This window comes from Dyella sp. SYSU CM1112 (genome assembly GCF_058216415.1).
The window spans coordinates 1-110,301 of the sequence record NZ_JBZEGI010000016.1; the positions used below are offsets into that span (position 1 = coordinate 1).

Below are 110,301 nucleotides of genomic sequence, written 5' to 3' on the forward strand. Positions count from 1 at the left end.
GCCCGGCAGAAGATCGTCCAGACTCAACGCAAACAATGCGCTCTGACCGCGACCTTCGCCGGTGATATGGCCCATAAATAAAATGCCCTCGGGGTCTGCCAGGGCATTCTTGCTTGCGACCGCTTCAGCGTCTATGTGTCAGATGAGTTTTGACACAGCCTGTAAGCACGGCTTCTTTTGGCATGACGCGCAGGCAGAGTGACCAGCCTCCGCCTGCCACTTTACGCGTAACTGACGCCGGTAATTTCGTAACGCCTCACACCATTGGGTGCCCTGAACTCGAAACTGTCACCCGCGCTTTTACCAATCAGCGCACGCGCGATAGGTGACGACACTGCAATCAGAGCCTGCTTGATGTCCGCCTCGAGATCGCCAACGATCTGATACGTCACCGACTCTCCGCTGTCTTCGTCTTCCAGTTCCACTGTGGCACCGAACACGATCTTGGTACCTTGGTTAAGACGCGAAACGTCGATCACCTCAGCGGTGGAAAGCGCTGCTTCAAGCTCGTTGATACGCCCCTCGATAAAGCTCTGCTGCTCGCGTGCGGCATGGTACTCGGCGTTTTCCTTCAGATCGCCATGCGCTCGCGCTTCCGCAATCGCGGCGATAATCCTGGGGCGCTCGACCGATTTCAGACGCTCCAGCTCAGCACGCAGACGTTCCGAACCGACCTTGGTAATAGGGGCGCGACTCATGCGTTCAACTCCTTATGCAATTCCTGCAGGCTATGCACCTCGCCGCTGTCATGGAAATCCAGCGAATGGACCAGCGCGCGCGCGCCTGCAACCGTAGTGGAATACGTGACGCGATGCTGCAAAGCCTCGCGCCTGATCGAAAACGAATCTGCGATCGCTTGCTTGCCTTCAGTCGTATTGACGATATAGACGATCTCACCATTCTTGATCAGATCGACGATATGCGGACGGCCTTCCAGCACCTTGTTGATGCGTTCGCACTGCACCCCATGCGCAGTGAGATAGCTTGCCGTACCCGATGTAGCCACCAGCGTGAAGCCGCGTGACGCGATGTCCACGGCAACTGGCAGCAGGCGATCCTTGTCCGCATCGCGCACGGACACGAACACCTTGCCCTGGGGCGGCGTCTTGATGCCCGCCGCATCGTGGCCACGTGCAAACGCTGCGCCAAAACTGCGACCCACACCCATCACCTCGCCGGTGGAGCGCATTTCCGGGCCAAGGATCGGGTCGACGTTCTGAAACTTCAGGAACGGGAAGATCGCTTCCTTCACCGAGTAATAGCCTGGAATCACCTCGCGCGTGGTGCCCTGCTCTGCCAGCGTACGACCCGCCATGCAGCGCGCGGCGATCTTTGCCAGCGGCACGCCAATGGCCTTGGACACGAATGGCACCGTGCGTGAAGCGCGTGGGTTTACTTCGAGGATGAACACTGTCTCGCCCTGGATCGCGAACTGCGTGTTCATCAGGCCGATGACTTTGAGTTCCTTCGCCATCAAGCTCACCTGACGGCGCAGTTCGTTCTGGATCGACGGCGACAACGAATACGGCGGGAGCGAGCAGGACGAATCGCCCGAATGCACACCCGCCTCTTCGATGTGTTCCATGATGCCGCCGACCAGTACATTGCCGTCACGGTCCGCAATGACGTCCACATCAACTTCCACCGCATGGTCGAGGAAGCGATCAAGCAGTACCGGAGAATCGTTCGAAACCTGCACGGCTTCGCGGATATAGCGCGACAAATCCGCATCGTCGTAGACCACTTCCATCGCGCGTCCGCCAAGCACATAACTCGGGCGCACTACCAGCGGGTAGCCGATCTCGCGCGCAAGAGCCAATGCTTCGTCGGCATTGCGTGCGGTACGGTTCGGCGGCTGGACCAGACCCAGCTTGACGATCATCTGCTGGAAACGCTCACGGTCTTCGGCCAGATCGATGGAATCCGGCGAGGTGCCGATGATCGGCGCGCCCGCAGCTTCCAACGCACGCGCGAGCTTGAGCGGCGTCTGACCGCCGTACTGCACGATCACGCCCTTGGGCTTTTCGAGGTCGACGATTTCCAGCACGTCTTCCAAGGTCAACGGCTCGAAATACAGGCGGTCGGAGGTGTCATAGTCCGTCGACACGGTTTCCGGGTTGCAGTTGACCATGATGGTCTCGTACCCATCCTCGCGCAGTGCCAAGGCGGCATGCACACAGCAATAGTCGAACTCGATGCCCTGACCGATGCGATTCGGACCACCGCCCAGCACCATGATCTTGTCGCGTTGGGTGGGGTTGGCTTCGCACTCTTCCTCATACGTCGAGTACATATAGGCCGTGGTCGTCGCAAACTCCGCCGCACAGGAGTCCACGCGCTTGTATACCGGACGTATCCCCAGCGTGCGCCGCAAATGGCGGATGGCCGCTTCATCGGTGTTCGTGAGTTCAGCCAGGCGCGCATCAGAAAAACCAAGCCGCTTGAGTTCGCGCATGCGTGGCGCATCCAGCGCAGTAAGGCCCTGCTCCTGCACAGCCTTTTCCATGACCACAATATCTTCGAACGCAGCGAGGAACCACGGATCGACCCGGCTCAGATCATGCACTTCTTCCAGTGACAGTCCGGCGCGGAATGCATCAGCCAAGTGGAACACGCGGTCGGGGCGCGGTTCACGTAGCTCGCGCTTGAGCGTGGCCAAGCCGTCTTCATTGGCGATATCCAGGCCAGTAGGGTTCAGTCCCGTCTTGCCAATTTCCAGGCCGCGCAGCGCTTTCTGCAGCGATTCGTGGAACGTCCGGCCAATCGCCATCACCTCGCCGACCGACTTCATCTGCGTCGTAAGGCGCGCATCGGCCTGCGGGAACTTCTCAAACGCGAATCGCGGGATCTTGGTGACAACGTAATCAATCGCTGGCTCGAACGACGCCGGCGTAAGGCCACCGGTGATGTCGTTTTTCAATTCGTCCAGCGTGTAGCCGACCGCCAGTTTTGCCGCGATCTTGGCGATCGGGAAACCCGTGGCCTTCGATGCCAGGGCTGATGAACGCGACACGCGCGGATTCATCTCGATCACAACCACACGGCCGGTCTCGGCATTCACGCCGAACTGCACATTGGAGCCGCCGGTATCCACGCCGATCTTTCGCAGCACCGCAATGGAGGCATCGCGCAAGCGCTGATATTCCTTATCCGTAAGCGTCTGCGCTGGAGCCACCGTGATCGAATCGCCCGTGTGCACACCCATCGGATCGAGATTCTCGATGGAGCAAACAATGATGCAGTTGTCCGCTTTGTCGCGGACCACTTCCATCTCGAATTCCTTCCAGCCGAGCACGGATTCCTCGACCAGCACTTCGTGCACGGGTGAAAGCTCCAGTCCGCGCTTGACGATTTCCTCGAATTCCTCGCGGTTATAGGCGATACCGCCACCCGAACCGCCAAGCGTAAAACTAGGCCGGATGATGGTCGGATAGCCGACGCTCACCTGAATCTCTACAGCCTGTTCAAAGCTCCTGGCAACGGCGGCACGCGGACAGTCAAGGCCGATCTCCGACATCGCTACGCGGAACAACTCGCGATCTTCTGCCATGCGGATTGCTTCGCGCGATGCACCGATCAATGCCACACCGTATTTTTCGAGTACGCCATGATCGGCAAGATCCAGCGCGCAATTGAGCCCGGTCTGGCCACCCATCGTCGGCAATACCGCATCCGGGCGCTCCTTGGCGATGATGCGCTCCACCGTCTGCCAGTTGATCGGCTCGATGTAGACGGCATCCGCCATCTCCGGATCCGTCATGATCGTGGCCGGATTGGAGTTCACCAGGATGACGCGGTAGCCCTCTTCCTTGAGTGCCTTGCACGCCTGCGCACCGGAGTAGTCGAACTCGCACGCTTGACCGATGACGATTGGACCGGCACCGATGATAAGGATGCTCTTGATATCAGTACGCTTGGGCATCTCAGCGAGCCTCCTGCATCAGTTTGGCAAAACGATCGAACAGATAACCGATGTCATGAGGACCCGGACTGGCTTCAGGGTGCCCCTGGAAGCAGAAAGCAGGCCGATCAGTGAGCGTGAACCCCTGTAAGGATCCGTCGAACAACGACGTGTGCGTTACCCGTACATGAGGCGGCAAGGTCGATGCATCTACGGCGAACCCGTGGTTCTGCGAGGTGATCAACACACGGCCATCGTCATGATCCTTGACCGGATGATTCGCACCGTGGTGGCCAAACTTCATCTTCAAGGTCTTGGCGCCCAGCGCCGCCCCCATGATCTGATGCCCCAGGCAAATGCCGAACAACGGAATCTTCGCGTCCAGGAAACGGCGCGTTGCCGCAATGGCGTAATCGCAGGCCGCAGGATCACCAGGGCCATTTGAAAGGAAGACTCCGTCCGGCTTCATCGCCAGGACTTCCTCTGCCGGTGTCTGCGCAGGCACCACCGTGATCTCGCAGCCGCGTTCGGCCAGCAGACGAAGAATGTTGCGTTTCACGCCGAAATCGTAGGCCACGACGTTGAAGCGCTTGTCGGTTTCATGGAAAACGGTGCGATCGAGATCGTAGATGCCCTCGTTCCAATTGTAGGGCTTGTTGACACTGACCACCTTGGCCAAGTCCATGCCATTCAAGCCGGGGAAAGCGCGTGCCGTGGCAAGCGCAGCATCGACGTCAATCGATTCCCCCGCCACGATGCAGCCATTCTGGGCACCTTTGTCGCGAAGGATACGCGTGAGCCGACGCGTATCGATACCCGCAATCGCCACGATGCCGTGCCGCTTGAGGTAGTCGGGGAGCGTCTCGCTGCTACGCCAGTTGCTGGCTCGTCGCGGCACATCGCGTACGATCAATCCGGCCGTGTGCACCGCAGTGGATTCGGCATCCTGCTCGTTACAGCCGGTATTGCCAATATGAGGATAGGTCAGCGTGACGATCTGCCGGGCATAGGAGGGATCGGTAAGGATCTCCTGGTAGCCCGTCATCGCTGTATTGAAAACTACTTCGCCGACTGTTTCGCCAGTCGTGCCTACGGAGTGGCCGTAAAACACGCTGCCGTCTTCGAGGGCAAGCAGAGCGGGATGAGGCATGGAAGGGCCGCCTTTTAGGTACAGCAAGGTCCGCAAGCCGCGTGAAGCAGGCTTGTGGACCTTGGGTCAAAGAAAGTCTTGGGCGGGTTGAAATGATAGGCGTCGAGCGACTTTATGTCCACCAGCGCGACGATGGCGAAACCGGTCACTTCACGGCACATACACATACAGCTCGCGCTAGACTGACAGCCACTTACACAGGGAAGCTGCCGAATTTCATGAATGCCATCGTCCTGCTGGATCCAACCCGGCTTGATCGTCCGGATACGGAAGTACGAGAACACCCCTTTCCATTCATGATTGCTCATGGCCAATTGCCGGACGAAGCGCGCAGTGAGCTGGACCAGGATTTCCCCAAGTACGCCAGCGCCGGCTTCTTTCCTTACGACCCGGTGGACTGCGGCCCCTCCGTCAACGCACTGGTCGCGCAAATGACCACGCCGGCGTTTGCCAGTGCCGTGGGGCGTCACCTCGGCATCGAAAACCTAGGAAAGTATCCAACACTTGTGACGCTATGCCGCGCCTTGAACAAACGCCATGGCACCATCCACACCGATAGCCGGTCCAAGGTCGCCACCGCCTTGCTTTACCTGAACCCGCAGTGGCCCGACACCAGCGACGGCTGCCTGCGCTTTCTCAACCGCATTGACGACATCGATGATCTGGCCGCGCCAGAACTGAAGCCACTCTATGGCGAATTTGCCGTCTTCAAGCGCTGCGAAAATTCCTTCCACGGGCACTTGCCCTATGAAGGCGAACGTCGTGTCATCCAAGTGGCATGGTTGACTAGCGAGGAAGAAAAACTGCGTAAAACAAAACGCGGCAAATTCTCGCGCGCTTTCAAAAAATTGTTCGGCGCACTGGACCGCAAGCTAGGCGCCGGGCGCGATCGCAGCGCCGCACATAGGAACTAAGCCATCTGCAAAGCGGGATGTCATGCGAATTTGCACGCCATAAGCATCGCAAACACGATATAGAGCAAACCTACCGGCACCAGCTTGCGTCCGTCTACACGACCACGGCGGAACAACTGCCACAGATAAACAATCGCAATAATCGTCACGATACCCGCGGCGATCAGCGGTAGGTCGAAAATCCAGGGCGTCGTAAATAAAGCGAGCGCACTGGGAATCGTGGCCTGGATCATCATCGCCCCGGAAATGTTGGCCAAGGCGAGCCGCTCTTTGCCCTGTCGCACCCAAATCAACGCATTCATCGTCTCCGGCAATTCAGTAGCCACTGGGCTAAGCACAAGCGCAACCACATGAGGTGGCAAGTGCATCGCTATCCCGATGGCTTCAATCTGTGACACAAATACCTGTGAGGCTGCAGCAATCACTAGCAACGCAAGCCCGGTCTGCAAAATCACGGCCAGCATGGAAGGTGTCTGCGCACGCGGTTGGCATTTCAGCGGCTCGAGTTCTTCGTGATCCGCAACGTCATCTGGCTCTTTCAACTCGCGCCAAACGTACAAGCCATAAGCGGCCAAAAACGCCAGGCCAAGCCATGGCTTCAGGGCAAAGGCGATGAGGCCGAGGCTGCACTTCACGACAAAGATCGAAAGAAACCACCACTGATCTCGCGCGAGTCGTGCTTCGCGCACCTGAACGTGCATATCAGTACGGCGCAAGCGATGGCGATTACCCCATAACGCCAGCCCCACCACTGCATAAGCGACCGTGGCCAGCACCAGCGGCCCCCCAAGCGCCGCGCCTACACCGATATCGCGCACGGCAGCTGTACGCCCCATGACAACGGCAACAAAAGTGACTGCGCTTTCCGGCAATGCCGTACCGAACGCCGCCAATACCGTCCCCGTCGCGGTTGCGCCGAAGTTGAGCTTCTGACCAAGCCACTCGATGCCGTTGACGAAGTACTCACACGCCACGTAGATCGCCGCGGCGGAAAGCAGGAACAGCAGAGCGGTAAGGAGCATGGACGATTCCGGGGCCGGGCGAGCGAAAACCGATGGCACACGTATGCAGCCCGCCCGGCCTGGGTGAGCCACATCTCGTGGCCAAAGGTCTCGCCGGACCATCGCAACCGATGCAGCTGCGATAACCATCCGCGCCATGAAGCAAAGCTTCAAGTGTGTTGACGCGGATTCCTCGGCACATGCACGCCTGACGGCTATGCTTGGCGAGGATGGCTACTCCCCAATGACAACGCCGCGCATGCTACAGGCTTCCACGCATGCGAACAACGACCGTGGCGCAACAGGCGCCTGCATCACCACTACCCCAAGGCATGGCTGCGATCGACCAGCAGATCGTCGATGCTGTAGCTGCCGGCTTCGCGCCCAGCCAACCATGCAGCGGCTTCGAGCGCGCCACGCGCGAAGATAGAGCGGTCCGTCGCGCGGTGCGCCAGCTCGACGCGTTCGCCATGACCGAACAGGAAAGCCGTATGCTCACCCACGACATCGCCGCCGCGCACAACGGCAAAACCAATACTGCCGGGCCGCCGCGCACCTGGCCGCCCCTCACGCGCGTATATCGCGTCTTTCGCCAAGGTCGTGCCACGCGCTTTTGCCGCGGCGTGTCCAAGTGCGAGCGCTGTGCCCGAAGGGGCATCTTCTTTGCGCTGGTGATGCACTTCGACAATTTCCAGATCCCAGTCGGGCAACGCCGCGCTAGCCTCACGCAGCAGCCGTGTCAGCACGGCAACGCCAAGACTGAAATTGGCGGCGTGCAGAATAGGGATACGCTTGCTGGCTTCATCGAGCTTTGCTTCCAACGCAGCATCGATACCTGTGGTTCCGGTGACCAGAGCGACATCATGCGCCACGCAATAAGCAAGGGCGGAGGCCAGTCCATCCGGGCCACTGAAATCGACAACGGCATCCACTGCGGCATCGCCCCATTTGGCGGAGTAACGCAGTGAGTTCGCTGGCCCGCTAAATACCGCCATGTCAACGTGTACCGATCCAGCAGAAACCAAAGCCTGGACGAGTTCGAATCGCTGGTCTTCGTGTACCAGCGCGAGCAGTGCTCGCCCCATACGACCGGACGCACCATGGATGGCAAGACGAATAGGTAAGGCCACGCGACTATCCTCGATTTCTGGTTCGTTTCGCTTGATCGAAATGCAGATTCAGGATGTCACTCGCGACCAGAACTGCCTGACGCCATCCACCCATGTCTTCGCGCGCGGTGTATGCCGGTCGTCCTCTTCGAACGTCGCTTCCAATTTTTCCATCAACTCGCGCTGCTCACGCGTCAGACGTACCGGCGTCTCCACCACGACCCGACAGATCAAGTCACCCGTGCGCCCGCCACGCACCGACTTGACGCCGCGCCCGCGCAACGTGAACTGCTGTCCCGTCTGCGTTTCCGGTGGGATGGTGATGGATACTTCACCATCCAATGTCGGTACTTCGAGCTCGGCGCCAAGCGCTGCCTGCGAAATACGGATCGGCACTTCGCAGTACAGATGATTGCCATCGCGCTGGAAAATGGCGTGTTCGCGCACGCGCACTTCCACATAAAGATCGCCCGCTTCGGTGCCGGCTGGCCCTGCCTCGCCCTGCCCCGCCAAGCGAATACGATCGCCGTTGTCGACACCGGCAGGAATGCGTACCGATAAAGTGCGGGTTTCTTCGAGACGCCCCTCGCCATGGCACTCCTTGCAAGGCTTTTCGACCATGCGACCACTGCCGCCACAATGCGGACAGGTCTGCTGAATCGAGAAGATGCCATTCTGCATGCGCACCCGGCCATGACCGTGACAGGTTCGGCACTGCACCGTCTTGCCGTCTTCCGAGCCACTGCCATTGCAATGATGGCAATTGACCTGGGTCGGAACATCGAATTTCTTTTCGATCCCGAACACAGCCTCTTCGAGATCCAGTTCCATGATGTAGCGCAGATCCGCGCCCCGGCGCGAACGTGCGCGCCCGCCACCAAAGATATCGCCGAAAATATCCCCGAAAATATCGCCCATGTCGCCGAAGCCTGCTCCGCCTCGGCCACCGCCCATACCCCCTTCGAAAGCGGCATGGCCATATTGATCGTACATCGAGCGCTTCTGTGGATCAGACAGAACGTCGTAGGCCTCCTTGGCCTCTTTGAACTTCTCCTGGGCATGCGGATCATCCGGACAACGATCCGGATGGTATTTCATCGCCAGTCGACGAAAAGATTTTTTCAGGTCCGCTTCGCTGACCGAACGTTCGACACCCAGGATTTCGTAATAATCACGCTTGCTCATTGCTTGATCCGCGATTCGATGCGCCGATCGGGAATGAACCAGATCGCAGCCACCGTGGCATAAAGTAAACACGACACCCACGGCGCCACGAACGCCAGCAGGATGCCACTCAAGTAAATGGCGACGGCGAGCTTACCTTTCCAGTCACCGCCTACTGCCTGGGCCAACAGAGAAGATTTGCCGCCGTTGGCCTGGATCAGGGTGTACTGCAACGGCATCCAGGCCATGGCGCACATCAGCAGCACGAAACCATAGACTGCCACGGGAAGCCGGGCAAAGTGGTTCTCGCCCATCCATCCGGTGGTAACCGGCATTAGCGACAGCCAGAACAGCAGATGCAGATTGGCCCAGAGCACACTGCCGCTGACCTTTTCGGAAGCATGCAGGAAATGGTGGTGGTTGTTCCAGTAAATGCCGACATAGATGAAGCTAAGCACATAGCTCAGAAACACCGGCCACTGATCTCGCAATACATCCCAGCCATCGCCATGCGGCACCTTCAGTTCCAGCACCATGATGGTAATGATGATGGCAAGCACGCCATCACTGAAGGCTTCTAGCCGCCCCTTGTCCATCGTTCCCCTCCAACGGCAACGAGCGCCCCTCAGGGCGCTCGTTGTTCAACTCCCGCATGATCAGGACGACTTGCCGTCATTCTTCACTTCGGTGAACTCGGCATCGACCACGTCGTCCGGCTGCGCGGAACCGCCCGGGCCGGGGCCATGCTGCTGTGCTCCTGCATCCGCTTGACCACCCTGCGCCGCGGCATACAACGACTGAGCCACTTGTTCCAGCTTCTGGATTTTGGACTCGATCGCTGCCTTGTCATCACCATCCTTGACCTTTTCCAGATCGGACAGCGCGCCCTCGATTGCACTCAGCTGATCGCCCGGCACCTTGCCGCCATGCTCCTTGAGCGCACTGCGCGTGGCATGCACCAACTGATCGGCCTTGTTGCGCGTACCCACCAGCTCGTGGAACTTCTTGTCCTCTTCCTTGTTCGCTTCTGCGTCCGCGACCATGCGCTGGATTTCTTCATCCGACAGACCGGAGCCGGCCTTGATCTCAATGCGCTGCTCCTTGCCGGTTTTCTTGTCCTTCGCCGACACATGCAGGATGCCGTTGGCGTCGATGTCGAACGTCACCTCGACCTGCGGCATGCCGCGCGGAGCGGGCTCGATACCCGCAAGGTCGAACTTACCCAGCGACTTGTTCGCGCTGGCGCGCTCACGCTCACCTTGCAATACATGCACCGTCACAGCGGTCTGATTGTCTTCGGCCGTGGAGAACACTTGCGAGGCTTTCGTTGGCACCGTGGTGTTCTTCTCGATCAGCTTGGTCATCACGCCGCCCATCGTTTCGATACCCAGCGACAGCGGGGTCACATCGAGCAGCAGCACGTCCTTGACCGAACCACCCAGCACGCCACCCTGGATGGCCGCGCCGACAGCAACCGCTTCGTCGGGGTTGACGTCCTTGCGCGGCTCCTTGCCGAAGAAATCCTTCACCGACTCCTGCACCTTCGGCATACGCGTCTGGCCACCGACCAGAATCACTTCATTGACGTCGGAAACGCGCAGGCCCGCATCGTTCAGCGCCGTACGGCACGGTTCGATAGTGCGACGAATCAAATCTTCCACCAGGGCTTCGAGCTTGGCGCGCGTCACCTTGATGTTCAGGTGCTTCGGTCCGGAGGCGTCGGCCGTGACGTACGGCAGGTTCACTTCCGTCTGATGCGAGGACGACAGTTCGATCTTGGCACGCTCGGCCGCATCCTTCAGTCGCTGCAAAGCCAACGGATCCTTGCTCAGGTCAATGCCCTGGTCCTTCTTGAACTCTTCGATCAGATAATCGATGACGCGCTTGTCGAAGTCCTCACCACCCAGGAAGGTATCGCCGTTGGTGGCCAGCACTTCGAACTGCTTTTCGCCATCGACTTCGGCGATTTCGATGATCGACACGTCGAACGTGCCACCGCCGAGGTCGTACACCGCGATCTTGCGATCGCCGCCTTTCTTATCCAGACCATAAGCCAACGCAGCCGCGGTCGGCTCGTTGATGATGCGCTTGACGTCCAGACCCGCAATGCGGCCGGCGTCCTTGGTTGCCTGGCGCTGGCTATCGTTGAAGTAAGCCGGCACGGTGATCACTGCTTCGGTTACCGGCTCGCCAAGGTAATCCTCGGCCGTCTTCTTCATCTTCATCAGCACTTTCGCAGAGATCTCCTGCGGTGCCATCTTCTTGCCATCGGACGTCTGCACCCACGCGTCGCCGTTATCGTGCGCAACGATGCCGTACGGCACGATGTGAAGGTCTTTCTGCACTTCAGCGTCTGTGAACTTGCGACCGATCAGGCGCTTCACCGCGTAGAAAGTGTTCTTTGGATTGGTCACGCCCTGACGCTTAGCGGGGGCGCCGACCAATACCTCGCCATCCTTGGTGAACGCAACGATCGATGGCGTCGTACGATCGCCCTCCGCGTTTTCGATCACTTTGGTGGTACTGCCATCCATGATGGCCACACACGAGTTGGTCGTGCCCAGGTCGATGCCAATGATCTTGCCCATGTTCAATGCTCCGGAATCTCGCATGCGGCCCCTCGGCCGCGAATGCTTGTCAGATGGGGTTCTGGCGAAAGTGGTTCAATACCAGCTATACCCCGCAGTACTGAAATTGCAGGTACCGTTCAGTCGTCCTTGGCCACGGCCACCAGTGCCGGGCGCAGCAATCGATCGTTCAATACATAGCCTTTTTGCAGCACCGTCACCACGGTGCCAGGCGCCTTGCCGGGCGCATCGACCATGCTCACCGCATGATGTCGCTCCGGGTCGAGCGGTTGATCGATCGGATCCACCTGAACCAACCCGTTGTTGCCTGCGATACGCAGCAATTCTTTAAGCGTGAGGTTGAGGCCTTCACGCATCGCGGCGATCTCTCCGCCCTCGATCGCCAAGCCGCGCTCCAGGCTATCGTAGACAGGCAGCAAGTCATTGAGCAGCTTTTCGTTGGCAAAACGACGCGCCTGTTCCAGGTCGCGATGCAAGCGCCGACGCTGATTTTCCAGCTCGGCCTTTTCACGCAGTACTACTTCGCGAAGCTCGTTATTGGCCGCTTCCAGCTCGGCCACCTTGGCCTTGAGTGCCTCAAGCTCGTCGCTCTGCGGATTAGGCGCGCCCGTCACAGGCGTTTCGTTCGGCGATGGCGAATCGCTGTTATGCATGCATGGCTCCAAACATCATCTGGGCCGGCATTGCTGCCGACCAATCGAAAAATTTGCGGGTAAACCCGCCTCCCGCAGCGGTTATAAGGCCGTAGCGGCGCGATTCAAGGCTTCGCTCAGCAATCCTGCCGTGGCCTGCACCACGGGAATCACGCGCTCGTACGCCATCCGGGTGGGGCCGATGACACCCACCGCCCCCAACAAACGTCCCTGCGCCCCATAACTGGCTGTGACCACGCTACAACCGTCCAGCGCAGCAAAACCCGATTCTTCACCGATAAACAAGCGCACACCCGGAGCTTTGGCACAAGTCTCCATCAGCTGAAGCAGCTCATTCTTCTTCTGGAACGCCTCGAACAGATCGCGCAGCCGATCCAGATCAGCCAGTTCCGAGTACGCCATCAAATTGGTCTGGCCGCTTACCAATACATCTTCGTCCTGGGGTGCAAACGACGCTGCCGCCAACTCGACCGCCCTGGAGAGCAAATGATGTAGCTCGCTGCTGGCCTCACGCAATTCACGCAGCAAGTGCGCGCGTATATCGTCAACGCGCAAACCCACGAAATGCTCGTTGATGTAATTGGCCGCCTGCTCCAGCTCCTTTCCGTCCAACGACTTGGCAAGCTGGATCACGCGGTTCTGCACCTGATTGTCGGAAAACACCAGGATCACCAGTACGCGCGCGTCTGGCAAAGCTACAAAATCAATGTGGCGCAGGGGAAAATCGGTTTGGCGCGGCACCGTTACCACCCCCGCGAAATGCGTCATCGCAGACAGCAGCACCGAGGCATTGCCCACCAGATCGCGTACCGTCGTCGGTCCTGGGGGCAGTTCGCGCTGCAGACGTACCATCTCGTCGCGCGGCAGCGGTTGCAGTTCAATCAGGCTGTCCACGAACAATCGCAGGCCGCGCGGAGTCGGGATGCGCCCCGCCGACGTATGCGGCGAAGCAATCAGCCCGGCCTCCTCCAGGTCAGCCATGACGTTACGGATCGTCGCCGGGCTCACATCAAGGCCGGACGAACGCGATAACGTGCGTGACCCGACAGGCTCTCCATCGGTCAGATAATGCGCGATCAGCGTCCTCAGCAGCCGCCGTGCGCGTATATCGAGTTCATGACCGTGGTGGGAAGACATTCGCTGTGGCAATCCATGAGACGGCTAAGAAATAAGGTTTGCCGAGAAAGAATGCAAGAAAGGGGCCGGACAAGGGGGAGCCGGGCACCGGCAGCCCAAGCACTGGTCCCCTCTGCCCTCCTTCTCATCGGCCAGTCCGCCTCACGATTTAGCTTGAACGCTCCGCCCCGCCCCATCACCCGTCATCTTGCTACTCACCGTCCGTTCCTCACCTTACAATTCCACGAACCACTGCCGCCCTGCGCCATGCTCACCTCCCTTTACGTCCGCCATCTCGCCGTCGTCGAAGAAGCCGACATTACTTTCGGCCCAGGCTTGACCGTCGTCAGCGGAGAGACCGGCGCAGGCAAGTCCTTGCTGGTCGACGCCTTGATGTTGCTTGCAGGTGCGCGCGCTGACAGCGGCATCGTCCGTGCAGGTAGCGATCGCGCGGAACTGGTCGCCGAATTCGATCTTGCGGATCTTCCCGAAGCGAAGGCGTGGCTCAAGCACGAAGAATTGGACGAAGACAGCGCCTGCCAGCTTCGCCGCGTCATCCGTGCCGAGGGCAGTTCACGCGCCTGGATCAATGGGCGCCCGGCCACCATTGGCCAGATGGGCGAACTTGCCACGCTGCTGGTGGAAATCCACGGACAGCATGAGCACCAGGCCCTGCTTGAGCGCGCACATCAATTGAACCTGCTCGACGCCTATGCCGACAACGACGTACGCGTCAAACAGATCCGCGATCTTGCCCTGCAATGGCGCGAACTCGGTGCGCGCATTCGCCAGCTCAGCGGTGGCGAAGACCGCGAGCAGCGGCTCGAACTCTTGCGGCACGAACTCTCCGAATTGGAAAAATGGGCGCTGCCTCCCGCTGAACTGGCTGAACTGGAAAACAGCCATCGTCGCCTAGCCAATGCCAGCAAACTGACGGAAGGCATCACCGGCGTCGTGGAACTGCTCGATGGCGACAGCGAATTCGCGTTGCGCAGTTCACTCGGACGTGCCCACGCCGAACTAAGCAGGCTATCCGCATTGGATGATCGCCTCGCCCCTCTGCTTGAGCTGCTCGACAACGCCCAGATCCAGCTTCACGAAGCGGTGGACGGTATGGGTCGCTATGCGCAGGACGTCGATCTTGATCCGGAACGTTTTGCCGAAGTCGATATGCACCTGACTCGGCTGCACGAACTTTCCCGCAAGCATCGTTTACCGGCGGCCGAGCTTGACGACAAACGCGCCGCGCTGCAAACCGAACTGACCGACCTGGAAAACGCCGGCGACATACTGGAGCGACTTGCAACGCAACGCGATCAGTTGCGCCACGAATACGACAAAGCCGCCGAAGCCTTGAGCAAGGCGCGCCAGACCGCCGCCAGGCGACTTGGCAAGGAAGTCAGCGCATTGATGGGCGATCTCGGCATGGCCGGTGGGGTGCTGCAAGTAACCCTGGAACCCACCGAGCACAGCGACCCTGATCCACAAGGCTGCGAACGCTGCGAACTCTTGGTCAGCGCCAACCCTGGCCAACCACCTCGCCCTTTGCGCAAAGTGGCATCGGGCGGCGAATTGGCCCGCATCAGCCTGGCAATCGAAGTCGCCACCTTGGGTAAAGACACCATCGGCAGCATGGTTTTCGACGAAGTCGATACCGGTATCGGTGGTGCCGTCGCCGAAGTAGTCGGCCAAAAATTGCGCGCGCTCGGCACGCGTTGCCAGGTGTTATGCGTCACCCATCTTCCGCAAGTGGCGGCGCAAGGTCACGCCCATTTGCGCGTAAGCAAGCACGCTTCCGGCGGTTCGACCCATACACGCATTGAAGTGCTGAACACCGAAGGCCGCCGCGACGAACTGGCCCGGATGCTGGGCGGCGTGGAAATCACGCGAGAAACGCGCGCTCACGCAAAGAAGATGCTCGAACGGGCGCAAACAGCTTGACTGCTGGCGAGCTCACAAACAGTCAGCGCCTCTCATCACGGAGCTAATCCACAGAGCGCCGTCACACCCGCGAAAGCGGGGTATTCATCTTCGCTTTTGCGCTACACCACACCCTGGATGCTCGCTTTCGCAAGCACGACTGCCACGCAGAAAGGCGCTTAACCCCTTGCCTCACCTGGGGCCTGTTTACACTACTGGCGTAGCACGCGTTGCCGTTGCGTAGCCGTCAGGTGGTAGAGCGTGGCGCAGGCTTGGCTGGCTACCAGGTCAAGCCGCGCTGCCGCATGGCGGCTACGCAACAGCAACCCAAAGGGCTGGGTCTGTTTGCTCGCCATACCGCGCCATCGCTCAGTTGTGGACCAACGTACACGCCTCGCGCTTCCTTGGTCTGGCGAGCAAACAACTCCCAGCGCGAGCCACGCCAGTAGTGTCAACAGGCCCTAAGCAAGCCAGCACAGCTCAAGAGCGGATCGGCAACAGCCCGCGCTCGCTGGCGATGCGATAAAGATCCAATTCTGATCCTGCCCCCAATTTGCCCATCAGGCTGGCGCGGTGGATGTAAACCGTCTTCTGCCCAATGCCCAACTCGGCAGCCACCTGCTTCGGTGCCCGCCCGGCCGCCAGCAGCAAGAACACTTCATGTTCACGCGCAGTAAGGCGATCAATCGGATCCAAGGTATCGTTTGGCCGTTCTGCACGCCGCTGCCGCAAATCCGAACTCAAGAACTGCTCACCACGCATCACTGCACGCAGGCCAGCTATCAACTCTTCCGGCGCGGCGCCCTTCGTCACGTACCCGCTCGCACCACGCCGCAATGCTTCCGATACATAGGGCTCGCCATCGTGCATGCTCAGCACCACGATACGCGTGCCAGTGGCGACGCTGCGCAAGTGCTCAATCAAGGGCAAACCGCTGCCATCCGGCAGTGACAGATCCAGCGCCACCAAATCGGGGCGCCGTTGACTGATCGCCTCCACCGCATCGTCGGCGCTACGACACTCGGCCACCACCTCAAGATCAGGCTCCATCTCGATCAGCCGCTTGAACCCCTCACGGACAATGGCGTGGTCGTCTACCAGAACGATACTGTGCATGCCGTCACTCTATCAGGGGCGAGGGAACATAAGGGAGCAGCGACTTTCTGTCCTGCCCATCCCACTTAACTAAAGAGAGTGCCGCCCAAAAGTCATCCCGACGCGCAGTGCGTGCTTACCCCCACATCCCGCGCTGGGCAACCTCAAGCCATCAATGTTGCTGCTCTCAGTAGGACCCCTTCCGTCCCATCATCGCCCCCAAATGAAGAGAACACGGGCTTGCAAGCATCACGAATTGCCCACCGCTCGCTAACATCCACGCATGCGACTGAAATCTTCCCTGCTCAACTCCGCCCCGCTTGCCGCCCTCGGCTACGGCCTGCTCTGGGTGCTGTTGTGGCCCACCGCCCAGCCCGATTGGACCTTGCAATTTGGCCTGCGTTTCGGCGTGCTGTTGCTCGCTCCGTTGAGCTATTGGGGCTGGCTCATTGGTGCCGAACTGATCGCCGCCGGGCTGATCGACTACCTGCACGGCTATAGCTTGGGTTGGCATGTCTTTGTCTACGGCGACCTGCCCCAGCCGCTGATCGTCGCCTTATGTCTGGGCATGCTGCGCCGAGCCCATCTGCGACCCAGCTTGCGCGATCCGGAAGAAGTATCCCGATTACTGCTTTCCGCAGGTTTCACCGCCGCTGCCGCCACCGCTACCGATGCTGTGATGCTGGCGCTGATATACGCGCTACCGCCGTCCGGTCTGCTGCAGGCCCTGGGCAACGAATTGCTCGGCAACTACGTCGGTCTGTTGCTGTTGGTACCGCCACTGATCATGCTGTGGCGTGCGCGCCCTTCGAAACAGGAGATGTCCGAGCTACTGATGGACGGCCTGTTAGTGATGCTCCCCGCCCTGGTGATTCTGCTGATTCTGACCGAACAGGCCGCACCACAACGGGAGTTTGCCCGTGTGCTTTCGCTGGCTCCGGTGTTGTTCTTCGCTTTTCGCCATGGCTGGCGTGGCGCCAGCCTTTCCATGCTGGTATCCAGCCTCGGCATCACGCTAGTGGACCAGGTCTTTATTCATGTGACACCCACCGCGTCGTCGCACATGTTCCTTGCCGTAGCCGGAACGGGCGCGCTGATGCTTGGCTCCGCCACCGACGCCCTTCGCCGCAGCAGCGCACGCATGGCGGAACAGAATGTCTACCTCGCCGCCGTCAATCGCCGCCTGGATCACCTCGCTCGCCAGCTGCGTGACGCGGCGCGCGGCAACATGCAAGCGGAGGAAAACCAGCGCCGACATATGGCGGCCGAACTGCATGACGAACTGGGCCAGAACCTCACCGCCATCCAAACACACGTCAAGCTGGCGCAAAACCGCCTGCAGCAAGCCGGCCTGGAAGACATCGGTACCTCGATCAACATCATCCTTGGCCATATGCGTCGTGCACTGCATCGCGTACTGGATGACCTTCGTCCTGCGGTGCTAGACGAATTCGGCCTGATGCGCGCCTTGGACGAAGGACCCATCCGCGATCTGCTCGCCACCGCCGGCATGACTTACTCCACCGAATTGCACGGCGATCCCCGGCTCATCGAAGAAGACATCCGCACCGCCATCTACCGCCTGGCACAGGAGAGCGCTACCAATGCGGTAAAACACGCCCAGGCAACCGAATTCCGCCTGCGTCTGCGCATCGGCGAGCGTGCCGGCGTAGCCCTGACTTTATTGGATATCCGCGATAACGGCATCGGCCTTCCCCACCGCATACCGCATGGCGGTAGAGGTCTTCAAGGCATGCGGGACCGTGTCACCTCGCTGGGCGGACTGTTCCGTCTACGCCCCGATCGACAGGGCGTCCATCTGCGTATATTGCTGCGCAGCAGCATATCTCGGCGTGAAACTAGTGACTTGTGACACTGTAACTAGGAAATTTTCCAATACCGACTTCGTAAAGGCTTCGTTACGATCGTCCCATCGATGTGGGGGAGCCGCCGTCGCAAGACGGTGAGCACGAGCCAGCCGTGGGGACGGCGGGCTCGAAGAATGGCAGGGAGCCATTCCGCCGGAGTCTGGACAAATGCGCGTATCTCGAGCAACTCGAATACAAAGCAGGTCAAGAGACAACGGATAAGCCGCAGGGTAGACAGGAGTCTTCCCGCGGCTTTTTTTCTGCCCGCAATACTTGCTGCCTTCTAGCGAATCCCTTCGCCTTCGCCCCTGGGAACGACGGACAGCGATCGCCATAGTTGTAGTTGCTCCCGGGCCACTCCGGATAAATCGCCGTCGCGCCAGCGAAAGCCATGGTGCAGACCTCGCTCATGCCCCCGAGCCATTGGCTCCCGGCTTTTGCCAGGACGACAGATCAGGAATAGATCAGCACATCAGAAGATCGACACCTGCATTGCCCGGAGTTCAACCCGCGGAAAAGGGTGCCCGCCTGCCAGACAGCCCCAACGGTGCCCCCTTACTTCTTCTTGATCGGCTTCACGTACAGCACCAGGCTGTGATCCTGGATCTCATAGCCGTGGCGAGCGGCAATCTCGCGCTGCAAGCGCTCGATCTCTTCGCTAACGAACTCGACAACCTTTCCGCTGTCCACATCGATCATGTGATCGTGGTGCTGACCGCGATCCAGTTCGTACACCGCCTGGCCGCCCTCAAAGTTGTGCTTGCTGAGGATCCCGGCGGCTTCGAACTGGGTCAGTACCCGGTACACCGTAGCCAGGCCAATATCTTCCTGATAAGCAAGCAGCTTCTTGTAGACGTCTTCAGCGGTAAGGTGCCGGATGCCGTCTTCCTCGAAGATCTGGAGAATGCGCATCCGGGGGTGCGTGACCTTCAGCCCGGCCTTACGGAGTTCTTGAGTTTCCTGCTCCATCGCAAGCTCCCGGTACACAGTGGGATCAAACCATTAGTGTATCATCCGATACCTTCACGATCCGGACGCAACACGAATGCAAAAGCTGATTCGCACGCTGGGCTTCGCCACGCTGGCACTTTCCCTGGCCGGCTGCCATCTCGTCTATACACCCGACGTGGCCCAGGGCAATCTTTTCGACAAGACCATCGACAAGAACCTTGCCGACCAGCTGAAACCGGGTCTGACCAAGCGCCAAGTGCTCGTGCTGATGGGAACGCCGTCCGTCGCTACTCCCTTCGACCAGAACCGCTGGGATTACGTCTCCACCTACTCGCATCGCGGCGAGAAGATGAAGGTCAACTCCCTCAGCTTGTTCTTCAATAACGACGTGCTGGTTCGCACACAAGGCACCATCTACTTCCAGGATGCGCAGAAGCTCGTCCAGCAGAGCAACAAGTACAAGACCAACTACAACGTCAACGACACCTCCGGCGACAAGAGTTCCGGCGGTAGCGATAGCGGCAGTGACAACGGTGGCGGCGATAGCGGCTCGAACTAATCGACCGCCGGTTTAACCCGCGCGCCGACGGCGCGCATCCTTCGGATCAAGCGTAAGCGGCCGGTAGATTTCCACCCGGTCGCCCTCCTGCAACACCGTTTCCGCTGACACGCGTCGGGCAAAAATACCCAGGCGCGACGGATCGAAAGCCACCTCGGGCATCTCCTGCAGAATGCCCGACTGTTCCACCGCCTGAATCGCCGTACTGCCTGACTCCATCGTCAAACGGCGCAGCACCTGCCGTTCCGGCGTGGCGCAAACCACCTCCACCGTGATGCGATCAGGCATATACCTTATCCGCTTCGCGGCAAAAATCGTCCACCATACGGTTGGCCAACCCCTGAAAACCCAGCTTCAACGCCGTACCGCCCAGGCGGCCGGCATAATCGAAATCCAGCTCCAGCGCCACCTTGCAACCATCCGTGCCCAGCGGAATGAAATTCCAAAGACCCTCCAAGGTGCGCAGCGGACCGCTCACCAGGCTCACTTGCAAACGGTGTGGACGATCAATCGTGTTGCGTGTGGTAAAGCTGTGATGAAACCCGGCAAACTTGAGATCCAGCCGCGCCACCAACATGTTATCCGCACGCTCGATCACCTCAGCGTTGGCACACCAGCCGAAGCGCTTTGGGTATGCTTCAACCTCATTCACCAGGTCGAACATTTGCACTGGCGAATACCTCACCAGAGCACTGCGGCGGATTTCGATCACGGTAGCCTCTTTTACACAAATCCAGGTCGAGCCCGCGTACAGGCGACCTGCATGGGGCAATAAGCCCAAAGTTTAACGGACATGTCAAAAGCGAAGGACAAGGAAAAGAAAAACGCCGGCGGCACCATCGCCCTTAACAAGCGTGCCCGCCACGAATACCACATCGACCAGCGCTACGAAGCAGGCGTTGCCCTGCAAGGCTGGGAGGTAAAAGCCCTGCGCGCCGGCCGCATCAACTTCGGAGACGGCTACGCCGTGGTGCTCAAAGGGGAAATCTACCTCGTTGGCACCTCCATCCCTCCGCTTATCAGTGCCTCTACCCATGTGGTGCCGGTCGACCGCCGCACCCGCAAGCTGCTGTTGCATCGCGAGCAAATCGACCAACTCATCGGTGCCGTGGAACGCAAGGGCTACACCCTCGTGCCCATCGCCATGTACTGGAAAGGCAACAAGGTCAAAGTGGAGATCGGCCTGGCGCGCGGCAAACAAGCCCATGACAAACGCAACACGGAGAAAGAGCGCGACTGGCTGCGTGAAAAACAGCGCACCATGCGTGCTCACAATCGGGCTGCCTAACCCATGCAGTGCGTGATCAAGCGATAAGCGATGCGTAAACCGCACGGCGTCCCGTCCATCCACTCAACCCATCTTGATGGCACCCACGCAACCACCATTTACCGGTCCACCCGCAACAGCTCATGCTAACCGTATATACTTGTAACGCTTTAGCAATCTTTTCCCCGGGGGTGTCATGGCTTCGACGGGGGTAGTGAGATAGCTTGGTGCATGCCGAGGGGGCAGCTTTCCTCGTTAATCCAGCCGCAAACTTATAGTTGCCAACGACGACAACTACGCTCAGGCCCTAGCAGCCTAAGCCCTGAACCCATTTGTGCCTGTGCTCGTGGGTGTAAGGTCATTATCACAGGATCGCCCAAAGCTGCCGCCTGTCGGCCAGGGTTAAATCAAGCAGGCTGGTCCTTCGATGCGCCTCGCACTCTGTGCTGTCGCGGGATGAGATCCAACAGTGAGCTAAGCATGTAGTACCGGGCGTCAAGCGCCTTCGGACGCGGGTTCGACTCCCGCCACCTCCACCATACAATCGGCAAGCTCTTTAATTTTAAAGAGAAAATTTGGTGCCTCGCCTGACCCTTCTGGGTATCACGCGAGGTATCAAATTGCCGAAACCTCTTCTGCTCAACCGACCAAGCGGGCTTTATGTCCGCTTTTTCGTGCCGAGTGATCTACAGGCGCAAGTCGGTTCCCGCTATGTCACAAGAAGCCTGCAAGGGGCTCGGGCCGATGGTGCCCGATTGATGGCATCGGCCTTGGGCTATGCTCTTGGAAACGTGTTTGAACGACTCAGGAGAGAGGACGTGCCAAACGCTAGGGCTTTGGTGGACCAAGCCTTACAGGGTATCCAACGTGGACGTGACTTCACCGTTGAACTCCCCAACGGCACCAAGCTTTTGCCTCAAAGCATTGAGGCCGATCATCGTCAGGCTCAAGACGTCATTTTGGCTCTTGCCAGGGCGGGAGCCCTCTCCCCTCCCCCAACCACCATTTCAGTTCCATCCACTCCGAAAGTCGGGTTGTTGTCGGAGCGCATTGAAAAGTTTTTAGCGCAAATGAAAGTGCAGGAGCGGAGCGAGACCAATCATGTGGATACGGCTTTTTCCTTGAAGGTTTTCCTCGGGTTGGTGGGTGATAAAGATTTGAGCGAAGTCAGTCCTGACGACTTGGACATCTTCATGGATGGCTTGGCGCACTGGCCTGCCAACGCGAGCAAGAAAAAACCGTATAGAGGTCTTTCGCCCAAAGAAGTCTTGAAGAAAGCCAAGCAACGACAAGACAAGGGACTTGCACCACGTACGAAAGAAAAACACCTCGACCGTTTGAGGTTGTTTTTTAACAACTGTGTCGAGCGACGGCTTATCTCCTACAACCCCTGCAAAGGCCTGCGTATCACCAACAAAATGCAGGACGAACAAGAAAGTCGCCTGCCGTTTGACGAACATGATTTGCGAATCATTTTTAGCGCGAAAAATTTTTCCCACGCACACGACAAACCGTCCAAGTATTGGGGGCCAGTACTTGGGCTTTACACGGGCGCGCGAGTCAATGAATTGGGGCAACTTCGGGTTGATGACTTAGAACAGGTCGATGGCGTGTGGGGTATCCACATCCGTCATCAGGTCAAAAACAAAAGCTCGAAGCGTTTCTTGCCGTTGCACCCTGAGCTTTTAAAACTTGGCTTTGTTGAATACGTCAATGAAGTGAAAAGCCATGGTTTCGAGCATGTGTTTCCTGGGTTGCCTTGGGGCGTGCATGGTCCTGGCGATCCCATCGCAGACTGGTTCAATCGGCTTCATCTAAGAAGTGTTTGTAAAATTACAGATGCCACGAAAACCTTCCACAGTTTTCGGCATCTTTTTGCATCCGTAGCGGAACGCTCGGGCCTATCGGATGCCCGAATTGCTCGATTGACAGGTCATAGCGTAGGCACTTCGGTTTTAAGACGTCACTACATCCAACCTTCGACCTTGCAGGAGCGGTCGGAAGACATGGGGAAAATTCGCTTTCCAGAGTTGAACATCCAACGGCCAACCAAGGGATGCTTTGACCACTACTTCATGCGGGTGAAGGCAGTGGATGCAAGGAAAGAGAGAGCCAAGGCCAAAAAAGGGGGCTTGCGTAACTGAAGAACCATGCTACGCGCGTAAACAATGAGAGGCCTAACCCTTTCTGTCCATCCTGGACGGTGCTCTAACCCCTCCAATCTCCACGAAGGACACGCGAAAAAGGCTTGCACAGGGGGCTTGCGTCAATCGAGAGCGGTGTTTGACTTGGTCGACACTCAACTGGAGCAAGGCCCATGAACAAGTCAAACAGGAAAGCAAGCGTCCACAAGAAGTCTCTTCAGAAGCAGAACTATTTTGATATGTCCGTCAACGCTTCACCCGATGGAAGCCTACAGCTTCGCGTAATTTCTCATCCCATAGTCCAAGGGGCGAGTGGTAAAAACTTAATAAAAATCCTTCTAGCCCTACTCCGCTTCCATTGGACCGTCCACGTATGGAACTTTCTTACTGCGAAGATCTAAGCACATGAGCGAGCCGAAGAAGCATCACTTTGTCCCTCAATTCTATCTGAAGAACTTTTCAGAAGACAGAAAAAACATCAACCTTTACAACTTCAAAAGGGACCGCTTCATAGGTGGAGCCCCTATCAGTGGCCAATGCTACCGGCGAAAACTTCATTCATTTCAACCCGGCCTTGAACAACGACTGGGAGAAATGGAGCAGGCAGCATCAGCGGTAATTCGAATCATTTTAGACGCTCATGAAGTGCCGTCCCAAGAGTCCAAGGAATGGATGGATATGCTGACGTTTGTCATCTTTCAAAAGTCGCGCACAGCTCGTTCCATTGATTCGGCCGACATCATGAAAGATTTTTTTATCGACCAAGTTACGGACGGCAAAGAGCCAGAACCTGGAAGTTTCGTTGAAAAAATCGTCGCTGACAAAACAACATCTGCTCAAATCGTTTTTAGCATCATCCCCGAAATAGCTGGGATAGTAACCGACCTCCAGATGCATCTTCTTATCAATGACACGCCAGAAGACTTCTTGGTTGGTGATGACCCAGTGGTCTTACACAATATGTATTGCGAAGGCACTACCCATCGTGGAGTGATTGGATGGGACTGTCGTGGCCTACAGGCTTTCGTCCCCCTATCACCTAAAATACTTCTGATGCTCTATGACCTTGAGACCTACAGGGTGGATGGAGACCGAGGAACAAAACACGTCACTACACTTCAAAATGTACGAGACGTTCGTAGCCTAAATAGCCTGCAAGCACTCAACGCGCAAGAGAACTTGTATTTTTATGGCGCCCCGACTCCTGAGCTGGAAGCCTTCTGCCCTCAGATGCGAGAAAAACGTGTAAAAGGCCGTTCCGCCTTTGTTGTCACAAAGCCAACAAAAGAAGCCAACGGCACAACAAGCCAGCTTCTGCATACTTTTGAACCCTTACTACCGATTCGCCTTGTGCCATCTTTTATCAAAGTTCGTCAATCCGCCAAATCCGTCCCGCTCTATCAGAGAAGCGCGTTGTATAGGCATCGATTGCCGAAGTCGATCCATCCGAACGTTGGGCGCTACACAAGATACGAGGTCGGTGACATACAACGTCGTTAAACTAGAACGACCAAGCTCAGCCCAAGAATCCCGCCAAACGTGTTTCCATGCTCAAAAGACGGCCCATCTATTTCTAAACTATCAGCACCCGCCTACTCATCTTGACGGTATTCCTCATCCACCTCTTGAGCTAACTCAACAAAGTGCTTGTGCTGTTTTTGGATGTAGAAGCAGTAGATCCGTGCATCGCTTTCTAAAAGCCGTCCACCATCCCCAGACAGATACCCACTCAGGACAGATAAAGCATGCTTATATTCGTCCAAGTCAAATTTAGTGTAATCGTTTAATTCATTCCTATCTTCAAGTGCCTTCTCAAACTTTTCATACGTCTCTTGAATGGATTTCAGCATAGACAATCCAAAGCTACGATTCCCGTCAGATGGCGAATGAACACCCTGGAAAACCTTCTCAAAAAGGTAGCCCATGCCTGAATGAAAGATGTCTGAGACAAGATTGTCTCTATGCTTTTCCTTGTGCATTTTATCGGCCTCTCGCAACTTTTCAGCCAAAACCTTATAGCTTTTTTCTATCTCAACGACTTGATCAAGCATGATCGAAGCAAGGTCAACATCTACAAAGGAAACCCTGTCTTCATCAGATGAGCGCATGAGTTCGAAACCCCACTTATGAAGGGTCATTCTTGACACATAATTGTAGTAGATCGACTTCTTCTCATGATTCTTCGTTGGATGTCCAATAGAGGCGTTGCGAATAGCACGAATTTTCAACAAGACGTCACTGGCCTCATATGGAACATCGAGGGCTTGGGAAAGATGTTTCATAGCGTCTTGCTGTATGAACAATGCTTGCAATACGCCATATGTAAATATGTACTTTAGCCCTGTACTTTTCGGATAGTCCGACTCTATGTAATCCACAAAGGAATACAAGGTATCCCCAATTGCATCTAACGAACTACATATCTGATTCCAGTTACTCAAATTCTTAAGCAGATCTTTCTGATACCTATTCGTGCTTATATGGTCACGGACAGACTCCTCAAGCCTCATTATCCGATGAATGATTGAAATAATATTTGAACCATCCTCTTGCTTTCCTTCCATAAGATACCCCTCTCATTCATGAAATTACGAGTCTTACGATTTCGGTTTTCCTGTGACCGCAATTTGCGTCGAACGCATATAGCGTTCAAGTTCGGGGGTGTCGGTTGGGCGTTCGAGCAACAACTTCATATCAAGGATGTCATTCGACGATTGAAAAGGCCCCTTCTAATGAAGCCTTCTTCACCAAGTGCAGGTCGCGCATTTCAATGGTTGCCATAGTGGTCACCTCAGTCAATCAGAGGAAGGCAGGACCATGATAGTCCCGCCTGCCCACGGATGCCTCAATCCTCTCCAATCAGCATGATGGTCCCAACAGGTTCGCCCTGATCCCCGGGGCCAATGACCATGTACAAGTCCACCTTACGCACTTCCACACCCTCCCCTGCCTGTACAATCGTCTCCACCTGAAAATCAATTCGGTCAGGACGTTCCTTCTTTCCAGCCTGCATACGACGTTGATGCGCCCGAGCCTCCCTCATGGCACAAGTCAGAACCATATCTTCTCGAAGGCGAAGGATTTCCCCCAACTTCGGGTCAGGTTCATTCCACGCGATGCATTGCCCATAGGCTCCTGCTGTGATGGCAACGGGGACTTTGAAACCCCAGTTCTTGGAAGATGGCAGTTCAATCAACACCCCATCGCTCAAGGCATCAGCACGGGTATAGCTGAAAATCAGGTCGCTATCGGAAAACAGACGGTCGTTGCTCATGGCCTTCCTCTCTCTCATTTCTGGCCCGTCAGGGCAGTGGGTGGAAACACACTGCCGATGGCAGACACCCTGTCCGGAGTGAGGCGCGGTCAAGGGAGAAAGAGAGGAACTGGCGCGGGATGGAGCGTTAGCGACTGACTCGGGTTCCGAACGACCCTTGACCGGACAAGCCGAACGTGAGGACGGCTCTTATCAAGAAAAAAGCCAGCTCCATGAGCTGGCCTCGATATAAGTTAGAGATTGATGGCTTGCCGTGACCGTAAGTATTTGCTGATATAAAGCCATCATCCACTAATAATAAAATCCTTTATAAATATCAAGTTACATAATAAAAGAATAGCTAGATAAATACTTTTATATATCTCTCTCCCTCATGAAGTTGGGGAGCCGGCTCAAATTAAGAAATTTAGGTATCTAGGCGCATCGAAATATAACCGAAAAATTGTTAATTGGATTACCCAATAGCTTGCTCCTTTCTGTTTTCAAAGTCAATTACCGTACCGTTTGGATCAGATTCATCTTTTTTGGATCGGATAAGCCTTTTCCGCTCTAACAAACCGCATTGCAAAGCCATTTTCAGAGCCACCAACCTTTTTTTGGATCACCATTGATTTATCTTGACTAGATAATTCAATTTAACAGAAAATATGCGACATCTATTAACCACTATCCACTCATTATGCAAACTGTCCATTTAATGACGGAGAGCAATTCGATAAAAATATAGAGGGTCTTATGCATGCCGGTTTCCAATCAGAGGTCAATTCTTCTCAACCAATTGAATTTCATTTCCTTCGTATTACCGCCCATGATTCCACGAACATGGACGCTGTCATTGCCATGATGGAACGCATGGGATGGTTGAAAGCCTATTCGCCCATTCAATTCTCGCCCCCTCCTACCCCTACTCCGCCCCCTGTCAGTCCTGCTCCAGCGTTGGCCCGGACCAAAGCACCTGAGAGTCCTCCACAAGCCCTGGAGGCCATACCTGTCGTTACCCCTCAGGCCGAACAGGCATCCAATACCCCTGCACCCGCCAAGCCTGCTGTGGTTGGAAAATCCAAACTTTTTACCACCTTGGCCAGAAAGCACATCCAGGGTCTACGGAGAAATCCCAAGGTCAAAAAGGGAAGCGCTCGTGACGCATACAACGCATTGGCGTTGTTTCTTCTAGTGATTGGAGACAAGCCCGTTGGTGACATCACTGACAGTGACGTGGAGCATTTTGCTGATATCTTGGCGTGGTGGCCTACTGGAGGCATTAACAAACCTTGCTTTGAAGGGATGACGCCAAGCGAGATAGCCAAGCACGTCAAGGCCAACGAAAGCATCAAGCATTGGGCGCTAAGCACTCAACGCAAGCAAGTTCTCTATGTCAAAGCGTTCTTCCACTACCTTGTCCACGATTGCAAGGAAATCTCGGAAGACCCCACGCGGTACTTGAACATGCATCGGTACGTGGAAGACAAACCCACCCAGAAGAACACGTTTAAAAAGGCCGAAATTCACACCCTTTTTGACCGCGAGCGCATGAGTCAGTTGGACAATCCGCTCCATTATTTTGGACCGCTTTTCGCGTTTTACACAGGCATGCGTTGCAATGAAATTGCTCAGCTCCTGGTGTGCGACATCCAACTGGTGGAGATGCTGGATGAAGACGGAAACCCTCAATCCCTGTACTGCATTGAAGTGACGGACAAGGGCAAAGGACAAAGCGTCAAGAGTGCTTACTCAAGACGATGGTTGCCCCTCCACTCCAAACTCATCGAAGCGGGCGCACTTGAGTATGTCAAAGAGCTTGAAAAACTCGGATGCAAGGAATTGTTTCCAGGCACTTCTTGGGCGGGTACTGGCCCCGGTCACGCACTAAGCAAATGGTTTAATGGCGAATACATGCGCAAAGAGTGTGGCATCAAATTGGAACGCACCACCCTGCATTGTTTTAGACACACCCTAAACACGCTTGCAGACAGAAACCGTGTGCCGGAAGGCGTGATGGTCTCCATCAATGGCCACAGCAGTGGAACCGATGTTCGGCGCAAGCACTATGTCAGCCGTGCCGATGTTTTAGAGTGTCAAAACTACCTTGAAAAACTGCCCTTCCCTGCCTTGGATTTGCCCACGTACAACTTTGAACAATTCAAGGCTTGCGTGACCCGCGCGATAAGCGAAAAAGCATCCATGGAGCGTCGCATTCAAGAGGGGGCTCCCTTACCTCCCAAGCGCGGTCGGAAGGTCAAGGAAAACTGGTTTGATGACCCGAAGTGGGGGACTTCCGAAAACGGGGATGTGATGGATAAAGACATCGATGCGTGACAGGTAAAATGGGGCGACACGACCTAAGATGCGGTTAGTCCAATGGGGACTAAAATGAGTACAGACGCAACTGACCAGACCATCTTCAGCATTGAAGCCAGAGGCAATATTTTATTGCCCATGACGCGCGACCACCTAGGTCTAGATGGTCCTCAAATGAACGCTGAAATATGGCGGTTGTTCACGCTCACCAAGCGAATCCTTGAAAGGAAGGGAATCGATTACACCAAGCTCAAAAGTGGTTTAGTGCCTGCCACTAAAAAATTAGAGGTTGCATTCCTCTTCGACACTCGCCGTATTGAAAGCTTTTCATACGGGCATGAGTGCATGGGTAGTCTCCTTCCTCTTCTCGAGCCCGAGGCAACTCTAAGCGTTTTAGTGGGAGACATGATTGCCAATGACACGCGAACTGCCATCAGAATACTTCGGCATATTTTTGCAGAGTTGATCCCATGCAACGAATTTGACTTTGATGCTCACCCTGGCTTTATTTTCGTCATCTATGTAACCAACATCAGTGAGACGCGCTTGAAAGCAATCCATGATGGATTGACGCCGTACCACCCCTACATAGGCTTCGTTGAAACCACCTATACAACCCCGCTCAAGTACTACTTCTCAACGATTCTTTCCAATTTATTTTTAAAACACAAAAAGACCATCATCGTCGCCCACGAAGGTGACCGACCCAATCGGGAGGACATCAATATAACGCCGTACCTGCTGGAAAAGTTTGGCTACGACGTGCGAAGCCTTCAAGACCCGTTCTTTGGTGTCTTCCTGACATACAAGATAGAAAGACCCGTGATTCCAGACTTTGTGGAAGACACAGAAATAGCTCTCAACGCGTTATCCAACCATGTTCTTCCACTTGAAAGCCTTCGAGTTTGGATGACTGATGAGAAGTACAATTATCTTATTACCAACGGAAAACTTGCCAGGACAAGCTTAGCAAAGCTCGGCAAAGATGGTCTCGAAGAACTGATTAGTTCCAAGATCCAACAGAGTTATATCTACCAACTGAGAGTCCGCCCATCTCATCAAGTTTCTACATTTACCATCATGCTTGAAGGCCACCACGATGGTGGAAAGAAACCCTTCCGAATTGAGGCTTCACTTCACTATTGCCCAGAAGACCAGACCCTTCGGGTCGTGACCATGATGTGACCCATATGAATCTCCGCCTCCTCAATCGGTATGAAGAGATTACGTTTGACGCGCTAAAACGCTCATGCGAATCCAACGGGGCTCATGTGTATCCGAAGGTTCGGGTGGCTGATGTCTTTCCTCTTCAAAACAGTGGCGTCTCGGACGCTCACTTTAATTACGGGCTCCGTTCGCACTTTGACTTCCTGGTGACTGACGGCGATTACCAGCCTCTATTCAGCGTCGAATTCGATGGACCTCTTCACAAGACAAATGAAGTCCAACGGCAACGAGATGCTATGAAGAACGAACTTTGCGACCACTTTGGACATAGCCTGCTTCGTATCAACTCAAAATATCTAACACCAGACTACCGTGGCTTGGACCTATTGACCTATTTCGTTGATGCATGGTTTTGGAACGATGCCTTTTGTCAGGCTCAGCAAGATGGCACCATTCCTTACGATGAACCGTTTGACATGACCTTTATCTATTCAAGTTCACAGCGCAATGAGAGGAAGTGGCCTTATTGGCTTTCATTTGATATCGAATCTGAGCTTGAGAAGCTCCACGAAGCGGGTCGCATTGGACAGCAGGCACCCTCTTCTTATATAGGAAGCGATTCTGAAGGCAATTATCGATGCCTTGCATGGCTTGTGATGGACGAAAGAAGCGTTCTTTCTACGATGACGGGCATGCGCGCACAACGTTTTCCCGCAATTTCCGAGTGTGACCTCGTCGGCATGCTTGCCACGTTTGATTTATACCCAAAAGTGAAACAGGCCGTTGCAGGTCAGAGAGTCAGGCTAACTGATCGAGAGCAGTTCTTTTCCGGAGAACTTCCTGCATTCCAGAAGAGGTTCAAGATGCTCGGAGCAACGAGCTTTGGCGCAACAGTCTAGCATCGCGCTATCCACCATTAGGTAAGGCTGAGGGTTGTGAAAAATGCCCCGCCACCATGACGTCGTTGGTTGATTCCCGCTTCTTGGCATCGTCAACAAATTGCTCGAATGCTTCTACAGATTCAACAACTGCCATCCTCTTCAAGACAAGGTTTTCAAGTCTCATCTTGGCACCATGATCATCCCTGAAAAACGACGGAGTTGCGCGAAGATAGAAGGCCATCACCGAGCCCCCTATACAACAAGAAGTTGCACACACCATATCTCCTTTTGGAACTGGCAACTCTTCTGGCTCCGAAGATAATCGTTTATCCATGCTTTCAATCTCTTTGTTCAAAATCCTGTAGAGAAAATCAATCTCTTCGTCTGCACTGACGATGTCATCGAGCTTGAATTTTGCAGTTGAACGGATGCCACCCTTTGCTTCGATCTTGGATAAGGTCTCAAAAGCATCGAGAAACCCGTCCACCCTCCAAGGGTAGGCATTTTCCTTCAATCCAGACAGGTCGATCTGCAAAGTTTTAGGGAGACCTGCAAGCTTAACTTCCACAGATCCCTTTCTATTTTTGATCATTTTCATGGCGCGCCAATAGCTCAACCATTCCTTTGCCGTGCTTTCTTTGTCCTTAAGGCTGAATTGGAAAGATATTGGTGCATCTCGACCCGAGAGGTCTATGAGAATGCTGAATAGATTGTGCTTGAACCGTATCCTTTTATCTAAATTCCCTGGCGCCTTGAAGGCCTTGCAATCAAAGAGAATGGGGTCTTCTAGATCATCATAAAAGCAGACCATACAGTCATCGATAGGCTTCTTCTTGATGGATACTTTTGCCTGATCTATGAAAGACTTTTGATGCGTGATTCCGAATCGTGTCTCAGAAATTTCAACATCCCTGACCTCCACTTCTTCAGCGAACCCTAGAAACATGTCAAGAAATGCTTGGTGCTTGTCAGCATCAATGCGAAAACTTCCACTAATTGCATTTCCTTCGTAACCGAGCGTTTTTAGCTCCTGGCGTTTTCTTTCTACATACGAGTGGATGTCAGCTCCGATGTGGGCCAACAAGGCTTTTCGAAGTGCCTCACCAGAGCATTCAATTTTCTCGTCATCGGTAAGAACAAAAGATATCTTTTTGTTCTTGAGATCTTTACTCGAAGCGCTCGGACCTTCTTTTCTTAAGCGCTTCAAAATGATGGCAAGTCGTTCACCCGATAGATGGATGAGATAGAACTTAGTAAATTGCAGTTCACCTCCAACCTTGAGTACAGAGATGAATGCGGGGCCGTGCTCCTGCGCAAGCCTCGCCGCCATCTTTAAAGACAGAGAAACAGAAGATGCCGAATCCCAGACAGTCTTCTGCTGGATACGACAAGACATCGGAGACTTGCGATGATCCAAAGATGTACTTCCTGACTCATCAAAATCAAAGTCGATGGTGAAGTCCCATCCTGCGCGATCCCGTGAAGAAGGGTTGCAAGTCAGCCGAGCATCTGCACAAAGCTCTTTGAACCGCTGCTCGCCTTTCTCCCCCAACTCATCTGAGTTTAGTGGCCTCTTCACAACACCTCCTATCCCTGCCAACTAGCCACCTCCCGCATTGCGCTTGGCTTTCTTCTTTTGGGGTGGATTAGAGCGCTCAAATTCTTTAAGTCGAGCCTCCAGCTCTGCCCCGAAGACGCCCAAGTCAGACCCACACCCGGTCAGCCATGTCCGAAGTTGCAGGGTATCCAGCCTCAGGACGCCCCTCTCCACCGCAGACACATACGGCTGAGACAGCCCCACCTTTTGGGCCAGCTTGGCCTGGGTCAGGCCCGCCCCCTGCCTAGTTTCCACCAGCAATTGGAGGAAAACGGGGTATTCCTTGGAATGGATGGTCTTTCCCTTGGGCATGTAGCGCGCTCCAGTAATGAAGCGACGCTAAACAACAAGATGAATTACTCCATCTCGACATACTCCATGTTGTTATATTTTGCCGACCTAACCAAGGAACAGGGCACTTATGAACATGACAGCCACCTATGCAGGGTCCAACCCAGCTAGGGTCACCACCAGCTACTACGAGGTCCAGGAACAGTCAGACGGCCAGCTTCTTTTTCAAACCTACCCAGCCTCACGCCCCGTCTTCACCTTCGACTCGGCCATCATCATTGCGGGCTTTGCAGTTCCCGTTTTGGCGTTGGACTACTTCCTCCTTGGCGCTGGCAACTACACCGTATCCCTGACCACCACACTCATGGCCATTGGGGTGGCCTGGTTGTGCCTCCGTGTTTTGCATCGCGAACGCCGTCACGGTGTTAGGCCGTATCGCTTCTATGTGTCGAACACCACCATCAACATTCCGCCTATCTCCAACAGCAACGACAAGATGACCGCACTTTGGGCGGGAAACATTGATCGTCTTGTCATTCGCCCTACCCTCGACCACACAGAAACGACCACATACAGCTTTGGCCACGTTGGTGCAAAAGGTGCGCAAGCTCGGGACCGCCGAACAGGATGGTTTGCCAACCATTCGTATATTTTAGAAGCGCAAAGTGCTGGGCGTGGATACCTGCTTGCCAACGGTCTTGATGAAACGACCGCACATGGCTTGATGCAGGCCGTCAGCCGAAAGCTTGGCTTCTAATCCACATCAACACAGGGAGCATGTGATGAAGCAATTTCTTTTAAAAGCAGTTCCAGTCTTGTGCATCAGTCTGACACTGACTGCATGCGCCCCCTCTGGACCAAGCAACGAAGATGTCTTGAATGCTTACAAGGATTGGGTCGCCTTCCGTCAGAAGTCTGGAGAAAGCGCGTTACCGCTTACACCTCAAGCCATCGTTGACCATTGCGAAAAAGACGACAATCCCCCGCTCAGCAAAGGTGTCTTCTTTGACTGTTACATCAAACGCGGTGGTGCAAGCGACACCAACGTCAATCCCGTCAAACTCCAACGTGGTCCAGATGGCACATGGAGCATGTGGGATTGAATCCATCCATAGCATGTCAATGAAGTCGCACACCCTCCTTCTTGGGTGACGGGGTTACATCGGAAAAAACTTCATCGTTTCCTACATCCATTGGCTTCTCACCCACAGGCGGGAAAAGAATCGGAAGCTGTTCTTTGATCAAGGCTCTCTCACTCGATGGGAGAGCCTTGATCATTTCTGGAAGCATCGGCGACTTGACTCCGTCCAACTTCACGACAGCGTTTCTGATGGTCGATAGCGTCTCTTGCTGTTTGGCTTTCAACGCACTTGCTTCTCTTTCCAACGCAACCACCTCTGTAGCCTGGGTGGCAATGGTCTTTTTCAACGCCTGAACGTGACCATCGTGAACCTGAACTGCTAACCGAAGTTTTTCATGAGCTTCCATCGGATGGCCACCCATGCTTGCAAACATTTTGATACGCCAACGGTTCTCCTGCTCCCATCGCGTCAGTCTTACTTGTGCAAACTTCCGCCTTTCACGACTTTGGTCAGCTTGATACTGCGCATCGAGCGATGAAGCGCGGTTGGCCTGGATAACTTGTAAAATATCGTCCATCTGTTGTTGCAGTTCGTGATACGTCGCAAACGCTTTGTCTAAGGCTTCAATTAGAACCAATGAACGTTCAAGATCCTCGGCTTCTTCTTTGCTTTGAGGCGTCGGTGCTGAAGCACGAAGGCGATATGCAAGCGAACCCTGACGCTGAACCAGCATTGGGACTGTGGCTTTCGCCTTCTTAGGTTTGAACAACGCAACCGTCTTCTTGTGCAATGCGCTTGGTTTGGCCTGTGTGCCCTTCCCGGCCTCACGGTTCACATCGGATAGGGCTTGGGCATGCTGGGCTTCCAAAGCCCCTATATGGGCCTTCTGGTAAACCTGAGCAACGGCCAAGGCCTCTCTGAGTGAATCCCCCCGATTGGTGTAAATTCCCCTTCGTTCCATCGCACTGGCTGACTGTCCAAGGGTTGGTTGCGGGATGAGGTTCAAACCCAAACGCTTGTAACTTTTGTATTCGAACTTGAGATCTGAACCATTTTTCCTTGAAAAGTCGTTGGCAAGCTCTGACCACTTGCAGTTGAGCATTTCGATGAAGGGTGCGCCCAAGCTCATTTTAGAAAGCACTTCAATCTTGTCGCCAAACCCCGTTCCCGAACTGCCATCCTCCTCCCCACCTTCTACAACATCAATGATGCGACGGGATGGAAAATAAATGTGGGCATGAAAGCCCTGCTTTTCAGTTGGTTTGAGATTGCCAAGCGCATCCCGATCTGCATCACGGTGCAGACCAAGAGAAACAGGTGTGTGGAGTTCGTCTGAGATGAAGCGGGCCATTTCTTCTGCCAGCTCACCCGCCTGATCATCGGTCAGGCCAAAAGGAACGGGGATGCGATAATCGCGAGCGACCTGGGCATCCTTCCGTTTTTCGGATGCTTCGACCCTATTCCAAAGTTGGGCGGGGTCTGAGGCCCAGGCTGGAGCACCAACAGGAGCGACCGTCAACGCCTTGACGATTTCTTCCCCGAGTTCACGTTTTCGATAGTCATGCCAAACCTTCTGTCTTTCATCGTACAGGCGAAGACCCAACCGATAAGCAGCGCCAGCGACGGAGCTATGGCCTTTGGAACGGGTGTGGATTTCGAGATGTGGGCGAGCGTGTAGATGCATAAGCGTCCTCCATGAAGAATTGAAAACAGGTCTTCCCTGACCACTCATGCATAAAAGCAGATTCACTGAATATGTCAAGCATACTTTACATAATAAAGCCAACCTCACATATGGGTTGGCTGGGTGCTCTAAGAGAGGGAACATCTTGGGGGCGGCTTGACTTTACGCGAGGTGTTGGTACAACACATAGACGCGCTCTGCTCTTGATTACTTCATAAATCCTCGTATTACAGATTACGAGAACAAAATAAATAAAGATAAAGTGAGGAAAACATGCAAAATACAGAACGTGAGCCCATACACAAGTCATTCATTTATGACTTCAAGTGGCTTTTACCAACAATGATGTTATTGACTCTTCTTGTGGTTATTGCAGCAGCAATCATTCAAGCCATATGAGTCCGCGCCCGAAAATACATCTTTGCTCACAATGACAAAATAACCAAAACCAAGAACAGTCGCAAATAATAAAAAACCCAAAATGAGCACTTTTGCATCAGCAGTCCCCAACCTACTTGCCCACATTCGTCGAACCTGTGGAACAAGAAACGCTAAAAACCCTCCAAAACAGAAGACAAGAATTATCCAAACAAGAGTAAGATACTTGAAATGTGAGCCAACATATCCAATAAAGCCAGCAAAAAGGCAAGCCAGCCCTATTATATAGACAAGATAGTCGCCGGAATGGCTTTTTGAGCCCCCCGAGGGAGTCGTACTCCCGTCGGCACGAGCATCACCCCTCCCATTGGGAGACTCACCCTGGGTCGAGGCTATGGCGCCATTATTAGCTGCCGGAGCGCCTTCGCGATAAACAATGGTCACACCTACGACGATTGCCGCTAAACATGGGGCCGCAAAGGCCAAGTAATCCAAGCCGGCGTGCCAGTCCTGAGAAAACCCATAAATCGGCCAAGCCGCAAGAAAGAGAAATCCCTCTAGTATGAGAAATAGCCAAATCACCTCCACTGCAATAAGCGAATGGAACTGCTGGCGCACCCACCCCCATACCCCTGGCTTCCTGTACCCCCTACTCTTGAACTCACCAAAAATTAAATATAACGACAAAAGGCATGCCGCACCCCCTACATACTTAATAATGATCTTCGCCAGGGCATAGTCCATAGCACTCTCCTTCCGAACATGGGCGTCGCGCCACTAGCATCCCAGAGTACATTCTTGTAAACAGTTACGCGGCATCCGCAGCTCCGCGAAAAGTCTACATCTGGACTCATTTGTCCACACCAAATTTGTAATTTCCTTTACTTATTTTCTTCTGCGCCTTTCTAAAATGCCTATCCGGTATCGGCGGACTAGCCGAACGCGCATCGTCCATGCGCTCCATCAATACTCTGAATTCTCCCTCAACGTCCTCATCAGACTTACCGTCAACGATAAGGGCGGTCTGTCTAAATCTGTCTTGCAAGACTTTAAAACGATGCGCGCTATCGGCAATAGTTTTTATACTGACATCGAGCTCCAGTGCCTTGAATATCGCAGGAAACAAGCCTGCAACCAACGAACAAATAGCCACCAGCCAAGCATAATCCGTCGATTGAGATAAAATTCTCGCACTTGCAACACCACCAAATATAATCGGCGCGACAATAAAAACCACCCGATAGACTCGCACCTCTTTCATCCATTCATACAGGGCGGTAGACGTATATAGGCAGGACTCCTGCTGCCTTTGGCTTTCTGCAATCACTTCATTCAGCAAAGCGCTCGTCATGGAGACCTCGGTATGTCACTACCAAATATCTTCTGCCACTCATCGCCAGCTTGAATCATATCGTCTGCCTTCTCATAATCGCACGCCTTGCAAGCTCGACCATAGGCGCTTTCTGCCTTTGTTTTCCACGCATCACCAATCGACAACCACTGATAAGTTCCAGGGGTCATGACAATCCCATTGGCATTTTCGACAAGAAATTTGAAGAAGTCCCTGCACATCCAGTCATAGTAGAAGACGCTTCGATCACGATACTCGTACTGGTCGAGAAATTTAATTGACAGGAGCTCAAGATAAAATGATTTCAGCGGCACCGAACAATTGGATTGCCACGTTTTCATCATACGAATAAGCGGACGAACATTACCCGCATTACGCTTATCAGCAGCAGCGATATCATCCACTTCGTGCAGCGGCTTAGCCGTGATATATGACCCACCATTTTTTGTGTCACAGATCCAATAGGCCCTATCATCAACCAATGCAAACGCGGGCACTATCTCCACGCTATAACTCGCAAAACTCGCCAGAACCACGGGACCATCGCCTTTGACATCGCTGCTAGGATAGCTTTTTAGCAGATGACCTTTTACCTCTTGCAGCAATGCCGACTGCTTGTTTCCTGAGTATTTTGAAAACCGTTCGTGAACCGCAGGCGGAAGCAAGAAGTATATATCGACATCTCGGGGTGGCCGAATTGCCGTGTCCTTTGCCCACGACCCGATGTAGAAGAAATTTTCCTGAGAAGATTTTCCGTAGTAGGCGTTATTTAAACAGGAAACAACGCCACCTACTTTGGTTACCCCATCATCAACCTGATTTTGGGTAAGGGTGATATTCCCAAGAAACGCATTGAATCTTTTGGTGAGATAAGCCCACACGCTCAACTCCTTTTAATATGTTGCGCGCGACCCATCATCAGGCTTTCTTTGATTGTGCAAAGACGATCAATTGCCATTGGATCTTTCCCAGACCGGGTGCGTGCTGATGATGGTTTTGCGGGGGAAGCTTGTGCCCCTTTGCGATGCCAATTTCATCACCGCAGGCCGCACACCTGTATATGCCAGCATTTGCTGCGTCAGTACCAGGCTCATGAAGCGAATCGTACGCATTGTGGTCTGATTGCTGGAGAAATTTTGGGAACTTGTACTGAGCCATTTGCAATTCCTTCCTTGATGTCAAACGAACGAGAAATATCAGCAATAACGATAAGGGGCACTAGAACACGGTCTTACGCAAGGCTTCTAGCACACCAATCCAACTTGCTCACCGCATCCAATAGTTCTTTTATCGTGGGAGCCATGCTATACGCAGCATGGTGTTCGTAATCGAGTTCATGCCCAACGTATGCAGCGCGTAGTTCAGAAGCCACACCCAAGGATTGAAGCCCTTGAATGAAAGACCTCCGAACTGCGTACAAACCGAACTTACTGTTCAAACTGCAAAAGTCGACCGCCCCTGATGTTCCCAGCAAGGTGTCGGCTTTCTTGAATTGAAACCCCTATCACGCTCACAGCCCCCTGTATGCGTGCTTGGCCGTTTTCCTGGCCAGTCCTTAGATTGTCACTGCCCGAGTCCCTTCTGAGACCCTCATCACATAGTCAACCATTTTGGAGCGTGAAGGAAATGTGATTTTTAACCATCAACATGAGCAAGGACATGGGGTTATGGTGAGGTCGTAAGGAACATCGAACAAACGCAAGAAAAAGCGACAACTATTTAAACTTATGTGCTCATCTGAGTTCGGTATGACAGGGTGGATGACAGGTGGGTGGCACGACTTGCACCCTGGACCACCACCTTTTGAATGGATGGCCCAGTCCATCAGATAGGCAGAAATGCAACCATCAGATTCGCGTTGGTGAAGCAAAGGTATAGCCTTCCCCGTTGTCCGTGTCGTGAGGAAGTATGGCGATGCATCATGCTGTCATGGTGAATACCATGACAGCACACTCACAACGTGAAGCACTGACTAAACCTCCACCGTCCCATCAGTTGGCGCGTCTTTTTGCTTTGACTCCAAGCGACGATGAACTTCTTGAGCCGTTTGAGCGCGGGACGCACCCAACCACGTGCTGGAAGCATAGGCAATCAAAACCAGCAGAAGCCACCCACTCACTTTCCGCTGTCCACTGACATTTGTTTCAACAAAGGACTCAACACCCCCTGGCGCTTTCCAGCCATCGCAGAGAATTTTGGCGTCTTGGAGTTGAAATTTAGAACCACTGATCTCTTCTGCCGAGAGTGAATTGCACTCACTTTTTGTGAGCGCCTCCGTCTTCCCCTTGAACATCACATGTGCGTTGTCAGCACCCAAGGATAGCCACTGCCCAGAGGCATTCAAACGGATGATTGCTTGAGGGGTAATGAAAACAAAGAACATCATCATGGCCCCCAACAAGAGGACTGTTGAAAGAAGCCTCAGAGAAAACTTGTTGAATCCAAGCACCTTGACGTCACCGTCTTTGATACAGAGCTTTTCCTTGTCGAAATAGTTCTTCGACTTCCGCACCATCCACAAGGGAATCCCAGTATTCTTTGACCACTGAATGTAGCGCTTCATGTCAGCGGTATCATCTGCATCGGTCTGTGTGAAGCGGAAAAACATCAACATTTCTTGTTCGTCGAAAAAGCCTTGAATGTCAGGGTCTTTGGATTTCACTTTCCCGTTGACAAGCTTCCACACCCTGACTTTCAGGACGTAAGAGGATTGAGTTTGGTAAACAATCCAAGCGAGCGTGACAGGGACCAACACAGAGACGGCCAGCGTCATCCATGAGGTCAAGGCCGTGAGCAGTTCATTTCCCATGTATTACCCCTGTACCTGGTTGATGTACCTGCCTTGTAGACGACCTGGATCTCAAAGGTTGAGATTGTTCCCCAGTCCGTGACTTGTCCCCCTGCCCCCCTTGTTGGTCGGCATTGGGTGGCAAGGTGGTTGTGCAACGGCCTGCAAAGCTGTGACTGGTGTTGGACATGGGTTCGATTCCTATCGAGGGAATCGAACTTCTCCAACAACCAATCCTTCTACAGGCATCGAGCAGTTCCCCGATGCCTGCGAAGTTGGATCATCGCGGTTCATCCCAGCACGGAGATGCCTTGCTATGATGAAGCTATCAAGTGAGGTACCAAATTTTTGCCGTCGAATCTATAAGAAATCGAGAAGACTTATAGACTTAAGTGGTCGTTGGAAAAGTGGATTTCGCCATCCCGCCACCTCCACCATACAACTTGGCCTCTTTGATTTTTCAAAGAGAAATTTGACGCCTCAAACGATACCTCGAAGGTATCGTTTGAGGTATCGAAATGCCAAAACTCCTGCTTTTAAAACGACGAAGCGGACTTTATGTCCGCTTTCTCGTTCCTGGGGATTTGCAAGGTCAAATCGGGTCGCGTTTTATTCTCCGAAGCCCGCAAGGGGCACGATCGGACACAGCCAGATTGATAGCTTCAGCCTTGGGCTATGCTCTTGGAAACATGTTTGAACGACTCAGGAGAGAGGACGTGCCAAACGCTAAGGGAATGGCCTACGTGGACGGCAGCACCAGACCGCTCATCTTGCCTCGGCTGAGTGATGAGCGCGATCGAATACGGGGTAGTTAATCCGGCACACTGATCCGCAGCGGGGCGGCGGCTTCGGTCGCGCACATGTCCGAAATAGTAGGAAAAATGTCGCGCCGGCCAACCCTGCATAAACTACATTCGCCTTATGAGACATGCTTCCGTACCCCGGCGTATCGGTTTTCTCCTATTTGATGGCCTCACGGCGCTCGACCTGGTTGGGCCTATGGATGCGTTTGCCGCCGCCAGTGCGGGGACGGGGGCCTATGACCTTGTCACTGTCGGCCTGCGACGCCACGCAATCACTGCCGAATCGGGACTGATCTTTAAGCCTGGTGTCACGCTTTTCGACTGCCCGCGTCTGGATACGCTCATTGTGCCTGGCGGGGCGGGGCTGCGACGGGCCAGCCCTAACGCCATCATCACCGCCTGGATTCAGCAACGAGCGTCAACGACACGTCGGATTGCTTCGGTCTGCACAGGCATCTTTGGTCTCGCGCCGACCGGTCTGCTGGACGGCCGAAACGTCACAACACATTGGCGTTTCGCTAGTGACCTGGCAGATCGCTTCCCTGCACTTCAAGTTACGGCTGACGCGCTCTATATCAAGGATGGATGTTTCTACACCTCGGCCGGAATCACGGCCGGGATCGACCTGAGCCTGGCGTTGATCGAAGAAGATCTGGGTCGATCCGCTGCACTGTGTGTGGCGCGCGAGTTGGTCGTCTACCTGAAGCGTACGGGCGGCCAAAACCAATATTCCGAGCCTCTGCGCAATCAAGTTGCCGCACATGGCCGCATTGGCGAGGTAGCGGCTTTCATTGACGCACACTTGGCTGACGATTTGTCGATCGAGACGCTGGCCGCGTTTGCTCACCTCTCAGTGCGACAGTTCGGGAGGCGCTTCCAGAAGGCCTTTCATACTTCACCGGCGGCCTATGTAAAAGCCGCACGCCTGAACCGGGCACGTGAGATCCTATGCTCAGGTTCCTGTCGCATGTCCCATCTGGCCGCTGCCGTCGGCTTCGCCAGTGACGATGTCTTCCGGAGAGCTTTCGAGCAAAGCTTTGGACTCTCACCCCTTAATTACCGCCAGAGATTCGGAGACAGCGGCTGTGAGCCAACTCCCCCGGCAGTCTACGCGTAGCCGCCCCCACACGCTCAGCAAGTGGCAGTTGAAAATCGCACACCTATTCGCCGTTTCCGGTTGCTTCGCGCTTGGAGCCTGCAGCCCTTCGGGTCAAGAACTGGCCTCACTTGCCAGCCATGGAGTTGTCCAGCAAGACGCACCAATCAAAGCATCATCCACCATCATCATCGAAGCGCCGCGGGAGCGCGTATGGCGCATTTTGGCGAATGTCTCCCGATGGCCTCAATGGCAACCAGACATCTCCAACGTCAGCGGCGCCAGCACACTAAGCACCGGTGCGACATTCACCTGGCAAACAGGTAGAACCACTATTCATTCACGAGTAGCACTCGTCGCACCACCCAAGATAGTTGCGTGGACGGGCAGAGCTGCGACAGCCCGAGCCGTTCACGTTTTTGTGCTGACCGCACTGAGTCCAAATAGGACCAAGGTCGAAAGCTGTGAATCCATGAGCGGCTTCCTGATTACTTGGTTCTATGACTCCGCCGCATTGCAGAAAAGCGAAGACAGCCTGCTCAGGAACCTCGCAAACGCCGCCAAGGCTGGGCACGAGTAAGCGCCGCTTCAAAACTGACCTCCTCTCAACGCACAGTCGAACGCTGAGCATCGTCGCGTCCATGAAGCCATCGATGGACTGGTCAAAGCAGTCGCTTTCTCCCCTTCTCTGGCCAATACATGAAATTGCCAAGTTCAAGCATGAGCAACTGATACAGAGAATGAAGAATTCAGCACAACGTTCTTCAATTCATATTTTTTAGAAATCGCTTGAGCCGCAATTTTGCGTTGGTGAATTGCACATCGCCAGGTTCGAAGTCTGTCGAGTCAAACGGCCAATAGATTTTGACGTGACCGTCCTTGAGCCAATCTCGCATCTCTCGATATCGGGCATTCTTCGGGCCTGTCAGCACCTGCTTGAGTTTTTCATACCCATACACACCGCCGCAGTCTTCCGGAGGTGTTGCATTTTCACCAGCCAAGCAACGTGGATAATTTCCACCGTCGCTTTCTTCGGTTCCTTCAAGATGGATGGTGTGCTGCCAATCGTCGCCAAAGTCGTATAGATACGTCAGAGTCCGAACCTTCCCAAGGTATGTTGAAAGTTGTGTGTTCCAACCTTCAAGAATGGGTTTTTGAGCGAACTCATCGGGAACTCCGATATGGGTGCTTCCAACAGGTGAAGACACTTCGAACTGATGCAAGTGGCAATCCAGCCACCCAAATGCATCCTGGATAGCGACATGCAAATCCCAAAACGAAGATGATATTTGCATCTCAATTCGACGCCAAACCAATGGTTCGGTTCTGTCCAATTCGACGCGAAGTCGGTAGATGTGATCAGCATCCCTTTCGGTTTTGACGGCCCTCGTTGACTTGACGTTCTTGCTGCCCATCATCTCTAACCTTTGAGCGGTTTGAAAATTAAAACCTTACCTCATTTAGCAGGCTGCTCTCCTATCTGCCAACGAGCTGCCGCCTTTGAGGCAACCCGTAAAGAAATAGGGCAGATTCTCAAAAATGAACATATTTTTGAGGGTATTCACCAGGGAGTTCCAAGAAATCCCGCGACTCCGGGCCGTACATATCCGCCCTTATCTGAACGAATAGTGTTTGACGAACAAGCTGGCTGCCATGCATAGCATGGTGACATTTTTCGCTCGCTATTTACCCATATCGACGTAAGCGAAATGAGGGCAAAGCCCGGTCGCTTACCAGCTCGGTGAAAGCGATCGATAAGGTGCCTGTCACGGATGTAACACACACCGCTTCGCCGCAGGAGCCCCTACGCCCCACTCCAGCCCCATACCGCCGGTTTTCCGCCCCTAGACGTTTCACGGGCTGCTCTGATGTAACATAGCGGCCAGTTACGCCTCATTTCGCGCGTTCCACCCGGTCATTCTACGGCCGCTTGCCTCGCTCCCTTTCACCGTTGTTCCCCATTCCGTCGGCGGAATGGTTTTCGGGAGTGTCCATGTCAGGTTATTCCACCCGCAATGAGCGGGTGTCCATTGGCGGGCACGTCTACCGTCTGCGCGTTCTCAGCGATAAGCAACAGTTTTCCGACCCTGACGGCCACGCTTCCCGGCTGGGCATTTCCTCCGCCCAATGGAGCCTGTTCGGTCAGGTATGGCCGTCTGGCCGTTTGCTCGCACAAGCCATGCACCGCTTTGATATCTCCAACAAACGCATCCTGGAGCTTGGATGTGGCATTGGCCTGGCCAGCCTTGTCCTGCAGCATCGCGGCGCCGACGTCGTTGCTTCGGATATGCACCCCCTAGCTGAATCTTTTTTGGCATACAACGCTGCGCTCAACGAGTTGCCTGCACTGCATTACCGTCAGCTACGCTGGAACGTGGCGCTTCCCACACTGGGGCACTTCGACCTCATCATCGCCAGCGACGTACTTTATGAGATAGACCATGCCGAGCTATTGGCAAGGGTCGTCGAACAACATGCCTATCCGGATGCAGAGGTGCTGATGACTGACCCCGGTCGTGGTCACAGCAATCGTTTCAGTCGGCTTCTGGCAACCCAGGGATTCACGCTGATGGAGGAGCGCTGTCCTATGGATGACCGCGACTCGCCACCGTACCGTGGCCACCTGTTGCACTACACACGCCATAGAGGTTCTGCACTGATATGAAATCATCGAACATGCAGACAACAGGGGCCGCGAAATGCACAAAGTGTGATGCGGTCTGTTGCCGTCTGATGGTTGTCCTGGAACCCGAGGACAACATTCCCTCTCATCTCACCACTCATTTGCCCAATGGACTTCACGTCATGGCGCGAGATGAAGAAGGCTGGTGCGTTGCGGTAGACGGCAGCCATATGAACTGCGGCATTTATGAAACTCGCCCTTCAGTGTGCCGACGTTTCGTGATGAACGGCCCTTACTGCAAAGCCATTCGCGCGGACTATGTCGAACAAGCCGCTCAAATCCAACCACACGGTTAGGGCGTAAAAACGCCTCGACGCACGTGCAAGCGCTGCACTTTCCAAAATCTCTGCATCCGTTTCGTCTGCTCGCTTGGCAAGCATCGCCTTGGAGCGCAGAAATATCCCCACTCCTTCTCTTGAGGGTATCCTCTTGGTAAAAATCAACTATTCCCACGAAAAGCGCCAACGCCAACTTGCGAAAAAAAAGAAGCAGGACGAAAAGCAAGCCAAGAAAAAAACCACACGCGAAGACACTAAACCTGATGACGCAGGACGGAAGCCGCCCACAGGTTATCTGTGAATAAAACGGACACCATCGCCCCTCAGATCTGGGTCGATGGCGATGCCTGCCCAGGCGTGATCAAGGACATCCTGTTCCGGGCTGCTGAACGGGCGCAGGTCCATGTAACCCTGGTAGCCAATCGCAAACTGCGCTGCCCCTCTTCGCATTACATCCATACGCTGCAAGTGCTGGATGGATTCGACGTGGCCGATTCCGAAATCGTCGCGCGCCTTCGCTCCAGCGACCTGGTCGTCACGCAGGATATTCCGCTGGCGTCGCAAGTGATTGAGAGAGGCGCCGCCGCCATCAGCCCGCGTGGGGAACGCTACACCCCTGAAAACATGGCCGAGCGCCTATCGATGCGAAACTTCATGGAAGAACTGCGCAACATAGGTGTTTACACCAGCAGCCGTTCTGCTTCCCACACACGCGATCGCCAGTCGTTTGCCAATGAACTCGACAGCTGGTTAGTAAAATGTTCCAGGCAGACATAAAAAAGCCCGGCTCAAGGCCGGGCTCTTTCCAAACATTGCGTGGACTCAGACCACCTGCACCTGATCGGCTTGCAGGCCTCTTTGCCCTTGGGTCACGATGAACGACACCTTCTGACCTTCCTGGAGGCTCTTGAAGCCCGAGGATTGAATCGCGCGGAAGTGGACGAACACATCGTCGCCACCCTTATCCCGATTGATGAAGCCAAAGCCCTTGGCATCGTTGAACCACTTCACAGTACCCGTTTCAGGCTGGGACATTGTTATTTCTCCTTGCAACAAATGAAGCCGCATAGCGGCGAAAAAGCTGGTTACAAGGTGGAAGCGGGTACAACGGTGTAGTCAAACTTTACCTACAGCATCGGGCCACAATTCAGGTGACCCTTGAAACTCAGCTATAGCAGATTAGATGCCACAGCTCCAAAAAGCAAATAAAAGGTTTCCTGTCCAGGTGAGCGCCCTCCGTACGCATTACCTTTATCTAACACGTACACGCGCATGATCACCCCGTGACGGAAGGTGCAAAAGCCGTCATCTCAGTCTGCGACGGCATACTCTCGCCTCTGAGCCATTCCACCTTGGCGTTATGCAAGGCCGTTTTATCACCCCGAGCGGTTCTCCGCCCGCCCACAGAGGCCGACTAATCATGTCTTATCGCAATGCGCCCATGTCATTGGCGCAAATACATAACGTCTATGCGCCTTCCGCAAAAACAGAAGAAAAGACCCCCGCCGGCACCCAAGAGGTTTATTACGCAAGAACGTCATTCGCTGGTCGTGCCCCCGGTCATCCTGGCTCTCCGCCGCCACTCCCGGAGTCCAAAGGCAAGAAGAGCCGACGCTAGTTCGTTGGTCAATGCAATCGCCAACTGACGTTGTTCGCGAATCTCCGTCTTGTTCCGCGGAATGATTATGAAAACCAAAGACACAGGCAGCAGGCGTGCCACCACAACGTCAAGTGGCGTCATTCGAATCACCCCCCGATTACGCCTCGTGCCTTCCTCTCGAAGCGCTGATTTTGCAAACCGTACGCATCACCCCTTGAACAGCAGCGTGCCGCTCACCATCGCTCATAAAATGCCTTCGAGAGAAGACTAGCGTCGCATGGCAGGCGCCAGGACTGCTTATGTCCGCACATCTACAAAACCGCGTTACCTTTACCGATGACGCACACCATTCCCGTAGCGAAGTTCCCCACATCCAAACCGGCATGATCTTCTACAAGGAAGGCGCATCCATGCCATGCCAAGGTGATCTCGTACAGACATCGGTCAATGGGAAGTCCAGGCAATTAGTCGCCGCCTTCAGGCCATTTATCTACGATCGTTACGTGCTGGATATCATCCGTTAACGCCACACAAAGCAATTCGCTCGAAAACAGCTTCACCTGCGAGGAAACACGCCATGACGAGCTCGAGCATCTCTCAGACAGAGCACCGGGTCATGCGCTCGCTCATGGGGCGATTTCACACCAGCTGGGATCGCGAACTGATGACCGCGGAAAGGATGTTCGGTTTGCAGCAGAAAGGCATGGTGGTGCGTGATGATGGACGATGGAAACTCACAGCTCGCGGCGTCATGTACGCCTCGGTAGCACTTTGACCCTATCGCTGGAAAGCTAGTCGATGGCCCCAGGCTCGACGCTTCGCCTTGGCGTTCTCGGGGTGAGACCTTCTCTGCTAGAAACCATCTCATATCGCCGCACAAACGTCTGGATAAGCGTATCCATTGCCCGGCTCCAGCGAGTCATGAGTGTGGTGTCGGCAATAGGGTCTGTTTCGGCAATCACCTTGAGCAAGCTTTCAAGCCAACAGTTGTAGAAATGCGGGGCAATCGGTGCGCGCCCCGCTTTGCTGTGTACATCTGCCATTTTTTCCACCGCTTGCCTGGCGAGTGCGCTGCCCGCTGCGTGCAGAATCGCAATGCTGATGCCGCGCCTTAACGCCACACGCTGTTTACCCATATCGGTTTTGGCAAACAGTGCTGGAATATTCGGATCGCTTGCCATGAGCTCTTGGTAGAAGCGATCGATGAAGTGTTTGTCGCGCAGGCAGCGCCCGTAGCTTTGTTGCAGATCGTCGTAGGCGTCCGTCATGGCTATGTTTTATCCCGCGCGAACTGGTGTATCGGCGCTTCTTGATCGGTAGATTGCGTCCATGCATTGCAATGGCCTGCCTCGCAGACCACCTGGATATCCTGCGGAAACCTGCGCAGGCAGGAATTGATTCAGATCAAGTCGGGGCGCCTGGAAAAAGCGCCTGAATCACGTCGTGACGCGGCCTGGTGGCTTCTTGCCGAATCACCGGGATCATCACAATCTTTTCACATCGCCGCGTGCCGCGATCTGATCGATCATGCTAGCTTTCAAATCAAAAGTGATGCCCATCACAACCTGCTGGAAATTCTTCCGCCACGCAAAGATTTTTGCTTTCCCAGAAAAGCCGCCGCGCTTTCTCTGGAGTATGTTGGCTCCGTTCGAATCAGCTCCCGCCGATAAGCGCTACATCCGGTATCTGTCTTCAAATCACGGATGTTTTTGAAGCCAGGGAAGGCTCGACGTTTCAATCCTGGCCTTAATTCGAGAGGACAAGGATTATGAAAACCTCACCCTGTATAGCGGCTCTGCTCTTTCTTGCCCTGCCCTTATGCGCCAAGGCGCAAAGCGCAGGAATGCCCATAAACCCGCCGCCATGGCAAGACGCGTCGCATATCGCGGGCTCTATTTATCCCACCGTAGCGCAACCTGCCTCTGCGCGACCGGCATCGACGTACGCCACCACACCGGTGCCCATGATCCTGCCGGCCACCACAGGAAGCGTTACGGCCATTTGCATGTCCTCATCGGACAACGCAACGGGCTGCAAAACGAATCTGGCGTATGCGCCAGGATCGACACCTCTCGCCAACATGGCGTTTTGCGATATGCAAAACCCGGCATTTTCACGCTGCCTGGCACATTACGCGCATGCATTGGTCAAACAGCCGAAACCCGCGTCGCGGGTAGTAAGCAGGGTTGTTCGCGATGCTCAGGGCGCATCGCAGACGGTCATCGTCCTGGCGGCAGCCAATCAGACCTCTGATGACATCAATAAACTTGTCGCCCATGAAATCCCCGGTTCAACGGTGGTCGACGCCAACAAGCCTTGAGAGCAAGGTCGCAGCATCCGACGCACGCTACCGTTCTCCACGTACCAAGCCAGTGTCGCCTGATCCTGCTTTATGAAAAAAAACGAAGCCGAGGGTAAGCGTGCTTTACCGCGTTATCTTCTGCACGACCGGCGTAAAACACGCATGCGGTCGACGCTGTAGCGGGCGCTGCGATCGCCATCTACGTCCTGCTTGCCGTTTGAGTGCCAGGGGCAGCAACACCGTGTTCTGCAGGCGCGCCTTCCATGGCGGCAAGCTGCCGCCGCGGCGATGCTGACCAAAAATGGCTCGGAGGGTGCCACGAGGCCAAAGCAGACTCTTGTCCGGCTAATAAGCATGTTCCTGCAACCTCATCCTGCATGAGTCGGATCTGCTAGGCGTGCGCTATCCAATTGAGCGAGCTTGTTGCCCGATCCTCCAAACCACCCTGCCCACCCTTGCAATCCGGCAGATCGACAATAAAGGTAGTGGGCTGACCTTACCAATCCATCAATCGAGAGGATGCTTGTATGGAATATCGACGTCTTGGTGCATCGGGCTTCAAAGTGCCCGTGCTGAGCTTTGGAACCGGCACGTTCGGTGGCAAGGGCGAGTTTTTCAGCGCGTGGGGCAATACGGACGTAGCAGAGGCACGCCGCCTCGTGGATGTCTGCCTGGATGCCGGCGTCACCATGTTTGATACCGCGGACATCTATTCTTCCGGCGCATCGGAATCGATCCTGGGCGAAGCGATCAAGGGTCGCCGGGACAAGGTGCTGATCTCCACCAAGGCCACCTTTCGCTTCAACGATGAGCCGAACAACGTAGGCTCCTCGCGCTACCACCTGATCCAGGGCATCGACAGCGCACTCAAGCGCCTGGGCACCGACTACATCGACCTCTTCCAACTGCACGGTTTCGACGCCATGACGCCGGTGGAAGAAACCCTTTCCACGCTGGATGACCTCGTTCGCGCGGGCAAGATCCGCTACCTCGGCGTATCCAACTTTTCCGGCTGGCATCTGATGAAGTCGCTGGCCGTGGCCGACCGCTATGGCTACTCGCGCTATGTCGCCAATCAGACCTATTACTCGCTGATCGGCCGCGATTACGAGTGGGAGTTGATGCCGCTTGGCCTGGATCAGGGCGTTGGCGCGGTGGTGTGGAGCCCGCTGGGCTGGGGACGCCTCACCGGCAAGCTTCGCCGCGGTCAGCCACTGCCAGCCGTCAGCCGCCTGCACAAGACCGGCGACATGGGGCCGCAGGTGGATGACGAATATCTGTTCCGCGTGATCGACGCGATGGACGAGGTAGCGAAAGAAACCGGCAAGAGCATCCCGCAGATTGCACTGAACTGGTTGTTGCAGCGCCCCACCGTATCCACCGTGGTGATCGGCGCACGCAACGAGGAACAGTTACAACAAAACCTCGGCGCGATCGGCTGGAATCTCACTACCGAACAAGTCGCCAAGCTGGATGCCGCCAGCGAGATCGCCCCGGTTTATCCGTACTGGCATCAGCGTGGTTTTGCCGAACGCAATCCGCCGCCGGTCTGAGTCAGGCCGCCCCGTCCCGACGCGCCTCCCCTTCGCACAATAAGCAAGGGGAGGCGCTTGCGCCGATGCAGCCGATGCAGCCGATGCATGGACTCGGCCACCACCATTATCTTCCAAGGCATGCAACGTTTCCGCACCGCCACGGAACCTGCCTGCAGGCTCCGGATATCACGGACGAGGCTTAGCCACCCGATGACCTCATTGGCACATCGCCCTGGTTCATATGTCCCAGATCACTGGGCCACGTGTTGTTGTGGCTGCTGGCACTGGACCACGACCGCACGAAATGCCCGTTCTGGTCGAAGCTCAGCATGGTGGAAACGGTCTTATCCGTATGCTTGGGAATCTGCGAACCGGTAGCCGGCGTGCTGTCATCCGCTAGCTGCTCCACCTGGGTGACATATTGAAGCTGCTGGCTGCCGTCGGGCATACGCGATGTCTGAAACGGCGGCCCCAAGATGGTTTCGGCCTGGGCAATCGTCGTTACACCCGGTTGGAATGAGGCGATCTTGGTCAGGTCGACCTTGTGTCCGATGGTCATGCAACCGGCAAGAAAAGCGGTAGCGATAGCGATAGCGAAAGCAACAACCCTGTGCACGGTTTTTCTCCTTCCTGATCTAGATCGAATTCTAGCTACACATATCTCCCCCTCATGCCCACAGGGAGAGGGCCAGGGTGGGATTGTACGAATTTGCCGTAGAACGGCCCACAGGGGCAGCGTGCATGAATGCCAGCAAGCATCAAGGGCCACCTCGTTGCCCAAGCTGATCCACTGCCTCACCGCGCCTGAAGCGGCGTATGCTGGCCCGGCAGCCTGAAGCTGCCGGGTTTAAAGCGGCCGACCTTTCTGCCGATACATTCTTACTGATGTGTGTCGACAGGATGAGGCCGCTATTTGTGCAAATTCACGTTCCTTGCACCACAGGTACTCGTTGATAGGCACGCCACAACGGCAGACCGGATGGCTATGAGCCGGATTCTTCCTATCCCCGCCAAATCCACGCAAGAGCCTAAACACGCGGCTTGGCTCGGCTGCCTGATCGAAGCCTCGACGCCAGGAGAAGTCAGCGCGCTGATCGAGTCTTTGCTGCGCACGCATCCGCGTTGCCTGGATGCCACGGTGCTGTGCCTCACCGCCCGCGATACGTCCTCCCCGTCACTGCCGCCGGAAGATCTCGTGCTGGCCGAAGCGGCCTGGGGCGGGGCGGAAGGTATCCAGATCTCCGCCAATGGAAAACGACACGCCCTTTGCCTGCTGAATGAAGAGCGCGTCGTATTGCTGCTGACCGCTTCGGACGAAGACAGCGTGAAGGCCGTGCTGGCGAGTGCCGGCTATTACCTGCAGCTCGGTGTGCGCCAGCTTCATCACGCAATCAAGTTGGCCGGGCTGCATGATTCGCTCAGCCAGTTGGAGCACTCCGAAAATCTGCAGCGCGCTCTGTTTGCGATTTCCGATCTGGCCGGCTCCAGCCTCGACATGCCCGATATGCTGCGGGAAATCCACCGCATCGTAAGCGGGCTGATGTACGCGGAAAACTTTTTCATCGTCCGCTACTACCCAGAACACAACACACTGCGGTTTCTCTACTACGCCGACAGCAAAGACGAGGACCAGCCGGAAACCAACCGCGACATTCCACTCAAAGAACGCAAGCACACACTCACCTGGTACTTGCTTACCCAAGGCAAGCCGCTGATAGGCAGCAACGAACAACTGCTGGAACAGGTCAACGGCCCCTTGATTCTCTCCGGCCCTGACAGCGATGACTGGCTAGGCATCCCGATGCTGCGTAACGGCCAGGTGCACGGCGCCTTGGTCGTGCAAAGTTATGGCACGGGCATCGTCTACTCCCGCGATGACTTGACCCTGCTGGAATTCGTGGGCAGCCATATCCTCACCGCACTGGAACGCAAGGAAAGCAAGGACGAACTGGAACTCAGAGTGCGACAGCGCACCGAAGAACTGGACGAGGTCAACCGCGGCCTGCGCCAGGAAGTGCGCGAGCGGCAGCGTGCGGAACAGTTACAAGAGGCGCTTTTTCAGATCGCCCAGCTCGCCACCGCCGACATTGACGAAAACACTTTCTACGAGCGTGTGCATGCCGTCGTGGAACGATTGCTCGACGCAAAAAACTTTTTCATCGCGCTGCTCAGCGACGATCGCACCCGTCTGGAATTTCCCTATTACATCGACGTCGGCGTTCGCCACACGCTTTCGCGTCCGGTTGGCCGAGGCTTGTCCGAATACGTGCTTCGACGCGGCCTGCCCTGGTCCGGCACGCGCGAAGACATCATTGCGCTGACCCGCAGCGGTGAAGTGGTGCCCCACCATATCGGCGAACCATCCGCGTATTGGCTGGGTGTGCCGTTGAAGGTCGACGAAGCGGTCATCGGGCTAGTGGTGGTGCAAAGCTACGATACCCACGCCAACTACGGTGCGCCAGAACAAGAACTGTTGAGCTTCGTGGCACTGCAGATCGCCAACAGCATTTACCGCAGGCGCTCTGCCGCTGCGCTGCACCTGGCCAATCTGCGGCTGGAACACCGCGTGGAAGAACGCACGCGCGAACTGCGGGCAGAAATCGCCAGGCGCGAGCAAATGCAGCAGCAATTGCATCATCAAGTCATGCACGACCCCCTCACCGGCCTGCCTAATCGCGGCTATCTGCGGGAACGCCTGGACCACGTGCTACACCGTATCCATACGGAACACGAACGGCGCTGCGCCTTGCTCTACCTGGATGTCGACCGCTTCAAGGTGATCAACGACAGTCTGGGCCATCTCGCCGGTGATGAATTCCTCAAAGCAATCGCCACGCGCCTGCTTGCACACGTGCGTGAACCCGACATGGTGGCGCGGCTTTCGGGCGATGAATTCGCCATCCTGCTGGAAGACATCGAATCCCTCGATACCGCCACCATGGTGGCAGACCGCGTGCTACAGGCCGTCGCACTGCCGCTGCGCATTTCCGGCAAGGAACTGGAACCGTCCGTCAGCGTCGGCATCGCCTGCGGCGATGCCACCTACCTGGATGCCGACGAATTGATCCGCGATGCAGACATGGCGCTGTATCAGGCCAAGCAGCTCGGTCGCAAACGCTTCGCGGTGTTCGACGAAGCCCTGGCCAAAGGCATGGTCGACGTGCTCGCGATGGAAAGCGAACTGCGCAAAGCCTTGCGGCAAAATGAATTCGAACCCTTCCTCCAACCGATCTGCCAGCTCAAGGACGGCAAGGTCGTCGGCTACGAAGCGCTGATCCGGTGGAATCATCCGCAGCGCGGCCTGCTGAAACCCTCCGAGTTCGTGAAAATTGCCGAAGACAGCGGACTGATCGAAGCCATCGACTGGCGCCTGTTCGAGCTGAGTTGCCGCTTGCTGGCGCAGCAGGCAGCCACCGAGCCGTTCATCACCTTCAACGTCTCGGCCCTGCACTTGCGTCATGCCGATTTCGATGCGCGCGTTCTGAAAATGCTGGAACGCACAGGCCTTGCGCCTTCGCGCCTGATCACCGAAGTCACGGAAGGCGCGCTGCTGGATAATCCGGAGAGCGTACGCGCCATGCTCGATCGCCTGCGCTCGGCCGGGGTCGGTGCCGCGCTGGACGATTTCGGCACCGGCTATTCCTCGCTCAGCTATCTGCACTCGCTACCGTTGCGCATGCTCAAGATCGACCGCGCTTTTGTGCATGAACTCGACAAAGCTTCCAGCCGCAACACCACCACTGTCGTAGCGGCCATTCTCGCGCTCGCGCATGCCCTCAACATCCAGGTAATCGCCGAAGGCATCGAGACCCAGGCACAGATGAACGCGCTGGTGAGCATGGGATGCGAAATGGGGCAAGGCTATTTGCTCGGCAGCCCGGCGCCTATGGCGCATTGGAAAGCGCTGCAAAGAACATAACGCATGCAGCCGCGCTGCACGCATGCAAAGAGCATCCTCGCGAACAGCCCGAGCTGATTCGGAAGGCAGGCCCTCTAGGGCCTGTTTACATTACTGGCGTGGCTCGCGCTGGGAGCTGTTTGCGCGCCAGACAAGGAAGCGCGAAGGCGTGTACGTCGGTCCACGCCTGAGCGATGCCGCGGTATGGCGGGCAAACAGACCCAGCCCTTCGGGTTGCTGTTGCGTAGCCGCCATGCGGCAGCGCGTGGCTTGACCTGGCAGCCAGCCAGGCCTGCGCCACGCACTACCACCTGACGGCTACGCAACGGCAACGCGTGCTACGCCAGTAATGTAAACAGGCCCTAGTAAAACAATTACGCCCTGCTGACTCCTGTCCGCACCGAATCCAGATGTTCGATGCCGCGGATATCGCCTAGCCACACCAATCCGTCCCACCCCGGGCGATGGCTGTCGATCAGCCGCACTAAGCCATTCATGCCCTCTTGATCGTGAGGATCAAGAAACATTTGCACGGTGGGTGTCACGCTCACCGTACCCTCGACTGTTTCGCCATCGTGCTTGATGATCCGCACCGATGCATTGACGGCAAGCTCGTCTACCCATTTTTCCAGGACGGCGATGTCGCCCGCATCGATGAATACGCGTTTGGCCCTACGTCCCATGTCACACCTGTTTGCCCGTATCCCATTTGCGCGCAAACATGCCGTACCCAGCGCACGTTTACGCATCGCTAGCTTGGATGGTCCGGCGTAAAGCGGATGTGGCAGCCGCGTCAGCATGGACGCAGCCGCAATGAAACGGCTTACGCCTTGAGCTTGCTGCCGTGTGCAGCAGCTTGGTTCTTTTCCTTGACCTCGCGCAGCAATTCGAGCACGTGCGCGCGCTGTTCCCTGCGCTTCTGTTCTTGTGCCAGCAGCAATTCCTGCCGCCGCGTCATGTGCATGGGAATCTGCCGTGCGGACGTCCTGCTGCCAGGGCGCACGATGCGGCTGAGGTAATCGGACCAGGTGCTGAGGTGCCACAACGAGTGCGGCGAGCCAGAGGTGCTTGAACCCGGGGTGTTCATGAATCGACCTCCATCACGCTGACGGTTGCCCGCGACAGCGGCCTTTCCGCTGCCCGGACAATTAATGTGCGCTCAGCGCCGTTAGGCGTTCGTAATGTCGAAACCCCGCGCGGCTGACGAATAAAAAACGTTTTGCCTTGTGCCGCGCCCCACCTCTGCCGGGCTCTCGCCAGGGCAGTCCTGCTCAAGCCTTGCATTCATTTCAGGCCTGAATACCCCGGTCTTCCATCGCTTTCTGGATCGCCTCCGTCAGATCGGCGCGATCGTACGGCTTGCCCAGCCGTGTAGCGCCGTCGCTCAAATCCGCAGGAATTTCCGCGTAGCCGGTAGCCAGCACCACCGGCAGCCTAGGCCAGCGGATATTGACCTCGCTGATAAGCTGCGCGCCGGTCATGCCCGGCATGGCGTGATCGGTAATCAACAGATCGACATCCGGATCGCGCTCAAGAATGTGCAAAGCCTCTTCCGCCGAGGCGGCCTCGATGACCGTATGCCCCAGATCCAATAGCACCACGCTGGTGGCGTCCCGCACCAATGGGTCGTCGTCCACGATGACGATGCGCAAACTGCCCAGATGCACCACCGGCCTGGATGAGACGGGCGGCAACACTTCGTGCTGCGCCGTCAAGATTCCCGAACGAACACTAGGCAGCCACAACTCCACACGCGTACCGAAGCCCTTGCTGCTCTTGATCACCATGCGGCCGCCGGATTGTTCCACCAGCCCATGCACCATGGACAAACCCAGGCCGGTGCCCTTGCCGACGCCTTTGGTAGTGAAAAAGGGCTCGGTCGCCTTGGCGAGGGTTTCCTCATCCATGCCATCGCCTTCGTCCGTCACCGAGACGCAAACGTAATCGCCTGGCGCAAGGCGAGTGGAATGCGTGGCATCGATGGTGACATTGCGCGCGGCAATCGTAAGGCTGCCGCCTTGCGGCATCGCATCGCGCGCGTTCACGGCCAGATTCATCAGCGCCAGCTCCAGCTGATTCGCGTCTGTCCTTGCCGAGTTCAACGCTGCGGGGAACAAGGTGCTGATGTGGACTAGCGGTCCTAGCGAGCGCCGCAGCAGTTCGGTCATGTTTCCCACCAGGGAAACGATGTCGACCGGTGCCACGCGCAACTCCTGCTTGCGCGCAAACGCAAGCATGCGCTGGGTCAGCGCCGAACCACGCTGCACCGCGGACTGAGCGTTTCGCACCAGCCGGTGCAGTTGCGAGTCGTCAGGCAGCTTCAACTGCACCATGTCCAGGCAGCTTTGAATCACCATCAGCAGATTGTTGAAATCGTGCGCAACGCCACCAGTGAGCTTGCCGATGGCTTCGGTCTTCTGGGATTGGAACAACGCCTCGCGCGCGCAATCCAGTTCCTTCGCAGCTTCATGCTGCGCCGTCACATCGCGAGTGACCTTGGCGAAACCAAGCAGCTCGCCGTTGTCGTCGAGAATGCGATCGAGTACGACATGCGCCCAGAAGCAGGAGCCATCTTTGCGTACACGCCAACCCTCGCTTTTCACGCGCTCGCCGGAGGCTGCCAGCGCCAGATTCTTCTGTGGCTCGCCGGTTTCACGGTCGGCCTGCGTATAGAACGAGGAAAAATGCTTGCCGATAATTTCGTCCGGCCTGTAACCCTTGATGCGCTGTGCACCGTAATTCCAACTGGTGACGTTGCCGTCCCTGTCCAGCATATAGATGGCGTAATCGGTCACGCTCTGCACCAGCAACCGGAACTGCTGCTCGCTGCGATCCAGCGTCTCGTTGGCGCGCTTGCGATCAGAAAGATCACGCGTGAACTGCGTAAAGCCGATCAATTCGCCATGTTCGTCATGAACGGGATCAATCAACGTTTGCGCCCAAAAACGGTGCCCATCCTTCCGCACCCACCAGCTTTCGCTTTGCAAGCGACCTTGGTCGCGGGCGATATGCAACTCACGCTGGGGGAGGCCCTCTTCCTTGTCTTTCGGTGCGTAGAAGCACTCGACATGACGACCGACCACATCCTCGACGCCATAGCCGGTGATGCGCTCTGCGCCAGGATTCCAATGGGTGACAAGCCCCTTCGGGTCCAACATGAAAATGGCATAGTCGGAGATCGACTCGACCATAAGACGGTACCTAGGTTCTTCGGTCCACGCGGCGAGAGCGGTCCCAAGGAGTTTTGCAGACATATAAGTGCCTTTTGCCCTATTCAACACCCCATGAAGCACAGGGAAACAAGGCGGAAGATCACATGATGACGCCAGCCAGCGACCTTAACATCGCCACGCATGCCTTCGCGTCATCACGAAAGCATGACAGATCGCTCAATCAATGTACTTTGGTTGCAGTCGATTGTGGACCCGAAACAAGTCCGACAAAAGCCCATACGCGCATATTTTTTTGGAATTAACGCACACGCGCATCAAACATTCACAGAAGCATCACCTGGGGTAACCGATCCGCACACAGGCGCAGTGGCAGAAGTGATCGATAAGAACCTGCAGGAAGAAGCGCAGGCATCTTTCGACTTTTTGCCGGGCTTATGCATGCCAGATACGTTCAACACTGTTCTCATCGATGGCGTCGAGCACTTGGTGTATCCCGAGGAGCGATTGATCGACGCGTTCGAGCGGCTGCACATCACCGTACCGCATCTGTGCTATCTCAAAACGCTAGGGCCGCTGCAAACTTGCGATACATGCTTGGTCGAGGTCAACGGCCAGTTGCTGCGCAGCTGTGCGATCAGCGTCCAGAAGGGCGACGTGATCATGACCGCATCGCCAACCGCAAAAAAAGCACGCGAAGAAGGCATGGATCGCATCCTCGCCAAGCATGAACTTTATTGCAGCGTATGCGAGAACAACACGGGCGACTGCCAACTTCACAATACCTTTGCGGACATGGATATTGCGATCCAGCGCTATCCCTTCACGCGCAAGCCGTATCCCAAGGATGAATCGAACCTGTTCTACACCTATGACCCGGATCAATGCATCCTGTGTGGACGCTGTGTGGAGGCATGCCAAAATGTCGAGGTCAATGAAACGTGGAGGTGAGCCCCGCATTGGCTGCTGAGCGCGGTATCGAGGACGGCACCTGGCTGCGCATCGTTTCCCGCCGCGCTCATGTGGATGTAAGGGCGACAGTGACGGAGCGTGTCAGTGGCAACACCCAGTACCGGCCTATCCATCACTCCAAGCCGGGCATCAATACGCTTACCGGCGAACATCACGATGCCGACGTCGACACGCCCGCCTACAAGGAAACCGCGGTTCGCATCGAAAAATTGCCCCAGCCGAAAAGCGAGCCTCCCTTGCCTTATCGCAATCATCGCTATGGCAAACCCACGCCTAATCGCGGCCCGAATGCGAAACAGAAATGGGCACGGCACGAGTACCACGAGCCGCCGGCAAACATCGAACATCCCGAGACCTTGTAATGGCCGAACCGCTCAGCTACCAACCCATGCCGCCCGTCATAGGACCCACTGCGCGTGAAGAACTCGATCGTCTGCTGGAAACCCTGCATCGGTCCGGCGTGCTGCGTCTCGCCAATGATCTGGCCGCAGGCAAAGACGATATTGCCGGCATCCTCGTACAAGGCCTCAACCTGGAAGGTTCACGCTGCGCCATTCAGAACATCGCCGCCATCGCGATGGTGCTGGCGCACATTCCACCCTCGCGCTTCTACAAGATCCTTGCAACTTTCAGGGATGCCTTGCTCGCTGCGACCGCCGAACCGCCTGCCGAACGGGAGGCGCCGGGTGTGCGCGGTTTTTATCATGCACTCAAGGATGAGGAAACATGGCGTGCACTCGCACCATGGATGCAAGGGCTGGTCGCGCTAGTCGAAGGCTTGCGCAAACCCGTGCCGGAGAAACCCATCTCCGCGTTTACCGGAAAACCCAGCAACGCATGATGCGCCAACGCTATCGGCCGGTATGGCAGGCAAACAGAGCCAGCCCTTCGGATTGCCGCTGCGTAACCGCCATGCGGCAGCGCGGCTTGATTTGGCAGCCAGCCAAGCCTGCGCCACGCACTACCACCTGACGGCTACGCAACGGCAACGCGTGCTACGCCAGTGGTGTAAACAGGCCCTAGCATCAACACAGAGGGCAGATTGCTCTCCGGATGCATGCGCAAAAGCTGATACGCAACACCGCCCACGCCGGTCAGCAAGCCCGGCACGAAGACATCGCGCGTCAGTCCACACGAAGGGCCATAATCCTCCAGGCTGGTCAGGATATGCGCTTGCAATCCTTCCCGCGTGAGGTCTTCGGGTGCTTCGCCATACGCCACAGCCTGATCGAGTAGTTCCCATACGCCGAGATCGCCATGGCACAGGCAATGATTCCAGCCCAGTCCTCGCCTGGCGCTGACACTGGCTGCGCGCCGCAAGAGTGGACGCGTGCGCGGATGCATCAGCATCGGATCCAGGTCGATGTGTGCCAGACCGATGCCAGTCGACCCATGGCACCACATGGTCGCCGAGCGCGAACCGCCCAGATTGCGCAGATCCAGCCATGCGTCCTCTTCGCTATCGAAGGCGGCATCTTCAAAGTTGAAAGCCGCCTGCGCCATCTGCTCGAAACGCTGCTCGCCGGTCGCTCGCGCAAGCTTCGACAACGCCCAGCCCACACCTGTCACGCCATGCACAAAACCACCCAGACCTTGTGGCCACATGTGCGGGTGAACCCAGTACGCACGATCACCGTCGCGCTGCGCCAGTTCGCACAATTGATCGCCCAAGGTCACTGCCATATCCAGATAGCGCGCGCCGCCAGTATGCGTGGCGAGCAGCAGCAATACGGGAATGAGGCCGGCGCGGCCCGTAAGGATGTCATGGGTTTCGTCTGCGGCAACCGCTTCGGGTATGCCATCGGCAAGCGCCATCGCGCGCTGCAATCCATCCGCGGCATGACTGCCCCACGCTGAGAGCATCAGCAGCGTCCAGATCTGTGCGCCCAGTCCAATATAGGCCCCCGGCGGCGGCGGACGCATTTTGATACCTTCGCTGGAACTCTCAAGCAATTTGGCTTCTACCAATCGCAGGGTGTGTTGAAGGGCGATCGACAATGCGTCAATGCCTGCGACCGCATTGGCGCGTCCGGCATGGGTTTCGCGTTCATAGGCAGCGACAAGCAAGGCAAGGCCGGAGAGTCCGCCGTACAAATCGGCGGCGAGCGGTTGCAAGGCCCAGCCACTCGGCCCGAGTACTGGCGCGATCCATGCGACGGTTCCGTCATCGCTACGGATGGCATTGTCCAATACGCCTTGCATGATGCGTGCAGCTTGTGTGCGCCTGCGCGCATCCAGATCGCCGTAACGCAGCTTCAACGGCAGCAACTGCCCAGGGTGAGAACTCCAGCCATCGTTGAGATAAGCGCTGACCATCGCAGCACGAATCACCTTGCGCTCAAAGCCAAAATCGGATGCGCGCCAGTGCTGCAAAGCCGCGCTGCCAAGATGACCGGCCGTACGCCAAGCGTGACCGCGCGAACCAACCAATTGCCCATCGCGCACCGTCGCCCCGAAAAAAGGAATATCGCCGACCAACAGGTCTTCGATTTCACCTTCGATAACGGCCGGATCCGAGGGAGCGGAGGTCATGTGCACCGCCATCTTGGACAGCAGATCGCGCGCACGCTGGCGCGCCTGCGCCTCATTGTGCAGGGATGCCGGATGCCAAAGCATGCGGGCAATCTCTGTATAGGCCTCGGTGCTGCGGAGCACGACACGGATGCGGCAATCGGCGAATGCCTCCAGTCGCGATGCCAGGTGTCCTGATTCGTCCAATCGCCGCAGCGTTGCCGTCAGTGCGTCGAATGCATCCAGCGCCCTGGGCCAGTACGTCGCCAGCGCGGGTTCCGGACTGGGATGATTTTTGGCGATCGGCACGGGCACCAGCGTCGTACCAAGATGCGCCTCGTCCGTACCCGCTTTGAGAAGGGTGGGTTTGCGCAACATGGGTTGTTGACCAGGCAGCGAACCGATGCCGGAATAATCGACGCCGCGCCACCCCAGTGCCTGCGCGCGGCCTGGCAACAGGCCAATATGAAATACCGTACCGGCGATCAAGTCCGCAGCATGATCCAAGGCCATGCCGAAACCCGATTCCGGCACGCGCACGCGGGGCGTGAACAAGGTTTCGCAATCGATCACGACCGGCATATCGCGATGCGCGATCAGATTTTCAGCATGGATATCGCTGGCACCCAGCAGATGCATGATGGCAAGCCACTGCCCGATGCCTTCGTAAAAGCGGCCAAGTTCCTCATCATCTTGGGCGTATGCATGATCGATGAATTCCGCCCAGCCATAATCGCCGCCGTCGATGACGCGCGGCACGCGAATATGCAAAGGCTGGCCATGATCAGCAGTCAGCTCGGTAATGAACGTTTGCAAGACCGCGTCCACCGTCACCGAGCGCGGCTTGTAGGCCAGGCGACCGCCCTCGCATTCCAGCAGTGCCACCGTAAGACCGCCGCAATGGCTGTCCCCTGCCCCGAAGCTCAAGGCAAGCAGCTCGCCGGCATCGCATCCGCATAACGTTGAGAGCTTTGCGCGATCGGCACTCCATCGCCGCGCCAACTGCAAGGATGCCTCGCATCGATCCGAAATCATGCATTCGATACGCGGCAGCAGCGTGGGGTACGGCTCGGCAAGTTCGTCCCAGAACTCGCGTCGGGAGCTAAGTTCGAGAAATTCGTTCCAACGTTCCACGCTGTCTGCGCCGCCCAGGCGCTCACCGATGCGCGCGGCATTCAACTCGACGAGCAATAGCCGGGTGAGCTTCGCATGCACAACGGACAGCAAGGATTCGCGCGTCTGCTCATGAAGGATGTCGCGCTCGTGCAAAGAAAGCCTCGGAACACGCGCAAGCTGGGTCGCCAGCCTGTCCAATGATGGCGCAAGCAGGCAACCCAGCGATGGCATGAAATTATCCGCAGAGGCGACGGATGCCACTGTCGATCAGCAGCATTCGGCAGTGGCTGAGCCCGTGCAGAGAGAACCACAGTGACCGGAGCAAGCCGTTCCGAGCGTGGCCACGTTGGTGGTGGAAACGATATCGGATTCAGCGAATTGCCCGCTGACGAAAAGCGGCCCTGCCGGGCTGTATTCGTCGGCCTGGTTGCGAAGCTGGTGAATCTTGTCTTGAGCATTAAGCATGACTTTCTCCTTTGCCTTGATAAGAAGGACATTGAAGCCAACACGAGTTGCTCTTGCGCACACAGCAGCTTCATTGCGAAGCCGCGTGCACGGTATAGATCATGCGCTCCTAAGCGGTCAACTGATTTTCATATGCCTTCACGCGGCCTACACATCCCGGATCACGAAACGCAAAAGTGGTGGCTCGGCCTGCTGTCATACAAGCGATGCGCCTACCTGGCGGACGTCGCGCGGATCACCGCGGCAATCAGAGCCATGTCGTCCTCCATGCCAAAATCCGGTGGTCTCGAATAACCAAAACGCACGATGATCAATTTTTGCGAAGGAATGATGTAAATACGCTCCCCAAGAAAGCCGCTGGCGAAAAACCCATCCTTGGGAAAACCTTGCGCGACACGCCATGCGGCAAACCGGCTCGCACCATCGTTGGTCCAGAAGCCCGCACCATACGAGGTCCCGAGCGTGCAACGGCGCGACCAATCGACCCAGCCTTCAGGCAGGATCCGTTGGCCATCCGGCGCCACGCCGTCGTGCAAATACAATTCACCGAAACGCGCATAGGTGCGTGCCGGTGCATAGACATACGATGATCCGAAGAACGCGCCGGAGCCATCGAACTCCATCGTCAATCCGCTCAAATGCATCGGCTCCAGCAATTCGCGTTCCGCGAAACTGCGCATGCCGACGGCCCCGCCGCCAACGACCTGACCCATCAATCGATCGATGATCAAGGTATTGCCGGAGGTGTAATCCCAGTCCGTGCCGACGGGGCGGCGCAATGGAAATTTCGCCGCATAGGCAGCCATGTCGTTATGCAGATATTCCATGCGAGCCACGGGGCTGAAGCCGTTGGCTGCTTCCTCCACGGCAAGCCCGCTACGCATACGCAACAGGTCCTCGATGGTGATGCGTCGGCGCGGATCATCGGGGCGCTTCCACTCAGGAGCATCGACCGGTTGGTCGACACGCAGACGTCCTTGTCGCACCAAAATACCTAACAAGGCGTTGGTGAAAGACTTGGCAACGGAATAACTCAACAGTGGCGTGTCAACGCCAAACCCGGGTGCATAACGTTCTGCGATGACGTGATCATCTTTCACCACCACCACGGCTTTCACATCTTTGATCGGCTGTCCAGGGTGCTCATCGAACACGCGATCCAGCGCCGCACGAATAACCGGATCATGGGTCGTTACCACCTCATGCACCGGCGCAAATCCATCCGCGGTCGGTGCAGGCAGCAAGGGCCTTGGTGATGGCGCTGGCGACGTATCGGCAAAGACCAGGCGGCAACCGTAGCCGGGCGTGAAGTCCGCGCGAGCGTGGAAGATACGCGCAAATGTCGTGCGTACACTGCCATGCGCACGATCGACCTGATAACGCACCCAACCTTCAAATGGACGGCCGATGATCGGCTCCACCAATTCCTTCAAGGTCGCTTGCGGATCCAGGCCGGCGACGAATACCGCCGAGCAGAGATTATGGGCCGCCATTCCCGCGGCAACACGCGCAGCACGATCCGGTCGATAGATCACCCATGTCGAGATCAATGCAACCGCTATGGTTGCCCCCACCCAAATACCTATTCGCTTTGCCATGATGGTGCGCTTCCCGTTGAACGAACCGGCTGCGAGCATGCATGCGCAAGCCGCTCAATGGATGGCTAACTGGGACGAATACCCCTGAGGCGGGGACAAAGCGTCGCACCTCGAGTGATGATGCTTGCCCATTCCTCCTGAATCCGTATATCGCGTGATACGCTTGTGCACTGAGCATATTCATGAGATGGAATCTGGCGGTGCAACGAAGGGGTGTTCCAAGTCAATGGGTAGCTTGGCTGGGAATACTGGCCATGACGCTTATTGTCGTGATGCCGGTTTTGTCCCGTGTCATGCCCATGACGGGCGCCATGCCCGGGATGGATGCTTTCTGTGTTCATCACACCTTGGCGCGCACCAAGCACCCTTCTCCGTCGCCCACGCCCGAAGACCCCACCGCGCGTTGCGGATATTGCCTCTTGCTGCATCACACGCCGCCATTGGCAACAGACGAGGTGATTCACTTCGTGCCTGCGCTATTGGACATAGCCGAGCCGCTTGTTTTTCGCCCACAAAGCAAACATGCGTTGCCGTGGTTAAGCGCCGATCCTCGCGGACCGCCTGCGGTCGTCTAAATCGTCATTTCTCCTTTAGAAACTGACGAAAAACCGCAGCGTGCAGGCGAACGTCGCGCGACGACGGCGTATGGGAATTGTCGTTTACGCAGCCGTCTCTGCGACTTGCGAGCACCGCCGGCGCACGGGCGCCTGGACGTCCCGTGCGATATCACTACGCATTTCATCGTCATGACTGACGCATGGTGATGACAAACACATATGGATATTCATTCATGTCTTTCATGAGTTCGATATTTGTCTCAACCCAGCGGAACCGTTTCGGCGCCAAAACGTTTGTTGCTGTTGCGGGCTTACTAGCTGTCGCTTTGCTTCCTCGCCTTGCGCGCGCTTGTGCCACGTGTGGCTGCACGCTCAGCACAGACGCTGCAACCGGCTATTCGACCGCTTCGGGCTGGCGCATCAATATCGATTACACCTATATCGACCAGAACGAGTTGCGGCACGGCGGCAGCAAGGCAAGTCCGGAACAGGTGGTTAATCGGCCTTCGGATCCGTCACTCGACGGTGGTGAAATCGAAAAGAACACCACCAACCGCTACATCAATCTGTCGGCCGCTTACCGATTCAATGCGGCCTGGGGCGTCACCTTCATTGTTCCTTACGTATCGCGCGATCACACCACGTACGGCACACAGCCGCAGCCTTATGTGCCCTCGGAAACGGCGCCGGATCAGGTGAGCAACGCTCACGTCAGTGGTCTCGGCGATGTCAAAATCCTGGCCAACTACCAGGGCTTTTTGCCAACGCATAACCTCGGCGTGCAATTTGGCGTGAAATTACCCACTGGGAATGACGGCGGGCAGGCAGAGAACGGCGACTTAGTAGGCCATCCCGTCACGTTCCGCACGGGGCCGGGACTAGGTCAATCTCTCGACACGGACATGCAAGCCGGCACAGGCAGTACGGATCTCATCCTGGGCGGGTACTACTATCAGCCGGTGAGCCAGAATTTCGATGCGTTCGCCAATGCGCAATTTCAGGCAGCGGTGAAGGAAAATCTCGATCAGCCGGGTGCCGATTATCGGCCGGGCAATCTCACATCCATCAGCGTAGGTCTACGTTACGAAGCACATGCCAACTGGGTACCCCAACTGCAGATCAACTGGTTTCACAAGCTGGCCGATCAGGGCTTTCTGGCAGACAGGCCGGATACGGAAGGTACAGTCGCTTATCTGAGTCCGGGCATCAGCGCCAGCCTCACCCGTACCTTGCAAATGTATGCCTTCGTACAGATCCCGATTTACAGCCGCCTGCAGGGCTATCAGCTATTTCCCGGATGGACCGGTACCATTGGTATCAGCATGAAACTTTGAACCGGATGCCACGTACGACATGTATCCGTAGAGATCCGATGAACTCATTTTTTCTCAAGCGCATGCTTCGAAGCCTCGCACTGTCTTTGCAACAGGTCTTTGTTATCGCAATGCTCTGTCTTGCGACCGGACGCGCATTCGCTAATGACCTGGTTGTTGGCCAGCCTGCTCCGCCGATCACGCTGAACACACTCGACGGTAAACAGATCGATTTACGCAGCCTCCACGGCAAGGTGGTGATTCTGACGTTCTGGGCCACATGGTGCGGTCCATGCCGGAAAGAGCTCCCGCTGCTCTCGCGCTACGCCAACGAACACGCCAAGCAAGGGCTAGTGGTGCTCGGTTTCAGTCTCGACACGCCTGACGATCTGAACAAGGTACGTGATGTGGCCGGCACGCTGAGCTTCCCGGTCGGACTGCTTGGCGACCCGCACGTCCCTGGCTATGGACGCATTTGGCATCTTCCGGTGAGCTTCACTATCGACCGTGACGGCAAGCTCATTGACAACGGTTGGAAGGATAGGCAGCCGGCGTGGACAGCGCAGCGGCTTGAGCAAGTCGTGACGCCGCTGTTGACCCGCATGCCGCGTTAGCGAAGGGTCACGTTTTTTCCGGCACGGTTTTGACCGGCCTGAGCAGGCGTCAAGTGTGCACTGCACAGGCAGCTCTCATGCATCGTGCTGCCTGTTCTTCCGCCTGTTCCAGCGGCACTTGATGACCCATGCAGAGCCCACCACCATCCAGCCCGCATAGAGCAGCATCAGACCGACGTTCAATACACGCGAACGCGTGGCAATTCCCCAACCAAGCGTCAGGCACACCGCGATGAATATCGCCAGGCCGGTCATGCTGAATGACGTTCTCGATGGGGTTGGGGAATCCACGGCATTGTCCGGTATGTCGCCAGCGCGTGATGCGCACCTTACTCCTGTGCGCAGAATTTAATAGCCGCACTGGATTGGTTCACCCAACCAAGCTATCGCGCTCCGGGCGCCGTTACGTCCCGATCGATCATCGCGCCGGCCAATGCCACGCAGGCGCATCCAACAGACCTTGTCCAGCGATCCTGGTCTGGCTCAACTCTTTTTCGAGATGCACGACATGGCAATCACGAACATGCTTCAACGCATCGATCAAGGCGCCGGCATGCGAGATGACCCATACCTGGCTGCGTTGCGACGCGTGCGTAATCAGTCGCGCGAGTGCGGGCAGAAGGTCGGGATGCAGGCTTGTCTCCGGCTCGTTCAACACCATCAACGGCGGCGGACGCGGGGTGTGCAAGGCCGCTATCCAGAGCAGATAGCGCAAAGTGCCGTCGGATAGCTCTGCTGACGACAGTGGCCTCAGCAAGCCGGTCTGCTGAAAAAGAAGACCGAAACGACCGTCATCGCTCATGATCTGCACATCGGCACCGGGAAAAGCATCGTGCACCGCCTCATCCAGTGCCTGCACATCGCCGATTTCGCGAATGGTTTGCCACGCCGCCGCGAGATCGTGTCCGTCATGGCTCAAGACCGGCGTGCGCGTACCGACTTGTATGCGTCGCGCCGGTGCATCACTGTCGCATCGAAAGTGATCGTAGAAACGCCACCCGCGAATAGACTCCCGCAGCGCCATCACTTCCGAAGCACGTTCGGGATCGGCCAACTGCGTGAAGATGCTCTCGAAGTGATTCAGGTGCTCAGCCACCACACGCCATTGGCGTTTTTCCCTGACGCGCACCATCGAGCCACGCCGCTCCACCAAGGTGCTTGGCAGACGGTACAGGGGACCGGCCCAGATGACTTCGCTCTTGATTTCCGGGTCGTAGGAAAAAACCGAACGGCTCGGCGTGGGATATCCCAGATCGATCGCATAACCGAAGTCTTCTTTGGCAAAACCGAGCTTCAACGCATACGGCTCACGGCGAGGACCACCCTGAATCGGCACTTCGCCTTGTTGCATGCGACGCGAAAGGGTTTCGGGACCGGCCCACACGACGGAATTCAAACCACCTTCGCGCGCCAATGCACCCACCACGTTGCCGCTTGCCGTTTCGGCCAGCAGTCGAAGCGCGCGATAAAGATTGGATTTACCGCTTCCATTGGCGCCGGTGATCAAGGTCAACCGCCCCAGCGGCAATACCAGCGAGCGAAGCGAACGATAGTTGGTGACGGCAAGCGTGCTCAGCATGGGGATGCGCCAGGAAATGGTGAGCCAAACCTAGCGGCATCGGCTCTCAGGTGACGAGACGCCTTTTCTCCGCAGAATCATTACACCGGCAAGGCGGTGGTCCGCTTCACAGTGCGTAGCGCCAAGGTCGATTGCACCCTCACCACGCCGGGCAACTGAGTAAGTATTTCCGTGTGAATGCGCTCGAAGTCGGCCGAGTCGGCATACGTCACGCGCACCATGTAATCGGCTGCGCCGGCAAGCAGGCAGCATTCGGTCACCTCCGGATGTTTCTGGATAGCTTCTTCAAATGCATCGAGCGCTGCACGACCTTGCTGGTCGAGCGTCACCAGCACGAAGGCGGTGCCGGACAAGCCCGCGGCCTTTTCATCCAGCAACATCACATAGCGCGAAATCAGCCCGCGCTCTTCCAGCAGCTTCACCCGCCGCAAGCAGGCGGAGGGGGATAAATTGATGCGCAGGGCAAGTTCCGCATTGGCCAGGCGCCCGTCTTCCTGAAGCAGCCGGAGGATGGCGCGGTCGCGGTCGTCCAAGGGTGGAAAATTATTCGTCATAAATTCTACGTTGAGCCACATCTTTCGCATTGAATGCGAAAAAATGACCGCAGCACCGCCTTAATCAGCGAGAAATTGCGCAATGTCTCGATCATACTGCGCCCCGCGCTGAGTCAGGAAGGCCGGCGCGCCAAACCTTCCCCTCTCAAGCGAGAAATCGAGTCATGCGCATCGGTGTACCGAAAGAAATCAAGAACCATGAATATCGCGTGGGCCTGGTCCCCTCTTCCGTGCAGGAACTGGTGCACCACGGCCATCAGGTGATGGTGCAGAAGGACGCCGGCCTGGGCGCAGGCCTCACCGATGCCGACTACGTCGCCGCCGGCGCAAGCATTGTAGAAAGCGCCGACCAGATCTTTGCCGAAGCGGACATGATCGTGAAGGTCAAGGAACCGCTGGCGGTGGAGCGGAAGAAGCTGCGCCAAGGCCAGATTCTGTTTACCTACCTGCACCTGGCGCCCGATGCGGAACAGACCCATGACCTGATCGCCTCTGGTGCGATCTGCATTGCTTATGAAACCGTTACTGCCGCCAACGGTTCGCTGCCGCTGCTGACGCCGATGTCCGAAGTGGCCGGCCGCCTCGCGCCGCAGGTCGGTGCACATTCGCTGGAAAAAGCACAAGGCGGACGCGGCGTGCTGCTCGGCGGTGTACCCGGTGTACCGGCAGCCGAAGTCGTGATCCTGGGCGGTGGCGTGTCCGGCACGCATGCCGCCACCATTGCCGTAGGCATGGGCGCGAAGGTGACCGTGGTGGATCGCTCGGCGGAAGCGCTGAAGCGCCTTGCCACCCAGTTCGGCACCTCGATTTCCACCGTCTTCTCCACCCGCTCGGCGATCGAGGAACTGGTGCGCCGCGCCGACCTGCTGATCGGCACCGTGCTGGTGCCGGGCGCCGCGGCACCGAAGCTGGTGACGCATGACATGGTGCGCAGCATGAAGCCGGGCTCGGTGATCGTCGACGTGGCCATCGACCAAGGCGGCTGCGTGGAAACCTCGCATGCCACCACGCATTCCGATCCCACCTACGTGGTGGATGGCGTCGTGCACTACTGCGTCGCCAACATGCCTGGCGCCGTGGCCCGCACCTCGACCTTCGCACTCAACAACGTAACCCTGCCGTTTGCCTTGTCGCTCGCCAACAATGGCTGGAAGAAGGCATTGGCCCAGGACGTCCATTTGCGCAACGGCCTGAACGTCATCGACGGCAAGGTGGTGTGCGAGCCGGTCGCCCTGGCGCACAACCTGCCGTATGTGAAGGCCGAAACCGCGATCGGCATGTAAGCACACAGGCTGTCGGCAAACAGCCATCCTGCCGCGTGCAGGATGGCTGTTTATTCGAAATAGATATCTTCTTCAAGCAACACAGGCAAATGCGCAGGCATAGCTGCCCATGTCGCAGCCACGCTTCTATCGCCGAGGCAACGATCTGGCGGTTATCGTCAGTGATCTCGCACTGATGATTACGCAGAAAGTCCGTGATGACGCCCTGGATTTCCCACGGCATGCGCGCGAATGGCGCTGCCGCCGTCCGCAGATGCACGCGTCGAATCCGTTTGCGAGCCTGGTGCGCCACGCTGTTCGACCTGTTCCCTTATCAAGCACAAGGTCCGCATAAAGCGGGCCACGATCAATCCAGCATTACCCATGCGGTGTACCACGCCACCGGCGTGCGCGTTCGCGAGCTTCCGGTGCATGTTGAAGATTTGCTGCTGTCTAACATGGCGTGAAGAAATTCATTCAAGGCACACATGAAATCGACGCGCCCCTTCCCAGCCGGGAAAACATCCTGAGCACAGGCCATTGAACTTCGGGCAGGTACCTATAGCCGTATCACGAATCCAGGTGGCAGGTTTTCCAGATAACGCTTGGTCCATGTGATGCGTGCGCCGTCGTCCATCAGCAAGCGGTATTCGCCTTCCGGCCACGCCTGCATGTCCCGGATCGCTTCCAACCGCACCAACGTCGAACGATTCACACGTGCGAATCGCATCGGGTTCAATCGCGCCAGCATATTTTCCAAGGTACCGCGCAAGCGATGGGGGCAACCGTCGACATAGATGTCGAGGTAGTTGCGGTTCGATTCGACACGACTGACCTGTTCCGTGCGAATCAGGCGGGCGGTGTCGCCGAGGGAAACCAGCACATGTTCGATGTAATGCATCGGTGCCGGAAGCGCATTCAGCAAGCCGTCGAGGCGCTTGCCCATGTCTGGCCGGGGTATAAGGCGTTCGCGCAAACGCTGCAGCAACCGATCGAAACGTTCCGGGCTCACCGGCTTCAGCAGATAATCGAAAGCATGCACGTCGAATGCCTGCAACGCGCGGTCGTCGTGCGCCGTGACGAAGATGATTTCCGCAGGCAGCGGATCGCCTAATGCCTGCAAGACGGCAAAGCCATCCATATCCGGCATGGTGATATCAAGGAACACCACATCCGGCCGCGCGCTCCCGATGAGCGTGACAGCATCGCGGCCATTGCCGGCCTCGCCGACGACGGACACATCCTCGGCCATGGCCAGATAGCGCTTCAGCTTGTCCCGCGCTGGCGCTTCATCATCGACGATCACCGCGCGCAGGCTCATGACGACACCCCGGCAAGCGGTAGCCATAACAGCACCTGTGCGCCGCCCTCTTCCATGCATTGCAAGCGCAAACCGGCCGCCGCGCCATAAAGATGCTGCAGACGGCTCTCGGTGTTGCTCAGGCCGATGCCGTGTCCCTGATGCGGGCGGGCTTCCTGCTTCGAACCCCTGTTGCGAATACAAAATTGAAGCGTGTCGCCTTCGCGCGAAGCGTTCAGCTCTACCTGCCTGGGCATGGCATCGCCCGTATGCTCGATGGCGTTTTCGACCACGGGCTGAAGGATCAGGAAGGGCACCCTGGCCTGATCGAGCGATGGATCGGCTTGGATGTCTATCGCCAGCCGATCACCGAAACGGGCCTGCTGGATGCTGAGATAAAGGCGTAGCAGCCGCCACTCTTCTTGCAAGCTATGCTCTTGCTCCGTCGTGCTTAGCGTGATCCGCAGCAACTCGCCGATACGCGCCAGCATTTCATCCGCCACCCGCGGCTGTTCGTACATGATGGATGACACGGCATTGAGCGCATTGAACAGAAAGTGGGGGTTGAGCTGCAGCCGCAAAGCATCCAGCCGCGCCTCCGACAACGCCGTTTCCAGTTGTGCCGCGCGCAGCTCACGCTTGCGCGCCACGCGATAGCGATCCACCAGCCATAGCACCAGGGCGACCAGCAAGTAGTAGAAAACGTCGCTGGGAAATTCCATGACGTAACGCCATGACATCACGCCGTAGTCATAATCGCCGTAGCCGAACAGGTGGAACAGTACGATGCGCGAGCCCCACATCAGGCTGGTATGCAGCAAGGACAGGGCCATCAACACCAAGGCATGGCAACCATAGCGCGCCCACCGCCCCGGTATCTGGCGAAGACGTCGCAGCAAGGCAATCAACAGGGGCAATAACACGCCGAAGCTGAAGCTGCCGGTCATCTCCTCGATCAATTTGGGCACCAAGGAAACCGGCACGCGATCGGCAACGTCGTTGAAATAACGGTGCAAGGCATTGAGGCATCCGATCAATACGAGCACGCCGAACCAGGCCGAAAGCCAGAACCCGGCCGATGGCGTTTCGCGTACATCCTGGGAGGTCATCTTTGGGTACGTCGGCATGGGGCATTCCTCGGGGCTTGCCTGCGCCCGCCAGTGGGTCAGCGTTGCATCCGGCGGCCGGCCTACCGCAGCGTTGGCAAAGGCATGGTAAGGCAAGCCTGGGTCATCCCATGCTGGGTCACCCCATGCATTCATGCCAATTGACGGGCTGGCTTCACTGCAGAAAGATGGCACAGCTATTCGCGAGATCCATGCATGCTGCGCATTCTTCCCGGCAACCTGGATGACCCACGCGTCATCGACCTCCTGCTTCTGCACATCACTACCGCCCGAGCGCAGACCGCACGAGGCAGCGCGCACGCGCTGGATGTCACGGCACTTCGAGGGCCGGACATTCATGTCTGGACCGCGTGGGAGGGCGAGGAACTGCTCGCCATCGGTGCATTGCGCCGGCTTTCGACAGAACTTGGCGAAGTGAAATCCATGCACACCGCCTCGGAGGCGCGCCGCCGAGGCGCTGGCAGTGTCATGCTGCGCCACATCGTCGATAGCGCGCGCGCCATGAATCTCTCGCGTCTCGCGCTTGAAACGGGTTCGTGGGATTACTTCATTCCGGCTCGTGCTTTTTACAGGCGGCACGGGTTTATGGAATGCGCGCCGTTCGGCACGTATGTCGCCGATCCGAACAGCGTGTTCATGTCACTGGATTTGAAGCCGGGATAAATCACCGGCCTGTTCAAGGGGCAGCGATCGACTTGGGTGGGTAGCGGATGGCAAATCCGGTGCATCACAAGCCGATTTAGCACCGCTACCCCGCCTTGGTCTCACGTATGCTTGTGACTTTGCCGACCCGCGTCGACATGTTGCTCGCGGCTGCCGCCACTGCTTCGTGCAGAACTTCCGCCGTGGCTGCGTTCACCGCCCTTGCGGCCGATGTTCGCCATATGGCTCCGGTCCTCGCTCACCGCTTCGCCGCCCTTTTGCCCGATAGCGGACATGTGCTGGCGATTCTGGCTGACCGCCTCGCCACCCTTGCGGCCCGCCTCGCGAGCTTCCTGCGAACTGAATTCGTGCGCGTGTCCGCTCTCATGCGCCGCTCGCCCACCTTGACTTGCGATTTCGCGCTGGCGCGATTCATCCATCCCCGCGAATCCGCGACCACCACGATTATTGCCTGTGCTTGCCATAGTCATGACTCCTGATCGATATCACGCACAGCACACGACATGCCGTGCAAAACGATGATCGCCAGGGTTATCTGTAGCCCGAGTCTGGGCGTAGTGAAAAATCTCTCGACAAACCCCCTACCATCCAAGCGCCTGCCTGTACGTCGGAAGTCGGCGACTTTGAAGCATGAGGCTCGACGAGATGAATCATTGCGTCGATAAAAACTGTCTCGATGAAAAATGGCTTGAGACCCATGTCGATTCAAAGACACTGTAGGCAGCCTTCATAGGGCTGGCGTTGAACTGGTCAAACAATTCTTTTTCTCCGGACGCTGGCCGTGAATGTTCAACAAACCGAAAACGTCGTCGAAAGCCGGCCATTCTTCGCCCAAGGACGGATCAGCATCGAATCTGGACATTTCCTGCTGATAGCGCGAACGCAAGCGTTCCCGTAGCGCCTCTCGGTCGGGATGCGTCTCCAGCAACACGCGCAATACTGCGACAAGTGCCCTCGCGGTACCTGACAGCGCGACCTGGGCCTCGATGCCTTCCATCGACACTCCCTCCCATCACTCAAGCTAAAGCCAAGTTGATAACGTACTGCTCACCAAAGGAAGGTGGCGTCACTCATTCATCAACAGGCTCATCGACAATCGTTGCGTGCAGAGCTGGCCGTGAAACTGGATGCGGGAGACCAGGCCTGCGTACAGGCATTTGCCGCCCGTACGACGTCCCAGGCCGATGGCAATCCCACTACCGGCGCGGACCTGGGCAGACGTTGAGGCTCCCTTCCCGGCAACGATCCCGTCCAAGGATGTGATTGGGTCCAGAAGCTGCGCAACGCGGTGATTCATTTTCCAGCCAGCTACTGCGCCGCCATATCAGTAACCTTGCCGCACTTCACAGGGCGGCCTTGATCGTGCATCCAGAAAACATCGACTCTCCTACACGCGCGCCGCTCCCGGTTGCTCCGTCTCTTGAACCCACGCTTGCCGCGGCCGATATGCCACGGCAGTTCTTGCCGCTGGACCGTCGCGTGCTGGGGATCAGCGTTGTTGCCATGCTGCTGGGTGCGATGGTCGCCGTGGTGGCCAAAGCGTTGACGGCCTTGATCGGTCTTTTCACTAACCTGGCCTTCTACGGTCGGTGGAGCGTCGCTTTCGTCAGTCCTGCCGGTCACCATCTGGGTGCGTGGGTGATCGTGGTGCCGGCGATCGGCGGTCTGATCGTCGGCGTGATGGCGCGCTGGGGGTCGCGTGCGATTCGTGGGCACGGCATTCCCGAAGCCATGGAACAGGTGCTGCTCAATGAAAGCCGTATTCCACCGCGTATCACCTGGCTGAAACCGGTGTCGTCGGCAATCGCTATCGGCACTGGCGGTCCGTTTGGTGCGGAGGGCCCGATTATCGCCACGGGCGGCGCGCTCGGCTCACTCATCGCCCAACTGATGCATGTCACAGCCGATGAACGCAAGACACTGCTCGCATCAGGTGCGGCGGCCGGTATGGCGGCGGTTTTCTCGGCGCCGATTTCAGCCGTGCTGCTGGCGATCGAATTGCTGTTGTTCGAACGCCGCGCACGTTCGCTCATTCCCGTCACACTGGCGGCGACCGCTGGCACCGGCATCCGTTACCTGCTTGAAGGAAACGCGCCGATGTTCCCCATGCCAAACCTCGCCACGCCGACATTGCCCGCATTGGCGGCGTACATAGTGCTGGGCCTGGTCGTAGGCGTAATCAGCGTCGGCATCACACGTCTCACTTATGCCATCGAGGATGGTTTCGAAAAATTGCCCATCCATTGGATGTGGTGGCCCGCACTCGGCGGCATCGTGGTCGGCATCGTCGGCTACTACATGCCGCTGACGCTTGGCGTCGGCTATACCAATATTTCCGCGGTACTTGGCGGACAAATCGGCCTCGGCGCCATGCTCGCCCTCTGCCTGCTGAAACTGCTGTCGTGGTCGGTCGCGCTCGGCAGCGGCACATCCGGCGGCACGCTAGCGCCATTGTTTACCATCGGCGGCGCCATGGGCGGTGTCTTTGGATGGACCATGGCGAGCGCTGCGCCATGGTTGCACGTCGATCCGCATATGGCGGCACTGGTATGCATGGCGGCGATCTTCGCCGGCGCCTCACGCGCCTTCCTCACGTCGGTCGTGTTCGCCTTCGAAACCACACAACAGGTGCATGGGCTACTGCCCTTGCTCGGCGCATGCGCGGCGGCCTATCTGATTTCGGGATTGATGATGCGCAACACGATCATGACGGAAAAGATCGTGCGCCGCGGTGTACGCGTTCCTTCCGATTACGCCGCCGATTATCTGGACCAGGTCTATGTACGCGATGCATGCAGCCGAAACATCGTAAGCCTGCGCACCGAGCAAACCATCGAAGAGGTTCGCCAGTGGCTGGTTTCCGACGGCTCGGCCACGAAGCACCAGGGATTTCCCGTCATCGACCGAAACGGCCAGTTATGTGGCGTGGTGACGCGACGACAGCTTTACGATGCATCGCTGGCCGGCAACGCCAGTGTGCAATCGCTGCTGCAGCGTCCGCCATTGATCGTGCGTGAAGACCATACCTTGCGAGAAGCCGCCGATCACATGGTGGAGCGGGATGTCGGCCGTTTGGTGGTGGTGAGCAAGGAGACGCCGCATCGCATGGTGGGAATCATCACACGCGGGGATCTGTTGGCGGCGCATGCCAGGAGATTACGGGAAGCCCGGCAAGCAGTACGACACCTGGGGCGAAAGCGGCTGGCTTCGCTGGGTATTTCATAGACGGGTGATTCGTATGTCGCTTTGATCGTTGATGATCGAAAGCGACGTAGGCCAAGCATCCCGTGGCTAAAGGTTCCATTGCGCAGCGACCCAAAACTCCAGCGCGTCCCCAGCGCTGAAAAGACCTCATACCAAGGCATCATCCGCCGCTACAAAACCGCCGGTCTGCCGCTGCCACAATCGCGCATACAATCCGCCCCGCGTGATCAACTCTGCGTGCGTACCACTCTCCACCACCTTGCCCTTGTCCATCACCACCAACCGATCCATCCTGGCGATGGTCGAAAGGCGATGGGCGATGGCGATGACCGTTTTGCCTTCCATCAGTATTTCCAGGCTTTCCTGGATAGCGGCTTCCACTTCCGAATCCAATGCAGAGGTCGCTTCGTCGAGCACGAGGATCGGAGCGTCCTTCAATAACACGCGTGCAATGGCGATGCGCTGCCGCTGGCCGCCCGACAGTTTGACGCCGCGCTCGCCGACGTGCGCATCAAGCCCCTGGCGACCTTCGCCGTCGATGAGGTTGGGGATGAATTCGTCCGCGCGCGCCTTACGGATGGCTTCGTGCAATTGCGCTTCGCTCGCATCGGGGCGACCGTAAAGCAGGTTGTCGCGTACGGATCGGTGCAACAGCGAGGTGTCCTGGGTGACGACGCCGATCTGCGAGCGCAGGCTTTCTTGCGTGACCTGCGCGATGTCGGTGCCGTCAATGGTGATGTGGCCTCCTTCGAGGTCGTAGAGACGCAGCATCACATTGACCAGGGTGGATTTGCCGGCGCCGGACGGCCCCACCAAGCCGATCTTTTCGCCGGGACGCACGATCAGGTTCAGGCCGGACATGATGCCGCCCTGTTTGCCGTAATGAAAATGGATGTCTTCGAAGTGCACTTCGCCGGCCACGACTTCCAACGGCATGGCGCCTTCGCGATCTTGCACGGCGCGTGGCTGTGAGATGGTGGTGATGCCGTCCTGCACGGTGCCGATGTTTTCGAAAATGCCGTTGACCACCCACATGATCCAGCCCGACATGTTGTTGATGCGGATCACCAGGCCGGTGGAAAGCGCGATGGCGCCAACAGTGACCTTACCCTCGCTCCATAGCCATACAGCCAGCGCGGACGTGCCGACGATCAGGAAACCGTTGAGCGTGGTGATGCTGGCATCCATCGCCGTGGTCAGGCGCGTCATGTCGCGCAGCTTCTGCGTCTGTTCCTCCATGGCATCGGCCACGTATGCCTCCTCGCGCTGAGTGTGGGCGAAGAGCTTGAGCGTGAGGATGTTGCTATAGCCGTCGACGATGCGCCCCATCAACTTCGAGCGCGCTTCGGAAGCCAGCCACGAACGCTGCCGCGTACGCGGGATGAAGATGTACAAGGTGCCGATGTACGCGAACAGCCACACTACCAGAGGCGCGGCAAGCCAGAAGTCGGCATGGGCAAACATGACGATGGCGCTGCCGGTATAGATGGCCACGTACCAGATGGCGTCGACGATCTGCACCGCTGATTCGCGCAGCGATGCACCGGTCTGCATGATCCGGTTGGCGATACGTCCGGCGTAATCATTCTGAAAGAAGCCCAGGCTTTGCCGGATGACGTAGCGATGGTTCTGCCAGCGGATGCGATTGGTAAGGTTGGGAACGACGGACTGGTTTACCAACAGGTCATGCAATCCGATAAAAAGCGGCCGCAACACCAGCGCCACGCATGCCATCCACAACAGCTCTCGCCCGTGTACGGTGAAAAAGGCCGGGCCCGGCGCACCTTTGGCCATGTCGACGATACGGCCGATAAAGCCGAACAGCGAAACCTCAACCAGCGCCACGCCAAAACCCACCACGATGGCGGCGGCGAAGACCGGCCAGACCTGGCGCAGGTAAAACACATAAAACCGCCCAATGGCTTTCGGCGGCATGCTGTCGACGGGGTCCTTGAAGGCGTCGACCAGGGATTCGAACCAACGGAAGATCATGGCGCGGGGTCCATCAGGCGGGCCACAGGAGACAAGAGTGGGTCACTATACAGGGTTGATGCCACAGCTTTGATCGGAGGGTTTCGACCAGGAGCGCATCGGGTTTTGCCTGAATGCTAACCGCCTGTGAAAAACGAGTCGTCAAAAGAACAATTGACCGTGGATAGCCCCATTCGGATCATGCCCGCCATGCACACCTCCCTACGCCACTTTCTGTCCCTTTCGCTGCTGCTTGGAGCGTTCCTGTCGAGCGCGCCATCGTTGCATGCACAAGACACGCAGGCGCTGTCCGGGCCGGCTTCGGCGAGCTCCGTCCAGGATCCAGCCCAAGCCCTGGCCGATCTGAGCAAGCAGCTGGACAACATCAAGACGACACTGAGCGGCAAGGCCACCAGTGCACCATTGACGGATTTGCGCAGCCAGGCCAGTGACGTACAGCAGCAGGCTGCGCAACTGGTCAGTGCGCTTGGTCCCGAACTCGACAATGTCCAAGGCCGCTTGACCGTGCTCGGTCCTCCACCGACGTCCGGCGCCCCACCCGAAACGGCCGCTATCAGCCAACAACGCCGGCAGTTGGAACGCGACAAGTCCAAGCTCGACAAACAGATCAAGCAAGCCCAACTGCTGAGTGAGGATGCGGCCAAACTCACCACGCAAATTGTCCAGGCGCATAACGAACAATTTCAGGCACAACTCGGTGCGCGCACGTTTTCTCCGCTTGGCATCGGCTTCTGGGCGCAACTGAAGAAATCCGTTCCGGATGACAGCGTGCATGTGCGGCGCGCCAAGATGTTGCTAACGGAAAGTGCAGAGGCTGCGTGGCAAAACGGAAATCGCGAACCCTTGCTGCTTTGCCTGATCGGCGGCCTGTTGCTGATCGTGCCCGGCCGCTGGTTGCTGGAGCGCCTGGGGCTGGCGGTAGCCAGCCGCTATATGCCCGACGGCCACCTGCGCCGCAGTGCACTCGCGGTGATCTTCACGCTTACGGTAACGCTGTCGATCGGCATCGCCGCATGGCTGGTTTATCTCGGTTTCAATTGGAACGACACACTGGACGACGAGGTCGACGCCTTCGCGCAATCGATCGTGCGCATGGTGTTTTTTTCCGCCTTCATTGCCGGGATAGGACGCGCACTGCTTTCGGTGAAGCATCCCTCGTGGCGCCTGCCGGTGCTGGCAAAATCCACTGCGCTTCGCCTGCGCTGGTTCCCATGGCTGCTCGGTGGCGCGTTCCTGGCGCTCGGTGTGATCGAACGATTGAATAATCTCGCCGGAGCAAGCCTGCCGGCAACGGTGTGCACGCGTACCTTCCTGGCGTTATTGATCACGGGACTGATCGGCAATGCGCTGCTGCGCGCCAATCGCGCCCGGAAAAAAGGCCAGCCATCGGGCGAGAAATCGGCCAAGCATGCGCTGTGGGTGGGCGTACTGATTGGACTGGCTGCGATCGGCGTGGTCATAACATGGCTGGCCGTGTTGATGGGCTATGTGGCGCTCGGCTTTTTCATCTCGTGGCAGATGCTGTGGATCGGCATGATCATCGCGTCGTATTACATGCTGTCGCATCTGCAACACGACCTGTTCGAAACGCTGCTCTCTCCGCAAGGTCGCTCTGGACAGCGATTGCAGTCGCTGTTTAACGTCGCACCGACCACGCTGGAGCAGGCTTTCGTGTTGTTCTCCGCGGTGGGACGCGTGCTGCTGTTGCTGGTGGCGGTGGGCACCTTGCTGGTGCCGTTCGGCGGTGGTCCGCACGAGTTGTTCTCGCACATCGGCAAGGTCTTTGGCGGCCTGAGCGTAGGCCAGCTCACCATCAAGCCGGGCGCGATCTTCAACGCACTGCTGGTGTTTGCCTTGGGCATGCTGGTCGTGCGGATCGTCAAGCGCTGGCTCGCCGAGCAATTGTTGCCGAAGACGACGCTTGATCTGGGCATGCAGAATTCCATCGTTACGCTGTCCAATTACGTCGCGGTGGTGATCGTGGTGGCGCTGGCGCTGCGAACCGCTGACGTAAGCCTGGAAAGCCTGACCTGGATCGCCAGCGCGCTGTCGGTGGGCATCGGCTTTGGCTTGCAGGCGATCGTGTCGAATTTTATTTCGGGCCTGATTTTGCTGGCGGAGCAACCGGTGAAAGTGGGCGACTGGGTGAGCATGCCCGGGGTGGAAGGCGATATCCGCCGGATCAATGTGCGCGCCACCGAAATCCAGTTGAGCGACCGCTCCACCATGATCGTGCCGAACTCGCAGTTCATCACCCAGAACCTGCGCAATGTCACGCACGGCAATTCGCTGGGGCGCGTCAAGATAACCTTGCCGATGCCGCTCGACACCGATGCGGCGAAGGTGCGCGAGATCATGCTGGAGGCACTCAACGCGAACGAGGCCACCCTCGATAATCCGGCGCCTTACGTGCGGCTGGATGACGTGACCAGCTCGGCGATGAGCTTCAGCGGCATCGCGTACGTGCATAGCCCGCGTGATGCCTCCACCGTGAAAAGCGAGCTGTTGTTCGACATCCTCGGGCGATTTGCAAAGGCTCAATTACCCTTGTCGACACCGCAGAGCATGATCGTGCGCAATCTCGGCCCGCTGGGAGAGGACAGCCCCGCCGCACCAGGGCAATAGCCCGCCAGCGCGAACGGCATCGCGTGCGCCGTCTCTGGAAATCAGGGTAATTTACAAGACACACACCGTACCTCGAACTACGCTTTGTGCGAACTTCCATCGGACGCGATCGTCATGAACAGGCTCATTCACGGCAGTACCATCATCCCCTGTCTGCGGTATCGCGATGCCCATGCCGCCATCGAATGGCTATGCAAGGCTTTTGGCTTCGAAAAGCAGGCTGTGTACGAAGATGCGCAAGGACGTGTCATGCACGCCCAGCTGGTCTTCGGCGCGGGGATGGTGATGCTCAGCGATGTCCAGCCAGATGGCTTCGGCAAGCACATGGCGCAACCGGATGAGATCCAGGGCCGCGAAACGCAATGCGTTGCTGTCACGGTGACCGATTGCAAGGCGCACTATGAGCGTGCCAAAGCAGCAGGCGCGGAAATCATCGATGACTATGCCGAGAAAGATTACGGTGGCGCCGGATACGGCTGCCGCGATCCTCAAGGTCACTTATGGTGGTTCGGCAGTTACGATCCGTGGCAGGCTACAGAACAGAAATGAATTAGTCATAGACCTTGCGTCTACCGGCTGCCCTGTGTCGATCATTATTCCCTGATGCGATGGCTTTCAGGTTGGCTTGACCTTGATCCACCGTAGCCCACATGGGCCGGAAAACGTCTGTCTTATTGCAGCCCATGCCGCATATATTCGATGAAGGCGCGGAGTGAAGCAGACACATGCCTGTTGTTCGAATAGTAAAGATAGGGACTCCCGATACACGGGCACCAATCCGTGAGCAGACACGTCAACGAGCCCGCGCTTATCTCTTCTCTGACGAAATCCTCGAACACATAGGCGAGCCCTGCCCCGCGTTTCACCGCTTCGAGCTGCACCGAAGGATCGTTAAAGGTCAATGGCCCGTCGGGTTCGATTCGAACTTGCGTATCTCCGTCGCCCAATTCCCATGTATAAATCATCCCGTTGGGAAATCGGGTTCTAGTCAAATCGTGATCCGCAAGGTCTTCAATGGTCCTTGGCACGCCGCGTTTCTGTAGATATTGAGGGGCACCCACGATAGCCATGCGGATCGATCCGCCGATGGGAACCGCGACCATATCCTGCGCAAGGTTGTCACCAAACCGCACGCCAGCATCAAAATTTTCGGCAACGATATCCACCAGTGCATCGTCCGCCGACAGCTCTATGTTTACCTCGGGATTCAATGTGAGAAACCCTGGAATTTTTGGGGCGATCAGAAAAACTGCGATGGGTTTAGGAGCGGTAATGCGCAGTTGTCCAGCGGGCCTTTCTCGAAAGCCATTCAGACTTTCGACTGCCTGGGCGATATTTTCGAAAGCGGGTGCCAGGGTGGCAAGCAGAACCTCACCGGCCCGGGTGGGCATGACACTCCGGGTTGTGCGATTGAGGAGCCGTACACCAAGTCTCTCCTCCAACCTTCGAACGGTCTGGCTTAATAACGAGGACGAAACATTCCGCTCCACCGCGGCCAGCCTAAAGCTTCGATGCCGTGCGACGGCAGCGAATGCCTCAAGTTCAACAAGTGGTATCGGCCCCATTCTTTAATCACGCTAACGACGATATTTAGCTTCGACACACTTATCAAACATACACTCCCGCGCGATATTTGTTACCAGATATCTGTGGAGCGCATTGATGAACGAACAAACTGTCGCACTCGTTACCGGTGCCAACAAAGGTATCGGCAAGGAAATTGCCCGAGGTCTTGCACGCAAAGGAATTATTGTTCTCATCGGCTCCCGTGACAAGAATCGAGGCGATGAGGCCGCCCATGCATTGGCTGATGACGGTATCGTCAAGGCTTTGCAGTTGGACGTAACGGACGAGAATTCGATAGACAGCGCCGTTACCCATGTCGAACAGATTTACGGAAAACTGGACATCCTGGTTAACAATGCCGGAGTAGCGGCAACACGCGATCCACCTAGTTTGGTGACTGCAGCAGCCATGCGTACGGCCTATGAAACAAATGTTTTCGGCGTTGTGGCAGTCATCCACGCATTCTTGCCTCTCATCAAAAGAAGCATGGCTGGCCGCATCGTAAATGTATCGAGTCTTCGGGGTTCGCTCGGCGATGAGGGGGCTTTCGTAGGCCAGCCTTCAATGCCGTACTCGACTTCAAAAACAGCACTCAATGCGCTTACCGTCCACTACTCGCGCGAGCTAAAGCTCCTGGGGATCAAGGTCAATGCGGCGGCGCCTGGCCATGTGGCGACCGACTTCAATGGATTCAGAGGCACGCGTACCCCTAGTGAGGGAGCCGCCATTGCCATTCGTTTGGCCACGCTTCCCGACGACGGCCCCACAGGCGGCTTTTTTGACGATAACGGTTCCATCGCTTGGTAAATAGCAGGACCAGAGAGGAGTTGACCGCCATGCCATTTGCCGCATCAGAGCTTGGCGCAAACAAAAAAGGCGCCAGGCCTACGCCCGGCGCCTTCCGGATTTCACAGCGATCCATCCCAACAAGAACACTTGTCCAGGCCGTATAGGGGCCTTTACAACGGGCACACATCTCTAAATGGACTCAACGTCCAGGGACGCTGATACGCTTTTCCTGCGCTTGCGCCAAGTAACGCTATTGGCATTTCTCGTTCTTGGCCGCGTGATAACCGGCCGCCTGGGCATCCGCTGCGCTCATGTATTTGCCTGCCTTGGTTTTGCCGTACCACTTGCTGCCCTGGCAGTGATAGACCTTGGTCTTGGATCCCGTATTGACCCATACCTGGCCCGCGCCGCCGCCTGCGGCAGGCATTGCTTTGGATGCTTGCGCCGACTTGGACGATGGCTCTGAGGCAGCCTTGGTGCCCGCACTGCTGGCCGACTTGTCTACCCCTTTGTGACCACGGCAAGCACCTTTCATGCTCTTTACCGTGACCGACGTTCCGTCTTTGCACTGCACGGTCATGCCGGTTGCCGGTGCAGAACTCTCCTGCGCGTAGATGCCCGGAGCCGCCATCAGCGCGGCTGCCAGTACTGCGATCAAACCGAACGATTTCATCGTGATTCCCTCCAGCTTGAAATGCCCCTACAGGAAGCGCGCCGTCCATGATGAACGGGGTTCCCGATGTGCCGCCCCTAGACCAGAGACGACACCCCCAAGCGCCATTCACCCACAGCGCCTGCAGCGGTCACTATGCCTGAAAACCGGCCGCCCAACATGGCAGCCGGTAGCATCCAAGGAAGGTCTACGGTGCCTGGTTCACACCCGGTTTCAGTTTGGCGTTCGGCCGGGCCACCGCGTACATGGACCAACTGATCTGCTTGAGCAGGCCATAACGATCTTTGCCGACGGTATACAAATCGAAGTGCGTACGGCCAGGAAAGAAACGGATATCGCTGTGGGCACCGAGGCCATCCAGCACTGCCTTGAGGCGATGCGCGGCGCCGTCCAGATAGAAGGTATCAGCCGTGCCCACGTAGAGATGGATCTTGCCGTCCAGATCAGGCTTCAAGGCCGGCCAATTCGTCTGCAGGCGATGCGCAATGTCGTAGTGGGCACCCCAATAAGCCACGACACTGGGGTCCACATCTCCGGTGTCGCGATTGAACATCGGTTCCGGCCGGCCATCTTTGCCGCGCGGGGAAAACACCCATTCGAACGAGGCCATCTGGCCGCCGTAAGGACCCAGCACGCGTTCCATCTTTGCGAACTGCTCGAAGGTGCCGAGCACTTTTCCTTTATCGCGCACCAGCGGCCACGGCGTGCCGTCAGGCTTGTGATAGACGTTGGCATGCGGTGCGTAAAGATCCGGACCGGTGAAGTCGTGGAAATCGCTGGGATCCGGCGAGGTCGACCAGGTACCGCCGAATATCTTTGGGTAGCGCGTCTGCAACCACAACGTCGCCCAGCCACCGGACGAATGTCCGTTGAGGAAGCGGCCATTCACATCAGCATCCATGTGATAGTGCGCTTCAAGGTAAGGAATCAGTTCCGTGGTCAATGCCTGCCCCCAGGGGCCGTTGTTTACCGAGTCGGCGAACTCATGCGTTCCGGTCGCACTGGATTCGTCGAGGAACACCCAGATCATCGGCGGCATCTGGCCGCTTGCCATGCCTGCTTCGACATACGCCATAGGACGCAGGAAGCGATTGTTATTGCCCGTGAAGCCGTGCGTGAAATACACCGTGGGATAGCGTGTGCTGGACGAAGGATCGTAGCCGGGCGGCAATAGCACGCGGCCAAGCATATGGATCGGACGTCCCCAGAACGCTGACAGCACCGGACTCACGAAGTCGATCAACTGCGAATGTGCATGCGCTTCCGCCGCGGCGTTACGAAGGGTAGCCGGCGCCGATGCCGGCACCGCCCACGGATCGACGGCCGGCACGACTTTATCCAGCGTCAAGGTCGGAACATCGCTGGCCGGCAAATGCACGGTCGATACGCTGCTCTCGATATCGCCAGCGTCGCGGTCCAGGTAGTTGTAGTTGTGATGGACGTCCAGCACCGCCTGCACCACATAATCGCCGGGCGGCAGTTTCGACCATGCATCGGGATAAGCGATAGCGTCCGTATCGATATCGATGGTCTGGCCTGGGGCGAGCCGGTCGATTTCCTCAGCGGCAATCGCCGTGTCAGTGGGGTGAAACGGGTTGGCGTCGACCTCGCTGATCTTGCCGTCTTTCGCATCCGCCTTGGCATCCTTTACCTGTTCGGCGAACAGCAATAGACGCCCGGATACCGGCTGCGATTCGCTTTCACTCAATCGCACATGGAAAAAGCGATGCGCGGGAACGCCCTGCAAACCCTCTTGCGCCCAGACACACACGCCGGCCAACAGGCCGAGCCCTAAGGTTGCGGCAAGAACGAACGGACGTTGACGCATAGACTTTCCTCTCCGATAGATAGGCGATGGCGCCATGCAGGGATGCCTTTGCTCGATTCCTGCACGGCGCCGAAAGTTGGGACCGCGAACGTTTTGAGGGTTATTCGTCGTCCGCCTTCACTGGCGTGAGCCGCAGATCCTGGAAATCAAAGCTGAAATCGGTCAACGGCGAAACCGGCTGCATGCGTACTTCACGCACATGGCCATCCACGTCGAGCGCAAAATTCACGAACGCATCCGCATTCAAGGCGCGGTCGTCCCAGCGCACGATAAAAGTGTCGTGCTGCCAAGGTGTCATTGTGCCGATCAGTTGCTTTGTTTTGCTGAAGCGCAGGCGCAGCTTGCCGCCCTCATTGCGGATGATGATGTCGCCGTACCACGGATCGCGATACGTACCGGCATACCCGGACAAGGGCAAGGACGGCTTGCTGTTTGCATCGCGCGCGGCCTCATGCTTTTTCCAGCTGTCGTCGGCCTCGCTTTGCGAATGCTTCACCGCCTTGTCGTAGACGGCCACCCAATCGGTCTTCACGCCAGGATTGAGGTAGGCATCCAGTACACGGTAGGTCACGGCATTGAAGGCGGCGCCGGATTCCTGATTGGTCAGCACCACGACGCCCAGCTTCAAACCGGGTACCAAGGTCACGCGCGACACCATGCCCGGCCAGCCGCCGGTATGCCATACCAGCTTCTGTCCATGGTAATCGCTGAGAAACCAGCCTTCGCCGTAACCGTAGAAGTTCGGCATCAACGGCTGCAATTCGGGAATGGAAGGCTTCCTCACCGGAATCGGTGTCAGCATCGTCCACATTTGATCCTGGCTGCTCTGCGAGAACAGGCGACGCGGTTTGCCATCTGCTCCGACACCCGGCAATTCGCCGCCGGCCAGCTGCACGTTCATCCATTTGGCGAGATCGTGCACGCTGGCGTAGATGCCACCTGCGCCGGGATCATTGAGCCATGCCATCGGCGGCACTGGCTTCAGGTCCTTGAAGTTATAGAGCGCGTGGCCCATGGCGTAATCCATGCCGGGCTTCAGATAGGTCATGTCAACCAGCGATTCGTCCATGCCCACCGGCTGGAAGATGTGCTGGCGGATAAAGTCCGCATAGGACTGGCCCGACACTTTTTCGATAATCAGCGTCGCCACCGCAAACAAAATGTTGTCGTACGCGTAGTGACTGCGAAAGCCGTTGGTGAGCGGTACCTTGCCGAGACGCTGCACCACATCCTTGGTGGTGTAGCTGGTCGGTGGCCAGTAAAGCAGATCGCCTGCGCCGAGGCTGAGGCCGCTGCGGTGCGCCAACAGATCGCGCACACGCATTTCATGCGTGACGTAGGGATCGGACATCTGGAACCAGGGCAGATAATCCGTGACCCTGCCGTCCATATTCAGCTTGCCCTGCTCCGCCAGCATCTGCAGCGAAGCCGCCGTAAAGGCCTTGGTATTGGAAGCAATCGCAAACAAGGTGTGTCCATCCACCTTCTCGGGCTTGCCGATCTCGCGCACCCCGTAGCCTTTTTCGAACACCACCTTGCCGTCTTTCACGATCGCAACGGCGATGCCCGGCACGTTGAAAGTCTTGCGTGCGCTGTCCACATACGCATCGAAGTCACGCAGCATCGGCGGCAACCCCGCCTGGAGCTGCGGTGAAGCGCTGTCCGTGGCGGTTCCTGCCGGCACGGTGCCAGCCCATGCCGGCGTGGCGGAAACAAACGCCAGCAGGGCGCAACAACCCGTTAGACGCAAAGACGATAGCAAGGTGGGCATCGCAGGTTTTCCCCTGATACAAAGTTGCAGTGTAGCCTGAGGCGGCCCATTCGCCGCAGCGCCGGAAGTCACGTCGGCCATGGCTGGCCCATCTGACTGCAGCAAGCACTACACTTCCCGCGTCGCCAACAAGGAGTTTGCGGTGTCTCTCTCCCGCTTTGTCCCTTTGATCCTGATCGCTGGCTTGATCGGCGCCCTGATTTTCTGGAACCGGCATGCGCCCAAGCCTGCCGAAATGCTTTCCCATGGCAATGTCACGTTGCCGGCCACCGGTCATTACAACTGCCCTGCTGCGCAGGCCGATCTTCCAGCGTTCATGCCACCGGCGGCATGCGTCACCGTGACGGCCATCCTGCAAGGAGGCCCCTTTCCCTACAGTCAGGACGGCGTGGTATTCGGCAATTACGAAGGCCTGCTTCCGCAAGAGCCGCGCGGCTACTATCACGAATACACGGTGGCCACACCGGATGCGCGCAACCGCGGCGCACGACGCATTATCACCGGCGGCACACCGCCGCAGATCTTCTATTACACCGACGACCACTACCGTAGCTTCAGGCAGTTTCAGGTAAAGCCATGAGTGCGGAGGATGCTCTCGACCTGACCCAGGCTGGCGACGGCGGCGTTTATTTCGTCGACGCAACCGATTTCGATGCGCTTGCGGCGGCGGCAGTGCAAGGGCATCTGTATGTTTGCCGTGCCGACCTTGCTGGCTGCCGTGACAAAGAAGACCTATTGCGCCGCCTGGCCATTTCGCTGAAATTGCCGGCCGGCTTCGGCCATAACTGGGATGCGCTGGTCGATAGCTTGCGCGACCTGGGATGGCTGCAGGGCATCGGGCACGCCTTGCTGATCGATCATGCCAACGATCTGCGCCAAGCCGCCGTCAAGGAGTTCGATACGCTGTTGGGCATCCTCCATGAAGCATCCAGTTTCGCAATGGGCCAGAATCGTCCCTTCTTCGCTTTTCTCAGCCTGCCCGAACATCCCATCGCACTACCAACTCATCGCTGACATGCAACACATCGATTTCGAACTCGACCGCGACTACGTGGAACTTCACCAGTTGCTGAAACTCACCGGGCTGTGCGATAGCGGCGGCCAGGGCAAGTGGCTGGTGGCCAGCGGTGCCGTGTCCGTCGATGGTCAGCAGGAGCTGCGCAAAAGCTGCAAGATCCACGCGGGGCAGACCGTGCAACTTGACGATGTCACCATCCACGTCACGGCATCTGACTGAAGACCTCTGGCAAAAACAGGCATGCGAACGTAACGAAAAGGGTTTCGCCGGCGAATAGAAGGCAGAGATCCCCACGGAGGCAGACCATGCACGCCCGTCGCTTCACCGTTCTTACCGCCATGCTCGGACTGGCCGCCTGCGCAGCTAACGCCAGCAACGCCAATTTTCCCGACCCCGCCTACGATACGTCCAAGACGCCCGCACCTCGCACGGAAACCGCCGTCCTGGCCGGTGGCTGCTTCTGGGGTATGCAGGAAGTGTTCGAGCACGTGCGCGGCGTAAGACAAGTATGGGCCGGCTACAGCGGCGGCGAGGCCAATACCGCGCACTACTATGAAGTCAGCGAAGGTAACACCGGCCACGCGGAATCCGTAGAGATCCAGTTCGATCCTGCCGTAATCAGCTACGGTCAGTTGCTCAAGGTGTATTTCTCGGTGGCGCACGATCCTACCGAGCTCGATCGCCAGGGCCCCGATGCCGGCACGCAATATCGCTCGGAGATTTTTTATACGAGCCCCGAGCAGAAAAAAGTTGCAGACGCCTATATCGCGCAACTCAATACGGCCAAAGTGTTCGACCAGCCCATCGTGACGCTCGTACAGCCCATGAAAGGGTTTTACGAAGCCGAGGCCTATCATCAGGATTACGCAGATCGACATCCGGATGATGCCTACATCGTGATCAATGATGCGCCGAAAGTGGCCGCATTGAAGCGGCAGTTCCCAGGCTTGTATCAGCCAGTGCAGACGGTTGTCGACGTGCAGCTGTAAAGAGCCGTGCTAGTGCGTTTTCGTCGCGAGACAAGGCGCGAAGAAGATGCAGATCGCACTACGGCGCTGGACCGCACCCACAGCACAAGCTAGCGACTGAAGACACCGGCATGACTGTCGGCTCGGATGAAACAGCGTCATGCCCATGGATTACTTGGGCGGCACCAGGCGCAGTTTTGAGGATTCGTGTCGCGGATTCGGCGAGAGCATGCGTTCGATTTCGATCGGCGGCAGGCCGCGGGAATAGTAGTAGCCCTGCCCTTCCACACAACCGGCGCGCAGCAGGAAATCATGCTGCGCGGCCGTTTCGATGCCTTCGGCAATGGTGCACATGCCCAGGCTCCTGGCGATGGCAAGCATGGCCTCGACGATCGCGACGTCGTTCGCGCTGTCGGGCAGATCGGTCACGAAAGATCGATCGATCTTGAGGTAGTCGATGCCGGAAAGTTTCAGATAGGCCAGCGACGAATACCCCGTGCCGAAATCGTCAATAGCGATGCCCGTGCCCAGGCCATGCAAGGCGTGAATGGTCTGCTCGGTCGCATCGCCCAACCGCAAGATGGCGCTCTCGGTGATTTCGAACAGCAGTCGCTTGGGCGAGACCTGGCTGGTCTGCAGCGCCTGCTTCACGCCGTCGATAAAGCCAGGATGCCCGAACGTGGCGGCAGAAGCATTGACCGCCACGCGTATCGGCGGCAACTTTGCCTGATCCCACTGACGGATCTGTGCGCAAACGGCACGCAGGGTCCACGCATCGATACGCCGGATCAGGCCCAGGCTTTCGGCCAGCGGGATGAATTCATCCGGCATCAGCTCGCCGCGTTCGGGATGCCGCCAACGCAGCAATGCCTCCACTGCCACGATCCTGCCCGTGCGCAACTCGACACTGGGCTGGAACACCAGATGGAATTCATCGCGCAGGAGTGCCTGCCGCAGATCAGCGCCAAGCATCAGGCGCATGCGCGCATCCGCATGCATCAGCGGTGTATAGAAACGGAAGGTGTTGCGCTCCTGCGTCTTGGCGGTATACATCGCCGCGTCCGCATTGGCGATCAGGACGACCGGATCGCTGCCATCCAGCGGATAGCCGGCAATGCCGATGCTCGCGCTCATCACGATTTCGTAGTCGCCGATCAGCATCGGCTCGGACAGATTTTGCAGCAAGCGGCTGGCAAACTGCGCCGCCTGTTCCCGGGTACGCAAGCCGCCAAGCAATACCGTGAACTCATCGCCACCGATGCGGCTGGCCACATCGTTTTCGCCCAGTTCGCGGCGAATGCGCTGAGCCACCTTCACCAACAGCCGATCACCGATGGCGTGGCTGTAGCTGTCATTGACAGCCTTGAAGGCATCCAGATCGACGAACAGCACGGCTGCCGCACCGTTCATGCGCGCCGCCGCCTCGATCGCCTGCGCGCAATGCCGCTGGAATTCACTGCGATTGGCCAGGCCGGTAAGCGGATCGTGCGCAACCATGTATTCCAGGCGCTGGCGATCCGCCTTGCTGCGCGTGATATCGGTGATGACCGCTACATAATGCAGCACGCGCCCTTCCGCATTGCGGATCGCGCTGATGCTCAGCAGCTCTGGATAGGAAGAACCATCCGAACGCCAGCTCTGCACTTCCCCGATCCAATTGCCGCCCTCGGCAACCATTTCCCAGATCGATGCCGGCAGCGGCGATCCGTCCGGCATGCGCCGCAATTCATCGAACCGGTGGTGCTGCAGATATTGCAGGGTGTAGCCGGTGATCCGGGTATGCGCCGCATTGATGGTCGTCACGCGGCGATCCGCATCGGCGATGATCACGCCTTCCGCCACGCTGGCCAATGCCTCGGACGCGATCCGCCGTTCTTGTTCCATGGCGATGCGGTCGGAAATATCGCGCATCATCGCCTGGCGCACCGGCTGCGTTCCCCAGGTCGTCAAACTGCTATGCGTCTCGACCGTGCGCATGACGCCATCGGCAGAGCGCAGCAAGCCGATCGTCGACGTGCCCGCTGAGCGAATGCTGCCCTCCACGAACAGGTCTATGAAGTTCATGCCGACCAGTTCTTGCGCATTGCGTCCGGTCCATTCGCAAGCGGTGCGGTTGGCGCCGAGAATCTTGCCATGCGATTCGCCCATCATCACGATCGCATCGGCGGCGCTGTCGAACAACAACTGGTAGCGCTCTTCGCTGCCGCGAATGCGGGCAAGAATGCGCGCCGCGACGGTCAGCCACAGTGCCGATACGAGCGTCGCCGCAAGCAGCACGCCGATAAACAATATCTGCCCCATCCACGATGCGCCGTGGGCAATCTGCAACGAGAAGTCGTTGCTGCGGGGCTCGATGAAATCATTGAGTGCGCGAATACGTTCCCTCTGGCGCGCGATCTCTTGCGGCGACGGGCCACCGTGGGCGTATTCGCGTTGCAGCTGATTGGCAATCTCGCCCAGTTCCGCAATGGCATTATCGGTGGAGCGCCACGCGGCAATGGCCTCACGCATATAAGGCGCACCGGTAAAGTGCTGGAACATGAAGACCACCCCCGGCACGGCTTCGGGGATGGCATTGCCATGGCTGAGTGCCGCCTTGACCTCGCCGTAGTTGTAGTGGCCTGTTGCGGTGATATCGCGCACCCAACGGTCGTAGCCCAACAAGGCGTAATTGCGTCGAAAACGTTCAAGACTGGCCGGCGAGCCGTCGGCAGCATAGACCTGCAAGTCGATGACGGCCTGCTTCTGCGCCTTGGACCAGACACTCTCGCCGTTGAGAAACCCGGCGAGAGTGACCTGGATTTTCATCGCGCCCCACGTGAGGCCGAGGATAAGCGCCACCACTGCCACCAGCGCATAGGCCAATGGCATGAGGCGTCGCGACAGCGGCTGCTGCAATACGGTACGAGCGATACGCATCGGGTCCTTACCTGTTTAACCGATACATCCTACGACTGCTTCGCATCGCACGATTGCAATACGTTGTCAGGCAGCCGCCTCACTCACTACCAACGGTTCTTGCCGCGCATCCACACAACGATCCGCGAGAATACGCATACTAATGTAACTGCGTTTCACGCATTCCGTAATATGGGTCACCTCATGTGACGTGGGTGAGTGGCCCAGCAGGGTACAAACGATCTCCAGAGCCTCCCAAGGATGGGTATCGTCATAGGCTGCGTGTAACTGTAGCCAACGCAGGCTGCCAGTGCGCACCTCCTGGGGGAAACTCTCGCGGTAAGTGCCGCTGTCATACAACAATTGAGACCATTCGCCCGTCGCCCCCTCCACGGCATAGTTGGTGGCAGCCACGCCGGCGGCCAGCGATCCGCTTGCGCTGACTTCCTCGCACCAGCTCGCCAGCGCCTCCGTGCCGTAGGGTGCCTGTCCGTGAAGAACTTCTTCACGGCTTATGCCAGCCCCTTCGGCCCAATTGAGCCAGTATTCGGCATGATTCTGCTCGACCCGGATATTACGCACCAGCCAACGTCTGGCGAGATTGTCGCCAATGCTGCGGCCGAAACGGGTTTTCAGCAGATTCATCGCCATGTAGCCCGGGAAACGTTCGATAACGGGCCAGATTCCTACCATGAAATGACGCGTAGCGGTTTGATTCAAACGAGCTTCGCGCATGATGGGCCAAAGGTCATGCTGGATGACGCTTTGTTTTGCGTCTTCGCAAGCGGCTGCCATGTCTTGAGCCCAGTTTGGATAACTGGCCAGTTCGGTCAGCGGGCCTGTGCGTTCGAAGTGTGCGTGCATGTTCAACTCTCCAATGCTTGAGTTCAGAGGTATTTCGGCCGAGACGTCGGCCAGGATCCGGACCTGCAATGAGTCCGGTATCACCCATGGTGGGTGTCCCCCGAAGTTGTTACGACCCTGGATAAAAGCCTTCCGGTAACCGGGAAGCACGGCCGAACGGGGTCGAATCCGACAAGGCCGACGCTGATCCTGTCACTGAAGCAGCTACAGGTGGGCAAAAAATGCAGCCCTTGCGCTACCTGCAGACAAGGACCTGACCTGCAGGCCGCCGGGGACGTACCAGGGCGAGCCCAGGGGTATACGCATCACAGAAAGAGCGGTCAGGCGGCCCGTGAAGTCAACGTGTATGCACAAGCCTGCGCACAGGAGCCATGCACAAAAAAAGCAGCACGCCGACCATGCAGCAAGCATGGCCGGCATCGCCGCGTGTCCCGATACGGTTTTCAGTGATGGGGCGTCGTTGCCCGGGCTAGGGCCTGTTTCTTCAATCCATCACCCGTGTAAAGCCGTCCGCGCTCCACACCTCGCTCCCTACACCATGGTGGACGAAGAACAGACCATCCGGGTCATAGCGCCGCTTTACCGCGGCGAGCCGTGGGTAGTTCTCGCCCCAAAAAGCGCTTTGCCAATCGCGCTGAAAGTAATCACTTTCCGACACATATGCGCCGGCCCCAGGCGCAACTTTCAACAGCGCCGCCATCGCTTCGCCGATCACCGCAGAGTCTTGCCGTGCCTTGTGCATATCCGGCCCTGGACCGGGCATACCCGGATAAGCAGGCGGTCCATCGCCCCCGATGATCGCCAAGGCAAAGGCATCGAGTACTTGCGGGTTCATGGCCGTGTCACGCGCCGAAGCAATGGCTTCGGCGGGCGCACCAGCCAGCCCTTTGTTGAAATGGAATTCCACCGGCCAGTGACGCGTGCAAGCAACGATGGCATCCACCAGCTGCGCTTGCCTGCTCTTTTGCAACAGAGACGCGGGCAGCCACGCCGACTTGAAGCTATGGATAAACCATCCCACCTGCCCCTGGTCGCCCGCCCAAAGCACATGATTGCGCGGAGCACCGGCACGATCGTCAGCAATCATCGCGCCCGGCATGTGCTGCCGGAAAAACTCCGCATCCCAGAAATGCTGTGCCGGCAACGCGAGCACCTGCAGCGGCTTGACGAAGCTGTACTCACTGCGCGCATGCACCCATTCGAGAAACGGCGCCCACACGGCTTGTGCCTGTGACTGATCCAATCCCTGGAACACCATCGAAATACCCAGGCGACGATCGGGATGGAAGTGCATCTGCTCACCCCAATGCGGATTGAACAAGGCCCTTTGATAGAAATCGATCGCCGCTGCAACCAGTGCACGATAAGCCGCATCGGAGGATGCCTTGATTTCGCCGAAAGCCGCGCCGAAATGCTCCGGCAATGCCTGCGTGCGCAAGGTCACGCGCGTCACGATGCCCAGGCTCCCGCCGCCGCCTCCTTTGATGCCCCAGAACAGATCCGGATGACTGCATGCATTGGCGATACATACTTCGCCATCCGCCGTGACGACCTCTGCTTCAAGCAAGCCCGCCGCCGCCGTGCCATAGCGTTTGGAAAAACTTCCAAAGCCACCGCTTTGTACTAAACCGGCTACGCCGACGGTCGTGCATCCACCACCCTGCACATAGCGTCCGCCATGCGTGGTCACCGCATCATAGGCATCGATCCACATCGCCCCCGCTTCCACCGTCACCGCCGGCTGAGGCGCTTGTACCGCTGCGCAATCGCGGGCTACGAAGTGATCGTGCAACGTTACCGCGTGCATGTGCCGCGTCCACACCAAGAGTGAATCGGGCGCGTCAGACGTACCCTGATAACTGTGCCCGCCGCCCTTCACCACCAGGCGAAGATTATGTTTGCGGGCAAAGCGGACCGCCGCGACCACATCCCCCGTACACGTCGCCGCCACGGCATAAGCGCTCGGGCGCGACCGCCAGGCATCGGCCCACCCGCTGGTCTGGGTCAACCCCGGCTGGTCGCCGATGTAGAACGGATTCTTGATGTGCTTCAGCGCCTCGCTGCATGCAGGGCTCGGCACATGGGCAAACGGCGATTCGGGTTGGATCAGACGACCGCCCACGGCCTGCTTGAGCCGATCCCACTCGGCTGGAGCAGGCCATCCCGCCTCACCCGGACGCGGCCGAATACGCAGCCGGGCGGCCACCTTCGCACCCGCCGCCCACACCGACCCGATGCCGCCGGCCAGCGCAGGTAAAAGAGGTATCGCCAACGCAGCCTTCAACAACTCGCGCCTGTTCATAAGCATCTCCACCACTCGACCCTGATGGGAGCCACTGTCGGTCTCGCACGCCGCCACGGCCATGCCTGAGGGATAAAAGGTGCCGACGCAGTGATGAGCGGCGGAACGCCGGGACGAACGGAACCTCAGCTACCCTGCGCGCGTGCTCGCTTTGCCTCGTATGCTTTCAGATGGGTGTATGCCAGCCGGATCATGGGTAGATCCAGACCCGCCGCTTCACCTCGCGCAAGCAAATCGCCGATCACATGATCGGCCTCCACCGGACCACCTTGTTCCAGATCACGCATCATCGACGCGCTCATCGTCGAACCTTGCTCGGTCAATACAGAACGCGCGCGCTGCAGGACGGCATCGCCCGGCGGATGAGCATGGGCCTCCGCCACACGGCGACAGTTTTCAAGCAGGTCCTGTGTCGCCTGCACGCCTCCGGGCGCCGCGACGATGTCTCCCACCGGTGCGCGCATCAGGCAGGTGATGCCCGCCAGCGACGCGAGAAACACCCATTTGTCCCACATGTCCTGCAGGATGGTCGTGCTCAGGCGCGGTTCGAAGCGTGCGCCCGACATCGCCTGCGCCATCCGCTCCACGCGTGGCGAACGGCTACCGTCGCGCTCGCCGAAAGTAAGGCTGTGCGACTGATTGAGATGGCGCACCTCACCTTCGGGTCCCAAGGTCGCGGCGATGATGCACTGACCGCCCAGTACATGCTGCGGACCAAAGCGCGCATCCAGCAAATCCAGATGTCGCATACCGTTCAACAGTGGCAGGATGGCCGTGTCAGGCCCCACCGCAGGCGCCATGTCCTCGATGACTTGCGGCAAGTGATACGCCTTGCAGCTCACAATCACCAGGTCGAAGCTGCGCTGCAGGCTATCGGCCTGCACCGTCGGCGGCGAAGGCAGCGCGGCATCACCCATCGGACTTCGGATGACCAGGCCATGTTGCGCCAGCGCTTTCGCTCGCGCGGGGCGTACCAGAAAGGTCACCTTCTGCCCGCTTTCCAGCAAACGTCCACCGAAATAGCCGCCCGTCGCACCAGCGCCGACCATCAAAATATCCATGACACCACCACCTTCGTAACAGATGAACCTGCCCATTATCCGCCAGCTGATATCGCATCATGCAGCCTGGCCAATCAGGCATGCGCCAACGCGATGAGCATGATGCGGCAGTGCATCACGCAATGCCTTGCTAGCGATCCATCGTTGCCGCCATCCGTCTCATAGGTGTGAGGCATCGAAAACCTTCGGCCTATCCCTCGTTCCCCACACGGCAGCTTGTCTACGATTTCATGACAGCTGGAAAAAAACGGCGCAAGATAACCAACGTACCGCTCTCCCGCTGCGCCCGATCGCATCATTGCTCGGCAAGGTTATCGCCATGTCTACATCACGCATCGCCGCCATCGTGCTTCTTGGCCTTGCCACCGTTTTCGGCGCGAACGCCGCCGAGACCGCGGCATTCACCGTCCTGAAGCAGGACAACCACGGCAAGCCGGTCATCTTCCAAAGCACGTACGCGTTGAAGAAGGGCGACGTACTCAAGATCAACGCCTTCAACGCCAAACCGATCACCGTGCTGCAAGTGGCGATGTGCGATGCAAGCTGCTCCCATCTGCGCCTGATCAAAACGTTGCCGCTCACTGCCTATTTTGCCGGCGTAGCCAGCACCAACCAGCGCTTTGTGATGCCGGAAGACGGCTACGTTACGTTCTGGGTTGAACGCCTCGGCGGACTTCCCGGCACACCGTTCAACACCAGCAGCGGCACTTCCTGGCAGGTGCAGTACGTCGATCCTTTCCTGCTGTTCGCCGGCCCCATGCCTTACGTCACCTCGCAGCCCATTCCGGCCAATGCGCTGTCGACCGAAGATGACACCATGCATGCGCGCTTTGAGCACCGCGAGTTCCTCACCGTACGGTTGGCTGACGCGAACAAATAAGTGCGTCGTGGCACGGCGCAGGCGTCGAGCGGGCACGCTCACGCATCAGGGCGCCCCGCGTTTTGCGACGAAACCACCAAGGAACCCAGCACGGCATGCCTTCCGCTTTGGATACCGCCTACATCCTCGCCATCGATCAAGGCACCACCAGTACCCGCGCCATGCTGTTTGACCATCGAGGTGGCATAGCTGGCGTCGCCCAACGCGAATTCACCCAACTGTTCCCGCAGCCTGGCTGGGTAGAACACGATCCGACGGAAATCCTGGCCAGCGTGCGAAGCACCATCGTCGAAGTACTGACCCATACGCAAGTCAGCGCCGCCAACATCGCAGGCATCGGCATCACGAATCAGCGCGAAACCACTGTTGTATGGGATCGGCGCACCGGCCACGCGATTTACAACGCCATCGTCTGGCAGTCACGGCAAACCGTCGACATCTGCGAACGCCTCAAGGCCGACGGTTACGACCCACTGGTTCGCGAACGCACCGGCCTGCTGATCGACGCCTATTTTTCCGGCACCAAAGTGGCGTGGATCCTGGATCACGTCGACGGCGCACGGGAGCGCGCCCGGCGCGGCGAACTCATGTTCGGCACGATCGATAGCTGGCTGATCTGGAATCTGTCGGAAAACAACGTGCACGTTACCGACGCGAGCAATGCCTCGCGCACCCTGCTCTTCGATATCCATCGGCGCCGCTGGTGTCCTGACCTGCTGGCCATGCTGGATATTCCCGCTGCCATGCTGCCCGAGGTACGCGCGAGCAGCGAGATTTACGCGCACACGGACCCCACCCAGTTTTTTGGCAAGCGCATCCCCATCGCCGGCGTGGCGGGTGATCAGCAAGCGGCGTTGTTCGGGCAGGCATGCTTTGAACCGGGCATGGCCAAAAACACCTATGGCACCGGTTGCTTTTTGCTGATGCATACGGGGCGCCAAGCCGTCCGCTCCGAACACGGCCTGGTCACCACCATTGCCTGGGATATGGGTGGCCAGGTGGAGTACGCGCTGGAGGGCAGCATCTTCGTCGCCGGTTCCGCCGTGCAATGGTTGCGTGACGGACTGCGCATGCTCGACCGCTCGGAAGAGTCGGAGGATTACGCCACCCGCGTACCTTCCTCTGAAGGCGCCTATTGCGTGCCCGCCTTCGTCGGACTGGGCGCGCCTTACTGGCGCAGCGACGTTCGCGGCGCCTTCTTCGGCCTCACCCGCGGCACGCGCAAAGAACACTTCATACGAGCCGCGCTGGAAGCGCTTGCTTACCAGACGCGCGATGTGCTCGAAGCGATGCAGGCCGATGCCGGCCTGCGCCTGAAAGCCCTGCGCGCCGACGGTGGCGCCATTGCCAACAACTTTCTTGCGCAGTTCCAGGCAGACATGCTGGATGCCACTCTGGCACGCCCCAAAGTCGGCGAGACAACGGCACTGGGCGCTGCGTATCTCGCCGGCTTGGCAGTCGGCTTTTGGGAAAGCCGCGAACAGATCGCCAAGCAATGGCAAGTGGAACGCGAATTCATCCCCGCCATGCAGGAGGCACACCGCGAAGCACTTTACGCCGGCTGGAAACGCGCCGTACAAGCCACGCTCGCCTTCGGCAGTTAGCTCGCCGGATTGGCGCTACACTCGATGTATTCCAGCCATTCAACGGTGCACGACGATGACGCGCCTTCTATCGGTCAAGCGTACCGCGGCGAGTATCGCTGCCTTGTTGTCGCTGCAAATCGTGGCATCTCATGCAGCGCAACCCCCTGGCTCGCTGCATGTGACAAGTTCGAGTTTTTCCGACGGCGGCACGATACCGTCCGCCTTCACCTGTGACGGATCGGATCTGTCGCCGCACCTTCGATTCTCGGCGCCGCCTCCCGGTACGAAAAGCGTCGCCATCGTGGTGGACGATCCGGACGCGCCGGTTTCGTTCACCCACTGGCTTGCCTACAACCTTCCTGCCGAAACGCGCGACCTTCCCGAGGGTGCATCGACATCCTCGCATCGGCTGGCCCACGGCACCGAAGGCACCAACAGTTTCGGCCAGATCGGTTACGGCGGCCCTTGTCCCCCGCGTGGCAAACCGCACCACTACATTTTCCAGGTGTATGCACTGGATACAAATCTCACCTTGCCGGCTGGCGCGACGCCCGAACAAGTGAAGGCTACCATCCAAGGCCACGTACTCGCACAAGGCCGCATCACCGGCCTGTATGCACGCGGCGGCGGATGATCGCGAATTCAGCAATTTCTGTCAGGTGATATCGAACGCGACGTTGCTTAAAATTGAACCGTCCATCGATGACACTCAGGGAGGACAACTCGATGGATGAAGCAGCGATCTTTGGCTTTCGTTGAACAGCACAAGGAGATCGATTTACTTTGATTCCCTTATCGCCTCGACATATACATCCTTACCGGCAACCAATAGCCACTAGTCCATCATCGGAATGACTTCTTCAATCAAAAACTCAATGCGACTCGAAAGCAATGAAGCGTTTTCTTCCGTTGGGTCAGCTTTCACTGGATACACCTCACCGAGATCACCGTTTGATAGCACTGCGTCTACCCATTCCTGCATCACATCGCAATAAGCCTGTAACGCATCATGAGGGCTTTGCGCATCATCCGTAACCAAATATGCAGAGGGTAGGTCTCCTACGATCACCCAAAGCCACTCATTTAAAACATTCCCATCCGAAGCCAGGTGGTCTATGTGGGACAGGAAAATCTGAACTACACCGCCTACCCCGAAACAGAAATATGTTTCAATGACCTGTTCGCACCACGAAAACGACTTCAAGTAAGCGACAGCCTCCTCTGAAGCCTCTTCAAAGAGCGCGGCCTCCTCCTCATCCTCCCCAGCCATCTGCGTCAGCGGGAGGGCTTTGGCTTTAACAAGATCAATCATGGCTGCCTTTCTTGTGGACGCGGGGTGGGACCGGAATTTGTCGGCGGTTTAGGTGCGGACCGCCCTCCCCATCGCTGAAAGTCACCATTAATCCCTTTGATGGTTTACGGAGCTTATCGCAAGGCCTCCTACTTTTACCCCATCGTCACATAGTCAACCATTTTGGGGCGTAAAGAGAATGTGGTTTTTGGCCATCAACATGAGCAAGGACATGGGGTTATGACAAGCACCCTGTCATTTTCCTGTGCCTCTAAGTGCATGTTTGAAATGCCCCTTGATGTACGTCGAAAGTGTGATGTTCGGCTTGAACAAGTCGACCGCCTCTCTCGGCGTATGGAGGAGCTAATGGAGGAGGAGTACTGCAAGTTTGAAGAAGCGGTGCTTGAGCACTCATCCCCACGGATCATTTTTTACGACGATTATTGAGAAGAAGCCAAAGAAGGCTGCTCAGCTATCCGCCGAGGGCGCTTTTTGTCGCTGCCAAGGCGCGTTTTTCGCAGAACGCCAAGCCTCCCACCCTAAAGGCAAATCAGTAAGATCACCAATCGAATGATCTTTGTCGAATATATTCTTTAGGCTCACCATCGCGATGTCGCCCTCTGTCACATCGCCCTCCTGCTCACAGTGGAACTGCCAACTTCCATCATCAGCGTCGTGTGTCACATACGATATCCAGGCATCATCAAACACTACCCTTCGATTCACGAAGACTGCCGTGTTAGGTTCGTCTTGAAACGGCCAAGCGTCAGAGTTCATTTTCCAATACCTTAGTTTGGCTTTTGCGGTGGAGGTGGCGGTGCATTGGGCGTTGGCTGAGTGTTGGACTTTGCATTATTCTGCGCACGCGAAATAATGCGTATGTTTGAGTAACTGTTTGATCCTCTTGTGGCATTTGGATCAGATGGATTTCTAGGATCGTAATGATCGAATTGAGCCTCGTTTTCGGGCGGCGTCACTCCCGATGTACTTTTCTGCCCGGGAACGAGGGGCGTGCCGTCTTGATCTGATTTAAGCTGGCCGCCATTACGCAACATGTTTTGCGCTGCAACTTTAGCTTTCTGCGCTGCAGTAATGGCTTTGCCCGGCCCTACATATTTTGAGTCTGGAATATTCGAATACGGGCGATTCGGATCAGATGCCTGATTTATTTGCTCGTTTAGCGCTTGGTCCGAAGCCTCATCCACAACAGGCGCAGCACCTCCTTCCGATTCACCTTCTGACCCAGCGAGCATGCCCGCGCCAATGCGTGCTTCCGCCCTTTGTGCTTCCGGAGAATTCAAAATTCTCTGCACCTGCGCTAGAGCACGACTGTACCAAGCCGGCTCACTAGCGCGACCAGTCGGGTCGGTAAACAAAATCGGATTGTTGTTTCCGTAGGCATATCGATTGAAGTTGTAAGTATTCCCTTCCTCCGGTCCGTTCGGATCGACACTTAGAAAACGACCACTCGCGGGGTCGTAATATCGGCCCTGCATATAGATGAGGTTCGTTTCAGGATCGCTCACCTGTCCCGTATATCCCGGTCCATTTTCTGGCGTGCCCAATGCCATAGTTCCATAGGGCGTGTAATCGTAAGTCTTGATGACATTGCCTTTGTCATCCGCCTCCGCCAAAGGTGTTCCCTGCGGATCGGTATAAACATACGTGACTGTTCCCATCTGCTGAGCGTGCAACGCGCTACCTGTGATTACAGTCAGCAGACAAATAGACAGTTTTATCCAAATACCGCGGTTTCCGTGACCGGCCATATCCCTTCCCCTGTTGTCCCCTAACGGTCCTAGCAGGTTACCGCATAGGCAGCCGCCCGCAACCATCCCGAGAGGTAACAATCAGTGCAACATTGAATCCTCGCCTAGAAGCGTTCCTTGTGGACGTCGAGGGCGAGCGGCTCACCGCGTGCAAAGACACGGTGGGCAAATGGACTATTAGTGTCGGGCATATCGGCCCTGAGGCCCATCAAGGTCTCACCATCACACAGCCGCAATCTCGGCCTATCTTGCCAAGGACCCCGAGAAGGCCGTCCTCTCGCTGGTGCGTGGCAACTCACGGACAACCAGAGGTTTGCCCTGGTGAGCTTCGTGTTCAACCTGGGCGCGTCTCGTCTGATGACGTCAACCCTTCTACGCAAACTCAACGCAGGCGACTATTGCTCAGTACCTTACGAGCTGATGCGTCGGAACCACGAAACCGTCAACAGTGTACAGCGGGAGTCAATAGGACTCACTAATCGTCGTGCTGCCGAAGTCACTCTATGGAATACAAAATGAAACTCATCCGATCGATCGGAAAAATCTTTGCCAAGAACTCAACCACCTAGGCGTTATTCATGATCGTCTTCAGCATTGTATATGGTGCCCTCTCAATCGTGCTAAGGCATCTGCCGGAATTGTGGGCTGACTTCAAGGCAATCTGGGCGGATCGTGTTGACCAGCAAGGTGCCTGCGGTCACGCTGGTTTGGACCGCGCAGGCCTTGCATTGCCACAGCTGTTGAAAGCCCCGAACAAACACAGACGCTTGCGTATGACCGCAGCGCGGGCAAGCAAAACCGTGGGGCCAACGGACTCGGATCAGCGCTTGCAGGCACCGCTTCTCGGTGCCGTAACGTTTGAAGAAAGTAGGTAAGGATAGGCCGAGCTGAAATTACACGCGATTCATCGCCATGGCGGCATCTCTGTATAGAGGATGTCGCCATCCTCGACTAGCGCTTATTCACCAACTGAGACCCGACGCTAATCAAGTGCTTGCAAGGGAGGGAATGAGGAGCGCAACGCGGATAGTAAGGAACGAAGCACGCGTGCAACAGGTGCTGCAAGAGGTAAGCGCATGCAAGGTATGAGACAAAGTCTCAAAGTGTCATCGCATCAGCGAAATGCGCTGGACAACACAGGGTGCTTTCCGCGAAGGTTTGCAGGTCGGGCGCGCTCATCGCACAACAGATGGCACAGCGCGCCCGACATGAGAAGTGAGAGCGCGGGCCGCATGAGGTACGAACTCATACGACCCGCTGACCATAACAACTTAACGAGGAAGTTATCATGGCTGAGCCAGATGATACGGCACGCACAGGGCTCTGTGTTCACCCCCTGCCGATGTTCATCCCTCTCACCGCCACGCTGCTTGCGTGGTGCCAGGCGATGAGGGGCACGTAGCCGGTTTAGGGCTTACCACCTTTTGGTTATGAAGCAGGGCACGTTGTGCTCTGTGCCCCGTCACGCCGTGTGCAATGCGCGGCGTGATTTAAAGACACGGAACAATGCTATGGAACACACACATCATCCCCTGCTGGATTCGCACCCTTATCGGTTGAGCGAAGACGGCCACGTCAAGCTGCAGGAAATCCGCGATCAGCTTTTGTTTCTCGGCGCACTGGCTTACCCGCAAACCAAACAAGAAGAAGGCGCGCTGCTTGAAGTAGAACGGGAAGCGCTAGCAGCGAATTTTGAACGATTCGCCGCCCAGATCGATGAAGTATTGAACGGTGCCGTGACACGGCCTCGCCAGGAGTTCGCGTGGCACAGAGAGAGCTAATCGCGGCATGATGAGCGTCGACCTGCCTCGCCTTGCATGAAAGCCGTCAGCCTGCCAGCACCTTGGCAATCAGCCCTTCCACCGGCAGCAGATTCGCCTCCAGTTCGTGCGGCAGCGCATGCCGTTCGATCACATAGTGCGCGGCGTTGATCATCACTTCCACCCTGCCCGGCGTGGATTCCACCACCAGCGCCTTGAGCGGAAGATCGATGCCCGCCGCCAGATTCGCCAACATCACCGGCGTGCCAGCCTTCGGGTTACCGAAAAGGATGAGCGTGGTCGGCGGCATCGTCATGCCCACCGCCGCAGCCTCCGCTTGTTGATCGATGGTCGCAAACACCTTGATGCCATGGCTCGCGAAAGCGGCAAGCAGCCGCTGCACCGTGTCATCGAAAGCAAAAGGACTAACCGACGAGATCACGCCCATGGAAGCCTGCGAACCCTCACGCGAAGAAGTCATGCCTCACCTCATCAATGATCAACCTGCATACGACAAATCCTTACCGCACTCCCATCCCCATAAGCCAGCACATAAACAGAGCCTTCGTGCAACGGCGTCCTTGCTGCGTCTCCCCGGAAACACGCCTAGCTTCACAATCGTACACGCCCACGCCAACAGCCCGCGCTATCACACCCGCGATTACGAATCAGCCAAGGCATATTCAAAAACAAAAGCTCCAAGCATGCTCCGAATAACCGTGACCCCGGCGAAGGCCGGGGCCTAACGACTTTCGCAGCGCCTGATTCAAACTTGGCAACTCAGCCAATCATTAAAAAACAATGCTTACGATGTCCTCAATGAAGCCGCCTACTTTCTTTGGGCCGATCTTGTACTTTCCAGGATGCCCACACTTGTTCCTCAAGTTAAGACACTCCTCTAAGACCGACTTCTGGTTTTTGTCGAAGAGCCCCAAATCCTGAGAAGCAAGCAACAGCGTCGCCTCTTTAACCAAGACAAGGTCATCGACCTTTGCCACTGGCTTTGCCTTGGGGTCATGTTTCTGAATTGCAGAGTTGACGTTCGTTGGACCGCAAGCAAACACATCATCTCTAATCTTCTTGATGGCTCCAGACCATACGAAGACAACCGTGGCTCTTAACGCGTCCACTTGAAGGCACTTCAAGCCTTCTTCTAGGTAATCCGCGACGTCCTTGTCACTGATTTTCGAAATGAGTGACTTCAGCGTGGTTACGTCGTTCTCAACTTCGACATCGTTCTTCGGTAAATTCAAAAGACCCCTTACATGGTCTTCTCCACTCGAAGTAAGAGACCACAGGAATCGGTTTCCCTGCTTGTCCGTTATGTGCACAAATGGAGCAGCACGGGATAGAACATCCGCCAAATTGAGCTTATCAGCCCTAGCAACACGCCCTCTTTTCAAGAGAGCCCGCAACCCTTCGACCGTGATTTCGCCAGAGTCCTCGTACCTTTGATGAAAATACATGGCTGACAAGCAGACATCTCTGAGGACTCCGCCCTTGATCGGGTTTAGAAATTCAACGAGCGTCATCATTATTCCTCAGGAAGTGGCGTAGTTCCCTTTGTAACGCCGTAGGCTTCCTTGATTGCCAACTCACCTGAAACCGTCAATTTCCAAGCCTTTGCTTGCTGTATGAATTGATTCTTACCCTTGCTCTTTGCCTGACGTAACGTCATATCCATGCGAGCTGGCAACGTAAGACCACAGGAATCCCCGAGTTCCTTGATCTCTTTCAAGGACATGGCGTAAGAACCATATTGTGAATAAAGCCACGCCACTAGAACCATCAATGCGTCGACAGGCTTCTTCGTATCAAATGCACTGATGAATGTACCCAAATCAGAAGTATCAGGAGCAACAACATCTGAATTATCTTCAGACTGTTGCTTGTTCTTGTTGGGATGTTCACCCTTACTCTTGCTTAAGAACCGACCGACAAGAATGTCGAAGACAGGCTGCTTAATTGTGGAATCTACGGCAGAGACAACTTCGTTGATATCTAAGATCAGTTTCTTTGTTTCTTCAAACGTTTCCGCGCTCATTTCTTACTCCAATTAGATGCCCGTACAAGTCATCGCAAACAATGCCTCAACAAAACTGATTACTTTTTTTCACCGCACGTCAACAGCTTGTCGGCATTGATAAAAAGCATATCGATTTTTGACTTAAGCTCTCCTTCTGTCCCATTGTGGGACTTGCACATAGGAGCAATAAAAGTAAGCTTTTTTAAAGCCTCATCACTCATTTTTGTGAGGATGACATGAGCACCCACTTCCGCAGACGCAGTACACCCTTCGACGTGACATTTCGGCGTCGTTGTGACGTTTGCGAACGTCTTCCAATGAGCCAACCAGGACTCACAAGCACAACCTAGCTCAGAGGTTCCAACCTTGTTTTTCATCGTGATTGAACCGTTACCCTTTATAGACTTGGTCATTGCTACCCCCTTCTTTGGTTAACCTAAAATTGAAGCCACAAGACTTTGTAGCCGTTTAACAACAGATCTTCGAAAACGGTAGAAACCGAACACCTTCAAAACGGCAACAACCAATCTGCCCCGATGTTTCCACCGAGGTGCCGGCACGCCTAAATTGATGAACCCCTACCACGCTCACAGCCCCCTGTATGCGTGTGTCGGCCATACCTGGCCGTGTCCTTAGATTGTCACTGCCCGAATCCTAAGTGAGACCCTCGTCACATAGTGGACCATTTCTGGATGTGAAGGGAACGTGATTTAGGGCGGCCCGAAATGCGCTAAGACAGAGGGTTATGGGTAGATCGTAAAACGTGATGCAAGAAAATGCGCCCGCAATCTGGACGAGATTCTCATCCAAGTTCTGTATTACAATGTTGATGACGGTCCAATGACAACCCTTCTCCTTCGAAGTAAAACCCAACGCTGCACGCGAAAGCGATTACCTGCACATCGCCGCATCACTGCGTCCGGAATTGGCAAGCATGCCGGGCTTCCTGCAAAACGAACGCTTCCGCAGCCGTCGTCGTTCTGGCTATCTGCTTTCCTTATCGCTTTGGCGGGACGAAAAAGCGCTGATTCGCTGGCGAACCGCAGCCCATCATCACCAGGCACAAGCCGAAGGTCGCTGCGGCGTACTGGATGATTACCGCATCCGCGTAGCAGAGGTGACACGCATGACCCACCGCCACGTCGAAGCGACCCGGTAGCAACGCCGTGGCGCTCACCTTGGTCGATGGCGCGCTGCCTGAGGCTTCGCTGCTGCGTCGCTACATGGACGATGCGTCACACCACGCACCGCCCCTCGAACATGATGTTTTCGATCATCTGAGCACACGGGAACGCTGCGCCGTCCTTTGCGGCTGGTCCAGCATGAATGAAGCGACCTGTTTCGCAAACGAGGCGATGCAGCGCAACGACACCGGCGCAGACATCTACGTGATGCAGGCGATTCGGGATTATGGCAAGACCGATCGCCGCGAGGCACCGCAATATTTCCCCGCTACGTAGATGGCCCGTGGCCCCAGTATTTATGGATGCGGCACGTTCTTGCTATAAAGGCACGATCCGGGGCGCCAACCCGGTGAGGGGACAACGAGATGACGAAGCCGCGTTTTCAGCGCATGACCGTGCTGCTGGGCAGCCTGTTCATGGCCTGTGCCATCGGCGCACCCAGCGACAGTGCCGCCGACACCCCACCCCATGTCGGAAAACCCGCCTCTCACGCGTGGCTATTGAAAGCCGATCGTGTTTTCGATGCGCGCAGTGAACAATCACACGCGGGATGGGTGGTGTTGATACAGGGCGACAAGATCGCGGCTGTCGGCCCTGCATCCGACGTGCACGCACCGCCCGGCACGGAGACGATCAACCTGCCCGGCACCACCTTGCTGCCGGGCCTGATCGACGCGCATTCGCACATCTTCCTGCACCCATACAACGAAACACTGTGGAACGATCAGGTGCTGAAGGAAACGCAGGCGTATCGCACCATCGAAGCCGTGCAGCATGTGCGCAACACCTTGATGGCCGGCTTCACCGTGTTGCGCGATCTCGGCACCGAGGGCGCAGGCTATGCCGACGTCGACATACAGCGCGCTATCAATGAAGGCATGATTCCAGGCCCGCATATGTTCGTCGCCACCCGCGCCACCATCGCCGCGCATTGCTATGGTCCCGGTCCGATGGGCTTCCGCACCGATCTGGATCTGCCACAAGGCGGCATTCCGGTCAGCGGCGTTCCGCAGATGATCGACGCCGTGCGTGACCAGGCCGGCCACGGCGCGGACTGGATCAAGATCTATGCGGATTATCACTGCGGCAAAAGCAAAGGCGCCGTACCCACCTTCAGTGAGGAAGAATTGAAAGCCGGCGTCGATACCGCCCATTCGCTAGGCCTGCCCGTCTCCATGCACTCCACCACCGCCGAAGGCATGCGTCGCGCTGTGTTGGCTGGCGTCGACACCATCGAACACGGTTACGGCGGCACGCGCGAAGTGTTCGAACTGATGAAACAACACAACGTCGCCTACCTGCCCACCTTGGAAGCCGAAACGGCCTATTCCGAATACTTCCACGGCTGGAAGCCCGGCATGCCACCCACCCCCGACATGCAACAAGCCGCCCACGCGTTCAAACTCGCCATGCAAGCTGGTGTGACTATCGGCTGCGGCAGCGACGTAGGCGTCTACACCCACGGCACCAACTACAAAGAACTGGAATGGATGGTCCGCGACGGCATGTCACCCGCACGCGCACTCCTGGCAGCCACGGCAGTGGATGCAAAGATCCTGCGCCAGCAAGACCAATTCGGACAACTCAAAGCCGGACTGGATGCGGATGTGATTGCGGTGCAAGGCGACCCGACACAAGACATCAGCGCGATTGAGCATGTGCCGTTTGTGATGAAGGGTGGGGTGATTTACAAGCAGCTGACTCAATAGTACGCACGAAATGCAGGTTGGGATGAAAGCCAAGCATGATGTCAATGCCAGGATCATATTTCGGCCTACGGGCTACCATCCTGCGTAAATAGCCCTTCCTTCGCTGCCACATCAATCCGCCCATCGCACCAATGCAAACTGTTCAATTTGGTGCTCTACCTTCAAGCGGCTTCCCCACTCCAACCAATTCGCAATCCCGTCTTCGGTATCCCACGGAAAGTCTTGGGGCAATAGAGCACTAAAGCTCATATATCCGCCCTCGAAAAAGAGCTCGCGTAGTACATCGCGGGCATTTTTAGACGAAATGAAACCTTCACCAGATTGAAGGTTTCCGACTACACCCTTTAAAAAATACGCCAGCGAGCGCACCCCATCAGGTATCTCTAGCGGAGAATGAAAGCAAAGATCAGTACCTCGCTCAGTAAAGCTATAACTGTGTTTTGCGCTCGTCACCATCGCGTGCGGCGGAATCGAGACATGCTCTTGAAGCACTGGAATGGCATTGAAATTCACCGAGCTACCGGAGCTACTTATCAATATGTTTTCGAATTCGAAAGGATCATATCGCCAAAAGCGAGGCCACCTGCGCAAAGCCGCCAGATGGACATGAAACCGATAGGCGGAGCGATCAAGGAATAGTGGGCATACGTATGTTGCATCACCAATCTTTCGCTTGACTAAACGCTCTCGCAGGCGAAGCAGGACGTTGTGCTGATAATCCCGGTGGGTGGACTGTTTATCTCTTAGCCCAAAATATAAGGTGCGGGGCGCCACTGTTAAACCAAGCGACTTTCTATCAGCAATGATCTTCGCCGCACTAATATCGGGATAGGCCGAAGGCCGTTTGAATTGCATGTAGAACGGCTTGAATCCAGATATGTGCCCATTCAAACGTGCATCAGCACCAAGCCATCTCTCCTTCCCACGAGAAAACGGCTCAACCGAAAATCTGAAGCGCGGAAAGCTAAGGAGCGCGAGAAAACTCTCCAAGGCAAAGCCGACGGTATCTTCCGTGAAGTCCGCATCCAGTCGAAGACTGTTTTTCACGGCTCTTGCCATATCTGACAACTCCTACTTCATGATCTCAAAACAAGGTCACCCTAATGCCTTGGATGTATGCAAGGGCATTTAAAGGTTATGCCTCTTTCTCGAAGAGAGACGCCAGAAGATCAACCAATGCTGCGTCATTTGATGAGTTCACCCTTTGTCTTCTTTTTCATGAGTCCCTTCCACCTTTTATCAAGCGCAGATTGTAGTGGTCAACCCAACTTGGACAGTCCGATAGGAGTTTTGCCGACCATCGCGTCAACGACGGCCGGAATGCGTTGGCCGATGGCGGCATGCCATCGG

The 110,301-nt window shown here is 56.8% G+C and carries 107 protein-coding genes, 1 other RNA gene, 4 pseudogenes and 1 riboswitch; of the genes and pseudogenes, 52 read left to right on the forward strand and 60 right to left on the reverse strand.

Annotated elements, in window-relative coordinates; translation table 11 throughout:
- Nucleotides 1–221: 221 nt before the first annotated feature.
- The 3 genes from greA to carA are packed head-to-tail and all read right to left on the reverse strand — an operon-like array spanning nt 222 to nt 5,051.
- Complete coding sequence (gene greA, locus AC4HNJ_RS18270) at nt 222–698, reverse strand: transcription elongation factor GreA (RefSeq protein ID WP_490481038.1); 477 nt, start codon at nt 696–698, stop codon at nt 222–224.
- Entirely contained in the window at nt 695–3,922 is a 3,228-nt protein-coding gene (gene carB / locus AC4HNJ_RS18275) for a carbamoyl-phosphate synthase large subunit (protein WP_490481039.1), read from the reverse strand. Before carB ends, greA begins: the two co-directional genes overlap by 4 nt.
- A 1-nt stretch (nt 3,923) precedes the next feature.
- Nucleotides 3,924–5,051 (reverse strand): glutamine-hydrolyzing carbamoyl-phosphate synthase small subunit, encoded by a 1,128-nt coding sequence (gene carA / locus AC4HNJ_RS18280; RefSeq protein WP_490481040.1) that lies wholly within the window; start codon nt 5,049–5,051, stop codon nt 3,924–3,926.
- Between the two features lie 218 nt (nt 5,052–5,269).
- Here carA and AC4HNJ_RS18285 point away from each other — a divergent pair, with 218 nt between their 5' ends.
- Nucleotides 5,270–5,965: a 2OG-Fe(II) oxygenase family protein gene (locus tag AC4HNJ_RS18285; protein ID WP_490481041.1), complete on the forward strand. Its 696-nt coding sequence runs from the start codon at nt 5,270–5,272 to the stop codon at nt 5,963–5,965.
- A 20-nt stretch (nt 5,966–5,985) separates the two neighbouring features.
- Here the strand turns inward: AC4HNJ_RS18285 and AC4HNJ_RS18290 are convergent, their stop codons facing one another.
- The 7 genes from AC4HNJ_RS18290 to hrcA all read right to left on the reverse strand — a co-directional run bounded on the left by AC4HNJ_RS18290 (nt 5,986) and on the right by hrcA (nt 13,617).
- The gene (locus AC4HNJ_RS18290; protein ID WP_490481042.1) at nt 5,986–6,987 is read right to left on the reverse strand and encodes a sodium:calcium antiporter; all 1,002 of its coding nucleotides are present in this window, start codon (nt 6,985–6,987) and stop codon (nt 5,986–5,988) included.
- Nucleotides 6,988–7,082: 95 nt separating this feature from the next.
- Nucleotides 7,083–7,228, reverse strand: a riboswitch (yybP-ykoY riboswitch).
- Between the two features lie 58 nt (nt 7,229–7,286).
- The gene (gene dapB / locus AC4HNJ_RS18295) at nt 7,287–8,096 is read right to left on the reverse strand and encodes a 4-hydroxy-tetrahydrodipicolinate reductase (protein ID WP_490481043.1); all 810 of its coding nucleotides are present in this window, start codon (nt 8,094–8,096) and stop codon (nt 7,287–7,289) included.
- 48 nt (nt 8,097–8,144) lie between these two features.
- Entirely contained in the window at nt 8,145–9,260 is a 1,116-nt protein-coding gene (gene dnaJ, locus AC4HNJ_RS18300; RefSeq protein WP_490481044.1) for a molecular chaperone DnaJ, read from the reverse strand.
- Nucleotides 9,257–9,835, reverse strand: coding sequence for a TMEM175 family protein (locus tag AC4HNJ_RS18305; protein ID WP_490481045.1), 579 nt, complete (start codon nt 9,833–9,835; stop codon nt 9,257–9,259). Before AC4HNJ_RS18305 ends, dnaJ begins: the two co-directional genes overlap by 4 nt.
- A gap of 60 nt (nt 9,836–9,895) precedes the next feature.
- Nucleotides 9,896–11,827: a molecular chaperone DnaK gene (gene dnaK, locus AC4HNJ_RS18310; protein ID WP_490481046.1), complete on the reverse strand. Its 1,932-nt coding sequence runs from the start codon at nt 11,825–11,827 to the stop codon at nt 9,896–9,898.
- A gap of 119 nt (nt 11,828–11,946) precedes the next feature.
- Nucleotides 11,947–12,480 carry a nucleotide exchange factor GrpE gene (gene grpE / locus AC4HNJ_RS18315; protein WP_490481047.1) on the reverse strand — a complete coding sequence of 178 codons (534 nt, stop codon included), beginning with the start codon at nt 12,478–12,480 and terminating at the stop codon, nt 11,947–11,949.
- A gap of 81 nt (nt 12,481–12,561) precedes the next feature.
- Complete coding sequence (gene hrcA, locus AC4HNJ_RS18320) at nt 12,562–13,617, reverse strand: heat-inducible transcriptional repressor HrcA (RefSeq protein ID WP_490481048.1); 1,056 nt, start codon at nt 13,615–13,617, stop codon at nt 12,562–12,564.
- Between the two features lie 246 nt (nt 13,618–13,863).
- Here hrcA and recN point away from each other — a divergent pair, with 246 nt between their 5' ends.
- Nucleotides 13,864–15,537: a DNA repair protein RecN gene (recN, locus tag AC4HNJ_RS18325; RefSeq protein WP_490481140.1), complete on the forward strand. Its 1,674-nt coding sequence runs from the start codon at nt 13,864–13,866 to the stop codon at nt 15,535–15,537.
- Nucleotides 15,538–15,728: 191 nt separating this feature from the next.
- Here the strand turns inward: recN and AC4HNJ_RS18330 are convergent, their stop codons facing one another.
- Both AC4HNJ_RS18330 and AC4HNJ_RS18335 read right to left on the reverse strand, forming a co-directional pair.
- Nucleotides 15,729–15,872, reverse strand: a complete 144-nt coding sequence (locus AC4HNJ_RS18330) for a hypothetical protein (RefSeq protein ID WP_490481049.1) — start codon at nt 15,870–15,872, stop codon at nt 15,729–15,731.
- 124 nt (nt 15,873–15,996) lie between these two features.
- Nucleotides 15,997–16,632, reverse strand: coding sequence for a response regulator (locus tag AC4HNJ_RS18335; protein WP_490481050.1), 636 nt, complete (start codon nt 16,630–16,632; stop codon nt 15,997–15,999).
- 262 nt (nt 16,633–16,894) lie between these two features.
- Between AC4HNJ_RS18335 and AC4HNJ_RS18340 the strand changes: the two genes are divergently transcribed.
- The gene (locus tag AC4HNJ_RS18340; protein WP_490481051.1) at nt 16,895–18,484 is read left to right on the forward strand and encodes an MASE1 domain-containing sensor histidine kinase; all 1,590 of its coding nucleotides are present in this window, start codon (nt 16,895–16,897) and stop codon (nt 18,482–18,484) included.
- 550 nt (nt 18,485–19,034) lie between these two features.
- Here AC4HNJ_RS18340 and fur read toward each other — a convergent pair.
- A complete protein-coding gene (gene fur / locus AC4HNJ_RS18345) occupies nt 19,035–19,448 on the reverse strand; it encodes a ferric iron uptake transcriptional regulator (protein ID WP_490481052.1) in 414 nt (137 codons plus the stop codon).
- A gap of 76 nt (nt 19,449–19,524) precedes the next feature.
- On the opposite strand from fur, the gene AC4HNJ_RS18350 reads away from it, so the two are divergent.
- Complete coding sequence (locus tag AC4HNJ_RS18350) at nt 19,525–19,989, forward strand: outer membrane protein assembly factor BamE (RefSeq protein WP_490481053.1); 465 nt, start codon at nt 19,525–19,527, stop codon at nt 19,987–19,989.
- Between the two features lie 12 nt (nt 19,990–20,001).
- Here the strand turns inward: AC4HNJ_RS18350 and AC4HNJ_RS18355 are convergent, their stop codons facing one another.
- On the reverse strand, nt 20,002–20,277 hold the full coding sequence (locus AC4HNJ_RS18355; RefSeq protein WP_490481054.1) for an RnfH family protein: 276 nt from the start codon (nt 20,275–20,277) through the stop codon (nt 20,002–20,004).
- On the reverse strand, nt 20,270–20,701 hold the full coding sequence (locus tag AC4HNJ_RS18360; protein WP_490481055.1) for a type II toxin-antitoxin system RatA family toxin: 432 nt from the start codon (nt 20,699–20,701) through the stop codon (nt 20,270–20,272). Before AC4HNJ_RS18360 ends, AC4HNJ_RS18355 begins: the two co-directional genes overlap by 8 nt.
- 81 nt (nt 20,702–20,782) lie before the next feature.
- Between AC4HNJ_RS18360 and smpB the strand changes: the two genes are divergently transcribed.
- From smpB to AC4HNJ_RS18380, 4 genes are all read left to right on the forward strand, one after another.
- Nucleotides 20,783–21,277 (forward strand): SsrA-binding protein SmpB, encoded by a 495-nt coding sequence (smpB, locus tag AC4HNJ_RS18365; protein ID WP_490481056.1) that lies wholly within the window; start codon nt 20,783–20,785, stop codon nt 21,275–21,277.
- A gap of 166 nt (nt 21,278–21,443) precedes the next feature.
- Nucleotides 21,444–21,795, forward strand: a transfer-messenger RNA (tmRNA) gene (gene ssrA / locus AC4HNJ_RS18370).
- Nucleotides 21,796–21,834: 39 nt separating this feature from the next.
- Nucleotides 21,835–23,400 (forward strand): tyrosine-type recombinase/integrase, encoded by a 1,566-nt coding sequence (locus AC4HNJ_RS18375; protein ID WP_490481057.1) that lies wholly within the window; start codon nt 21,835–21,837, stop codon nt 23,398–23,400.
- Between the two features lie 405 nt (nt 23,401–23,805).
- Complete coding sequence (locus tag AC4HNJ_RS18380; protein ID WP_490481058.1) at nt 23,806–24,900, forward strand: DUF4238 domain-containing protein; 1,095 nt, start codon at nt 23,806–23,808, stop codon at nt 24,898–24,900.
- A 92-nt stretch (nt 24,901–24,992) separates the two neighbouring features.
- Here AC4HNJ_RS18380 and AC4HNJ_RS18385 read toward each other — a convergent pair whose 3' ends face one another.
- Complete coding sequence (locus AC4HNJ_RS18385; protein WP_490481059.1) at nt 24,993–25,964, reverse strand: hypothetical protein; 972 nt, start codon at nt 25,962–25,964, stop codon at nt 24,993–24,995.
- Nucleotides 25,965–26,245: 281 nt separating this feature from the next.
- Nucleotides 26,246–26,674, reverse strand: coding sequence for a DUF6573 family protein (locus tag AC4HNJ_RS18390; RefSeq protein ID WP_490481060.1), 429 nt, complete (start codon nt 26,672–26,674; stop codon nt 26,246–26,248).
- Nucleotides 26,675–27,409: 735 nt separating this feature from the next.
- Here AC4HNJ_RS18390 and AC4HNJ_RS18395 point away from each other — a divergent pair.
- Genes AC4HNJ_RS18395 through AC4HNJ_RS18405 form a run of 3 tightly spaced genes read left to right on the forward strand, consistent with a single transcriptional unit; the run spans nt 27,410 to nt 31,038 of the window.
- Nucleotides 27,410–28,990, forward strand: a complete 1,581-nt coding sequence (locus AC4HNJ_RS18395; RefSeq protein WP_490481061.1) for a site-specific integrase — start codon at nt 27,410–27,412, stop codon at nt 28,988–28,990.
- 54 nt (nt 28,991–29,044) lie between these two features.
- Nucleotides 29,045–30,157 carry a hypothetical protein gene (locus AC4HNJ_RS18400; protein ID WP_490481062.1) on the forward strand — a complete coding sequence of 371 codons (1,113 nt, stop codon included), beginning with the start codon at nt 29,045–29,047 and terminating at the stop codon, nt 30,155–30,157.
- 5 nt (nt 30,158–30,162) lie between these two features.
- Complete coding sequence (locus tag AC4HNJ_RS18405; RefSeq protein WP_490481063.1) at nt 30,163–31,038, forward strand: DUF2726 domain-containing protein; 876 nt, start codon at nt 30,163–30,165, stop codon at nt 31,036–31,038.
- A gap of 7 nt (nt 31,039–31,045) precedes the next feature.
- On the opposite strand, the gene AC4HNJ_RS18410 is transcribed toward AC4HNJ_RS18405, so the two are convergent.
- Both AC4HNJ_RS18410 and AC4HNJ_RS18415 read right to left on the reverse strand, forming a co-directional pair.
- Nucleotides 31,046–32,599 (reverse strand): hypothetical protein, encoded by a 1,554-nt coding sequence (locus AC4HNJ_RS18410; protein ID WP_490481064.1) that lies wholly within the window; start codon nt 32,597–32,599, stop codon nt 31,046–31,048.
- Between the two features lie 21 nt (nt 32,600–32,620).
- Nucleotides 32,621–32,929, reverse strand: a complete 309-nt coding sequence (locus tag AC4HNJ_RS18415; protein ID WP_490481065.1) for a helix-turn-helix domain-containing protein — start codon at nt 32,927–32,929, stop codon at nt 32,621–32,623.
- 109 nt (nt 32,930–33,038) lie between these two features.
- On the opposite strand from AC4HNJ_RS18415, the gene AC4HNJ_RS18420 reads away from it, so the two are divergent.
- Complete coding sequence (locus AC4HNJ_RS18420; protein WP_490481066.1) at nt 33,039–33,665, forward strand: hypothetical protein; 627 nt, start codon at nt 33,039–33,041, stop codon at nt 33,663–33,665.
- Between the two features lie 25 nt (nt 33,666–33,690).
- Nucleotides 33,691–34,011: a hypothetical protein gene (locus AC4HNJ_RS18425; RefSeq protein WP_490481067.1), complete on the forward strand. Its 321-nt coding sequence runs from the start codon at nt 33,691–33,693 to the stop codon at nt 34,009–34,011.
- A 16-nt stretch (nt 34,012–34,027) separates the two neighbouring features.
- On the opposite strand, the gene AC4HNJ_RS18430 is transcribed toward AC4HNJ_RS18425, so the two are convergent.
- The 6 genes from AC4HNJ_RS18430 to AC4HNJ_RS18455 form a co-directional block, all read right to left on the reverse strand.
- Complete coding sequence (locus AC4HNJ_RS18430) at nt 34,028–35,674, reverse strand: MobA/MobL family protein (protein WP_490481068.1); 1,647 nt, start codon at nt 35,672–35,674, stop codon at nt 34,028–34,030.
- A gap of 348 nt (nt 35,675–36,022) precedes the next feature.
- Complete coding sequence (locus AC4HNJ_RS18435; RefSeq protein WP_490481069.1) at nt 36,023–36,796, reverse strand: hypothetical protein; 774 nt, start codon at nt 36,794–36,796, stop codon at nt 36,023–36,025.
- A 106-nt stretch (nt 36,797–36,902) separates the two neighbouring features.
- On the reverse strand, nt 36,903–37,403 hold the full coding sequence (locus AC4HNJ_RS18440; protein ID WP_490481070.1) for an SLATT domain-containing protein: 501 nt from the start codon (nt 37,401–37,403) through the stop codon (nt 36,903–36,905).
- Entirely contained in the window at nt 37,400–38,284 is an 885-nt protein-coding gene (locus AC4HNJ_RS18445; protein ID WP_490481071.1) for an SMODS domain-containing nucleotidyltransferase, read from the reverse strand. Before AC4HNJ_RS18445 ends, AC4HNJ_RS18440 begins: the two co-directional genes overlap by 4 nt.
- A gap of 37 nt (nt 38,285–38,321) precedes the next feature.
- Nucleotides 38,322–38,561: a protein L gene (locus tag AC4HNJ_RS18450; RefSeq protein ID WP_490481072.1), complete on the reverse strand. Its 240-nt coding sequence runs from the start codon at nt 38,559–38,561 to the stop codon at nt 38,322–38,324.
- A gap of 814 nt (nt 38,562–39,375) precedes the next feature.
- Nucleotides 39,376–40,212 carry a DUF6216 family protein gene (locus AC4HNJ_RS18455; protein WP_490481073.1) on the reverse strand — a complete coding sequence of 279 codons (837 nt, stop codon included), beginning with the start codon at nt 40,210–40,212 and terminating at the stop codon, nt 39,376–39,378.
- Between the two features lie 900 nt (nt 40,213–41,112).
- On the opposite strand from AC4HNJ_RS18455, the gene AC4HNJ_RS18460 reads away from it, so the two are divergent.
- Together AC4HNJ_RS18460 and AC4HNJ_RS18465 are read left to right on the forward strand one after the other, a co-directional pair.
- Nucleotides 41,113–42,111 (forward strand): GlxA family transcriptional regulator, encoded by a 999-nt coding sequence (locus AC4HNJ_RS18460; RefSeq protein ID WP_490481074.1) that lies wholly within the window; start codon nt 41,113–41,115, stop codon nt 42,109–42,111.
- 28 nt (nt 42,112–42,139) lie between these two features.
- Nucleotides 42,140–42,670 (forward strand): SRPBCC domain-containing protein, encoded by a 531-nt coding sequence (locus AC4HNJ_RS18465; RefSeq protein ID WP_490481075.1) that lies wholly within the window; start codon nt 42,140–42,142, stop codon nt 42,668–42,670.
- A 184-nt stretch (nt 42,671–42,854) separates the two neighbouring features.
- Here AC4HNJ_RS18465 and AC4HNJ_RS18470 read toward each other — a convergent pair whose 3' ends face one another.
- Nucleotides 42,855–43,505 (reverse strand): plasmid pRiA4b ORF-3 family protein, encoded by a 651-nt coding sequence (locus AC4HNJ_RS18470; protein ID WP_490481076.1) that lies wholly within the window; start codon nt 43,503–43,505, stop codon nt 42,855–42,857.
- A 578-nt stretch (nt 43,506–44,083) separates the two neighbouring features.
- Here AC4HNJ_RS18470 and AC4HNJ_RS18475 point away from each other — a divergent pair.
- The 4 genes from AC4HNJ_RS18475 (at nt 44,084) to AC4HNJ_RS18490 (ending at nt 45,828) form a co-directional block, all read left to right on the forward strand.
- Complete coding sequence (locus AC4HNJ_RS18475) at nt 44,084–44,755, forward strand: class I SAM-dependent methyltransferase (protein WP_490481077.1); 672 nt, start codon at nt 44,084–44,086, stop codon at nt 44,753–44,755.
- Nucleotides 44,752–45,069, forward strand: coding sequence for a YkgJ family cysteine cluster protein (locus AC4HNJ_RS18480; RefSeq protein ID WP_490481078.1), 318 nt, complete (start codon nt 44,752–44,754; stop codon nt 45,067–45,069). Before AC4HNJ_RS18475 ends, AC4HNJ_RS18480 begins: the two co-directional genes overlap by 4 nt.
- 73 nt (nt 45,070–45,142) lie before the next feature.
- Nucleotides 45,143–45,352, forward strand: coding sequence for a hypothetical protein (locus AC4HNJ_RS18485; RefSeq protein WP_490481079.1), 210 nt, complete (start codon nt 45,143–45,145; stop codon nt 45,350–45,352).
- On the forward strand, nt 45,349–45,828 hold the full coding sequence (locus tag AC4HNJ_RS18490) for a YaiI/YqxD family protein (protein ID WP_490481080.1): 480 nt from the start codon (nt 45,349–45,351) through the stop codon (nt 45,826–45,828). The genes AC4HNJ_RS18485 and AC4HNJ_RS18490 overlap by 4 nt, the downstream gene beginning before the upstream one ends.
- 45 nt (nt 45,829–45,873) lie before the next feature.
- Here AC4HNJ_RS18490 and AC4HNJ_RS18495 read toward each other — a convergent pair whose 3' ends face one another.
- Complete coding sequence (locus AC4HNJ_RS18495) at nt 45,874–46,086, reverse strand: cold-shock protein (RefSeq protein WP_490481081.1); 213 nt, start codon at nt 46,084–46,086, stop codon at nt 45,874–45,876.
- Between the two features lie 864 nt (nt 46,087–46,950).
- Here AC4HNJ_RS18495 and AC4HNJ_RS18500 point away from each other — a divergent pair.
- Both AC4HNJ_RS18500 and AC4HNJ_RS18505 read left to right on the forward strand, forming a co-directional pair.
- Complete coding sequence (locus AC4HNJ_RS18500; protein WP_490481082.1) at nt 46,951–47,175, forward strand: hypothetical protein; 225 nt, start codon at nt 46,951–46,953, stop codon at nt 47,173–47,175.
- A 53-nt stretch (nt 47,176–47,228) separates the two neighbouring features.
- A complete protein-coding gene (locus AC4HNJ_RS18505; protein ID WP_490481083.1) occupies nt 47,229–47,426 on the forward strand; it encodes a hypothetical protein in 198 nt (65 codons plus the stop codon).
- Between the two features lie 16 nt (nt 47,427–47,442).
- Here the strand turns inward: AC4HNJ_RS18505 and AC4HNJ_RS18510 are convergent, their stop codons facing one another.
- Nucleotides 47,443–47,919 carry a globin gene (locus AC4HNJ_RS18510; protein WP_490481084.1) on the reverse strand — a complete coding sequence of 159 codons (477 nt, stop codon included), beginning with the start codon at nt 47,917–47,919 and terminating at the stop codon, nt 47,443–47,445.
- 126 nt (nt 47,920–48,045) lie between these two features.
- Here AC4HNJ_RS18510 and AC4HNJ_RS18515 point away from each other — a divergent pair, with 126 nt between their 5' ends.
- From AC4HNJ_RS18515 to AC4HNJ_RS18525, 3 genes are all read left to right on the forward strand, one after another.
- Nucleotides 48,046–48,321, forward strand: a complete 276-nt coding sequence (locus AC4HNJ_RS18515; protein WP_490481085.1) for a hypothetical protein — start codon at nt 48,046–48,048, stop codon at nt 48,319–48,321.
- A 293-nt stretch (nt 48,322–48,614) separates the two neighbouring features.
- Entirely contained in the window at nt 48,615–48,971 is a 357-nt protein-coding gene (locus tag AC4HNJ_RS18520; RefSeq protein WP_490481086.1) for a hypothetical protein, read from the forward strand.
- Nucleotides 48,972–49,480: 509 nt separating this feature from the next.
- A complete protein-coding gene (locus AC4HNJ_RS18525; RefSeq protein WP_490481087.1) occupies nt 49,481–50,506 on the forward strand; it encodes an aldo/keto reductase in 1,026 nt (341 codons plus the stop codon).
- Between the two features lie 181 nt (nt 50,507–50,687).
- Here AC4HNJ_RS18525 and AC4HNJ_RS18530 read toward each other — a convergent pair whose 3' ends face one another.
- Nucleotides 50,688–51,104, reverse strand: coding sequence for a hypothetical protein (locus AC4HNJ_RS18530; protein WP_490481088.1), 417 nt, complete (start codon nt 51,102–51,104; stop codon nt 50,688–50,690).
- 369 nt (nt 51,105–51,473) lie between these two features.
- Here AC4HNJ_RS18530 and AC4HNJ_RS18535 point away from each other — a divergent pair, with 369 nt between their 5' ends.
- Nucleotides 51,474–54,407, forward strand: coding sequence for a bifunctional diguanylate cyclase/phosphodiesterase (locus tag AC4HNJ_RS18535; protein ID WP_490481089.1), 2,934 nt, complete (start codon nt 51,474–51,476; stop codon nt 54,405–54,407).
- Nucleotides 54,408–54,760: 353 nt separating this feature from the next.
- Here AC4HNJ_RS18535 and AC4HNJ_RS18540 read toward each other — a convergent pair whose 3' ends face one another.
- The 3 genes from AC4HNJ_RS18540 to AC4HNJ_RS18550 form a co-directional block, all read right to left on the reverse strand.
- Entirely contained in the window at nt 54,761–55,069 is a 309-nt protein-coding gene (locus tag AC4HNJ_RS18540) for a DUF3247 family protein (protein ID WP_490481090.1), read from the reverse strand.
- A gap of 140 nt (nt 55,070–55,209) precedes the next feature.
- The gene (locus tag AC4HNJ_RS18545; protein WP_490481091.1) at nt 55,210–55,473 is read right to left on the reverse strand and encodes a hypothetical protein; all 264 of its coding nucleotides are present in this window, start codon (nt 55,471–55,473) and stop codon (nt 55,210–55,212) included.
- A gap of 202 nt (nt 55,474–55,675) precedes the next feature.
- On the reverse strand, nt 55,676–57,640 hold the full coding sequence (locus AC4HNJ_RS18550) for a hybrid sensor histidine kinase/response regulator (RefSeq protein WP_490481092.1): 1,965 nt from the start codon (nt 57,638–57,640) through the stop codon (nt 55,676–55,678).
- 357 nt (nt 57,641–57,997) lie between these two features.
- Between AC4HNJ_RS18550 and AC4HNJ_RS18555 the strand changes: the two are divergent.
- The 3 genes and pseudogenes from AC4HNJ_RS18555 to AC4HNJ_RS18565 all read left to right on the forward strand — a co-directional run.
- Nucleotides 57,998–58,498 (forward strand): annotated as a pseudogene (locus tag AC4HNJ_RS18555) (2Fe-2S iron-sulfur cluster-binding protein); the annotation flags it as partial.
- Between the two features lie 5 nt (nt 58,499–58,503).
- A complete protein-coding gene (locus AC4HNJ_RS18560; protein ID WP_490481093.1) occupies nt 58,504–58,890 on the forward strand; it encodes a molybdopterin dinucleotide binding domain-containing protein in 387 nt (128 codons plus the stop codon).
- Nucleotides 58,890–59,369 (forward strand): helical membrane plugin domain-containing protein, encoded by a 480-nt coding sequence (locus AC4HNJ_RS18565; protein ID WP_490481094.1) that lies wholly within the window; start codon nt 58,890–58,892, stop codon nt 59,367–59,369. The genes AC4HNJ_RS18560 and AC4HNJ_RS18565 overlap by 1 nt, the downstream gene beginning before the upstream one ends.
- A 134-nt stretch (nt 59,370–59,503) precedes the next feature.
- On the opposite strand, the gene AC4HNJ_RS18570 is transcribed toward AC4HNJ_RS18565, so the two are convergent.
- The 3 genes from AC4HNJ_RS18570 to AC4HNJ_RS18580 all read right to left on the reverse strand — a co-directional run bounded on the left by AC4HNJ_RS18570 (nt 59,504) and on the right by AC4HNJ_RS18580 (nt 64,218).
- Nucleotides 59,504–62,386, reverse strand: a complete 2,883-nt coding sequence (locus AC4HNJ_RS18570) for a type 2 lanthipeptide synthetase LanM family protein (protein WP_490481095.1) — start codon at nt 62,384–62,386, stop codon at nt 59,504–59,506.
- Nucleotides 62,387–62,422: 36 nt separating this feature from the next.
- A complete protein-coding gene (locus AC4HNJ_RS18575) occupies nt 62,423–62,620 on the reverse strand; it encodes a DUF6229 family protein (protein WP_490481096.1) in 198 nt (65 codons plus the stop codon).
- 212 nt (nt 62,621–62,832) lie between these two features.
- Entirely contained in the window at nt 62,833–64,218 is a 1,386-nt protein-coding gene (locus AC4HNJ_RS18580; RefSeq protein WP_490481097.1) for a serine hydrolase domain-containing protein, read from the reverse strand.
- A gap of 182 nt (nt 64,219–64,400) precedes the next feature.
- Between AC4HNJ_RS18580 and AC4HNJ_RS18585 the strand changes: the two genes are divergently transcribed.
- From AC4HNJ_RS18585 to AC4HNJ_RS18595, 3 genes are all read left to right on the forward strand, one after another.
- The gene (locus AC4HNJ_RS18585) at nt 64,401–64,793 is read left to right on the forward strand and encodes a DUF2946 domain-containing protein (protein ID WP_490481098.1); all 393 of its coding nucleotides are present in this window, start codon (nt 64,401–64,403) and stop codon (nt 64,791–64,793) included.
- Nucleotides 64,794–65,017: 224 nt separating this feature from the next.
- Nucleotides 65,018–66,109, forward strand: a complete 1,092-nt coding sequence (locus tag AC4HNJ_RS18590) for a transporter (protein ID WP_490481141.1) — start codon at nt 65,018–65,020, stop codon at nt 66,107–66,109.
- A 110-nt stretch (nt 66,110–66,219) separates the two neighbouring features.
- Nucleotides 66,220–66,702: a peroxiredoxin family protein gene (locus AC4HNJ_RS18595; RefSeq protein ID WP_490481142.1), complete on the forward strand. Its 483-nt coding sequence runs from the start codon at nt 66,220–66,222 to the stop codon at nt 66,700–66,702.
- Between the two features lie 75 nt (nt 66,703–66,777).
- Here the strand turns inward: AC4HNJ_RS18595 and AC4HNJ_RS18600 are convergent, their stop codons facing one another.
- From AC4HNJ_RS18600 to AC4HNJ_RS18610, 3 genes are all read right to left on the reverse strand, one after another.
- Nucleotides 66,778–66,993: a hypothetical protein gene (locus AC4HNJ_RS18600; RefSeq protein ID WP_490481099.1), complete on the reverse strand. Its 216-nt coding sequence runs from the start codon at nt 66,991–66,993 to the stop codon at nt 66,778–66,780.
- Between the two features lie 127 nt (nt 66,994–67,120).
- Complete coding sequence (locus tag AC4HNJ_RS18605) at nt 67,121–68,281, reverse strand: AAA family ATPase (protein ID WP_490481100.1); 1,161 nt, start codon at nt 68,279–68,281, stop codon at nt 67,121–67,123.
- Nucleotides 68,282–68,361: 80 nt separating this feature from the next.
- Nucleotides 68,362–68,835: an Lrp/AsnC family transcriptional regulator gene (locus tag AC4HNJ_RS18610; RefSeq protein WP_490481101.1), complete on the reverse strand. Its 474-nt coding sequence runs from the start codon at nt 68,833–68,835 to the stop codon at nt 68,362–68,364.
- A gap of 164 nt (nt 68,836–68,999) precedes the next feature.
- On the opposite strand from AC4HNJ_RS18610, the gene ald reads away from it, so the two are divergent.
- Nucleotides 69,000–70,118, forward strand: a complete 1,119-nt coding sequence (gene ald, locus AC4HNJ_RS18615; RefSeq protein WP_490481102.1) for an alanine dehydrogenase — start codon at nt 69,000–69,002, stop codon at nt 70,116–70,118.
- 197 nt (nt 70,119–70,315) lie between these two features.
- Complete coding sequence (locus AC4HNJ_RS18620) at nt 70,316–70,564, forward strand: hypothetical protein (protein WP_490481144.1); 249 nt, start codon at nt 70,316–70,318, stop codon at nt 70,562–70,564.
- A gap of 92 nt (nt 70,565–70,656) precedes the next feature.
- Here the strand turns inward: AC4HNJ_RS18620 and AC4HNJ_RS18625 are convergent, their stop codons facing one another.
- Nucleotides 70,657–71,418: a LytR/AlgR family response regulator transcription factor gene (locus tag AC4HNJ_RS18625; RefSeq protein WP_490481103.1), complete on the reverse strand. Its 762-nt coding sequence runs from the start codon at nt 71,416–71,418 to the stop codon at nt 70,657–70,659.
- The gene (locus tag AC4HNJ_RS18630) at nt 71,415–72,524 is read right to left on the reverse strand and encodes a sensor histidine kinase (protein WP_490481104.1); all 1,110 of its coding nucleotides are present in this window, start codon (nt 72,522–72,524) and stop codon (nt 71,415–71,417) included. The genes AC4HNJ_RS18625 and AC4HNJ_RS18630 overlap by 4 nt, the downstream gene beginning before the upstream one ends.
- Nucleotides 72,525–72,719: 195 nt before the next feature.
- Here AC4HNJ_RS18630 and AC4HNJ_RS18635 point away from each other — a divergent pair, with 195 nt between their 5' ends.
- Entirely contained in the window at nt 72,720–73,187 is a 468-nt protein-coding gene (locus AC4HNJ_RS18635) for a GNAT family N-acetyltransferase (protein ID WP_490481105.1), read from the forward strand.
- 101 nt (nt 73,188–73,288) lie between these two features.
- Here AC4HNJ_RS18635 and AC4HNJ_RS18640 read toward each other — a convergent pair whose 3' ends face one another.
- Together AC4HNJ_RS18640 and AC4HNJ_RS18645 are read right to left on the reverse strand one after the other, a co-directional pair.
- Nucleotides 73,289–73,651 (reverse strand): KGG domain-containing protein, encoded by a 363-nt coding sequence (locus AC4HNJ_RS18640; RefSeq protein ID WP_490481106.1) that lies wholly within the window; start codon nt 73,649–73,651, stop codon nt 73,289–73,291.
- Nucleotides 73,652–73,914: 263 nt separating this feature from the next.
- On the reverse strand, nt 73,915–74,184 hold the full coding sequence (locus AC4HNJ_RS18645) for a hypothetical protein (RefSeq protein ID WP_490481107.1): 270 nt from the start codon (nt 74,182–74,184) through the stop codon (nt 73,915–73,917).
- Nucleotides 74,185–74,247: 63 nt separating this feature from the next.
- On the opposite strand from AC4HNJ_RS18645, the gene AC4HNJ_RS18650 reads away from it, so the two are divergent.
- Together AC4HNJ_RS18650 and AC4HNJ_RS18655 are read left to right on the forward strand one after the other, a co-directional pair.
- Entirely contained in the window at nt 74,248–74,412 is a 165-nt protein-coding gene (locus tag AC4HNJ_RS18650) for a hypothetical protein (protein WP_490481108.1), read from the forward strand.
- A gap of 221 nt (nt 74,413–74,633) precedes the next feature.
- Nucleotides 74,634–76,412, forward strand: coding sequence for a chloride channel protein (locus tag AC4HNJ_RS18655; RefSeq protein WP_490481109.1), 1,779 nt, complete (start codon nt 74,634–74,636; stop codon nt 76,410–76,412).
- Nucleotides 76,413–76,538: 126 nt separating this feature from the next.
- On the opposite strand, the gene AC4HNJ_RS18660 is transcribed toward AC4HNJ_RS18655, so the two are convergent.
- Nucleotides 76,539–78,380, reverse strand: a complete 1,842-nt coding sequence (locus tag AC4HNJ_RS18660; protein ID WP_490481143.1) for an ABC transporter ATP-binding protein — start codon at nt 78,378–78,380, stop codon at nt 76,539–76,541.
- 192 nt (nt 78,381–78,572) lie between these two features.
- On the opposite strand from AC4HNJ_RS18660, the gene AC4HNJ_RS18665 reads away from it, so the two are divergent.
- Both AC4HNJ_RS18665 and AC4HNJ_RS18670 read left to right on the forward strand, forming a co-directional pair.
- On the forward strand, nt 78,573–81,008 hold the full coding sequence (locus tag AC4HNJ_RS18665) for a DUF3772 domain-containing protein (RefSeq protein ID WP_490481110.1): 2,436 nt from the start codon (nt 78,573–78,575) through the stop codon (nt 81,006–81,008).
- A 114-nt stretch (nt 81,009–81,122) separates the two neighbouring features.
- Nucleotides 81,123–81,557 carry a VOC family protein gene (locus tag AC4HNJ_RS18670; RefSeq protein ID WP_490481111.1) on the forward strand — a complete coding sequence of 145 codons (435 nt, stop codon included), beginning with the start codon at nt 81,123–81,125 and terminating at the stop codon, nt 81,555–81,557.
- A 122-nt stretch (nt 81,558–81,679) separates the two neighbouring features.
- Here the strand turns inward: AC4HNJ_RS18670 and AC4HNJ_RS18675 are convergent, their stop codons facing one another.
- Nucleotides 81,680–82,573 carry a LysR family transcriptional regulator gene (locus AC4HNJ_RS18675; protein ID WP_490481112.1) on the reverse strand — a complete coding sequence of 298 codons (894 nt, stop codon included), beginning with the start codon at nt 82,571–82,573 and terminating at the stop codon, nt 81,680–81,682.
- A gap of 97 nt (nt 82,574–82,670) precedes the next feature.
- On the opposite strand from AC4HNJ_RS18675, the gene AC4HNJ_RS18680 reads away from it, so the two are divergent.
- Nucleotides 82,671–83,381, forward strand: a complete 711-nt coding sequence (locus AC4HNJ_RS18680; RefSeq protein WP_490481113.1) for an SDR family oxidoreductase — start codon at nt 82,671–82,673, stop codon at nt 83,379–83,381.
- A gap of 232 nt (nt 83,382–83,613) precedes the next feature.
- Here the strand turns inward: AC4HNJ_RS18680 and AC4HNJ_RS18685 are convergent, their stop codons facing one another.
- From AC4HNJ_RS18685 to AC4HNJ_RS18695, 3 genes are all read right to left on the reverse strand, one after another.
- On the reverse strand, nt 83,614–84,036 hold the full coding sequence (locus AC4HNJ_RS18685; protein ID WP_490481114.1) for a DUF3761 domain-containing protein: 423 nt from the start codon (nt 84,034–84,036) through the stop codon (nt 83,614–83,616).
- 187 nt (nt 84,037–84,223) lie between these two features.
- Nucleotides 84,224–85,864 (reverse strand): alpha/beta hydrolase, encoded by a 1,641-nt coding sequence (locus tag AC4HNJ_RS18690; protein ID WP_490481115.1) that lies wholly within the window; start codon nt 85,862–85,864, stop codon nt 84,224–84,226.
- A gap of 100 nt (nt 85,865–85,964) precedes the next feature.
- Nucleotides 85,965–87,635, reverse strand: a complete 1,671-nt coding sequence (locus AC4HNJ_RS18695) for a serine hydrolase (RefSeq protein WP_490481116.1) — start codon at nt 87,633–87,635, stop codon at nt 85,965–85,967.
- A 79-nt stretch (nt 87,636–87,714) separates the two neighbouring features.
- On the opposite strand from AC4HNJ_RS18695, the gene AC4HNJ_RS18700 reads away from it, so the two are divergent.
- From AC4HNJ_RS18700 to msrA, 4 genes are all read left to right on the forward strand, one after another.
- Nucleotides 87,715–88,215, forward strand: a complete 501-nt coding sequence (locus tag AC4HNJ_RS18700) for a guanyl-specific ribonuclease (RefSeq protein ID WP_490481117.1) — start codon at nt 87,715–87,717, stop codon at nt 88,213–88,215.
- Nucleotides 88,212–88,649, forward strand: coding sequence for a barstar family protein (locus AC4HNJ_RS18705; RefSeq protein WP_490481118.1), 438 nt, complete (start codon nt 88,212–88,214; stop codon nt 88,647–88,649). Before AC4HNJ_RS18700 ends, AC4HNJ_RS18705 begins: the two co-directional genes overlap by 4 nt.
- 1 nt (nt 88,650) lies before the next feature.
- Nucleotides 88,651–88,872 carry an RNA-binding S4 domain-containing protein gene (locus AC4HNJ_RS18710; protein WP_490481119.1) on the forward strand — a complete coding sequence of 74 codons (222 nt, stop codon included), beginning with the start codon at nt 88,651–88,653 and terminating at the stop codon, nt 88,870–88,872.
- An 86-nt stretch (nt 88,873–88,958) separates the two neighbouring features.
- Nucleotides 88,959–89,642: a peptide-methionine (S)-S-oxide reductase MsrA gene (msrA, locus tag AC4HNJ_RS18715; protein ID WP_490481120.1), complete on the forward strand. Its 684-nt coding sequence runs from the start codon at nt 88,959–88,961 to the stop codon at nt 89,640–89,642.
- Between the two features lie 150 nt (nt 89,643–89,792).
- Here msrA and AC4HNJ_RS18720 read toward each other — a convergent pair whose 3' ends face one another.
- The 4 genes from AC4HNJ_RS18720 to panE all read right to left on the reverse strand — a co-directional run bounded on the left by AC4HNJ_RS18720 (nt 89,793) and on the right by panE (nt 96,746).
- Entirely contained in the window at nt 89,793–92,540 is a 2,748-nt protein-coding gene (locus AC4HNJ_RS18720; RefSeq protein ID WP_490481121.1) for a putative bifunctional diguanylate cyclase/phosphodiesterase, read from the reverse strand.
- Between the two features lie 66 nt (nt 92,541–92,606).
- Complete coding sequence (locus AC4HNJ_RS18725; RefSeq protein ID WP_490481122.1) at nt 92,607–93,383, reverse strand: iron-containing redox enzyme family protein; 777 nt, start codon at nt 93,381–93,383, stop codon at nt 92,607–92,609.
- Nucleotides 93,384–93,867: 484 nt separating this feature from the next.
- Nucleotides 93,868–95,685: an FAD-binding oxidoreductase gene (locus AC4HNJ_RS18730; RefSeq protein WP_490481123.1), complete on the reverse strand. Its 1,818-nt coding sequence runs from the start codon at nt 95,683–95,685 to the stop codon at nt 93,868–93,870.
- 125 nt (nt 95,686–95,810) lie between these two features.
- The gene (gene panE, locus AC4HNJ_RS18735; RefSeq protein WP_490481124.1) at nt 95,811–96,746 is read right to left on the reverse strand and encodes a 2-dehydropantoate 2-reductase; all 936 of its coding nucleotides are present in this window, start codon (nt 96,744–96,746) and stop codon (nt 95,811–95,813) included.
- 319 nt (nt 96,747–97,065) lie between these two features.
- Here panE and AC4HNJ_RS18740 point away from each other — a divergent pair, with 319 nt between their 5' ends.
- The 3 genes from AC4HNJ_RS18740 to AC4HNJ_RS18750 all read left to right on the forward strand — a co-directional run bounded on the left by AC4HNJ_RS18740 (nt 97,066) and on the right by AC4HNJ_RS18750 (nt 99,846).
- Complete coding sequence (locus AC4HNJ_RS18740) at nt 97,066–97,626, forward strand: hypothetical protein (protein ID WP_490481125.1); 561 nt, start codon at nt 97,066–97,068, stop codon at nt 97,624–97,626.
- A 95-nt stretch (nt 97,627–97,721) separates the two neighbouring features.
- On the forward strand, nt 97,722–99,230 hold the full coding sequence (glpK, locus tag AC4HNJ_RS18745) for a glycerol kinase GlpK (protein WP_490481126.1): 1,509 nt from the start codon (nt 97,722–97,724) through the stop codon (nt 99,228–99,230).
- Nucleotides 99,231–99,285: 55 nt separating this feature from the next.
- On the forward strand, nt 99,286–99,846 hold the full coding sequence (locus tag AC4HNJ_RS18750) for a YbhB/YbcL family Raf kinase inhibitor-like protein (protein ID WP_490481127.1): 561 nt from the start codon (nt 99,286–99,288) through the stop codon (nt 99,844–99,846).
- Between the two features lie 201 nt (nt 99,847–100,047).
- Here AC4HNJ_RS18750 and AC4HNJ_RS18755 read toward each other — a convergent pair whose 3' ends face one another.
- The 3 genes from AC4HNJ_RS18755 to AC4HNJ_RS18765 form a co-directional block, all read right to left on the reverse strand.
- Nucleotides 100,048–100,524 (reverse strand): hypothetical protein, encoded by a 477-nt coding sequence (locus AC4HNJ_RS18755; RefSeq protein WP_490481128.1) that lies wholly within the window; start codon nt 100,522–100,524, stop codon nt 100,048–100,050.
- 447 nt (nt 100,525–100,971) lie between these two features.
- On the reverse strand, nt 100,972–101,280 hold the full coding sequence (locus tag AC4HNJ_RS18760) for a hypothetical protein (protein ID WP_490481129.1): 309 nt from the start codon (nt 101,278–101,280) through the stop codon (nt 100,972–100,974).
- Nucleotides 101,281–101,291: 11 nt separating this feature from the next.
- Nucleotides 101,292–102,272, reverse strand: a complete 981-nt coding sequence (locus AC4HNJ_RS18765) for an RHS repeat-associated core domain-containing protein (RefSeq protein WP_490481130.1) — start codon at nt 102,270–102,272, stop codon at nt 101,292–101,294.
- 119 nt (nt 102,273–102,391) lie between these two features.
- On the opposite strand from AC4HNJ_RS18765, the pseudogene AC4HNJ_RS18770 reads away from it, so the two are divergent.
- Both AC4HNJ_RS18770 and AC4HNJ_RS18775 read left to right on the forward strand, forming a co-directional pair.
- Nucleotides 102,392–102,511 (forward strand): annotated as a pseudogene (locus AC4HNJ_RS18770) (glycoside hydrolase family protein); the annotation flags it as partial.
- Nucleotides 102,453–102,791 carry a lysozyme gene (locus AC4HNJ_RS18775; protein ID WP_490481131.1) on the forward strand — a complete coding sequence of 113 codons (339 nt, stop codon included), beginning with the start codon at nt 102,453–102,455 and terminating at the stop codon, nt 102,789–102,791. The pseudogene AC4HNJ_RS18770 and the gene AC4HNJ_RS18775, both read left to right, overlap by 59 nt.
- A 101-nt stretch (nt 102,792–102,892) precedes the next feature.
- On the opposite strand, the pseudogene AC4HNJ_RS18780 reads toward AC4HNJ_RS18775, so the two are convergent.
- A pseudogene (locus AC4HNJ_RS18780) lies at nt 102,893–103,111 on the reverse strand (transposase); the annotation flags it as partial.
- Nucleotides 103,112–103,783: 672 nt separating this feature from the next.
- Between AC4HNJ_RS18780 and AC4HNJ_RS18785 the strand changes: the two are divergent.
- A complete protein-coding gene (locus AC4HNJ_RS18785) occupies nt 103,784–104,053 on the forward strand; it encodes an XAC0095 family protein (protein ID WP_490481132.1) in 270 nt (89 codons plus the stop codon).
- 46 nt (nt 104,054–104,099) lie between these two features.
- Here the strand turns inward: AC4HNJ_RS18785 and AC4HNJ_RS18790 are convergent, their stop codons facing one another.
- The 4 genes from AC4HNJ_RS18790 to AC4HNJ_RS18805 all read right to left on the reverse strand — a co-directional run bounded on the left by AC4HNJ_RS18790 (nt 104,100) and on the right by AC4HNJ_RS18805 (nt 106,471).
- Nucleotides 104,100–104,513: a DUF302 domain-containing protein gene (locus AC4HNJ_RS18790; protein WP_490481133.1), complete on the reverse strand. Its 414-nt coding sequence runs from the start codon at nt 104,511–104,513 to the stop codon at nt 104,100–104,102.
- A gap of 310 nt (nt 104,514–104,823) precedes the next feature.
- Nucleotides 104,824–105,564: a hypothetical protein gene (locus tag AC4HNJ_RS18795; RefSeq protein ID WP_490481134.1), complete on the reverse strand. Its 741-nt coding sequence runs from the start codon at nt 105,562–105,564 to the stop codon at nt 104,824–104,826.
- A gap of 2 nt (nt 105,565–105,566) precedes the next feature.
- A complete protein-coding gene (locus tag AC4HNJ_RS18800) occupies nt 105,567–106,076 on the reverse strand; it encodes a hypothetical protein (protein ID WP_490481135.1) in 510 nt (169 codons plus the stop codon).
- A gap of 59 nt (nt 106,077–106,135) precedes the next feature.
- A complete protein-coding gene (locus AC4HNJ_RS18805) occupies nt 106,136–106,471 on the reverse strand; it encodes a hypothetical protein (protein ID WP_490481136.1) in 336 nt (111 codons plus the stop codon).
- A 458-nt stretch (nt 106,472–106,929) separates the two neighbouring features.
- Between AC4HNJ_RS18805 and AC4HNJ_RS18810 the strand changes: the two are divergent.
- The 3 genes and pseudogenes from AC4HNJ_RS18810 to AC4HNJ_RS18820 form a co-directional block, all read left to right on the forward strand.
- A pseudogene (locus AC4HNJ_RS18810) lies at nt 106,930–107,217 on the forward strand (antibiotic biosynthesis monooxygenase family protein); the annotation flags it as partial.
- A 7-nt stretch (nt 107,218–107,224) separates the two neighbouring features.
- On the forward strand, nt 107,225–107,518 hold the full coding sequence (locus AC4HNJ_RS18815; RefSeq protein ID WP_490481137.1) for a hypothetical protein: 294 nt from the start codon (nt 107,225–107,227) through the stop codon (nt 107,516–107,518).
- 89 nt (nt 107,519–107,607) lie between these two features.
- Nucleotides 107,608–108,951 carry an amidohydrolase family protein gene (locus tag AC4HNJ_RS18820; protein ID WP_490481138.1) on the forward strand — a complete coding sequence of 448 codons (1,344 nt, stop codon included), beginning with the start codon at nt 107,608–107,610 and terminating at the stop codon, nt 108,949–108,951.
- Nucleotides 108,952–109,062: 111 nt separating this feature from the next.
- Here AC4HNJ_RS18820 and AC4HNJ_RS18825 read toward each other — a convergent pair whose 3' ends face one another.
- Nucleotides 109,063–110,010 (reverse strand): hypothetical protein, encoded by a 948-nt coding sequence (locus tag AC4HNJ_RS18825; protein WP_490481139.1) that lies wholly within the window; start codon nt 110,008–110,010, stop codon nt 109,063–109,065.
- Nucleotides 110,011–110,301 lie beyond the last annotated feature (291 nt).

What these genes read in the sequence shown, in the direction of transcription:
- greA (WP_490481038.1), bottom strand. Translation starts at nt 698, where the DNA reads ATGAGTCGCGCCCCTATTACCAAGGTCGGTTCGGAACGTCTGCGTGCT.
- carB (WP_490481039.1), bottom strand. Translation starts at nt 3,922, where the DNA reads ATGCCCAAGCGTACTGATATCAAGAGCATCCTTATCATCGGTGCCGGT.
- carA (WP_490481040.1), bottom strand. Translation starts at nt 5,051, where the DNA reads ATGCCTCATCCCGCTCTGCTTGCCCTCGAAGACGGCAGCGTGTTTTAC.
- AC4HNJ_RS18285 (WP_490481041.1), top strand. Translation starts at nt 5,270, where the DNA reads ATGAATGCCATCGTCCTGCTGGATCCAACCCGGCTTGATCGTCCGGAT.
- AC4HNJ_RS18290 (WP_490481042.1), bottom strand. Translation starts at nt 6,987, where the DNA reads ATGCTCCTTACCGCTCTGCTGTTCCTGCTTTCCGCCGCGGCGATCTAC.
- dnaJ (WP_490481044.1), bottom strand. Translation starts at nt 9,260, where the DNA reads ATGAGCAAGCGTGATTATTACGAAATCCTGGGTGTCGAACGTTCGGTC.
- AC4HNJ_RS18305 (WP_490481045.1), bottom strand. Translation starts at nt 9,835, where the DNA reads ATGGACAAGGGGCGGCTAGAAGCCTTCAGTGATGGCGTGCTTGCCATC.
- dnaK (WP_490481046.1), bottom strand. Translation starts at nt 11,827, where the DNA reads ATGGGCAAGATCATTGGCATCGACCTGGGCACGACCAACTCGTGTGTG.
- grpE (WP_490481047.1), bottom strand. Translation starts at nt 12,480, where the DNA reads ATGCATAACAGCGATTCGCCATCGCCGAACGAAACGCCTGTGACGGGC.
- hrcA (WP_490481048.1), bottom strand. Translation starts at nt 13,617, where the DNA reads ATGTCTTCCCACCACGGTCATGAACTCGATATACGCGCACGGCGGCTG.
- recN (WP_490481140.1), top strand. Translation starts at nt 13,864, where the DNA reads ATGCTCACCTCCCTTTACGTCCGCCATCTCGCCGTCGTCGAAGAAGCC.
- AC4HNJ_RS18330 (WP_490481049.1), bottom strand. Translation starts at nt 15,872, where the DNA reads ATGGCGAGCAAACAGACCCAGCCCTTTGGGTTGCTGTTGCGTAGCCGC.
- AC4HNJ_RS18335 (WP_490481050.1), bottom strand. Translation starts at nt 16,632, where the DNA reads ATGCACAGTATCGTTCTGGTAGACGACCACGCCATTGTCCGTGAGGGG.
- AC4HNJ_RS18340 (WP_490481051.1), top strand. Translation starts at nt 16,895, where the DNA reads ATGCGACTGAAATCTTCCCTGCTCAACTCCGCCCCGCTTGCCGCCCTC.
- fur (WP_490481052.1), bottom strand. Translation starts at nt 19,448, where the DNA reads ATGGAGCAGGAAACTCAAGAACTCCGTAAGGCCGGGCTGAAGGTCACG.
- AC4HNJ_RS18350 (WP_490481053.1), top strand. Translation starts at nt 19,525, where the DNA reads ATGCAAAAGCTGATTCGCACGCTGGGCTTCGCCACGCTGGCACTTTCC.
- AC4HNJ_RS18355 (WP_490481054.1), bottom strand. Translation starts at nt 20,277, where the DNA reads ATGCCTGATCGCATCACGGTGGAGGTGGTTTGCGCCACGCCGGAACGG.
- smpB (WP_490481056.1), top strand. Translation starts at nt 20,783, where the DNA reads ATGTCAAAAGCGAAGGACAAGGAAAAGAAAAACGCCGGCGGCACCATC.
- AC4HNJ_RS18380 (WP_490481058.1), top strand. Translation starts at nt 23,806, where the DNA reads ATGAGCGAGCCGAAGAAGCATCACTTTGTCCCTCAATTCTATCTGAAG.
- AC4HNJ_RS18385 (WP_490481059.1), bottom strand. Translation starts at nt 25,964, where the DNA reads ATGGAAGGAAAGCAAGAGGATGGTTCAAATATTATTTCAATCATTCAT.
- AC4HNJ_RS18390 (WP_490481060.1), bottom strand. Translation starts at nt 26,674, where the DNA reads ATGAGCAACGACCGTCTGTTTTCCGATAGCGACCTGATTTTCAGCTAT.
- AC4HNJ_RS18395 (WP_490481061.1), top strand. Translation starts at nt 27,410, where the DNA reads ATGCATGCCGGTTTCCAATCAGAGGTCAATTCTTCTCAACCAATTGAA.
- AC4HNJ_RS18400 (WP_490481062.1), top strand. Translation starts at nt 29,045, where the DNA reads ATGAGTACAGACGCAACTGACCAGACCATCTTCAGCATTGAAGCCAGA.
- AC4HNJ_RS18405 (WP_490481063.1), top strand. Translation starts at nt 30,163, where the DNA reads ATGAATCTCCGCCTCCTCAATCGGTATGAAGAGATTACGTTTGACGCG.
- AC4HNJ_RS18415 (WP_490481065.1), bottom strand. Translation starts at nt 32,929, where the DNA reads ATGCCCAAGGGAAAGACCATCCATTCCAAGGAATACCCCGTTTTCCTC.
- AC4HNJ_RS18420 (WP_490481066.1), top strand. Translation starts at nt 33,039, where the DNA reads ATGAACATGACAGCCACCTATGCAGGGTCCAACCCAGCTAGGGTCACC.
- AC4HNJ_RS18425 (WP_490481067.1), top strand. Translation starts at nt 33,691, where the DNA reads ATGAAGCAATTTCTTTTAAAAGCAGTTCCAGTCTTGTGCATCAGTCTG.
- AC4HNJ_RS18430 (WP_490481068.1), bottom strand. Translation starts at nt 35,674, where the DNA reads ATGCATCTACACGCTCGCCCACATCTCGAAATCCACACCCGTTCCAAA.
- AC4HNJ_RS18435 (WP_490481069.1), bottom strand. Translation starts at nt 36,796, where the DNA reads ATGGACTATGCCCTGGCGAAGATCATTATTAAGTATGTAGGGGGTGCG.
- AC4HNJ_RS18440 (WP_490481070.1), bottom strand. Translation starts at nt 37,403, where the DNA reads ATGACGAGCGCTTTGCTGAATGAAGTGATTGCAGAAAGCCAAAGGCAG.
- AC4HNJ_RS18450 (WP_490481072.1), bottom strand. Translation starts at nt 38,561, where the DNA reads ATGGCTCAGTACAAGTTCCCAAAATTTCTCCAGCAATCAGACCACAAT.
- AC4HNJ_RS18455 (WP_490481073.1), bottom strand. Translation starts at nt 40,212, where the DNA reads ATGGGAAATGAACTGCTCACGGCCTTGACCTCATGGATGACGCTGGCC.
- AC4HNJ_RS18460 (WP_490481074.1), top strand. Translation starts at nt 41,113, where the DNA reads ATGAGACATGCTTCCGTACCCCGGCGTATCGGTTTTCTCCTATTTGAT.
- AC4HNJ_RS18470 (WP_490481076.1), bottom strand. Translation starts at nt 43,505, where the DNA reads ATGGGCAGCAAGAACGTCAAGTCAACGAGGGCCGTCAAAACCGAAAGG.
- AC4HNJ_RS18475 (WP_490481077.1), top strand. Translation starts at nt 44,084, where the DNA reads ATGTCAGGTTATTCCACCCGCAATGAGCGGGTGTCCATTGGCGGGCAC.
- AC4HNJ_RS18480 (WP_490481078.1), top strand. Translation starts at nt 44,752, where the DNA reads ATGAAATCATCGAACATGCAGACAACAGGGGCCGCGAAATGCACAAAG.
- AC4HNJ_RS18495 (WP_490481081.1), bottom strand. Translation starts at nt 46,086, where the DNA reads ATGTCCCAGCCTGAAACGGGTACTGTGAAGTGGTTCAACGATGCCAAG.
- AC4HNJ_RS18500 (WP_490481082.1), top strand. Translation starts at nt 46,951, where the DNA reads ATGTCCGCACATCTACAAAACCGCGTTACCTTTACCGATGACGCACAC.
- AC4HNJ_RS18505 (WP_490481083.1), top strand. Translation starts at nt 47,229, where the DNA reads ATGACGAGCTCGAGCATCTCTCAGACAGAGCACCGGGTCATGCGCTCG.
- AC4HNJ_RS18510 (WP_490481084.1), bottom strand. Translation starts at nt 47,919, where the DNA reads ATGACGGACGCCTACGACGATCTGCAACAAAGCTACGGGCGCTGCCTG.
- AC4HNJ_RS18520 (WP_490481086.1), top strand. Translation starts at nt 48,615, where the DNA reads ATGATCCTGCCGGCCACCACAGGAAGCGTTACGGCCATTTGCATGTCC.
- AC4HNJ_RS18525 (WP_490481087.1), top strand. Translation starts at nt 49,481, where the DNA reads ATGGAATATCGACGTCTTGGTGCATCGGGCTTCAAAGTGCCCGTGCTG.
- AC4HNJ_RS18535 (WP_490481089.1), top strand. Translation starts at nt 51,474, where the DNA reads ATGAGCCGGATTCTTCCTATCCCCGCCAAATCCACGCAAGAGCCTAAA.
- AC4HNJ_RS18540 (WP_490481090.1), bottom strand. Translation starts at nt 55,069, where the DNA reads ATGGGACGTAGGGCCAAACGCGTATTCATCGATGCGGGCGACATCGCC.
- AC4HNJ_RS18545 (WP_490481091.1), bottom strand. Translation starts at nt 55,473, where the DNA reads ATGAACACCCCGGGTTCAAGCACCTCTGGCTCGCCGCACTCGTTGTGG.
- AC4HNJ_RS18550 (WP_490481092.1), bottom strand. Translation starts at nt 57,640, where the DNA reads ATGTCTGCAAAACTCCTTGGGACCGCTCTCGCCGCGTGGACCGAAGAA.
- AC4HNJ_RS18565 (WP_490481094.1), top strand. Translation starts at nt 58,890, where the DNA reads ATGGCCGAACCGCTCAGCTACCAACCCATGCCGCCCGTCATAGGACCC.
- AC4HNJ_RS18570 (WP_490481095.1), bottom strand. Translation starts at nt 62,386, where the DNA reads ATGCCATCGCTGGGTTGCCTGCTTGCGCCATCATTGGACAGGCTGGCG.
- AC4HNJ_RS18575 (WP_490481096.1), bottom strand. Translation starts at nt 62,620, where the DNA reads ATGCTTAATGCTCAAGACAAGATTCACCAGCTTCGCAACCAGGCCGAC.
- AC4HNJ_RS18580 (WP_490481097.1), bottom strand. Translation starts at nt 64,218, where the DNA reads ATGGCAAAGCGAATAGGTATTTGGGTGGGGGCAACCATAGCGGTTGCA.
- AC4HNJ_RS18585 (WP_490481098.1), top strand. Translation starts at nt 64,401, where the DNA reads ATGAGATGGAATCTGGCGGTGCAACGAAGGGGTGTTCCAAGTCAATGG.
- AC4HNJ_RS18590 (WP_490481141.1), top strand. Translation starts at nt 65,018, where the DNA reads ATGAGTTCGATATTTGTCTCAACCCAGCGGAACCGTTTCGGCGCCAAA.
- AC4HNJ_RS18595 (WP_490481142.1), top strand. Translation starts at nt 66,220, where the DNA reads ATGCTCTGTCTTGCGACCGGACGCGCATTCGCTAATGACCTGGTTGTT.
- AC4HNJ_RS18605 (WP_490481100.1), bottom strand. Translation starts at nt 68,281, where the DNA reads ATGCTGAGCACGCTTGCCGTCACCAACTATCGTTCGCTTCGCTCGCTG.
- AC4HNJ_RS18610 (WP_490481101.1), bottom strand. Translation starts at nt 68,835, where the DNA reads ATGACGAATAATTTTCCACCCTTGGACGACCGCGACCGCGCCATCCTC.
- ald (WP_490481102.1), top strand. Translation starts at nt 69,000, where the DNA reads ATGCGCATCGGTGTACCGAAAGAAATCAAGAACCATGAATATCGCGTG.
- AC4HNJ_RS18620 (WP_490481144.1), top strand. Translation starts at nt 70,316, where the DNA reads ATGACGCCCTGGATTTCCCACGGCATGCGCGCGAATGGCGCTGCCGCC.
- AC4HNJ_RS18625 (WP_490481103.1), bottom strand. Translation starts at nt 71,418, where the DNA reads ATGAGCCTGCGCGCGGTGATCGTCGATGATGAAGCGCCAGCGCGGGAC.
- AC4HNJ_RS18630 (WP_490481104.1), bottom strand. Translation starts at nt 72,524, where the DNA reads ATGCCGACGTACCCAAAGATGACCTCCCAGGATGTACGCGAAACGCCA.
- AC4HNJ_RS18635 (WP_490481105.1), top strand. Translation starts at nt 72,720, where the DNA reads ATGCTGCGCATTCTTCCCGGCAACCTGGATGACCCACGCGTCATCGAC.
- AC4HNJ_RS18640 (WP_490481106.1), bottom strand. Translation starts at nt 73,651, where the DNA reads ATGGCAAGCACAGGCAATAATCGTGGTGGTCGCGGATTCGCGGGGATG.
- AC4HNJ_RS18645 (WP_490481107.1), bottom strand. Translation starts at nt 74,184, where the DNA reads ATGGAAGGCATCGAGGCCCAGGTCGCGCTGTCAGGTACCGCGAGGGCA.
- AC4HNJ_RS18655 (WP_490481109.1), top strand. Translation starts at nt 74,634, where the DNA reads ATGCCACGGCAGTTCTTGCCGCTGGACCGTCGCGTGCTGGGGATCAGC.
- AC4HNJ_RS18665 (WP_490481110.1), top strand. Translation starts at nt 78,573, where the DNA reads ATGCACACCTCCCTACGCCACTTTCTGTCCCTTTCGCTGCTGCTTGGA.
- AC4HNJ_RS18670 (WP_490481111.1), top strand. Translation starts at nt 81,123, where the DNA reads ATGAACAGGCTCATTCACGGCAGTACCATCATCCCCTGTCTGCGGTAT.
- AC4HNJ_RS18675 (WP_490481112.1), bottom strand. Translation starts at nt 82,573, where the DNA reads ATGGGGCCGATACCACTTGTTGAACTTGAGGCATTCGCTGCCGTCGCA.
- AC4HNJ_RS18680 (WP_490481113.1), top strand. Translation starts at nt 82,671, where the DNA reads ATGAACGAACAAACTGTCGCACTCGTTACCGGTGCCAACAAAGGTATC.
- AC4HNJ_RS18685 (WP_490481114.1), bottom strand. Translation starts at nt 84,036, where the DNA reads ATGAAATCGTTCGGTTTGATCGCAGTACTGGCAGCCGCGCTGATGGCG.
- AC4HNJ_RS18690 (WP_490481115.1), bottom strand. Translation starts at nt 85,864, where the DNA reads ATGCGTCAACGTCCGTTCGTTCTTGCCGCAACCTTAGGGCTCGGCCTG.
- AC4HNJ_RS18695 (WP_490481116.1), bottom strand. Translation starts at nt 87,635, where the DNA reads ATGCCCACCTTGCTATCGTCTTTGCGTCTAACGGGTTGTTGCGCCCTG.
- AC4HNJ_RS18700 (WP_490481117.1), top strand. Translation starts at nt 87,715, where the DNA reads ATGGCTGGCCCATCTGACTGCAGCAAGCACTACACTTCCCGCGTCGCC.
- AC4HNJ_RS18705 (WP_490481118.1), top strand. Translation starts at nt 88,212, where the DNA reads ATGAGTGCGGAGGATGCTCTCGACCTGACCCAGGCTGGCGACGGCGGC.
- AC4HNJ_RS18710 (WP_490481119.1), top strand. Translation starts at nt 88,651, where the DNA reads ATGCAACACATCGATTTCGAACTCGACCGCGACTACGTGGAACTTCAC.
- msrA (WP_490481120.1), top strand. Translation starts at nt 88,959, where the DNA reads ATGCACGCCCGTCGCTTCACCGTTCTTACCGCCATGCTCGGACTGGCC.
- AC4HNJ_RS18720 (WP_490481121.1), bottom strand. Translation starts at nt 92,540, where the DNA reads ATGCGTATCGCTCGTACCGTATTGCAGCAGCCGCTGTCGCGACGCCTC.
- AC4HNJ_RS18725 (WP_490481122.1), bottom strand. Translation starts at nt 93,383, where the DNA reads ATGCACGCACACTTCGAACGCACAGGCCCGCTGACCGAACTGGCCAGT.
- AC4HNJ_RS18730 (WP_490481123.1), bottom strand. Translation starts at nt 95,685, where the DNA reads ATGAACAGGCGCGAGTTGTTGAAGGCTGCGTTGGCGATACCTCTTTTA.
- panE (WP_490481124.1), bottom strand. Translation starts at nt 96,746, where the DNA reads ATGGATATTTTGATGGTCGGCGCTGGTGCGACGGGCGGCTATTTCGGT.
- AC4HNJ_RS18740 (WP_490481125.1), top strand. Translation starts at nt 97,066, where the DNA reads ATGTCTACATCACGCATCGCCGCCATCGTGCTTCTTGGCCTTGCCACC.
- glpK (WP_490481126.1), top strand. Translation starts at nt 97,722, where the DNA reads ATGCCTTCCGCTTTGGATACCGCCTACATCCTCGCCATCGATCAAGGC.
- AC4HNJ_RS18750 (WP_490481127.1), top strand. Translation starts at nt 99,286, where the DNA reads ATGACGCGCCTTCTATCGGTCAAGCGTACCGCGGCGAGTATCGCTGCC.
- AC4HNJ_RS18755 (WP_490481128.1), bottom strand. Translation starts at nt 100,524, where the DNA reads ATGATTGATCTTGTTAAAGCCAAAGCCCTCCCGCTGACGCAGATGGCT.
- AC4HNJ_RS18760 (WP_490481129.1), bottom strand. Translation starts at nt 101,280, where the DNA reads ATGAACTCTGACGCTTGGCCGTTTCAAGACGAACCTAACACGGCAGTC.
- AC4HNJ_RS18765 (WP_490481130.1), bottom strand. Translation starts at nt 102,272, where the DNA reads ATGGCCGGTCACGGAAACCGCGGTATTTGGATAAAACTGTCTATTTGT.
- AC4HNJ_RS18785 (WP_490481132.1), top strand. Translation starts at nt 103,784, where the DNA reads ATGGAACACACACATCATCCCCTGCTGGATTCGCACCCTTATCGGTTG.
- AC4HNJ_RS18790 (WP_490481133.1), bottom strand. Translation starts at nt 104,513, where the DNA reads ATGACTTCTTCGCGTGAGGGTTCGCAGGCTTCCATGGGCGTGATCTCG.
- AC4HNJ_RS18795 (WP_490481134.1), bottom strand. Translation starts at nt 105,564, where the DNA reads ATGACGCTCGTTGAATTTCTAAACCCGATCAAGGGCGGAGTCCTCAGA.
- AC4HNJ_RS18800 (WP_490481135.1), bottom strand. Translation starts at nt 106,076, where the DNA reads ATGAGCGCGGAAACGTTTGAAGAAACAAAGAAACTGATCTTAGATATC.
- AC4HNJ_RS18805 (WP_490481136.1), bottom strand. Translation starts at nt 106,471, where the DNA reads ATGACCAAGTCTATAAAGGGTAACGGTTCAATCACGATGAAAAACAAG.
- AC4HNJ_RS18820 (WP_490481138.1), top strand. Translation starts at nt 107,608, where the DNA reads ATGACGAAGCCGCGTTTTCAGCGCATGACCGTGCTGCTGGGCAGCCTG.
- AC4HNJ_RS18825 (WP_490481139.1), bottom strand. Translation starts at nt 110,010, where the DNA reads ATGGCAAGAGCCGTGAAAAACAGTCTTCGACTGGATGCGGACTTCACG.